Consider the following 115,343-nt stretch of genomic DNA (forward strand, 5'->3'; position numbering starts at 1 on the left):
TTCAAAAAGCGTTACGCTGGTGGTCAACCGATCGCAATCCACGAATTCATGTACCCACTTCTACAAGGTCACGACTCTGTTGCACTAGAGAGTGATGTTGAGCTTGGTGGTACTGACCAGAAGTTTAACCTTCTAATGGGTCGTGAACTGCAAAAAGCAGCAGGTCAAAAACCACAAGCGGTACTGATGATGCCATTACTAGTTGGTCTAGACGGCGTTAAGAAGATGTCTAAGTCTGCGCACAACTATATCGGTATTAGCGAAGCACCAAGCGAGATGTTTGGTAAGATCATGTCTATCTCTGACGATCTAATGTGGAGCTACTACGAGCTACTGTCTTTCCGTCCACTTGAAGAAGTTGCGGAACTGAAAGCTGGCGTTGAGGCGGGCAAAAACCCTCGTGACGTTAAAGTACTTCTGGCGAAAGAGATCATTGCTCGTTTCCACAGTGAAGCAGATGCTGAAGCCGCTGAGCAAGAGTTCGTTAACCGTTTTGCTAAGAACCAAGTTCCTGATGAAATGCCTGAATTTGAATTCGAAGCCGGCCTACCTATTGCGAACGTTCTAAAAGAAGCGGGTCTTGTAAACTCTACTTCTGATGCGATGCGTATGATCAAGCAAGGCGCTGCTAAGCTTGAAGGCGAGAAGATTGAAGACAGTAAATTCGTACCTGAAGCTGGTACTGCAGTTTACCAAGTAGGTAAGCGTAAGTTTGCTCGTATTACTATCAAGTAATATTAAATCTCAATGATTTAACGAAAAGGCATCTACGGATGCCTTTTTTATTGCCCCCTATTTATTGACAGGAATTTGACGAAGTTTTTGAACGGCTATTGCTACACTATGCGCGCTGTCATATTGACAGTAATTCTGGAGATTTTTATGAACAATACCGACCATCCTCCTAGTTTGAATGGAGAAGAATAACCCGTCTCGGTATTGATCTATTGTCCTGCCGTTCGGGTAGGGTATCTTTGTTTTTCCCCCTCATTCTTTTCCACACACTAGATTCTAACAAGTAGACACACCAGTAGCTTTCAGCTCTTGGTGCGCATAAATCTATAAATCTATAAATCTATAAACTTATGCTATTTGTTTTGATGGTCGTTACCTTTGCCAATCGGGAGATTCGCCATGACGGTAATGAACAACACTTTTTTATCTATCGAAGCTTTGTACACAGAGCAAGACATCCAAGCTGTATCGAATGCATTTCAACAGTATGGCCGTGAGCAACAAATTAACCTTTTGAACCGAATGCCGCTCGAAGATGCGGTGCTAGTGCTGGGGCAATGCTCTTTGAGTACGATTCAGACTTTACTTAGTGAGCTAGAAGAGCAGGGCTTTGAGAAGCGCTCTCGACATCTAGCTCACCAACTAGGGCTGATCTACTCTGAGGTAGAACCTCAACAGGGTTACCTTTCGACTGGCGTCATGAGCCACGTCAGGCAGCGTATCGGTTGGATTATTGCGTTAGCACTATTGGGAATCGTCTCAGGGCTTATCATTGCTCAGTATGAAGACATTCTCAGTCAGTTGGTACTTTTGGCAATCTACATGCCGGTAATTGCTGCTGCTGGTGGTAACACCGGAACACAAGCAGCGACTTTGGTGATCCGAGCCTTAGCCACAGGTGAGTTGAAAAAACGCCAATGGGCTAACGTTCTATGGAAAGAGTTTAGAGTTGCTATTTGTTTAGCTTTAGCGATTGCTGTAGTGATGATTGGACGTATTTTGCTCTTTAGTGAAAACCAAGCGACAGGTGGTTATGATATCAACATGATTGCGTTAGCTATTGCGGTAGCGCTGTTTATTCAGGTGACCATATCAACCGTGCTGGGTGGCGGATTGCCGATAGTTGCTAGGCTATTTAAGCTTGATCCAGCGGTGTTAGTGAGCCCAGTGCTTGCTTCCATAGTTGATATCTCAGGAATGTGGATCTACTTCACTGTGGTTAACTCATTCCTCGGTATCGCTTAGCTCCTATAAAAATAGGCACCTATAAAAATAGCTAAATACATCTGAGAAACAAAAATGGCGCTGAAGATTTAAGGTCTTCAGCGCCATTTTTATTGTTTGAGTAGAAGTTTACACAAAGCTAAGCATTACTTAGATTTGCTTTGTGTTTGACTGAACTCGACCACATCTTTGTAGAAAGCACGCTCAAACTGGGTGATAGGTGCTTCCACTGGTTTGTCTGGATCTTGTTCTTCAGGGAAGTAATCACGAACAAACTGCACAAACAGAGAGTTTGGTTTTCCCGCTTTATCTAATCCGTATCCCGCCATGTTGTAACTGCCGTATAGAGAACCACTCTTGGCTGTGATGTTGCCCTGAATCGGTGCTTTTCTCATGCTTGGACGGTACTTGAGCGTTCCATTTACACCTGATGTAGGCATAGCCTCAATTAGGTTGAGCTGTTGATCGTTTTCCCAGATATAACGAAGCACTTGAGCCATGGTCTGTGACCTCATTCGGTTATTTCTAGATAGCCCTGAACCATCGACGAGCTGCGCTTTACTGAGGTCAATATTAGCCTTGGTCAGCAATATCTGCTTTATCGCTTCAGTACCGTTATTGAAACTGCCTGGTTGAACATAAAATGTGGCTCCTAGCGTTTTAGTTAGATTATCTGCGATAAGGTTATCCGACTTCTTGAGCATGATATCGAGCAGTTCAGGAAGCTTTTCTGAATGGTGGCTCGCGACTAACGTGGTTTTGTTTGCTTGCGCTTTTTTACCAACAATTACATCGCCTTGAACTTGGATTTTCAGTTCTTCAAGAAGCGATGTCACGACTTGATAGGTATAAAGCTCGGGGTTTTGAATCGCAAACTTGAGTGGTAGTGGCTTCTTACGCTCGACTAAGCAACCAGAGAGCTTGTAAGCGTTGTCTGGAGTGGTGATGAGCTCTAAGTCGCATTGTGTCGCCTTCTGCCCTGATCGAGTTACGGTGGCTGCGGTGGTTGTCACGTCTATCGGATAGTGAGCAGGAATATAGACACGAGTGCTGCCGTTATCTTTTGTATAAATAGAGGCTTGTGCGCAGTTGCTGTCTAAGGTCATCGCACTCGAAGGCGCGCTGTAACAAACCCCTAGAATGTCCCAAGGCCAACCCACCGCTCGCTGATAGCCCGTAAAAGTCGAGTTATCTAGGTATAAGTTGCCCTTGATGGTTCTGGATTGAGATTTTGCGTATTGACCCAAAAGGCTTTTAAGCTGTTCTCGTTGTAGGGTCGGGTCGCCACTAAATGAAATGATTGAGTCATTCCCAGAACGGGCAATGCTGGTCGTGTAGTGAAAGTCATCCCCTAACTCCAACTTAGCCGCTAAAGCTGTCACCAGCTTTAAAGTACTGGCGGGCGGGTAGAAGCCATCACTGTTGGAATTCATTTTGTTTGAATCGCCTCTCAGGGATTCCAAAATTACACTTGTGCTACTGCCATCAGGCAATTTATCTAGAGGGGGGTAAGAGAAAGCGTTAACTGAGAAAGCGCTAATGGAAAAACTACATACAAGTAGTGTGGATAGAAGGCGCATAGAAGATTTCTTGGATGGCAGATGTTTTCAGTATACAGATATAAAAAAAGCCCGCTAGATAGCGGGCGTTTTGATTCTCAATTAACTAATTAATCAATTAGATAATCAGAATTAGAAGTCGTAACGTAGACCGATAGCTAGCTCGTCTTCAGCATCTGCTTTAGATGCTTTACCTGTAGTTAACTTCGTAGTATCACCAAACTGATCGCCTTCAGAGATTAGGTTGAAGTTGTACGAGATGTACGTGCGGAAGTTCGGCTTGAAGTAGTAAGTAGCATCGATTGCAACATTATCCGCAGCAGTTTCGCTGTCGAACTCAGCGTTGTTGTACGTTAGAGTGAACGCAGCTTTATCTAGCGTGTACGCAGTTGCGAATTCGTAACCTGTGTAGTCGCCGTCTTTTTTCGCTAGTTCACCATCTGTGAATGTACCAGCAAAGTATAGAGCTTCAGTACGGAAAGATGCCGCTAGCATGTACTCGTTTTGCTCGTCTTGGTCAGCGTAACCTGCACCTAGCTTAAAGCCAGAGTCGCCGATTGCGTAGATACCAGATAGAGAGTAGCCGTCTGCTTCGTTGTCAACGAACTCACCAGCAGCGTTTTCTGAACGGTCAGCAAAACGGTAGCTTGCTTTAACCGCTAGGTCTTGGAACTCACCTTTGTAAGAAAGCATGTTGTCAGTACGGTCAGCAGCTGCAATTTTATATGCCGCTGAGTTACCGTGGTAAGACATGATATCGGTAAAGTCTGTGATAACACCTAGCGCACCGTCGTTCTTACCGTAAGTTACTTCACCAAATGTACCGCCGATACCAGCGTAAGTGTAACGGTGGTCAATAGAGTCGCTGTTAGTTGCGCTGCTATCGTTAGCTTCGTATTCGCCTTCGTAGAAACCAACACCGTATAGGCCGTCTTGGATTTCAACTTTACCTAGGAAGTTAAGACGTACACGTGTTTTGTCTTCAGCTTTGCCATCTTTTAGAGATAGACGAGCTTCCGCACGACCACCGATTTCTAGAGAAGTGCCGTTTGAGCTGTATACAGAAGTGCCGTCGATACCACCAGCTTGTTTGCCGTCCGCTGCTACTGCGTTAGTAGCAAGAGCTGCAGCCGATACAGCAAGCGCGATCATAGTCTTGTTCATGTTATTAATTCCTAATTACTGTCCATAGAAGTTTTATCAAGGATTTGAACCCTTTTGTGTATTGCCTGTATTAATCAGGCTTCATAATCATGATTAGAACAGAAGTCTGAAAAATGCCAGTGCAATCCATGGGTTACTTTTTACCTCTAAAGTTCCATGGTCAGTTAGTAAAATGATATAAAACTAAAAAATGAACACTGTTTTATTATATCTCTTGTTGATTAAGTGTTTGTTTTAAAGTGATTTTTATAAAAGTGTGATCTGTGTTTATTTTGTTTGTTTTTTGTTTTTTTAGGTATTTAATTCTCAACTTATTGATGGGGAGGTTATTATTCATTTTTGTGATGTCTGTAATTTAGACCTAGATAAAGCTTTTATAACGCAAAGTGGAATAAAGGTGATTTAGCCATAAAGTTTGTTTACACTAAGCCAAATCGTTTTGTTTCTATCACCCAATAAATACGTTGGGTGTATTTATGTTGGCCAAAGAAAGCTTTGGCATAGAGGTAAAAAATGGAAAAGGTTCCAATGACAGTACGTGGCGCTCAGCAGCTACGTGACGAATTAGATCGCCTACTTAAGCTACGCCCTGTTATCTCAGCAGCTATTGGTGAAGCACGTGAACTAGGTGACCTGAAAGAGAATGCTGAATACCACGCCGCTCGTGAAGAGCAGGGTATTTGTGAAGCTCAGATCCGTGATATTGAATATAAGCTATCACTGGCTCAGATCATCGATGTAACGCAAATGGATAATACGGGCAAGATTATCTTTGGTACGACAGTGACACTGATTGATGTGGATACCGATGATGAGTTCCGCTACCAAATCGTTTCAGAAGACGAAGCAGACATCAAAACGGGTCGCATTTCTGTGAAATCGCCAATTGCTCGCGGTCTTATCGGTAAAATGGAAGGCGACGAAGTCATGATCTCTACCCCTGGTGGTGACAAAGACTTCGAAATCGACAAAGTAGAATATATCTAATTGAATTTTCTTTGTTTCTGATAAGTAAAAAGGTCGCTAAATGCGACCTTTTTCGTTTCTCACGCTACACTAAAAGATAAGCGCTGTGGCTTCCTATTAGTGAAGTTAGCTTATATCAAACTCGCTTATTTACGTGGAATCTCGATTTTACGTGCTTCTGACTGGCGGAACAGTACTAGAACTTTACCGATAGTCTGTACTTTCTCAGCTTTAGTTTCACGTACAATTGCATCGATAATCAGTTGCTTAGTATCACGGTCTTCTGATGCAACTTTAATCTTGATCAGTTCGTGGTGGTCTAGAGCTAATTCGATTTCCGCTAGAACAGCTTCAGTAAGTCCATTTGCGCCCATTAGCACAACAGGTTTTAAACTGTGAGCTAGGCCCTTTAGATGCTGCTTTTGTTTGGTACTTAGGTTCATTACGCGGCCAATTTTCTTTACTATTAGGGTTGAAAAAACCTATTTTAACGCCATCTAAAGCTGAAGACTATAATTTATTCAGCAATTAGTACTTTCCTCCAATTTAGGTATCCAATGAGCAAACAGAAACACTCGGCCAGTTCAGGCCGTTGGTTGAAGGAACACTTCGACGACAAGTACGCAAATGAAGCAAGAAAGAAAGGCTATCGTTCACGTGCTTATTTCAAAATGGAAGAGATTCAAACGAAAGATAAATTGCTGTCTCCTGGGATGACCATTGTGGATTTGGGTGCAGCACCTGGCGGTTGGTCTCAATATGCTGCTAAGATTGTTGGAGACAACGGACAAATCATTGCGTGTGACTTGTTACCAATGGATCCGATTGCTGGTGTTAGCTTTTTACAAGGCGATTTCCGCGAAGAAGCTGTGCTAGATGCCTTGTTGGAACGTATACAACCAAACATGGTTGATGTCGTGATGTCAGATATGGCACCTAATATAGCAGGCAACAATTCTGTGGATCAGCCAAGAGCTATGTATTTAGTTGAATTAGCTTTGGATATGTGTCGACAAGTTCTAGCTACCAATGGTAGTTTTGTTGTAAAAGTATTCCAAGGCGAAGGGTTTGACCAATACGTTAAGGACGTCCGCGAGATGTTTAAAACAGTAAAAGTTAGAAAACCCGACTCTTCTCGAGCTCGATCTCGTGAAGTGTTTATCGTAGCCACTGGTTACAAAGGTTAACGATTCTCTTCCAAGAGTGAGAGTTAACAACATGGCTACAGGTTACAAACTGTAGTACCCTACCTTTAATTACAATTAGTTATCGAGAGGCTTACACCTTGAGTGACATGGCAAAAAATTTAATTCTGTGGCTTGTTATCGCGGTAGTGTTGATGTCGGTATTCCAGAGCTTCGGCCCTGGGGAAAGTAACGGCAGAGCAGTAGATTACACCACGTTTGTACAGGAAGTTGGCCAAGGCCAGATTCAAGACGCACAGTTCAATAACAGCGAAATCACTTTCACACGTCGTGGTGGTGGTTCTAAGTATGTAACTTACATGCCTGTTTATGATCAAAAGCTACTTGATGACTTAATTAATCAAAACGTAAAAGTTCAGGGTACACCACCTGAAGAGCAGAGCCTGCTTGGCACTATCTTCATCTCATGGTTCCCAATGATCTTACTGATTGGTGTATGGATTTTCTTCATGCGTCAAATGCAAGGCGGCGGCGGCGGTAAAGGCGCGATGTCTTTCGGTAAGAGTAAAGCTCGAATGATGAGCGAAGAACAAATCAAAACCATGTTTGCTGATGTTGCTGGTTGTGACGAAGCAAAAGAAGACGTGAAAGAGCTTGTGGACTACCTTCGTGACCCAAGCCGCTTCCAAAAGCTAGGTGGTAAGATCCCGACAGGTATCCTGTTGGTTGGTCCTCCTGGTACGGGTAAAACATTGCTTGCAAAAGCGATTGCCGGTGAAGCGAAAGTACCGTTCTTTACTATCTCTGGTTCTGACTTCGTTGAAATGTTTGTTGGTGTTGGTGCATCTCGTGTGCGTGACATGTTCGAACAAGCGAAGAAAGCGGCACCTTGTATCATCTTTATCGATGAAATTGATGCTGTAGGTCGTCAACGTGGCGCTGGTGTTGGTGGTGGTCACGATGAACGTGAACAAACACTGAACCAAATGTTGGTTGAGATGGATGGTTTCGAAGGTAACGAAGGTATTATCGTTATCGCTGCGACTAACCGTCCAGACGTACTAGACCCTGCATTACTTCGTCCTGGTCGTTTTGACCGTCAAGTTGTGGTTGGTCTACCGGATGTACGTGGTCGTGAACAGATTCTTAAAGTACACATGCGTAAAGTGCCACTATCAGGTGATGTTGAACCGTCGCTGATCGCTCGTGGTACTCCAGGCTTCTCTGGTGCAGATCTTGCGAACCTTGTGAACGAAGCGGCGCTATTTGCTGCTCGTGGTAACAAGCGCAATGTATCTATGGTTGAGTTTGAACTTGCGAAAGACAAAATTATGATGGGTGCAGAGCGCCGTTCAATGGTTATGTCTGAAGAAGTGAAAGAGTCAACGGCTTACCACGAAGCGGGTCACGCAATTGTTGGTCGTTTGGTACCTGAACACGATCCAGTGTACAAGGTGTCAATCATTCCACGTGGTCGTGCGCTTGGTGTAACCATGTACTTGCCAGAGCAAGATCGTGTGAGCATGTCTCGCCAACATCTAGAGTCTATGATTTCTAGCCTGTACGGTGGTCGTCTTGCTGAAGAACTTATTTACGGTAAAGACAAAGTGTCAACTGGTGCGTCTAACGATATCGAACGTGCAACTGATATTGCTCGTAAGATGGTTACGCAGTGGGGCTTCTCTGAGAAATTGGGTCCTCTTCTTTACGCAGAAGAAGAAGGTGAAGTTTTCCTAGGTCGCGGCATGAGCCAAGCTAAGCACGTTTCTGATGACACGACTAAGCTTATCGATGAAGAGATTCGTATCCTTATCGACCGTAACTACGATAGAGCTAAGAAGATTCTTGAAGATAACATGGATATCATGCATTCGATGAAAGACGCTCTAATGAAGTTCGAAACGATCGATGCAGGTCAAATTGATGACTTGATGGAGCGTAAGCAAGAGATTCGTGATCCAGCTGGTTGGGGTGATCAGGTAAAAGCTGAACCTACAAAGGAAGAAGCAAAACCTGAAGCTAAGGCAGAAGAAGCTAAAGCGGAACCAAAAGCTGAAGAGTCGAAAGTTGAAGAAGTTAAATCTGAAACAGATGATGCTCAAAACAAAGATTCTTAATCGCTAAGTTATAAATTAAAACCCTGAGTACGCTCAGGGTTTTTCTGTTTATAGCCTATGGTGTTTTTCCCTTTAAGATCGGCCTTCCATGATATTAAAAGCAAAGAATAAAACTCTCGTGTTAGATCGCCCACATGTGATGGGCATCCTCAATGTCACCCCTGACTCTTTCTCTGACGGTGGGAAATTTAACTCACTTGATAATGCCTTACAGCAAGCTGAACGCATGGTTCAAGCGGGCGTTAGCATTATCGATATTGGTGGTGAGTCAACTCGACCTGGCGCTCCTGATGTTTCGTTAGAAGAGGAGCTTACCCGTGTCATTCCTGCTATTAAAGCCATTCGTGCCAAGTTTGATGTGTGGATCTCGATAGATACCAGTAAAGCGGAAGTGATGCGCCAAGCTGTTGAAGCGGGCGCTGATTTGATCAATGATGTGCGCGCTTTGCAAGAGCCTGGAGCATTACAAGTCGCCGCTGATGCTAATGTTCCGATTTGTCTGATGCACATGAAAGGTCAGCCGAGAACCATGCAAGCTAACCCAAGTTATGATGATGTTCTTCAGGATGTAGAAGCATTCTTGCAAGAAAGGGTAGAAGCGTGTGAGGCGGTGGGTATTTCAAAAGATCAGCTGATCCTTGACCCTGGCTTTGGCTTTGGGAAAACCATCGAACACAATTATCACCTACTAGCGCATCTTGAAAAGTTTCATTCGTTAGGCTTACCTGTTTTAGCGGGGATGTCGAGAAAATCGATGATCTTTAAATTGCTAGACAAGGTTCCGGCCGACTGCATGGTCGCAAGCGTCACTTGCGCGACGATTGCCGCGATGAAAGGCGCACAAATTATTCGCGTTCATGATGTCGAGGAGACACTGGAAGCGATGAAAATAATCGAAGTGATGAACAACAATCACTAAATATAATTAAGGAAAATCACTATGTCTGATAAAAGACGTTATTTCGGCACAGATGGTGTGCGTGGCAAAGTAGGCCAGTACCCGATTACACCTGATTTTGTTCTGAAGCTTGGCTGGGCTGCGGGTCGTGTTCTTGCGAAGCAAGGCACAAAGAAAGTCATCATTGGTAAAGATACTCGTATCTCTGGTTACATGCTTGAGTCAGCGCTAGAAGCTGGCCTTGCTGCTGCTGGTCTTCAGGCTACGTTTACTGGCCCAATGCCAACACCTGCTGTGGCTTACCTAACTCAAACCTTCCGCGCTGAAGCCGGTATTGTTATCTCTGCATCACACAACCCATACTACGATAACGGTATCAAGTTCTTCTCTTCTGAGGGAACAAAACTGCCGGACGATATCGAGTTGGCAATTGAAGCAGAGTTGGATAAAGACATCGAATGTGTTGATTCTTCAGAGCTAGGTAAAGCAGTACGTTTGAACGATGCGGCTGGCCGTTACATCGAGTTCTGTAAAAGTACGTTCCCACATAAAATGACATTAGCTGGCATGAAGATCGTTATCGATTGTGCACATGGTGCGACTTACCACATTGCGCCTGCTGTATTTAAAGAACTGGGTGCTGAGGTCGTTGCGATTGGTGTTGAGCCAAACGGTACTAACATCAACCACGAAGTCGGTGCGACGGATGTACGTGCTCTGCAAGCAAAAGTGCTTGAAGAAAAAGCGGCATTAGGTCTTGGCTTTGATGGTGATGGTGACCGTATCATCATGGTTGACGAGCTAGGCAACAAAGTTGATGGCGACCAAATCGCTTACATTATTGCTCGTGATGCACTGCGTCGCGGTGAGTTGAAAGGCGGCGTTGTTGGTACACTAATGACCAACCTGGGTATGGAAAACGGCCTTAAGCAGTTAGGTATTCCGTTTGTACGTGCTGCTGTTGGTGACCGTTACGTAATGGAACAGCTTCTTGCTAAAGGCTGGAAGATCGGCGCTGAAAACTCGGGGCACGTTATCCTACTAGATAAAGTGACGACGGGTGATGCTATCGTTGCTGCTCTGCAAGTTTTGGCTTCAGTTGTTGATAGCGAAATGACACTGAATGAGTTGTCTCAGGGCATGACGTTGTACCCTCAAGTTCTAGAAAACGTTCGTTTCAGCGGAGATTCAAACCCACTAGAAGCCGAAGCGGTAAAAGCAGCGGTTGTTGAAGTAGAAGCAGAGCTTGGCGAGAAAGGCCGTGTACTATTACGCAAGTCTGGTACCGAGCCACTACTGCGTGTCATGGTTGAAGGCGAAGATGCAGAGCTTGTTCAAGCATCAGCGCTTAAGATTGCAGATGCAGTAAAAGCAAACTGCTAATTTAACCTTTTACTTAGCTGGCGCAGCGAATAGCGCTTGTGATTAGAAGTGGTTGACTTATATCACGGTCAAAAGATATAACGGTCAAAAGAGACATAAATGAGTTTTGTGTCGCTTTTGACCTTTTTTTGACCATTCACTTGGTAAAGGCTTATTTTTTAGCAAATTCTCCTTGTCAGCCATCGTCGCATTCGCTAGTATTGCTCGGCCTTCAGTTAGGAGGTCGCTAGCCTTGTTCTTAAAAATAGTTTTTTGAACGGCGCTGGCTCAACAATTAGGAACATAGGTGGAAAAATGTTTACAGTTCTACTTGTGATTTACCTGTTGGCAGCGCTTGGTGTAATTGGCCTAGTGTTGATTCAACAAGGTAAAGGCGCAGATATGGGAGCCTCTTTCGGTGCTGGCGCTTCAAACACTGTGTTTGGTGCTGGTGGCTCAGGAAATTTCCTTACCCGAATGACTGCAATTTTTGCAACTACATTTTTTATCCTTAGCTTAGTGCTTGGTAATATGTCTACACATAAAACTGAGTCACAATGGATTGACCCGACCCAAGGTCAGGTGATTCAACAAGCTGATGATGCAGTGAGTGAAGTTCCGGCGCAAGGCGACGAAATTCCACAATAATCTGTAAAGATTTGATGCCGAGATGGTGAAATTGGTAGACACGCTAGCATGAGGTGCTAGTGCCTTAGGGTGTGAGGGTTCGAGTCCCTCTCTCGGCACCATGTTTACAAACTTGTAAAACATCTTGTTGGGCGTATAATGCTCGCAAGTCGGACGCGGGATGGAGCAGTTTGGTAGCTCGTCGGGCTCATAACCCGAAGGTCGTCGGTTCAAATCCGGCTCCCGCAACCAATTTCAATGCTATTATATAGCTTGTATTGGTAGCAAGTTTGCACAGTGTGAACCTCACTGTGAGTTAGGTGCGATATCGAATGTGATGGCACTTAACATATAAGGGTCCAGCAACAAAAACCCCGGCTTATACGGGGTTTTTTGTTATCTAAGCATTTGTAAATGTATTTAGATAATGTTTGCTTGGAATTTAAATTGGGCTTTGAGCCCTTTTTTTGTTTCTGGAGTGGTTAAATGACTGGTTTAGAAAGACAACTTACTGAAATGCTTGACGCTCCAGTAGCAGCATCAGGTTATGAGTTAGTTGGATTAGAATTTATTCGTGCTGGTGAGCACTCAACGCTACGTATTTACATCGATTCACCAAACGGTATCAATGTAGATGATTGCGCTGAAGTTAGTCACCAAGTAAGTGCCGTAATGGACGTTGAAGATCCAATTTCAGTGGCTTATAACCTTGAAGTGTCTTCACCAGGTTTAGAGAGACCACTGTTCAAAGCAGAGCATTACCAACAATTTATTGGTCACGAGGTAAGCATCGTTTTGAAAATGGCTGTCGGCAACCGTCGTAAATGGAAAGGTGATATCCAATCTATCGAAGGCGAGACAGTGAAAGTATTGGTTGAAGGACAAGAAGAAGAATTCGTCCTGAGCAATATTGCGAAAGCTAACCTGATCCCTAAATTTTAGTTCTCCTAGAGAGAAGAGCTTAAGAGGCTAGATTAATGAACAAAGAAATTTTGGCGGTAGTAGAAGCTGTTTCAAATGAGAAAGCAGTTCCTCGTGAGCGTATTTTTGAAGCGCTTGAAATCGCGCTTGCAACGGCAACAAAAAAGAAAAGCGAACTAGAAATTGAAGTTCGTGTTGAAATTGACCGTAAAACGGGTGATTTCGAAACTTTCCGTCGTTGGGAAGCTGTTGAGGAAGTTGAATTCCCAACAAAAGAAATCTCTATTGAAGCTGCAAAGTACGATGACCCAGAGATTGAACTTGGCGGTTTCATTGAAGATGATATCGAATCAGTAACGTTTGACCGTATTACGACTCAAACGGCTAAGCAAGTTATCGTACAGAAAGTACGTGAAGCTGAACGCGCTCAAATCGTTGAGCAGTTCATCGATAACGAAGGCGAGCTAGTAACTGGCGCAGTTAAGAAAGTTAACCGTGACACTATTATCCTAGACCTAGGTAACAACGCTGAAGCGGTAATCCTTCGTGATGACCAACTTCCTCGTGAAAACTTCCGTCCAGGTGACCGTGTTCGTGGTCTTCTTTACGCAGTTAAACCAGAAGCTCGTGGTTTCCAGCTTTTCGTTACTCGTTCGAAGCCAGAAATGCTAGCTGAACTATTCCGTGTTGAAGTGCCTGAGATTGGTGAAGAGCTAATTGAACTTAAAGGTGCTGCACGTGATGCCGGTTCTCGTGCTAAAATCGCTGTGAAAACAAACGACAAACGTATTGACCCAGTTGGTGCGTGTGTTGGTATGCGTGGCGCACGTGTACAAGCTGTTTCTAACGATCTTGGTGGTGAGCGTATTGATATCGTTCTTTGGGATGATAACCCGGCTCAATTCGTAATCAACGCAATGGCTCCTGCTGATGTTGCTTCAATCATCGTTGATGAAGACGCACACTCTATGGATATCGCTGTTGAAGCGGATAACCTAGCACAAGCGATTGGCCGTAGCGGTCAAAACGTACGTCTAGCGTCTCAACTTACTGGTTGGGAACTGAACGTAATGACTGTTGCTGATCTTGAGAAGAAGCACCAAGAAGAAGCAGTTGCTTCTATTGAAAACTTCATGAAGCACCTAGACATTGAAGAAGACTTTGCTCAAATGCTTGTTGAAGAAGGCTTCTCTACGCTTGAAGAAGTAGCATACGTTCCTGTGAACGAGCTTCTTGAAGTAGACGGTCTAGACGAAGGTATCGTTGAAGAACTACGTAACCGCGCAAAAGACGCACTGACTACTCTAGCGCTAGCGAAAGAAGAAACTTTCGACGGTGTTGAGCCTGCTGAAGACTTACTTGCACTTGAAGGTCTTGAGCGTGAAATGGCTTACAAGCTAGCAGCAAAAGGCGTTGCGACACTGGAAGACCTAGCTGACCAAGGCGTTGATGAACTAGAAGGCATCGAAGACCTAACTGCAGAGCGTGCAGGCGAGCTAATTATGGCTGCGCGTAACATCTGTTGGTTCGGCGACGAAGAATAATTCAGCAAGGAGAGAAAGCGGTATGACACAATTAACAGTTAAAGCACTGAGTGAAGAGATTGGTACGCCAGTTGACCGCTTAATTGAACAACTTGCTGATGCAGGCATGAAGAAAGCAGGGTCGGATCAAGTGACTGATTCAGAGAAGCAAACATTGCTAACGCACCTTAAAAAGGAGCACGGCGATACTTCAGGCGAAACAGAACCGACTCGTTTAACTCTTCAACGCAAGACCCGCAGCACGCTAAGTGTTGCCGCTGGAGGCGGTAAGAGTAAGGATGTTCAAGTAGAGGTACGTAAAAAGCGTACTTACGTGAAGCGCAGCACTATTGAAGATGAAGCGAAACGTGAAGCTGAGGAAGTAGCTAATCGTGAAGCGGAAGAGAAAGCACAACGCGATGCTGAAGAGCAAGCGAAACGTGATGCTGCAGAGAAAGCACAGCGCGAAGCTGAAGAAAAAGTAACACGTGAAGCGGAGGCAAAACGTGAAGCTGAAGAGAAGGCTCAACGCGCACAAGCTGAAAAGGCTAAAAAAGACATGAATTCAAAAAATGCAGACGCTAACGCACAAGCGAAAAAAGAAGCGGATGAACTTAAAGCTCGTCAAGAGCTAGAAGCAACTCGTAAAGCAGAAGCTGAAGCAGCTAAGCTTGTTGAAGAAGCTCGTAAGTTAGCAGAAGAGAACCAAGAACGTTGGTCTGAAGAAGAGAAGAAGAAGAAAGAGCAAGAGAAATCTGCGGATTACCATGTGACTACTTCTACTTACGCTCGTGAAGCTGAAGATGCGGCAGATAAGAAAGATGAGAAAGCACCTCGTCGTCGCAAGAAGAAAGCAGCTCCTGCTAACCAACCTGCAAACAACCGTGGTGGTCGTAACCAGCGTGGTCGTGGCGGTAAAGGTAAGCTTGCTAAACCAACTTCAATGCAGCAAGGCTTCGATAAGTCAGCAACTGTTGCTAAATCTGACGTTGCTATCGGCGAAACTATCGTTGTTTCTGAACTGGCTAGCAAAATGTCAGTTAAAGCAACTGAAGTTATCAAAGTAATGATGAAGATGGGCGCTATGGCGACTATCAACCAAGTGATCGACCAAGAAACAGCACAACTTGTTGCTGAAGAAATGGGTCACAAGGTAATCCTACGTAAAGAAAACGAACTTGAAGAAGCAGTACTAGCTGACCGTGATAGCGATGCTATCGCTGAAGGTCGTGCTCCTGTTGTTACTATCATGGGTCACGTTGACCACGGTAAAACTTCAACACTTGATTACATTCGTAAAGCACACGTTGCTTCTGGCGAAGCTGGCGGTATCACGCAGCACATTGGTGCTTACCACGTAGATACTGACAACGGTATGATCACTTTCCTTGATACTCCTGGACACGCGGCGTTTACAGCTATGCGTGCTCGTGGTGCTCAAGCGACAGATATCGTTGTACTTGTAGTTGCAGCAGACGATGGCGTAATGCCACAAACAATCGAAGCAATCCAGCACGCGAAAGCGGCAGGCGTTCCTCTGATTGTTGCTGTGAACAAGATCGATAAAGAGGGTGCAAACCCAGACAACGTTAAGAATGAGCTAGCTCAATACGACGTTATCCCTGAAGAATGGGGCGGTGAGAACATCTTCGTTCACATCTCTGCTAAACAGGGTACAAACATCGATGGTCTTCTAGAAGCAATCCTTCTTCAGTCTGAAGTTCTTGAACTTACAGCGGTTAAAGAAGGCATGGCGTCTGGTGTTGTTGTTGAATCTCGTCTTGATAAAGGTCGCGGTCCAGTTGCAACAGTACTAGTACAGTCTGGTACTCTAAACAAAGGCGACATCGTTCTTTGTGGTCAAGAGTACGGCCGTGTTCGTGCAATGCGCGATGAGAACGGCAGAGACATCGAAACTGCAGGTCCATCTATCCCTGTAGAAATTCTAGGCCTTTCTGGTGTACCTGCATCAGGTGATGAAGCGACTGTTGTACGTGATGAGCGTAAAGCACGTGAAGTTGCGAACTACCGTCAAGGTAAATTCCGTGATGTTAAACTAGCTCGCCAACAAAAAGCGAAACTAGAGAACATGTTCGCGAACATGACGGCTGGCGAAGTTGCTGAGCTTAACGTTGTACTTAAAGCTGACGTTCAAGGTTCTGTAGAAGCGATTGCTGACTCTCTACTGAAACTGTCTACTGACGAAGTTAAAGTGAACATCGTAGGTTCTGGTGTTGGTGGTATTACTGAAACTGATGCAACTCTTGCAGCAGCTTCTAACGCTATCATCCTTGGTTTCAACGTTCGTGCTGACGCAACTGCGCGTAACACGGTTCAGAACGAAAACCTAGATCTACGTTACTACTCAATCATTTACCAACTGATTGACGAAGTTAAACAGGCGATGGGCGGTATGCTTGCTCCTGAATTCCGTCAAGAGATCATTGGTCTTGCACAAGTTCGTGACGTATTTAAGTCGCCTAAACTTGGTGCAATCGCTGGTTGTATCGTTACTGAAGGTACGATTAAGCGTAGCAACCCAATCCGTGTACTTCGTGAAAACGTTGTTATCTACGAAGGTGAACTAGAGTCACTTCGTCGCTTTAAAGATGACGTTCAAGAAGTTAAGAACGGTTACGAGTGTGGTGTCGGCGTTAAGAACTACAACGACGTTCGCGTTGGTGACCAGATCGAAGTATTCGAAATCGTTGAGGTTAAACGTACTCTAGACTAATCAGTCTGTACGACTCGACATATTGACTAAGGTTACTAACATTACTAGTAAAGGTAATAAGTAATCGGTTGTTGAATACACCATGGGGGGCTGGTAATTACCAAGCCCCCCATCTTTCTAAGTGAGAAAAGAAAATGTCAAAAGAATTTAGCCGCACACAACGTGTGTCTCAGCAGCTTCAAAAAGAGCTTGCGCTTATCCTACAACGTGAAGTTCGTGACTCACGTATTGGTATGGTAACTATCTCAGACGTAGAAGTGTCTCGTGACCTTGCTTACGCAAAAGTGTTCGTGACTTTCCTATGTGTTGGTGAGCAAACTCCTGAATCATGTCTTAAAGCTCTTAAAGAGCATGAAGTGCCAGTTCGTATGGCTCTTGGTAAGCGTATTCGCCACCGTCTAACGCCTGAAGTTCGTTTTACTTACGACAACACACTAGTAGAAGGCATGCGAATGTCTAACCTAGTAAGTGAAGTTCTGAACGACGACAAACGTAAGCAAGAAGAAGCTGGTCGCACTGACGAAACTCAGTCTAAGGGCGAAGAGTAATGGCCCGCCGTCGTAAAGGTCGCCCTATCAACGGGGTAATTCTATTAGATAAGCCGACTGGCATTTCGTCTAATGATGCACTGCAAAAAGTAAAGCGTATTTACTTTGCAGAGAAGGCAGGGCACACCGGTGCTCTGGATCCTCTTGCGACTGGCATGCTGCCAATTTGTCTTGGTGAAGCAACGAAGTTCTCTCAGTTTCTTCTAGATTCTGATAAGCGCTACGTTGTTATCGCTAAGCTTGGTGAGCGTACCAATACCTCTGATTCCGATGGTGAAGTGGTAGAGACACGTGATGTTAACGTGACTCAAGAACAGCTTGAGCGTTGCATTGCGAGCTTCAAGGGTGAAACCGATCAGATACCATCAATGTTTTCGGCATTGAAATATCAAGGTAAGCCTTTGTACGAATACGCACGTGCAGGTATCGAGGTTCCTCGTGAGTCTCGTAAGATCACTGTGTACTCTATTGAACTGCTTCGCTTTGAAGGCGATGAAGTTGAAATGGAAGTGCATTGTTCGAAAGGCACATACATCCGCACAATTACTGACGATCTTGGTGAGATGCTAGGTTGTGGTGCTCACGTGACTATGCTTCGTCGTACAGGTGTAGCGAAGTACCCGTACGAGCGTATGGTGACTTTGGAGCAGTTAAACGAGATCCTAGAGCAAGCACAGGCGCAAGAAATTGCACCGAAAGAGCTGCTTGATCCTCTGCTGATGCCAATGGACACTGCCGTTGAAGACTTACCAGAAGTAAACCTGAACGCGGAACTGACTGACTTAGTTCAGCACGGTATGCCAGTTCAGGTTGCTGGTGCGCCAACTGAAGGCACGGTTCGTATGACAAGTGGCGAAGAGAAGCTGTTTGTCGGCGTAGCTCAGATTGCTGAAGATGGCCGAGTTGCACCGAAGCGTTTGGTTGTTTTCAGAGATGAAGAACCACAAGCGTAGCGCTTACATCGAATCAGATCTTAGAGCTGAGTCGTGAAAAGCGAGCAAATAAGACAGAAAGCGAACGCCTAATTTAGGTGGTTCGCTTTTTTCGTTTTTAATGGGTTCGATTGTTATTGCACCAACTGACAAACTTCCCTATAATCCTCGGCTCGCGTAGCGGCTGAATCAGAGATTGGCTGCTACAAATATAAACTTACTCTTATCAGGAGAGAATTATGTCTCTGAATGCAGAAACTAAAGCAGCAATCGTTGCAGAATACGCACAATCTGAAGGCGACACAGGTTCACCAGAAGTACAAGTAGCACTACTTACTGCTTCTATCAACCACCTACAAGGTCACTTCAAAGCGCACAAACACGATCACCACAGCCGTCGTGGTCTACTACGTATGGTTTCTAGCCGTCGTAAGCTTCTTGATTACTTGAAAGGCAAAAACCTTGCTCGTTACCAAGACCTAATCAAGCGTCTAGGCCTACGTCGCTAATAGCGATGTCTGCAAAGACAGTTTGAAGAAAAGGAGCATTTATGCTCCTTTTTTTGTGCCTGTAAGAAAATGCTAGGCTGGATGCTCAGAATATCATCTGGCTTTTTCTGATAGGAAATATATCTCCTAATAAAAATAGTTTATACTACGCCCGCCTATAGCGTTTTCAGCGTTTGGCAATCAACCTCTCAAGAGATTACAGTCACAGATGTCGGCCAATAGGTCGCGACTATTCAAAGGCGGATTTGGTCTTAATTCGGCGTATGAACACATACAAAGAGTCACCATCCTAAGTCCCTTTTCACTAGTCGCGATTGGTAATGTCTTGAGTCATTATTCACTTAATCTAAAGTCTGACTTTAGAGCTAAGGATATACAATGTTTGAAAAACCAGTTGTAAAATCGTTCCAGTACGGTAACCACACCGTTACTCTAGAAACGGGCGTAATTGCACGTCAAGCTACTGCTGCTGTAATGGCGACTATGGACGATACTTCAGTATTCGTTTCTGTTGTTGCTAAGAAAGAAGCAGTTGCAGGTCAAGACTTCTTCCCACTAACAGTAAACTACCAAGAGCGTACATACGCTGCGGGTAAAATCCCTGGTGGTTTCTTCAAGCGTGAAGGTCGTCCATCTGAAGGCGAAACACTAACAGCTCGTCTGATTGACCGTCCAATTCGTCCACTTTTCCCAAGTGCGTTTAAAAACGAAGTTCAAGTTATCGCTACGGTTGTTTCTATCAACCCTGACGTAAACCCAGACATGATCACTATGATCGCAACATCTGCTGCGCTTGCTATCTCTGGTGCTCCATTCAATGGTCCTATCGGTGCTGCACGTGTTGGTCACATCGACGGCGAACTTGTTCTTAACCCATCAAATACTGAGCTTGAAAACTCTAAACTAGACCTAGTTGTGTCTGGTACAGAAGGCGCAGTACTTATGGTTGAATCTGAAGCAGATAACCTATCTGAAGAAGAAATGCTTTCAGCTGTTGTTTACGGTCACGACCAACAACAAGTTGTAATCAAAGCAATCAACGAGTTTGCTGCTGAAGTTGCAACTCCATCTTGGAACTGGGAAGCACCAGCAGTTAACACTGAGCTTAAAGCTCAAGTTGCTGAACTTGCTGAAACTCGTCTATCTGACGCGTACCAGATCACTGAGAAAATGGCTCGTTACGAGCAAGTTGGCGTAATCAAGAACGACGTTGTTGAAGCTCTAATTGCACAAGACGAAAACCTAGATGAGCGCGAAATCCGCGGCATGCTTGGTTCTCTAGAGAAAAACGTAGTACGTAGCCGCATCATCGCTGGCAACCCACGTATCGATGGCCGTGAAAAAGACATGGTTCGTGCGCTAGACGTACGTACTGGTGTTCTTCCACGTACACACGGTTCTTCTCTATTCACTCGTGGTGAAACTCAAGCACTTGTTACTGCAACGCTTGGCACACAACGTGATGCTCAAATCATCGACAGCCTGATGGGTGAGAAGAAAGACAACTTCCTTCTACACTACAACTTCCCTCCATACTGTGTAGGTGAAACTGGTTTCGTTGGTTCTCCTAAGCGTCGTGAAATTGGTCACGGTAAGCTTGCTAAACGTGGTATCCAAGCAGTAATGCCTTCTGTTGAAGAATTCCCATACACAGTTCGTGTTGTATCGGAAATCACAGAATCTAACGGTTCTTCTTCAATGGCTTCTGTATGTGGTACATCTCTAGCTCTTATGGATGCTGGTGTTCCAATCAAAGCTTCTGTTGCGGGTATCGCAATGGGTCTTGTTAAAGAAGGCGACGATTTCGTTGTTCTTTCTGACATCCTTGGCGACGAAGATCACCTAGGTGACATGGACTTTAAAGTAGCAGGTACTAACGCTGGTATCACTGCACTTCAAATGGACATCAAGATCGAAGGTATCACTAAAGAGATCATGCAAATTGCACTTAACCAAGCGCAAGGTGCACGTAAGCACATCCTTTCTGTAATGGATGAAGCTATCTCTGGTGCTCGTGAAGATATCTCTGAATTCGCTCCACGTATCCACACAATGAAAATCAGCTCTGATAAGATCAAAGATGTTATCGGTAAAGGCGGCGCAGTTATCCGTGCTCTTTGTGAAGAAACGGGTACTACAATCGAAATCGAAGACGATGGCACAATCAAGATTGCTGCTACTGAAGGCGCAGCTGCTAAAGAAGCTATCCGTCGTATCGAAGAGATCACAGCTGAAGTTGAAGTTGGCCGCATTTACCAAGGTAAAGTTGCTCGTCTAGCTGACTTCGGTGCATTCGTTACTATCCTTCCAGGTAAAGATGGTCTAGTACACATCTCTCAAATCGCTGACAAGCGCGTTGAGAAAGTGTCTGACTACCTAACTGAAGGTCAAGAAGTTCCTGTTAAGGTTCTTGAAATTGACCGTCAAGGCCGTGTACGTCTAAGCATGAAAGAAGCAGTTGAAACGCCAGCTGAAGGCGAAGCACCTGCTGCTGAGTAATTCTCAGTGTGTCGATGGTGATATCGCTTTTTAGTGATTTCTAACCTATCGTCAACAAAGCATGTTATAAAGGGGAGCATATCGCTCCCCTTTTTTATTGCGGTCATAACAGGAGTAATTATTTGTGAAATGGTTTCAAACCGCGAGTATGTGTTTACTGCTTGTACTAACAGGTTGTGCGACAACATCAGATAACACCTCAAGTTGGGTTTATCCACCGATGGCTGTGCCACTGCAACCAAGCGTTCAGCAAGAAGTTCAAATTGCACGTCTTAGTCAGTTATTACAGCGCCCAGATTTGAACGATGAAGTTCGAGCTAAGATGCTGTTTGAACGTGGTAACTACTACGACAGTGTTGGCCTGCGTGATCTCGCGCGTCTCGACTTCAACCAATCTCTTTCATTGAACCCTGCTCAACCTGATATCTTCAATCTTTTGGGTGTTTACTTTACGCAGGTAGGGGAGTTTGATGCGGCTTATGAATCTTTTGATTCTACGTTAGAGCTTGATCCTGCAAACTCTTACGCAGAAAGGAACCGCTCTATCGCGCTTTACTATGGCGAGCGTTACGACTTAGCCAATGAAGAGATGATGAAGCACTATGCCGACGATCCTAGCGATCCGTTTCGCGCTCTGTGGTTGTACATCATTCAGCATGAGCTGACGCCAGAGCAGGCTAAGCTTGATTTGCAAAAACGTTACGAGAGCCGTGATGAGCAGTGGGGTTGGGTATTAGTCGCGATTATGCTTGATGACATTACTGAAGAGCAGGCTTTCAAGGCGATCTTAACCGGTACTCGTGACAACACGTTACTTGCGCAGCGTCTAACAGAGACGTACTTCTACCTTGCTAAGCGTTACCATATGAATGGTGATTACGCGAATGCTATCTCTTTGTACAAGTTAGCGGTTTCTTTTAACGTGTATGAATACGTAGAACACCGTTACTCTTTCTTAGAGTTAAGCCGTATCTTCACCACGCTTAAAGCTGAGCACTTAGCACAAGTTAAGTTAGCTGAGGCCGAAGAAGAAGCTAACGCTAAGTAAGCAACACATTTTGATTCCGAAAAGCCGCTGCCTGTCAGCGGTTTTTTTATGCTCCTTTTTTATGATCTTCATCTCGTTTTGATTGCTTTTTATTTAAACAACACTAAAATAGTTAGTCTTGCTAACTAAATGCCATTCTTTGATTAGGTGAATATGCTGAACCAGAATTTAGAAAAGATTGAGCGCTTCGCCTCTAAGATATGGCGCACTCAGGTAAATGAAGATCCTATTTGCCAATTGAGCTTCAATGAATATGACTATTTGAAGGTCATTCAAGCCTCTCTTGAACCGATCCGATTGACAGATCTGGCGATTGAAATGCAAGTAACCAAGCCTTCAGCAACTACTATGGTTCAAAGGTTAGAGAGAAAAGGTCTCGTTGAGCGTAAAGCTTCGCTCGAAGATGCGAGGTCTAAGTTGGTCGTACTGACCAGCAAAGCGGAAGTCGGCTTGGAAGAAGAAAGTAAGATCTATCAGGTCATGGCACAGATACTGGAAAGCCGTTTGTCTGAGCAAGAATCTCAGCAGTTAAACCTATTATTAAATAAAGCTTTAAAGTAAATAATTTAGATATTTAGTTAGCCTTGTTAACTAATTTTTCGAGTCATATCTTGTTGATATGCGACTCACAAATGAAAGTAGAGTAAGAAATGAGTAACTCAATTAGTCGTCAATTTTGGCGATACACAATCCCTACCGTTGCGGCCATGTTGGTTAATGGCCTGTACCAAGTGGTGGATGGCATCTTCATTGGCCGCTATGTGGGGGCTGATGGACTTGCAGGTATCAATGTTGCGTGGCCTGTGATTGGTTCGATTCTTGGTATTGGTATGTTGGTGGGTGTGGGCACAGGTGCGCTTGTCTCGATTCGCCAAGGTGAAAAAGATACTCAAGGCGCTAAGCAGATCTTAGCAACGGGCTTAACCTTGTTGTTAGCGATAACGCCTATTGTCTCTGCATTGCTGTTCTTGTTTGCTGATAACTTCTTGCTTTGGCAGGGCGCTGAAGGGCGAGTGTATGAACTTGGTCTGCAGTACTTACATATTCTGATTGGTGCTAGTGTCTTCACGCTAGGTTCGATCGCGATGCCGTTTCTACTGCGTAACGATGACAGTCCGAACTTAGCGACGATACTGATGATCGTTGGTGCGGTGATTAATATCGTGCTCGATTACCTGTTTATCGCTCTCTATGGCTGGGAGTTGATGGGTGCAGCATTAGCAACAGCGATTGCCCAGTTTGTAGTAACGGCTCTCGGCTTGGCTTACTTCTTCTCGCGTCGAGCAAACCTACGTTTACGTTGGAATGAGTTGAGATTGAAGCTGGATGTGATTCCACAAATCTTCGCCATTGGTACATCAAGCTTCTTTATGTACGCTTATGGTTCGATGATGGTGGCGTTGCACAATGCGTTGTTCTCTCAATATGGCGACCAGTTGATGATCGGTGCTTACGCGATTTTGGGCTACATCGTGACGGTTTATTATCTCACGGCTGAAGGTATCGCCAACGGCATGCAACCATTGGTGAGCTACAACCATGGTGCGCGTAACCAAGCAAACATCCGCAAGCTACTTAAGATTGCGATGATGAGTTCGGTATTGATTGGTGTGGCGTTCGTGCTGCTTCTGAACGCGTTCCCACGTGAGTTTGTATCAGTATTTAACTCAGACGAACCTCAGTTGGTTGAGTACACCGTGTTGGGTATTCGCCTTCACATGTTTGCACTGGCGCTGGATGGCTTCTTGGTAGTCGCAGCTGCTTACTATCAAGCGGTGAACAAGGGCAGCAAGGCGATGTTTGTGACTATAGGTAATATGCTTATCCAACTACCGTTCTTGTACATTATGCCTAAGTTGTATGGTGTGCCGGGGATCTGGATTGCGTACCCACTGTCTAACATCGCACTAAGTGTGGTGGTGATGGTAATGCTCTACAAAGACTTAAAGAAGCTCGATGCCTCACCGATGGAAACAGCGACGGCATAGGCCGTGTTTCTTAAGTCGCATTAAAAAGGTCTAGCGAACGCTAGACCTTTTTTGTATCTGTTGCTGGTTAGTCCAATGCGAGGAACTAGATGTTCTTAACGTCTAAACCTGCAAGCTGATGCCAGTAACCATTACATTGGCGGCTTTCAATCTTCATCGGTTTTTGACCTTGCTCGTTCGCTCTGAAGTTATTGATTTCAGAGAAGGTATCGATACCGAGAGGGCTTAAACGAACCACATCAACCAGGTCGTGCATGTTCGGTAAATCATTGACTAGGTTGTAGCAGTAGCCTGATTGCGTCTGAATACCGTTAAGGTTGAAGACTGATTGGCCTTCTTGGCTTTCTACTTGTAGCCCTGTTGGGTACTTGATACAGCAGGTTTCGCAATCGTCTTTAGCTTTGTTTTCAGCGCGAGCGGTAAAGCAGCGTGCTGAGTAAGCAAGCGGCAGGTAGCCGTGGCTAAACACTTCAACTTCGAACTTGTTACGAATATTTAGCTCTTCGCACTGGGTCATTACGTTGCTTAGCCATTCGCGAGAAAGCTCAACCGGCATACACCAACGCGTCATGCCTTGTTTCAAGAATAGGTTCAGGGTGCGTGCGTTGTAGGTGTTTACTGCCGGGCCAACCACGAAAGGTACTTTGCTTTCGCTGGCCAGTTGAATTGCAGACACATCATTGGCTTCGATCGCAAAGTCACCGTTATCGATGTACTTCTTCATGATGTTGACTTCGCTTGGTGCTTCTAGCAATGCCATGGTGGAAAGTACGACTTGCTTACCTGAAGCCGACAGCTCTTTAGCAATGTCCATCCAGTGTTTCGCTTTCATCTCACGACGCTTTGAACACACCGCTTCACCTAGGTAGATGATATCGGCAGAGCTTGATTTCGCTTGCTCATAGAAGCTTTCAACGTCTTGTTTTGGCCAAAAATAAAGTAGAGGGCCTAATGCGTATTTCATTGAGTTCTCCATTTGGCTCTATTGCCATTTACGGTGATAAGCGCCAAGCGTGGTTTGTGTACCTTCAGATACATTCGCCAGTGTCGCATTCCAAGCTTGTTCCACTTGGTATTGTTCTGGGTTCGCTAAGTAGCGATCGATAGCTGCGCGCCAAGTGCGAGTGACTTGTTCAACATAAGCCGGGCTGCGTTGGCGACCTTCAATCTTCACTGAGGCAACGTTTGCCGCGAAAAGCTCAGGCAACATGGATAGCGTGTTGAGGCTGGTGGGCTCTTCAAGTGCGTGATAGCGCTTACGTTCACCATCGATCTCGGCTTCAAAGCGGCCTTTACACAGCGTTGGGTAACCTGCGTTCTCACCTGCTTCATACTTATCGATAAGGATTTCGTTCAAGCGAGACTCGAGGCCAGTTTCTGTTTCTTGCCAGCGAACGTATTTTGCGGGAGAACAAGCACCAACGGTATTTGGTGATTCGCCTGTCATGTATGAAGAGAGGTAGCAACGGCCTTCTGCCATGATGCACAAGCTACCAAAAGCGAATACTTCAAGGTCAACGTCAGAAGTGATGTTACGAGAAAGCTGTTTGACCTGATGAATCGACAACACACGCGGTAGTACGACACGCTTAACGTTGAAGTTTTTATGGTAGAAGTCGATAGCCGCCGCATTGGTCGCAGATGCTTGCACTGATAGGTGCAGTTCGAGATCTGGATACTTATTTGCTGCGTACTCAAGCACCGCGATGTCTGCGATGATCAGCGCATCAACACCCAGAGCAGCGGCGTTGTCTACGGCATTAGTCCAACGGTCGAAGCCATTTGGGTGAGCAAACGTATTTAGGGCAACATGAATTTTCTTGTTGTGGTCATGCACATACTGCACAGCACGATCGAGCTTTTTACCCGCAAAGTTTAGGCCTGCAAAGTGTCGGGCATTGGTATCGTCTTTGAATCCGATATAGACAGCATCCGCACCACAATCAATAGCGGTTTTCAAAGCAGGTAAGTTACCCGCTGGGCATAAGAGTTCCATTTGCTCACTACCAGTAGAATTAAGTTGAAGCGAGCATTTTATGAAGAATTGTGAATGACGGAATTGATGTAAGGCAGGTTTAGATGGATAAATCTGCTTTTACTCCGTTTGAGGTACTGACGAGTGACCGTTTTACATGTTGGCTTGGTTTAAATATGAGGTACTTGATTAGTTCTTATGACGGCGGTTTTGGGCAAACAACTCTTCGACATCTTGTTTTGGTTGCGGACGGTAGAAGTGGAAGCCTTGAATCGAACTACAGTTGAGGTTCGATAGCAGAGTTGCTTGCTCACTGGTTTCGACACCTTCAGCAACCACGGTCAAATCGAGAGATTTACCTAGGTTGATGATGTTTTCAATTACGGTGATTTGCTTTGGTAGGGTATCGATATCAGAGATGAAAGCACGGTCTATCTTAAGCTCATCAATTGGGAAGCGAGCAAGGTAAGACAGTGAAGAGTAACCTGTACCAAAATCATCAATGGAGAGAGCAAAGCCAAGTTTCTTGATGGCGTTAAGCATTTGGAGTGTGTGTTCACTATCACTCATCACCGCACTTTCCGTTAGCTCGAACGTAATCGCACTTGGATCAAGCTCGGTCGAACGCAGTAGCTTTTCCATGTAATCAATCAGTTTCGGGTTACCAAACTGTTCTGGTGAAAGGTTGATAGCCACTCGACCTGGAAGGATACCTTGCATCTTCCAGCGCTTAACCGTAGCAAATACTTCACGCATTACCACTCGGCCAAGTTGTTCAATAAGCCCTGCTCGTTCCGCCACAGGAATGAACGCGGCCGGACTGATATAACCTTCGACAGGATGCTTCCAACGTACCAGAGCTTCAGCGCCGTTGATGGTGAAATCACGGGCATTCACTTTCGGTTGATACCAAACCTCAAGTCCATTTTGTTGCAGTGCTTTTTGGAGCTCTATCTCAAGCCACAGTCGCATACGCGCTTCTTTATTCATCTGTTCGTTGAACTTGATCAGACGATTACGACCACGATCTTTCGCTTCATACATTGCTGTGTCTGCATTTTGCAGCAAGATACGAGCATCAGTACCATCTTGAGGAAAGCTCACACTACCAATAGAGCAGGCTAAGCGCTTGCTAAAGTGGTGAAGATCGAAGGGTTGATTGATCAGGGAAATGATCTTTTCAGCGAGCATTTCAGGTGTTCGCTGATGTTCAGGTTCTGGAAGGATAATACCAAACTCATCCCCGCCTAAATGTCCAATCACGGCCTTACGAGGCAGTAAGCGTTTAAGACGCGAAGCGACCTCTTTAATCACCTTGTCACCGATGTGATGACCAAGTGAGTCATTGATATTTTTAAAGTTATCAATGTCTAAGTAGAGCATCACCACCGGCGTATCGTTGTGAATGAACTGCTCAAGACGCTTAGTAAACCCAACTCGATTGTAGAGTTTGGTCAGTGCATCTATGTAGGCATCTTCACTGTTTGCTGGTGTGTATTGTTTTGCGGTTTCTTGTGCGTCTTGAATAAGCACCAGCTGAGTGTTGCTTCCAAGAACGGTGGTGGAGTCGATGTTGAGCTGGACCTTACGTTCAAAGCCGCATCGCGCACCCGTTAAGCAAACCAAACCAGACTCAGAAATAATAGAGCTGAGGTTATTATTGAAGACTGTTTTGGTTTGTTCATCGATAAATAGGCGTCCCAACTCTTCACCAATTAACTCTGTGGTTGAGTTAAAGCCAAGCAAGCGCGCTGCTGCTGGGTTAGATGACAAGATGTAGTCACTTTCAACGAGCAGTAATCCATCTGGAAGTAGTTGAGATAGTTTGTGGAATTTGGCTTCGGATTCTTCTAAAGAACGGACAAGTACTTGGTTTTCTGATGTGTCGAAGGCGTGAAAGACGATGTAGTCGGTTTTGTTGCCATTGGTAAGCGGAGATAGGCTGAAATGAAGGCTGGTATCGAGGTCTGTTTCGTTGAGGGTGACTTCGGCCTCAATCGTTTCGCCACTGAATGCACGCTCATAGTAAGGCTTGAGATGTTGGTAGAACTGTTCGCCCAATGTTTGGCGATCATTCATGCCTGCAAGCTCTGTTTGACTCAAACCAGCAATATCGCAGTAACGCTCATTCACCATAAAATAGTTATGTTGAGCATCAAGTACTGCAAAAAAGAACGGACTATTTGCAGTTAGCTGGGTAAACCAATGTTGTAGTTGTTGGGGAGGCATCAAAGTACTACCAATTCTCCAAGAGCTTGAATATTCACTATCGATAAATATTTATTACTTTTTGTGTGGCTATCGATATTTACCTGTGAGTGCAGCGATCCGCTGTAATTCTCATTACCTGAGTTACTATAACTGTGATTTTCAGGATATTAAAGGTCGAGTATCAAACAGAAGTTAATTTGATACATAACAGTAACTGAGATCTCAACATCATCTATGATGCATTCCATATTATTGACAAAGTTACGGATAAGTCACGTGATAAACAAGATTCGCACTCAACTAGTTCAAAATGCCGCATCAATTTTGCGATCTCCAGTCCAGTTATTGCCTAAAACAGTACAAAAAAGAGCCTTATTGGAGGCGCTTAAGAATGTATTCAAGGAAGCTTTAGAGGACGGTGACTTTGAGTTTTTAGAAGACAAATGGCTGAAAGTCTCAATAAAAGACATGGGGTTAAGTTGGTGTATTAGCTACAAAAATGAGCAACTGGTTGTAGCTGATAAAGAGGTGGTTGAAGATGTAAGCTTTAGCGGCAATCTTAACGATCTTGTGTTGATTGCGGGGCGTAAAGAAGACCCAGATACGCTTTTCTTCCAACGTAGACTGTCTATTGAAGGCGATACCGAGCTCGGTTTAGAAGTTAAAAACTTGATGGATAGCGTAGATTTGGACTTATTGCCGACTCCTATGAAAACTTTGTTAAATCAATTAGCTGATTTTGTGCAGAAGGGAGTACAATCCCCAGATACACAAAGTGAGGTAATGAATGCTTATTCGAACTGAAGCACCGGCAGATATACTTGTCATTGATCGTTTATTGAAATCTGTTTTTGAAACAGATGCAGAAGCTAACTTGGTTATGAGCTTGCGTGAGAATAGCCATTTAACGCTATCGCTGGTGGCTTGTTCTGATGAAGGCGAGGTGGTTGGTCACCTGATGTTTAGCCCTATCACTCTTGATGGCGACGATCATAACTGGCAAGGGCTTGCGCCTCTCGCTGTGAAAGAAGAGTTCCGCAACCAAGGCATTGCCAAATCACTGGTTGAAGATGCTTTCTCTACTTTGGTTGATTTTGGTTACCCAGCCTGTGTCGTGCTTGGTGATCCTGCCTATTACGGTCGCTTTGGTTTCAAGGCTGCGAGTGAATTTGGTTTGAGCTGCACTTGGGATGTACCTGAAGGAGCTTTCCAAGCTATCGAGTTAGTTGAAGGTGCGCTTGCAGGACATGCTGGTGAGATTGCTTACAGCCCCGAGTTCAACGACTTATAAGCTGATTTATCACGCAACAAGATACAAACTGATTTAGTCTAAATAAAGGAGCTTGATGCTCCTTTATTTTTTGTTAGTATCAGCCCTGCTCTAATAAGCGCTCTTTCAATAGAGGCAGCTTTCACAAAACTAGTTCTAACAAACTTCTGGTTTCAATAAACTTTGGCTCCAATAAACTTAAGGTTACTACCGCTAGATATGTCACAAACACACGCGCAATACCTACATGAGATGGGCATTAGCCAATGGGAACTAAGTCACCCAGAGCGTTTAGCAGGTTATGAATCTGAATTGACTCCGCTCTCGAGCGATTGCAAGTTACTGTTGGTTTCGCCTGAAAAACCTCAGGAAGATCTCGCCGTGATGTTTGAGCGAGTACTCAAAAGTATCAAGCTCGACTTATCTCAGGCTTTACACCTTCAACCGCAACACTTGTCTACTGTGGATTTAGGTTCGGTTGAGTGGATATGGTTTGCTGGTTGTGAGTCGGCTCAAGAGCTGAAGGCTAAAACACTTCAATCGCCATTACTGTCTGACATTAACGGTAACAACCAACACCGCCGCGACTTATGGCAACAAATTTGTGCTTATGACTAATCAATTTTTACCGACTTCACAACAACACCTAGACGCCATTTGGAAGATAGAGCAGGCCGCGCATTCTCACCCTTGGTCTGAAAATATGATCCGAGATCTTGATAGCCGAGGCGCTTGTCATCATGTCCTTGAAGTTGATGGACAAGTGGTGGGCTATTTCTTCGCTCAAAATATTGTTGGTGAAGTGACGCTGCTTAATATTGCGGTAGACCCAAGCAAGCAAGGCAAAGGTTATGGTAAGGCACTAACTGAACATTTCCTTGATATATGTGAACAAGCTGATGCTGAAAGCGCTTGGCTAGAAGTTCGCGAAAGTAATGTGAACGCGTTTAATCTTTACGAAAAGGCAGGCTTCAACGAAGTTGATCGCCGTCGTAATTACTATCCAACTAAACAAGGCAACGAAGATGCCATCATTATGAGCTATCTTTTTATGTCTTTTAGCTAGTCATGTTACGTCTTTTCGCTAACTAGATAGCTAATCACAAAATTAGCCAAAAAATAGGGTGTAAACTGACCCTTTAGAAAGTGATACGCTTTCTGTATAATCCGCACACAGAATTCAAGGGCAAGTATTATCTACTTGCCCTTTTTACGCTTTAGATCAGCAAAGGGCGACTATGTCTTTCCAACAAGAAGTGAGCAAACGTAGAACGTTTGCGATTATCTCTCACCCGGATGCGGGTAAAACCACGATTACTGAAAAAGTTCTTTTATTCGGAAACGCGATTCAAAAAGCGGGTACCGTAAAAGGCCGTGGCTCTAACCAGCACGCTAAATCTGACTGGATGGAGATGGAAAAAGAACGTGGTATCTCGGTAACTACGTCGGTAATGCAATTCCCATACAATGATTGCCTAGTAAACCTACTAGATACTCCAGGACACGAAGATTTCTCGGAAGATACGTACCGTACGCTAACAGCGGTTGATTCATGTTTGATGGTTATCGATGCTGCGAAAGGTGTCGAGGATCGTACTCGTAAACTAATGGAAGTAACACGTCTGCGTGATACGCCAATCGTAACGTTTATGAACAAACTTGACCGTGACGTTCGTGACCCAATGGAAGTGCTTGATGAAGTAGAGAGCGAGCTAGGTATGGCTTGTGCTCCAATCTCATGGCCAATTGGTTGCGGTAAAGAGTTTAAAGGTGTTTACCACATTCACCGTGATGAAACGATCTTGTATGAATCTGGCCACGGCCACGAGATCCAAGAAGTTCGTATCATCAAAGGTCTAGATAACCCTGAGCTAGATGAAGCAGTAGGTGCTGATCTTGCGGAAAGCGTACGTGAAGAGCTAGAGCTTGTTATCGGTGCTTGTCCTGAGTTTGACCATGAATTATTCCTAGCGGGTGAACTAACGCCGGTTTACTTCGGTACTGCATTGGGTAACTTTGGTGTTGACCACATGCTTGATGGTCTAACGAAATGGGCTCCAGCACCTCAAACGCGTCAAGCGAACGAGCGTGATGTTGAAGCGACAGAAGAGAAGTTCTCTGGTTTCGTATTTAAGATCCAAGCAAACATGGACCCTAAACACCGTGACCGTATCGCATTCATGCGTATCGTTTCGGGTACTTACAACCAAGGTATGAAGATGAACCATGTTCGTACAGGCAAGAGTGTAAGTATCTCTGATGCGGTAACCTTTATGGCGGGTGACCGTGCACGTGCTGAAAAAGCATACGCGGGTGATATTATCGGTCTACATAACCACGGTACTATCCAGATTGGTGATACCTTTACTCAAGGTGAGAGCCTTAAGTTCGCTGGTATTCCTAACTTCGCACCTGAGCTATTCCGTCGTATCCGTCTACGCGATCCACTGAAGCAGAAGCAACTTCTAAAAGGATTAGTTCAGCTTTCAGAAGAGGGCGCAGTACAAGTATTCCGTCCTATGCAGAACAACGACCTGATCGTTGGTGCGGTTGGTGTCCTTCAGTTCGACGTGGTTGTAGCGCGCTTGAAAGCGGAATACAACGTAGAAGCTATCTACGAAGGTGTTAACGTTGCAACAGCTCGTTGGGTTGAATGTGATGACGCTAAGAAACTAGAAGAATTCAAACGTAAGAACCAATCTAACCTAGCGCTAGATGGCGGTGACAACCTGTCTTACATCGCACCAACTATGGTGAACTTGAACCTAGCTTCTGAACGCTTCCCTGAAGTTCAGTTCCGAGCGACGCGCGAGCACTAATAACGACAGTTCTACATAACACTGTTGGATAATATTAAAGCCGAATTGCTTCTAGCATTCGGCTTTTTTGTTACACTAAGAGTACACCGTTTTGATGGAGTAAAGCGTGTTTGATCTCAATTTAGTAAAGCCATTCCTCTCTGTATATCAACAAAGATCGATAACCAAAGCGGCTGAATCGTTAGAGCTAACTCAACCTGCGGTCAGTGCTGCAATCAAGAGGTTTGAAGCGGTGGTAGGCTATGCGTTGTTCGTAAGAGTAGGGCGTTCAATAGAACCAACGTCAATGGCTCACAAATTGGCAGGTCAATTATCTGATGCTTTAGAGTTGATGGAAGGTGCAGTATCAAGAAAGCGTGATTTTACCGTTTATATGCCTGCGAATCTGCTCCACAAGATGCCCATGCTTAATGGTGTTCAGTTAGTTGAATCCCCAATTTCTGTAGAGAATGTTGTCGAGGATATCCGACTCAATCGAGTAGATTTAGTGGTCGATACTGGTTTACCTAAACAGTCAAGTTTAGCGTCTGAATTTGCAACTACTGATAGATTGCTTCTTATGAGTGATCCTGAAAACAGTCAATTTGGTGAGAAGATTTCGATGGATGAGTTTCTTGAAGCACGGCATGTAACCTTGAAGTTACTTCGCCAAGATACTCAAATAGTCGACTTTCTTTCCGAAAAGAGCTTCACTCGTGATGTTGCTATTGAAGTAAGAAACATCACTAACTTGATATTGGCGGTAAAAGGGACTGACTACATTGCTGCGGTTCCGGTTAGCATGATCCAATTAGCAAAAACCATTGGCTTACGGATTCATGAGCCTCCATTCTCAATGCGTCCTGTGGAGTTTGAGTTTTTCTATCACAAGAAGTATCAAACTAATGGGCAACACCAAGAGCTACGAGATGAGCTTAAACAGCTACTAAATAGCTAGAAATCGAAGGCTAAACCGAATTCCACATAGTTTTTATTTTCAGGGTATATGGTGTAGGTAACGGATGGTTTTACGTACTTTAAGTTAAAGAAGATAGCTACCTCGTGATAATGGATGTTGGTTCTAGTTTCATTTCTGATATGTCCAGGCGCAGTAGTAATGTTATCTTTAATGTAAAAGTCCTGGGTATCTTTTTTTAATCCAATTTCTTGGTTGAATTTGTAAAGAAAATCAGCATATTGAATCGGGCTCCACAAAGCGCCAGCACTATAATCAAATGTGTCAGAAGCTTTATATGCCAAACATAAGTTTGGGAGACAAGCGTCGAAATCTCTATCCATATAGTTGTAGTTAATGTCACCGATCAGTGTCCAATTTTCATGAATCAACTTAGCAACAAAAATGCCTGTTGTGATCTCATGTTCGCTGACTTTTACGGTGTTTTCAGTGTAGTACGTGTCCCCTTGCCAGAAAGAATATCCCAACCCTGCTTGCCAATAGTCTTGAGTATCAACCTCTCCAAAAACACGCAATTTATCATTGATTTGATAGTTGATATCAAGTGTAGCGACCGTTTTATCATTGTCTGGGTTTTGAGATAAGCTGACGGAAAAGATATCTGTAAAACGCTCAATAGATTCAACAAGGGTGTCATTTGCAGACGAGTAAAAAGGGAAGGTCAAAGCAAGTATTAATAGAAGGCGTTTCATGTTCAAATTCCGAATCGCTTTCCTTAGCTAGTGTGTAAAAACACCCGATAATAGCGTTCACTATTATCGGGTGAGCGGGTTCAACTCAGGTTGAATTTTAGCCGCGTAAACGTTGTTGAATAGCGGATTTAGCTTTCTGTAGTTTAGTTGGGTCGATAGATTGAAGCTTGTTACGGTCGATGTTTGAACCATCAAACACATGATCGTGATTCTTTGTTTGAATACGTACACCGTCATCTATTTTTGAAACAGTCGCAACCCATTGACCGTTGCCTTTGACTAAAGAGAATTGGTCAGAAGTAACATCGCCTTCCACACGAAGTAGTGTTTTTTCAAAGTCTCCGTTGCCAATAAATACGAGCTCGCCATCTTTGCGTTGGACAGTACCTACCCACTCGCTGGTGTTTTCGTCGATAATGTGGATTTCGCCGTTAATGATCTTAACTGTCAGGTCACGCTCTTCCATTTCAGGACGGTCTTCACCGAAATCTGGAGACCAACGAGGTGTATCATCAAAGTCCATATCTGGGTGCTCTGGAGAGGCTGGGAGAGTAGGTCGTGGGCTATCAATTACAATAGTTCCCTTGCCACTAGTTATCTCAAAACCACTGTCCACACGCTCAACAGTTGCTAACCATTCGCCATTACCTTTAACGATGGCTGCACTGCCGTTAGCTTCTAGGTCACCTTCAACTTTTACTAGAGTTTTTTCAAAGTCTCCGTTGCCACGGAAAATGATCTCACCATCCTTGCGTTGTACAGTACCTACCCACTCACTGGTGTTTTCGTCGATAATGTGGATTTCGCCGTTAATGATCTTAACTGTCAGGTCACGCTCTTCCATTTCAGGACGGTCTTCACCGAAATCTGGAGACCAACGAGGTGTATCATCAAAGTCCATATCTGGGTGCTCTGGAGAGGCTGGGAGAGTAGGTCGTGGGCTATCAATTACAATAGTTCCCTTGCCACTAGTTATCTCAAAACCACTATCCACACGCTCAACAGTTGCTAACCATTCGCCATTACCTTTAACGATGGCTGCACTGCCGTTAGCTTCTAGGTCACCTTCAACTTTTACTAGAGTTTTTTCAAAGTCGCCGTTGCCACGGAAAATGATCTCACCATCCTTGCGTTGTACAGTACCTACCCACTCACTGGTGTTTTCGTCGATAACGTGGATTTCGCCGTTAATGATCTTAATTGTAAGGTCACGCTCTTCCATCTCGGGACGGTCTTCACCGAATTCAGGAGACCAACGTGGTGTAGCGTCAACATCAACGTCTGGGTGTTGTGGGAGATAATCCACATCATTGTCGCTATTGGAACTAGACGACGTGCTCAAAAGCCCTGCAACCAATGCAGCAGAAGCGGCACCAACTGCAGCCCAAGTACCGTTAGATTGTTTTTCGTAAGTGACGTCATCGATTGTGGCTGTCGTGCCCGGAGTTGCATTCGCGTATTGTTCGTTTAACTTATACTGAACAGAAGCATCGATAGCGTTCATCTGCCCGTCAATAAGTTGAAGTGTTTGTTGGTTTGCTAGCTCTACGTCAACTTGAGGTGCAGAAGCAAAAGCAGGTGCTGCTAATACGCTAGAAATTGATATGGCTAAGAGTGATGCTTTCATAAAGTAGGATCTCGTTATTGAATGGAGCGTCTTGCTATCAATGCCTCCTTGGCAAGTGCGTTTATTATTCTCGGTGGTGAGGTTTTCAACAATATAGCCAGCTAGTGTTAATGTATAAATTGGATTTATGCTTTTATGATATTTTGGCTAATCATTAGGCTTTTAAATGATTTGTATGTGTAGTTTGAGTTCTCTACTTTATGTGTTGGCTTTTCATAAGTATTGATAGAAGGCGCGAGGTAAATATGTTCGGTTGGATAAAAGCTTGGATTAGGAAATACGATAAGTGGTGTGAAGAGCTTGGGCTAACGCCTGAAAACAAGCGCAGTTGTGTTCCTTATCGTCGAGATCCTCAAGGGCAGCAAGCTGAGAGTGGGAAAGATGACACAGCAAACAAGTGATTTTCCGCTATTTGATACACATTGCCACGCAGACTTTGAGGCGTTTGAGCAAGGTTTTACCCATGAGCTGAGCATTGAGGGATATATCAAAGAGGCAAAACAGGCTCAAGTTGAGAAGTTACTCATCCCTTCTATCGGTCAAAATAACTGGCATAAGCTTGAGAAAATTGCGCAATCTCACCCCAATGTTTACTACGCATTAGGCTTTCATCCTTACTTTTTAGAGCAAGCGGATGAGATGCAATTTGAAGAACTTCACCAACTACTCGCATCAAAAACACGTCAGTGTGTGGCCATTGGTGAGTGTGGGTTGGACTTTTTTGTGGATGTGGAACAGGAGAAACAAGAGCGCTTTTTCATCCAGCAAATGGAACTTGCCAAGGCGTTTGACCTGCCTTTAATCATCCATGAGAGGAAGTCTTACAACCGACTTATCGAGCTAATAAAGCAGCATAAGTTCACCTTAGGTGGTGTGATTCACGGTTTTTCTGGGAGTGAACAGCAAGCTTTGGCGTGGATCAAGCTCGGTTTCTATATTGGCGTCGGTGGAACGATAACTTACCCAAGAGCGCAAAAAACACGCACAACCATCGCAAAATTGCCCCTTGAATGTCTGGTATTGGAAACGGATGCTCCGGACATGCCCATGTATGGAAACCAAGGAAATGTTAATCATTCCAAATATTTAGTTACGATCTTAAATGAACTTTTTTTGCTTAGAAAAGAGCCAAAGCAATCGATTGCAGCGCAAATTTGGCAAAATAGCCATCGCGCATTCGGTATATGTGAATAAAATCGAAGGTTTTTGTTTATCGTTTGCGTAAATTGCACTGAGCTTGTGATTTGGGTCACATTTGCGTGTGAATGGTACATGAATCTTCTACGAAAGTGTGAGGTCGGCATTACTTTATTAGTGGTCGCATGAGTATAATTGCCTCCGCTTTATAGCCCCATTTTGTAACACGCCAATAAATAACTAATAAGGAAGTCATAAACTATGAGCCTGTTTATGAGCCTAGTCGGAATGGTTGCACTGATCGCAATCGCAGTACTACTATCTGACAACCGCAAAGCTATTAATCTAAGAACAGTGGGTGGCGCTTTCGCTATCCAATTCGCACTTGGTGCATTCGTACTTTACATCCCTTGGGGTCGTGATCTACTTGCAGGTTTCTCTGCTGGTGTAGCAAACGTGATCGACTACGGTAAAGACGGTACTGGTTTCCTATTCGGCAGCCTAGTTAACTTCTCAGTTGACGGTATCGGTTTCATCTTTGCTTTCCAAGTACTACCAACTCTGATTTTCTTCTCTGCACTTATCTCTGTACTTTACTACATTGGTGTTATGCAAATTGTAATCAAAGTTCTTGGTGGTGGTCTTCAGAAAGCTCTAGGTACTTCTCGCGCCGAGTCTATGTCTGCAGCAGCAAACATCTTCGTTGGTCAAACTGAAGCACCTCTAGTTGTTCGTCCATTTGTTCCTAAAATGACTAACTCTGAACTATTCGCAGTAATGTGTGGTGGTTTGGCTTCTGTAGCTGGTGGTGTACTAGCGGGTTACGCATCTATGGGTGTACCTCTAGAGTACCTTGTAGCAGCATCATTCATGGCAGCACCAGGTGGTCTACTATTCGCTAAAATCATCAAGCCTGAAACAGATACGCCAGACGACAACATCGCTGACGAAATGGACGGTGGCGATGACAAACCAGCTAACGTTATCGACGCAGCAGCAGGTGGCGCATCAGTTGGTCTACAACTAGCACTTAACGTTGGTGCAATGCTACTAGCATTCATCGGTCTAATTGCTCTAATCAACGGTATCCTAGGTGGCATCGGTGGTTGGTTCGGTATGGAAAACCTAACTCTAGAACTTCTTCTAGGTTGGATCTTCGCACCGCTAGCATTCATCATTGGTGTTCCATGGGAAGAAGCAACTATCGCTGGTTCTTTCATTGGTCAGAAGACAGTTGTTAACGAATTCGTTGCATACCTAAACTTCGTACCATACGTTGGTGAAAACGCTCAAGTTGTTGCAGCAACTGGTCAAGTGATGTCTGAGAAGACTCAAGCTATCATCGCATTCGCACTATGTGGTTTCGCAAACCTTTCTTCAATTGCGATTCTTCTAGGTGGTCTAGGTGGTATTGCACCAAGCCGTCGCCACGACATCGCACGTATGGGTGTTAAAGCGGTAATTGCTGGTACTCTATCTAACCTGATGGCAGCAACAATTGCTGGCTTCTTCCTGTCTTTCTAATTAGTTAGAAATCGATATATAGACGCCATAATAATATCGCCCCGTAGCAAGAAATTGCTGCGGGGCTTTTTTGTTTTTAGGCCTGCCGTTTTTAGTATATGCACGCGCTTATGCTTAGATTAGATGTAGGGTCTAGAATGTTTTTTTGAGATACAAACCGTTTGCGTTCTAAGGAGCACTACAATTTATTGATGGATACCTATAATGTATAAGCTAAAGGGATAGGATGTCTCTGTTGGCAAGAAAGTAACCTCGAAATCAACTCGAACGTTATTCTTCTGGGATTAAGCCAAAATTAGCGATACGCTATAGATGTTAGACACAACATGACTGATTTGTTGTGCCATAGACCAAACTGGTACTGTGCGGTGACAAGGATTGCAATTGGTAGCGAAAGTTATCAAGTCTTCAGGGAACCAAGTCCGTTCATTTGTGGCTACTGAGCATTACTAAAATATCCATCTATACTGGATGGAGGGCGAAGTAGTTAACTATTTGAATATATTGATCGGAGATAGAAATGAGCGATTTAAAAGCAGCAGCTCTACGTGCACTTAAACTTATGGACCTAACTACGCTAAATGACGACGATACTACTGAAAAAGTAGTGGCGCTTTGTCATGACGCGAAGACTGCAGTAGGCAACACCGCTGCAATCTGTATTTACCCTCGCTTTATCCCAGCAGCTAAGAAAGCGTTGCGTGAGCAAGGTACTCCAGAAGTACGCATTGCGACTGTAACTAACTTCCCTCATGGTAATGACGACATCGAAATTGCTGTTGCAGAAACAAAAGCAGCGGTAGCGTACGGCGCAGACGAAGTTGACGTAGTATTCCCATACCGTGCTCTTATTGCTGGCAACGAAGAAGTTGGCTTTGAGCTAGTTAAACAGTGTAAAGCAGCTTGTGGTGACATCACGCTTAAAGTGATCATCGAAACAGGTGAACTGAAAGAAGAAGCACTAATCAAGAAAGCTTCTCAAATCTGTATCGAAGCAGGTGCAGACTTCATCAAAACTTCAACAGGTAAAGTGCCAGTAAACGCGACTCCAGAGTACGCGCGCATGATGCTTGAAGTTATTCGTGACATGGGTGTTGCTAAAACAGTTGGTTTCAAACCAGCTGGTGGCGTACGTACTGCTGAAGATGCAGCACTATACCTAGCAATGGCTGATGAGCTACTAGGCGCTGAGTGGGCAGACAACATGCACTACCGTTTTGGTGCTTCAAGCCTACTAACTAACCTTCTTAATACATTAGAAGTGACAGACCAGACTGCTGATCCAGCAGCATACTAATTTACTCGTCATATTTGACACCGCAGCGTTGTTGACTGCATAAGTTCCTCCTAATCACATAGAGCCTCTATGCTCATAGGAATGAACTCACTGGTCGCCTAACTGCAACGCCAAATATTTAGAGTATTGAACATAATAAGTCTGTTTGATGGAGTGGCGTCAAGCCACTCCATATTACCTCTTTTCCCTACAAACCATACTCACTAGAGTTTGGGAGGCACTAATGTATCTACCTCAAGAAATTATTCGCAGAAAACGTGACGGTGAAGTCCTAACAGCTGAAGAAATTAACTTCTTCATTCAAGGTGTGGCTAAGAACACGGTTTCTGAAGGCCAAATTGCCGCATTCGCAATGGCTATCTTTTTTAATGAAATGACGATGCCAGAACGTATCGCACTAACGTGTGCAATGCGTGATTCAGGCATGGTGATTGACTGGAGCCACATGAACTTTGATGGCCCAATCGTTGATAAACACTCTACTGGTGGTGTTGGCGACGTTACTTCTCTGATGCTTGGCCCAATGGTGGCAGCATGTGGCGGTTTCGTTCCAATGATCTCTGGTCGTGGTTTAGGCCACACTGGCGGTACGCTAGACAAGCTGGAATCTATTCCGGGTTACAACATTACACCAACCAACGATGTGTTCGGTGAAGTAACGAAAGATGCTGGCGTGGCTATCATCGGTCAAACAGGCGATCTAGCTCCTGCTGACAAGCGTGTTTACGCAACTCGTGATATCACAGCAACAGTCGATAACATCTCGCTGATCACGGCTTCAATCCTATCTAAGAAACTGGCTGCGGGCCTTGATTCTCTAGTGATGGATGTAAAAGTAGGTTCAGGCGCATTCATGCCGACTTACGAAGCATCTGAAGAGCTAGCGAAATCTATCGTTGCAGTAGCAAACGGTGCGGGTACTAAAACAACAGCAATCCTAACGGACATGAACCAAGTGCTGGCTTCTTCAGCGGGTAACGCAGTAGAAGTTCGTGAAGCGGTTCAGTTCCTAACGGGTGAATACCGTAACCCTCGTTTGTTAGAGATCACTCTAGCATCGTGTGCTGAAATGCTGGTGCTCGGTAACCTAGCTAAAGACTCAGACGAAGCGCGCGAAAAACTGATGGCAGTACTGGATAACGGTAAGGCAGCAGAGTGCTTCGGTAAAATGGTAGCGGGCCTTGGTGGTCCAGCTGATTTCGTAACGAACTACGATAACTACCTAGAAAAAGCAGAAATTATTAAACCAGTGTACGCGCTAGAAAGCGGTGTGGTATCAGCAATGGATACTCGTGCAATTGGTATGGCTGTGGTTGGTATGGGCGGCGGTCGTCGCGTAGCAACGGACAGCATTGATTACGCAGTCGGTTTTGATCACTTCATTCGTCTTGGCGAAGTAGCAAGTGAAGATAAACCATTAGCAATGATTCATGCTCGCAACGAACAACAGTGGCAAGAAGCTGCAACAGCATTACAAAATGCAATCACAGTGGGCGGAGAATATACAGCAACGCCAGACGTTTACCGTCAGATTCGTTCTGAAGACGTGTAAATAACAGGTATCGGCATACCTCGTGTATGCCGATAAACAGAGTTCTGGTGCAAAGAGCAATAAGTTGGTGAAGAAAATGAAAAGAGCATTTATTTTAGTTTTAGATTCATTCGGTATCGGTGAAACAGCGGATGCAGATAAATTCGGTGATGTAGGTTCTGACACTATGGGTCACATCGCAGATCATTGTGACCAAGGTCTTGCCGACAATGCAGATCGTAAAGGTTCACTGGCACTGCCAAACCTGTCTAAGCTAGGTCTAGCGATGGCTCACAAAGAGTCTACGGGTAGTTTTGCTCCTGGTATGGATGCAGACGCTGAGATCATTGGCGCTTACGGTCACGCTGCTGAGCTGTCTTCTGGTAAAGACACGCCATCAGGTCACTGGGAAATCGCAGGTGTTCCTGTACTGTTTGACTGGGGCTACTTCACCGACAAAGAGAACAGCTTCCCAAAAGAACTGACTGACCGCATCCTTGAGCGTGCAGGCCTGTCTGGTTTCTTGGGTAACTGCCACTCATCTGGTACGGAAATCCTAGATAACCTAGGTGAAGAGCATATGAAGACTGGCTTGCCTATCTTCTATACTTCTGCAGATTCTGTTTTCCAGATCGCTTGTCACGAAGAGACATTCGGCCTGCAAAACCTATTAGACCTTTGTCAGATTGCTCGTGAAGAGCTAGAAGACTACAACATTGGTCGTGTTATCGCTCGTCCGTTCATTGGCCCAGGTAAAGGTCAATTCGAACGTACTGGTAACCGTCGTGATCTTTCTGTTGAGCCACCTGCAGCCACCATTCTTCAGAAGTTGGTTGATGAGAAGGGCGGTAACGTTCACTCAATCGGCAAGATCTCTGATATCTACGCGGGTTGTGGCATCACTCAGAAAACCAAAGCAACAGGTATCCCTGCGCTATTTGAAGCAACCAAAGATGCGATCAATGAAGCGGGCGACAACACTATCGTGTTCACTAACTTCGTTGATTTTGACTCAGCTTACGGCCACCGCCGTGATGTTGCTGGTTACGCAGCGGCACTTGAGTACTTCGATGGTCGCATCAATGAAATCATCGATATGATGAAAGAAGACGATGTGCTTATCTTAACTGCTGACCACGGTTGTGATCCGACATGGCCAGGTACAGACCATACTCGTGAGCACATCCCTGTGATTGTTTACGGTCAGAAGGTTCCAGCCGGTTCTTTAGGCCGTCGCGATACATTTGCTGATATCGGTCAAAGCTTAGCGTCATACTTTGGTACATCGCCAATGGGACACGGTACAAGCTTTCTATAATAGTTAACGAAGAGAGAGGGAAACCTCTCTCTTCTTTTTTTGTTTTGAGATTAAGGATATTTTCAATGGCTACTCCACATATTAATGCTGAAATGGGTGATTTCGCTGACGTAGTTTTAATGCCAGGTGACCCGCTACGTGCTAAATACATCGCTGAAACCTTCTTAGAAGAAGTGGTTCAAGTGTGCGACGTTCGCAACATGTTTGGTTACACCGGTACTTACAAAGGTCGTAAGGTTTCGGTAATGGGACACGGTATGGGCATTCCATCTTGTTCTATTTACGCGACTGAGCTGATCAAAGACTTTGGTGTGAAGAAGATCATTCGTGTAGGTAGTTGTGGTGCAGTGAGCGAAGATATCAAAGTGCGTGATGTGGTGATCGGCATGGGCGCATGTACTGACTCTAAAGTGAACCGTATTCGCTTTAAAGATCATGACTTTGCGGCTATTGCGGATTACAAAATGGTGCGCGCGGCAGAAGATGCAGCCAAAGCTCTCGGTGTCGGCGTAAAAGTCGGTAACCTGTTCTCGGCTGAGCTGTTCTACACGCCAGATCCAGAGATGTTCGAAGTAATGGACAAATACGGCATTGTTGGCGTAGAGATGGAAGCGGCTGGCATCTATGGTGTGTGTGCTGAATACGGCGCAAAAGCTCTAACGATTTGTACTGTTTCTGACCACATTAAGACTGGTGAGCAAACGACATCAGATGAACGTCAAACGACTTTCAACGACATGATGGTTATCGCACTAGACTCTGTACTGCTTGGCGACCAAGAATAATCTTGATTTGTCTTAGCTTGATAAGTTAACAGATAACAAAAAGCCCCGTTGCTGCCTGAGCGTCGGGGCTTTTTATTGGATTGCTGTATTTATTCTGAGTCTAGTATTTATTGTCAGCCTAGTGTGTTTATGAGCTTACATTTTTCAATAGTAAGTTCTCACCAGACTTAGTTGGTCTTCTGCGAATCAGCATGATGAACAACACGCCACTCACAAACCCCATCAACACCATACCGATCATGTAGCGATCACTTTTGCGGTAGTGGTGATCAGAAATCGCCGTCATCTTACCGGTTTCAAAAGTCACTCGAATAAAGCCGATGATCGTTTTCTCTGGAGAATAAATAGGTTCAACTAACTGTTGTCTGCCGATACTTGCTGTTGAAAGTGGTGTATCTAAGCCAAGAACCTCACGTACCGAGAGGGCTTTTTCGCTCGAAGCCAGTCGGATACCCTCTGCATCATAGATGGTGGTATCGAACACCAGTCGGTCTTGAGATAGCTGGTTAGTCAGATCAAGCAATCGCTCTTGGTCTTGTTGCGTGATCATCTTGCTGGCTGAAAGTGATGCCTGAGAGATAAGCAGCTTGGTAAGAGTTTCCAACTGTTTTGCTTGGATCTTCTCGTTACCTTTACTGATCACGACCGTATTTTTAATCGTTACAACGAACATGGTAGCCAACAAAATGAGGGCTAGCATTCGTAAAGCGTTACGTATTGAGAACAATGATTCATTCATGTTTCACGAAGCCTGAAATAAACAAATGTTATGATTAAGACATATTGAGACTTGCGTTTTCAAATTGCAATAGGTTAACGTTTAGCATAGTTAATTAGGAATCATACACATGGACGCTCAGAAATATCTGCCGATAAAAAGGCATACGACATTATTAACTCGACTCCCCGAGACTCGTTTCGCTTCTCAACTCGCTAAATCCAAGGCCAATTGGATTGTGTTTGGTGAGTACCTATCTCCACAATCTTTCGATGACATCGACTTTTTCACTGGCACTTACAACACCATCCTCGATACGTGGAAGGTTGGGCATTATGAAGTGGCTTTGATGTCAGGCAATCTAACGCCAGCACACGAAGAAATCCTCCAAGCGCTAAAGCTTGATTATGCTTGCCTTAGCGAGGTCCCAGACTTATCTAAGCCAGGTTTGATCGTGATGGATATGGATTCCACAGCGATTCAAATTGAATGCATCGATGAGATTGCCAAGCTAGCTGGAGTGGGAGAGTTAGTCTCTGAAATCACAGAACGAGCAATGCAAGGCGAGCTCGACTTTGAACAGAGCCTACGCCAGCGAGTAGGAGCACTGAAAGGTGCGGATGAATCGATATTTGAGCAAGTGCGTCAGTCATTGCCATTCATGCCAGACTTGGTCGGGCTGGTGAATACTCTAAATAAGCTTGGCTGGAAAACGGCGATTGCATCAGGCGGTTTTACTTACTTCTCTGATTACCTGAAAGATACCCTTGATCTAGACCATGCTCAATCAAACACGCTTGAGATCGTCAACGGTAAGTTGACGGGTGAAGTCTTAGGCGATGTTGTTTCGGCGCAGACCAAAGCGGATATCTTGGTAGAGTTGGCTGAAGAGTACGAATTGGAACTACATAATACCGTTGCCGTTGGTGATGGTGCCAATGACTTGGTGATGATGGGCTCTGCAGGTTTAGGCATTGCCTACCACGCAAAACCAAAAGTAGAGCAGCAAGCTCAAACTGCTGTTCGTTACGCAGGTTTAGGCGGTGTGCTGTGTATCTTGTCGGGTGTATTGGCTAAGCAACAGAAGATCAGCTGGCAAGCGAAACCTTAGGGGCTCTACCTAAGTGCTATTGGCTATGTATCTTATTTAGCAATAGTGGCTCAGACACAAAAAAAGCAGGCTATCAGCCTGCTTTTTCAATTTTCATGCTTAAGTTAATACGCCACTCGAGGCTAGCGTGTTAGCTCCAATCGAATCAGCACTTCATCGGTAATATCTTCTATCTCACCATAACCGATAAAAGCGGTGACCTCATTTTCTAATTTCTTCGCCTGGTGCATGCTGATTCGTGCAAGTTCTTCTAAATCCGATTGGAATAAACTGGTGAGTGGATTAAAGATGGGAGCTGTCGTGACTCGCAATACGTATACGTCACCTAAGTGCTGTGCCTTCTTAATGAATAAGATTCGCTCTTTTGCAGACGTGAAATCTTTGACCAGTTTCGTATGTACGGATTGGATCTTGTCACCAAACTTAACCGCAGCAATGTAGACGTCATGGTGTTTAGGTTCTGCCCCTTCAATCCTTTTTAGTGGCTCAGCCAGTAGCGAGTTAGAGTGCCCTTTGAAAATAGGTTCGAGTGAGAACTTTTGATTGTGTCCAAGCTTTGCGAGCAAGGCTAGATGCTTATTCAATGGGAAATTCACACCAATTATCTTACAGCGCAGTGTTGAGCTTGGTTTATCAATGAATATTGGGTTACTGACCATCTTGCTCAACAAAATGTTGTGCAGTGATTCGAGTAGCGAATGTGTTGGCAGTATCTCTTGCTTCTTAATCAGCTTACTTTGGTTTTGATCGATAAGCCCATTAAGGAAAGCGATGGTACGCATTGTCTTGGCGTTCTCGGCAATAACCAACTGCACGTTGCGACCATTCGGACTCACTCGAATTACGTGGTAAGGCACTGTGCTCAGTGGCAGGTTCTTGTCATAGAGCTGCAGTTCATTGAAGTTCACTAATACCGGATCATTAATCTTGAGTACCATTGGGTGTTCAAGGCTAATGCTCAGTCCACGCTTCGAAATATCTAAGGTGTGTCCGTTCGCCGCTGTGCCATCTTGTGATGTAAGTTGCAACGGTGACTTAAATTGGTATCTCGGCTCTTTACGACGAGTCTGAGAGTCAAAGTAGATGCTTTGAATATTGCCGACGACAGTACGCGGGTGACGGAAGCGGTTCAATTCACTGCTTGGAATGCGTGGCTTTTCACTCAGAAGATAGTCCGCCGCACTTTCGTGATCGCCAATCTCTTGCAAGATTCCGCAATGCGTCAGTTGAGCTGAGCTTTGAGCCAGCGTATCCGAGTGTTTAGCTAATGCTTGTCGCTCAGTGTCTGAAAGTTCGAAAACCGAGAACTTGAACGCCTTCCAACTTTTACGTTTGCCACCGATGTGCCAGAACAGCTGTCTTTGTTCACGAGAGGCTTCAGGCAGCATCATTGAATAGAACAAGGTCTTGTTTTGGTGTTCATGGGTAAAAGAGTAGATAACGTTACTGGTTCCCTTCACTCCTGGTTTCGCCAACAGGTTCATACGTTGCTCGTTGAACAGGGTACCCAGCGCTTGTTGATTTCGTTCGTCGTGCCAATATTGCCATAATGGATGGTTGTTATCCGTCAGTAGGGCAAGCTTTAGTTCGCTGCCGCTGAAAAACAGGGGTAGGTTACAAGTATGCTTTAGATAGGTATGTTCGATTCCTCGAGTACGAGTTCGAATAATCCTATCTTGATTCTCATGGCTGGTTTTCTTACTGGTGCTATTTAAAGACTCATCGAGTAAGCGAGCCACAATATTGTTGTCGCTTACCTTGATGGTTCTTAGAAATTTGACCGCGTTGTTCTCATAAGATTCGTCGATACCCAAAACACGAAATTCAACCGCTTGGTTAACATCGTTTTCTTGGGACTTTTCGATAAGCTCTGAGAACTTAACGCTGATGATCTCGCCGAGGTTGTATCGAAAGGCGCTCGGTACTTTGAACTTTGCACCCGACGGGGAGATATCAACCGTTACACCATGTAGGCTTTGCCCTTTCGATGTGGTGATCTCGACCTGCGAGCTAATCTTGAGTCTGTTCTCTTGGCGTTTTAAGTCGTAACCTAGGTTAATAGCTTCCGCTTCGTACGGGCTATTGGCGCTAGTAATGTCGTGGTTACCTTGAGAAGATGTTTTAACAACGCTCAGAGGCTGAGTTCGCGGAGTCATTACTAACTCCCATGCGCCTTCTGTGTAACCTTTAAACTTTTTCGTACCACGTTGATATGCGTTTAAAGCGATATCATCGAGCCAGTGCTTACGGCCATCGAGAGTGAACTGACGACACTCATTATCAATACGCCCGCGTAAATCAATGCTCTTTGTACACGGAGCCATGATACGATTCAGTTCCATTTTAACCAGCAGTTTTAGAGACGGAGATTCGCCTTCTGTCATTTGAGAAAGAAGGAATTCGAAATCTTCGGCGTGGTAGGCCGGGATAAGACGTTCTGCTACAGATAGAATTTCAGATTGCTGCATACTTTTCTTGTTAGAATGGACGGTGCATTTATGTTATCGACTAGTTTAAATCGATCTTTAAGTATAAGTGGTATGACTGCAACGTTTATTTTCACCCGTACGGTCAAATAAGTCACAAATTGACAACATCATTGTGTAACTGAGTAAATTATTGAGGTTTTATGGCTAAGGCAAAACGAGCTTATGTGTGTAATGACTGTGGTGCTGACTTTCCACGTTGGCAGGGGCAGTGCAACGCATGTGGTGCTTGGAACACGATTACAGAAGTTAGGTTAGCCGCTTCACCTCAAGTAGCGCGCAATGAAAGATTATCTGGTTATGCAGGTGCAGTAACAGAATCGAGCGTTCAGACATTATCTGAAATTAATCTACAAGAAGTACCACGCTTTAGTAGTGGCTTTAAAGAGCTAGACCGCGTACTTGGTGGTGGTGTCGTACCGGGTGCTGCGATCCTGATTGGTGGTAACCCGGGTGCCGGTAAATCAACGCTGCTATTACAAACCATGTGTCAGCTTTCTTCTCAATTACCGACTCTCTATGTAACCGGGGAAGAATCTCTGCAACAAGTCGCGATGCGTGCGTCTCGACTTGGATTGCCAAAAGAGCACCTAAAGATGCTCTCAGAAACGAACGTGGATAAGATTTGTCAGGTTGCAGAAAAAGAACAACCTAAGATCATGGTTATCGACTCGATCCAAGTTATGCACGTTGCGGATGTTCAATCTTCTCCGGGCAGTGTTGCACAGGTTCGTGAATCGGCAACCGCATTAACGCGCTACGCAAAACAGAATAACGTTGCTGTGTTCTTAGTTGGACACGTAACTAAAGACGGCACCTTAGCAGGGCCAAAAGTACTTGAGCACATTATTGACTGTTCTGTTTTATTAGATGGCGGAACCGATAGCCGTTTTAGAACGCTACGCAGCCACAAAAACCGTTTTGGTGCAGTGAATGAACTGGGTGTGTTTGCGATGACAGGCCAAGGGCTAAAAGAAGTCAGCAACCCATCCGCTATCTTCTTGTCTCGTGGTGAAGAAGAAACCTCGGGCAGTTCTGTCATGGTGGTGTGGGAAGGGACGCGTCCACTTCTTGTCGAAATCCAAGCGCTGGTGGATTATTCACAGCTGGCTAACCCACGTCGCGTCGCTGTCGGCCTAGAGCAAAACAGGCTTTCTTTGTTATTAGCGGTGCTGCATAAACACGGCGGCTTACAAATGGCTGACCAAGATGTGTTTGTGAATGTCGTCGGTGGTGTTAAAGTAACCGAAACCAGTGCTGATCTTGCGTTGGTGATGGCTCTACTTTCTAGTTTCAGAGACCGCGCATTACCAAAAGATGTGGTGGTATTTGGAGAAGTAGGCCTAGCGGGTGAGATTCGACCTGTACCGAGCGGACAAGAGCGTTTAAATGAAGCATTTAAACACGGCTTTAAGAAAGCGATTGTACCGGCGGCTAACATGCCTAAAGGTGGCATTCCAGGAATGCAGATCCACGGTGTGAAAAAATTATCGGAAGCAATTAATGCTTTTGATGAGTTGTAATTGAACTCACTTCAGCTACTCTATACAGCAGCAATTCAGCCTAACCTTAACGCCGATTAGGCTTTAGGTTAGCACTATAATTAACAATCATTTAGATTGTTACTACTGAGTGCCTTTTTCTATATGTTAGAAAAAGGCAAAGTTTTTTAGTCCCAAATGCATGCAAAGCTATCAGTCTTCACAGATTGTGATATACTCTGCGCGCATTTTATATCCTATTAACAGAGTAAGACAATGGCAGATTTATCGAAATACAGAAACATTGGTATTTTCGCGCACGTTGATGCGGGTAAAACAACTACCACTGAGCGTATCCTTAAGCTAACTGGTCAAATCCACAAGACTGGTGAAGTACATGATGGCGAATCAACGACTGACTTCATGGAACAGGAAGCTGAGCGCGGTATTACTATCCAATCAGCAGCTGTAAGCTGTTTTTGGAACGATCACCGTCTAAACGTTATCGATACTCCTGGACACGTTGACTTCACAGTTGAAGTATACCGTTCTCTTAAAGTTCTTGATGGCGGTATCGGTGTATTCTGTGGTTCTGGTGGTGTTGAACCTCAATCAGAAACTAACTGGCGCTACGCTAACGAATCAGAAGTATCTCGTCTGATCTTCGTTAACAAACTAGACCGTATGGGTGCAGACTTCTACAACGTTGTTGACCAAGTTAAAAACGTTCTAGGTGCAACTCCTCTAGTAATGGTTCTACCAATCGGCCGTGAAGACGAGTTCGTTGGTGTTGTAGACCTACTAAGCCGTAAAGCATACGTTTGGGATGACACTGGTCTTCCTGAAAACTACGAAATCAAAGATGTTCCAGCGGACATGGTTGATGACGTTGAGCAATACCGTGAAGAGCTAATCGAAACTGCTGTAGAGCAAGACGATGACCTAATGGAAGCTTACATGGAAGGTGAAGAGCCTTCTATTGAAGACGTTAAGCGTTGTATCCGTAAAGGTACTCGTGATATCGCATTCTTCCCAACGTTCTGTGGTTCTGCGTTCAAGAACAAAGGTATGCAACTTATCCTTGATGCTGTAGTAGATTACCTACCAGCACCAACTGAAGTTGACCCTCAGCCTCTAATGGATGAGAACGGTGAAGAAACTGGCGAACACGCTATCGTTTCTACAGATGAGACTTTCAAAGCGCTTGCATTCAAAATCATGGATGACCGCTTCGGTGCTCTAACTTTCGTTCGTATTTACTCTGGTAAACTGAACAAAGGTGACACGATTCTTAACTCATTCACTGGCAAGACTGAACGTGTTGGCCGTATGGTTGAGATGCAAGCTGATGACCGTAACGAACTAACTAGCGCACAAGCTGGTGACATCATTGCGATCGTTGGTATGAAGAACGTGCAAACTGGTCACACTCTATGTGATCCTAAGCACCAAGTAACGCTTGAGCCAATGGTATTCCCAACTCCAGTAATCTCAATCGCTGTATCTCCAAAAGATAAAGGCGGTTCTGAGAAAATGGGTATCGCTATCGGTAAAATGGTTGCAGAAGATCCATCTTTCCAAGTTGAGACTGACGAAGAGACTGGCGAAACTATCCTGAAAGGTATGGGTGAACTTCACCTAGACATCAAGGTAGATATCCTTAAGCGTACATACGGCGTTGACCTAACTGTAGGTGCTCCTCAAGTTGCTTACCGTGAAACTATCACTCAAGCAATTGAAGATAGCTACACGCACAAGAAGCAATCTGGTGGTTCTGGTCAATTCGGTAAGATCGATTACCGTATCAAACCAGGCGAAGCAGGTTCTGGCTTCAAGTTCAACTCTGTAGTTGTGGGCGGTAACGTTCCTAAAGAATTCTGGCCTGCAGTTGAGAAAGGCTTCGCATCTATGATGGAAAACGGCGTACTAGCTGGCTTCCCAACTCTAGACGTTGAAGTTGAACTTTTCGATGGTGGTTTCCACGCAGTCGATTCATCTGCTATCGCATTTGAAATCGCAGCGAAAGGCGCATTCCGTCAATCTATGCCTAAAGCTGGCGCGCAACTTCTTGAGCCAATCATGAACGTTGACGTGTTCACTCCAGACGATCACGTTGGTGATGTTATCGGTGACCTTAACCGTCGTCGTGGCATGATCAAAGATCAACAAGCTGGCGTTACTGGTGTTCGTATTAAAGCTGACGTACCTCTTTCTGAGATGTTCGGCTACATCGGTCACCTACGTACTATCACTTCTGGTCGTGGCCAATTCTCTATGGAATTCGCACAATACGCACCATGTCCAACTAACGTTGCTGACGAAGTGATTGCAAAAGTTAAAGCAGAAAAAGAAGCTGGTAAGTAATTAGCCCTTTTCTCAATTAGCTAAAAAAGCCCCGCAAGTGAAAGCTTGCGGGGCTTTTTATTGCTTGTAACATACTGCGAGATGCGAGATGCGAGATGCGAGATGCGAGATGCGAGATGCGAGATGCGAGATGCGAGATGTGATATTGATATGGCCCCTAAAAAGTAGACACAGGGGTTGTCCCGTATTTAATCAACACGGGACAGATAAAGTAGGGAGAGATTAACGCTTTAAGTCGATGTAAATCTGCTCTACCTTGGTACGAGCCCAATCTGTTTTACGCAAAAATTTTAAGCTCGATTTAATGCTCGGGTCTTTTTTAAAGCAGTTGATGTTCACCATGTAACTCAACTCTTCCCAACCGTAATGTTCAACTAATTCAGTCAGTAGCTTCTGTAGAGTGATACCGTGAAGTGGATTATTGTCTTGTGTCATGAGATGTTCTCGCCATTTATTTGAGCTAAGTATACCAGTTTCGCTTTATGAATTATCCGACCATTTGAGTTCGTAATCGGTGTGGATAATCGAAAGCTCTTCTCTACCTGTATCACCAAACAATTTAACTTGAGTCTGCATCCATTCTTCGAAGCGTTTTATCTTTTCTCGATGGAAGTAACCTGGAGGCGCGCATAAAAAGTAATTGTATTTAGGCTTCAGCGCGATATTACCGATTCGGACGAGTTTCTTTTCCTGCAAATAGCGATACACCAAGCTGTGCTTAACCAAGGCAACGCCCTGAACGGATAATGCACCCTCTAAAACAAAATGTGAGCCGTCAAATTGCAATGATGAACGTCCTGCCTTCGCCCCAGCAACGTCTAACCATAGATTCCAATCCATATCAGGCCAACGGTCTTCAATTAACTCTGCTTTATGCAGATCGCTGATGTCATAGATTCCATATTTGTCTTGATAGATAGGATGGCAGACAGGGTAAACCACTTCGTCCATCAACCAACGTGATTCAATGTTTGGGTAGTTACCATGACCATATCGAACACAGACATCGACAGCCGAGTCTTCAAAGGTAACCAGTTTGTTGGTCGGTTCTATTAACATCGATAAATCTGGATGACAGTCGCGGAAGTCGCCAATTCTAGGTACTAACCAATGTTGTGCAAAAGAGGGCACGGTCGAAATCGACAATTGAGTGGGGTTGGGGTCTTGGTTTATTCGTCTTACTCCATCTTGAATATGAGCAAAGCCTTTCTTAGCTTGCAGGTAAAGCACTTCACCTTCATGAGTGAGTACTATTTTTCGGTGCTGACGAATAAACAGGTCTGCGCCTAACCATTCTTCAAGTTGGCGAATTTGTTGGCTGACTGCTGCAGCCGTGACAAATAGCTTTTCTGCTGCAAGCTTAAAACTGCCTGTTTCAGCCGCAGTATAAAAATAGTATATCCCTTGGAAAGGTGGGGTGCGCTCTCTCACATTAGTTTTCCTTAACTGAATGCCAGTATCTATCGTTTGTCGATGTTGCTCTATTGGTCGATTATTGACCATAACAAAGCGAGAGATCAACAGGAGAAAGGTTATGGATACGATCACAGCAACCGCAAATACCAACCATTCATTTTTGTCATCATTATCAATTAAGAAATTCTATTCTAAATTAGGCATGTACTTTCAAAATCGTAGAACCAGAAAGCAGCTGTCTGAGCTACCAGAGTATTTGTTGAGAGATGTAGGGATTACACAGGAACAAGTTGATAAGGAACTGAAAAAATCGTTTTGGGAGTGAGTGGGAGTGAGTGGGAGTGTTAGGGGAGGGACTGGCTAATCTAAGGTTGAGCGTACTTTGCTGCCAAAAAAGGAGCCATAATGGCTCCCTCTCGATTTTAATTATTCTTCCCAAACCACCAATTTATCTTTCGGCCAGTTATGACCAACTTCATGGTATTTCTGCTCAAGGATATGTCGCTTGATTTTGAGAGTCGGGGTTAACACGCCATTCTCAATGCTCCATGGTTCCTTAATCATCAATACACCTTTGATCTTCTCATGTGAACCGAGCTGCTCGTTCATTTTCTCGATAACGCGCTTTGTCGTTTTCTCATAGCGAGCTCTATCGAAATTAGGGAAGTCATGCGGTACCACAAGTAGGATTGGTCCTGGTAGGCCTAGACCTATCAAACACATCATTTCTACGCGGCTGTACTCAAACAGTTTGTTTTCGATTGGTACAGGGGCAACAAACTTACCTTTAGCGGTTTTAAAGGTATCTTTCTTACGCCCACGAATCGTTAGGTAACCTTCACTATCGATATCACCGATATCACCGGTATGAAGCCAACCATCCGAGTTAAAAGATTCTTGGGTTGCAATATCATTCTTGTAGTAACCAGAGAATAAGCCTTTGCCTCGAACTAGAATCTCTTCATCTTCAGCTATTTTGAGTTCGATCCCTGGACCTGCATTACCAACCGTACCAATTTTATCGGCTCTGAATGGGTAATTGAGCGTGCTGTAGGCGAAAGACTCTGTCATGCCCCATGCCTCGGTAATGTGCAGGCCAACGCTCTCATACCATGCGAGTAGAGCAGGTGATACAGGGGCAGAACCACATCCAAGAACGCGAGCTTGGTCTAACCCTAAGCCATCAGCAAGTTTCTTCTTAATGATGTTGTTGATAAACGGAATCTTCAGTAAGAAGTTCAGTTTCTTCTGTGGCAATTTGTCTTGGATTCGCTGCTGGAACAGAGTCCATAAGCGAGGAACTGAAATAAACAGCGTAGGGCGATGCATTTTCACATCATCAATAAAGGTGTCTAAAGATTCAGGGAAAGCCGTAACCACGCCCCCCATTACTGAAGAACCAAAGATGTAAACGCGTTCTGTAATATGAGCAAGCGGTAGGTAAGAAAACAGGCGATCGCCAGGTTGGATCCCAATATGGTCAATCAACCTTTGAACAGACCAAGTAAACGCGCCGTAGGTGAGCATTGCGCCTTTTGGTAACCCTGATGTACCCGATGTATAAACAAGTGACATCAGCTTATCGTCGTGATGCTGAGGGCGTTTGGTTGATGGTTCATGTGTCTCAATGAGCTTCTCGAAAGTGTGTTGGCACTTCGCTGCGCTGTCGTATGGCAGTGAAATACTCACCAAGCTCGGATTGTCATCAAGTACTTTTTGAGTGGCTTTAGGATCGTCAAGCTTACCCGCAATCACAATTTTACTTTCACTATGCTCAATACAGTACTGAATGGTATCTGCACCCGCTGTTGGAAAGATTGGGACGCTGACAAAATCTCCTAACATCATTGCAAGATCGCAGATGAACCACTCTGCACAGTTTTTTGATACGAGAGCGACTCGATCGCCTGGTTGGGCTCCGAGTCCTTCTAATGCTGACGCCAATTTCAGTGCTTTGTCGGCTACTTCTTTATAAGTAAATTCGACAAATTGGCGGTTAATAATCTGTTTCAAATAGACTTCATCTGGGCGTTCTTCTGCCCATTTTAAAATCATGTCATTGGGTGTAGGGAGAGCTGTTGCTTGTTCTTGGCTAAACTCGTTAGGCTGAATCATTGTCTAACTCCATGTTTTTCGCTAAGTTATTTTTGGTTATTTTTGTTAAAATCATGTTAAATGTACCATGATTTTTTCTTTTAGGGAGTAAAATTAGCGTTTTCTGTTATCTGTGCAGGCACGTCTGTAGCTTGCAGGGGTTACGCCCGTCCTTTTCTTAAAAATTCTTGAAAAATACGACACATCCTTGTAGCCACATTGATAAGAAATTACAGCTATTTTTGATTCGGTATCCGCTACGTGTAAGTCCACGGTTTATTATAAGATATTATCGAAACAACCCTGACACTGTATTCAATTACCAGAGCTGTTATCAATTCAAATTTTAGGTTAGAAATTTAATGATCGCCATCGCCATCGCCATATAAGAATATATGTATCAGTTGAGCAAGGCTTGGTATTGCTTGTTTAGTTTGTACACTTTTGCTACGTAAGTTCTTGTTTCTGCAATACGTAATTGTGTTGTTAGCATTGTATATAACTCATCAACTGATAACTTATTGATATTTTTGGAGAATGAACTGATGTCTTTATCACCGAAGGAGTATTTCATTAGATTAGACAAGCCACAGTTATAGGAAGCAATTGCTAGTAGTCTTCTCGCGCTAGGGGAGCGAATGTTGTTGAGATACTTCGTCTCCAAGAGATGCAAATAAGCGGTCCCTACATCAATATTGAATTCAGGGATAAAGAGATCTTGTGCTCTGATAGGTCTATTGCCATAGAGTTCACGTGAAACTTCAGCTGCCCCACCATTAACAAGAATTTGCATTAATCCAATAGCAGAGGCGTGGGAAACAGCATTTGGATCAAAGAAACTTTCAGCGTGTATCATAGCAACGATTAATGATGCTGGAATTTTCCACTTTGTTGCAGAACGCTCAATGTGAGTTTGATATATTGTATATTTATCGCTGACGCTGTCAGTGATTTTATGGGATAAAAGTACGGGTGGATCGGTTTTGGAAGCTCGTAGTTCGTGTATTCTCTTGCTTTTCGGAACCACAATTCGCTGCAATCTTTGATTTTCTTGCAGTTCTTCATAAGAGTTTATCGAATCTCTCATATGAGTCACTTTCGCTGAGATCTCACTATTAACACTAATTAATATCAATGAAACTGAAAGACAGAGATACTTCATATTTTAATAGAGTTGTTGTTCATGTTTCATAGGTGATAGGTACTTCTTAGTCTGTTATGAATCCACTGATGATATTTTCCAAACTCACTGTGCAATGGCCAGATCATAGACGCATATATTTGCTTACCAAACAATTGAGTATCACTGGGTATTTTTATTAATTTGTTCATTACTGTTTTGGTTTCAATGATATGCTGAGGAAGAAGGGCTATCCCTTTCCCTGCGCTACAGAGTTCAAGGATAGTACTAATATCATCCAATACCCAAATGTTATGGCTTGAAATGATGGAATAATCAATAATATCTTTATATCCATCAAGCAATAACAATCGATTGTTTTGTGAATTGAATTTTGAGTTTTGAACGACTTCTTTACTCGCCACCCAAATGCAATTAACTAAAAATAATTCTTCTATATTAAAGTTATAGATGGTTTTGTGATAGGGGTTTCCTATCGCGATATCAATTTTTTTACGATTGATATAATCACCTAAAATATAGCTTGGTTTTGTTACAACGTTTATCTCAACTTCTGGAAACTCCTCAGAAAATTCAATAAGAGCATTTCTTACATTTGAATTTAGCATTAGCAGGTCAATGCCTACTTTTATTTTTGTTAAATTTGAATTTGATAGATTTTTAGCAATGTTACTTAACTCTTTGTGTTTGCTTATTATTGGTGTGGTTAGCGCATATATTTTTTTTCCTTTATCGGTTAATGATACGGTGTGACCACCTCTATCAAAAAGAAAATATCCTAAATCTTGTTCTAGATTTTTTATCGCTCCACTTATCGTTGATTGCGATTTACCTAGTTTCCTCGCAGCACAACTGAACGAACCTTCAGAGGCAACAGTATGAAATGAGATTAAATTGTCTAAAGTGAGCCTCATATCTCCCTCCTGCAGACTTTGCACCGTAAGTAATAGGCTAATACTAATAATCTGAGTTGGCACTATTTGAAATTAAAATGTGATCTAGATCACGCTTTCACTTTGGGTGTAATGAACTTAATTTTCAAAAATAAATATTAATTTAGAAGCTAAATCCCTTTAAATTAATTAGATACATAATATAAAAAAATAACCACTTTAAAATCATGTGTAATTTTAGTTTGGATATCGGGGAAACCGATAGTAAACGAATGTGAGAAAGTGATCTGATTACTAAGATCTAATTGCTTTGCACTAGAAGCATGAAAAAAGGATGGCATCATGATTACTAAACTTTACGTAAATATGCTCAATTATTTGAATAAACTTAAAAATGATGAAAAAGGCGTTACCGCGATTGAATATGGGTTAATCGCTGTTGCAATGGCAACCATGTTAATCGCAGTTTTTTATACAGATGCGACTAGTTTTGTAGACACTTTGGAAACGTCGTTTGCAACTATTAGAACAAATCTTAGCCTTGGCGACTAATTTTAGGTTTGATTAGCTACCTAATATTACCGAAATTTGACATTAGGTAGCTAATAACTTCATTTGATAAAGTGTTACTTGTAAATTTTTATGAGAGTAAATTATGTTATATATATCCGCATTTATTACTCTTATTTTCTTTAGTTTGATAATATGTTTTAAAGATATAACGGAGAGAGAAATACCTAATTTATATGTCGTAATTATTGCGATAGCTTCTTTTACTTTAGGGTTTACGACCTCAGATTTTAGTAAGATATTGATTGTTTTTGTTTTAGGTGTCGTTCTTATTAGTTTTTGGTTAGCAAATTTTATTGGTGGGGGCGATGTTAAGCTTATTTTGGCTTTCTCTTTAGCGATACCAGCGAACGATATGTTTGTAGCCACTATATTGGTGATTTTGATTGGTGGAGTTATTTCTGTTACTTATCTACTACTTCATTTTTGTGGGAAATATGGTTCCAATATTTGGGATGGATTAAGCACTTTAAAACCGACGAATGAAGGTATTCCATATGGCGTTGCGATCTGTAGTGGTTTTGCTCTGGTCATTTTCAAAAATGTTGTAACAGGAGGTTTTGTATGAAAAAAAGTCTCAGTCTGTTTGTTGCTGTAGCAGCTGTTGCAATCGGCGGTTATGGAATATATCAGAACCTAAATAAGACGAGTGAACCTACGGTTGAAAAAACTGAAGAATACGTTCAGGTCTGGCGAGCAAACATCCAACTCGTTAAGGGGAAACCGATTGATGCTTCTTTGGTTAAGAGAGAGCAAATTCTTAAGAGTTTGGCCATTGGGGAAGGGATTAAGGCTGATGTAAATTTAGATTTTTCTCCAGCCACATTACTTAATAGAAATTTATCCCAAGGTGATTTGGTTTTACCCGAATACCAAAATAAAAAAGGTTCTCCTGGATATATTGATTTGCTTATATCAGAAGGTAAAGAGCCTTACCCACTATTAGTCAGCAGTACTAACCTAATATTAGATTATATAAGACCTGGAATTTATGTTGATGTGTTATCAATAAGCTCGCCGGTGGAAAATCTGTCCGGTGACCTTGATAGACGTATTGGCTTTAATGGTGTTAATGCTAATTTGCTTCTTAAGCGAGCTAAGGTGCTCGGTACGTCGAGTGGCAGCAAAGGTGATGATGGTAATCTCGATTCTACGTTTCAGCCGGCGGCATCCGCAGGTGAGGAAACCGGGCAAGCTGTTGTCATTATTGAGATTGATCCGGTAGATATTGCAAGAGTGTCGCTTGCTGAAAAAACGATGCACTTGGAGGTGTATCGCAGTAATAGCTATGAAGTTCCGATTGATGCTGACGTTAGAAATGTTATTGAAAATTATAGTGGAGTGTCGGAGTTAAGAGGTTCAAGACGTCAGACCGTTCAAGGGGGCGAACTGTAATGGGTATAACAGCAAAGATAACGAGATGGGTATTAGTGATGAATCTGCTGTTGATAAACTCAATGGTATTCGCTTCACAGCGATATATTACTCAATTTGAAGGACAGCATATCTCTCTCAATGAAACGATCTCAACAGTGTTTATTAGCGCACCAGATATAGCCGATTATAATGTTATCGATGAAAAAACAATTGTCGTTTTTGCGAAAGAAGTGGGGCAAGCGCGACTCGAAATCTATGGCAAAAACAATAAATTACTATTGTCCGAGAAAATCATCGTCGATGTGGATCTGAGCCAAGTTCGTCGCCAGATTAAACTCCATTATCCAAAGCTAGACATTAAGCTAGAGTCCGTCGGAATGCAAGTTGCGGTAAGCGGTGTGGTTGATTCTAACCAGCAGCGTGATGATATATATCGGATGGTCGCAACCCTACTGGGGCGTGAGAAAGTCGCAAAGTATGAAGCGACTCGATTGCTTGAAATAGAAACCGATCTTATCGATATTCCAGAACCACAAGATATGGTTTTTGCTAGAAATATGACTTGGGATGGGATTTTAGAGCTACTTGAGGTCGCAACAGCGCAGCAGGTTAACGTCAAAATCTCGGTCGCTCAAGTAACTGAAAATTTTGCGCAGACAGTCGGTGTTGATTGGTCAAGCGTGGGGGCGGGTGTCGGAGAGTTTCTATTCCAACAGTTCGACGCTGCTGACCTTACAACTGTTATTACAGCATTGGGCAATGAAAATGTCGCGCAAATTTTAGCAGAACCAAATCTGACCGTTATTTCCGGTGAGTCCGCGAGCTTCTTAGTCGGTGGGGAAATTCCCGTAATCGTAACCACGAACAATAATATAAATATTACGTTTAAAGAGTTCGGTGTTCGTTTGAGTTTGACGGCCAATGTGATGAGCGAAGAGCGTATTCGTATGCAGTTGCTTCCCGAAGTGAGCGAAGTCGAGCGGTATATTCGAGCGGCAGGCATTGAGGTTCCACAATTGGCAACGCGTAGAGCCATGACGACGATCGAGTTGGGTGATGGTGACAGTTTCGTACTGGGCGGGCTAATGAGTAGCTCTGACTTGGAAGAGTTACAGAAAACCCCCCTACTAGGTGATATTCCAATTTTAGGCGCGGCATTTAGAAAATCTTCGACAGATAGAAGAAGAACCGAATTGTTAATTGTCGCGACAGTGAATTTGGTTCAACCAATAAAAAGTAAGAAGGTACAGCTGCCTCAAATGCATAAGACTTCTACATTTCATCGTTGGCTCAATATCGATTCTCCAGCTGAAGCAAACAGTGGTAGTGATCCTACAATTGAACTGTTATCTCAAGGAGGATTTATACAATGAAGAAATTAATTGTAATAGTGGTCATGATGTTTCTTATCTCGGGTTGCGCGGAGCGTTATCTTAATGGCAAAGGTAGTGAATACTTAGTCTACCCAGAGACTCATATCTATAAATTTAGTGTCAAATCTATTCCTGAAACCAAAGAGCAGTTAAGTAATCTTATCGCTAAAGTTAACGATATAGATCCCGGAGCCTCTTATAAGTTTGAGTATAGGAATAGAAATTCAAAAAATTTGATTGACAATGTTGTGAATGAATTTGAAAAGTTACCACTGTCTGCTGAGGCGTTCAGTGTGCATAAAAATATCGAATTAGACAAAGATCTTAAAATTACAGTGATCTACCACTCTCTATTACAGGAAAAATGTAAGTTTGCTTCTGTAGAAGGTGTTGATGTAAGCCAAAACTGTTTTGTGGAAGCGGCAAGAGTGGGGCAGGTTATTCACAAGGAAAGGCTCGTGGAGGGATTATAATGTTTGATTTAGTTAAAACAATGAAAGAGTCCGCAGCTTCGGAAGATTTGTCAGGCATTAATAATGGTCCATCTGATTGCGTATTAGTGTATCAATCGCAGGAGTGCGTTGATCTCGTAAAAGAAATGTTTCAATTTGAAGGTTGGGATGAACCACAATTTATTAAAAACACGGATGTAAATAAAAAGTTCTATGAAGAACAAAAATCAAACATTGTTTTACTGGAGTTATGTAACTCAGAAACAATGGCGGACGATGCTCAAAATTTCGCTAGTCATCTTCCTACCCGAAAAGGGCTGATCATTATAGGACAGCAGGACTCTATAGTTAAGCTTCGTGAATTAAAAGAAATGGGATTTTACTATCTATATTGGCCTATTAATAAGTTTGAGTTTTCTGACTTTATACTAAATGTTCAAGCAAATTTAGAATCTTTTTCTGGTGTGAGTGAAAAGCGTAAGGCAAAGCGCGTTGCTGTTGTGGGTAGTAAAGGTGGGGTAGGTACTTCTCTGATTTCCACTGAGTTGAGTTCAATGTTATCTACGCAAAGTATTGATACAATATTAGTCGATCACCAATACAGTGACTCAAATATCGATGTGTTAATTGGTTTGGAAAATTTTCAATCTAGATTGATTGATGAATATTCTGTCCCAATTCACGAATTAGATAATGATGGAGCGTTAAGTTATTTAACGCAAGTGAGGAAAAATTTTAGACTGCTGTCATTGCAAGGAGAGCAAGACCAAAAATTCATTTATGATTATAATCAAACATTATGTGAACTATTAAATAGAAGTGCTAATTTTATTATCGAGGATTTTTCTGGAAGTATCGATTTTAAAATTACCCCGCATGCATTAATAGAAATTTATGATGTAATCATCGTTGTCCTAGAACCTTCCGTTTCATCAGTAAGAAATGCACGTACATTGCTATCAGCACTCGAACAAAATCAAGTGTCACAAAGTCGTCGCACTCGAATTATAACTTTAGCCAACCATCATAGACCAGAGAGTACATTCGTTATTGGACAAGGTGATATAACAAAATACCTTGAATCAAAAGTTGATATTGATATGCCTTATTGTAAAAGGCTGTCTCATTTAATCGTAGAAGGTAAGCGAGCTCATAAACATGAGAAAAGCATTCGTAAAACAATTGAGGACCTATCAAACTTAATAAATGGTCAATCAGTGCAAAAACATCAGGGTTGGTTAAATAGACTGGTGGCACGATGAGCACAACTAAAGAGCTATATATATCTTTTCGCACTCAGATTTTTGAAGCGCTTGATGTCGAAGCGATTCAAACCATGAATCGCAATGATTTAGAGGGACAAGTTAGAAGTGCTGTTGATGTACTTTCTAGCAATAATGAGCGTCCAGTAACGGCAATGATGCGGTCAAGTATTGTTAAAAGTATGCTAGATGAGCTATTTGGATTAGGACCTATTCAACCGCTTGTTGAAGACTTTTCGATAACTGACATACTTGTTAATGGCCCAAATGAAGTATTTTATGAAAAGTACGGTAAATTGGAACGTTCAGATATTACTTTTGTCAATGAAGACCAACTTCTCAATATTGCTAAACAAATCGCTTCTCGAGTTGGTCGCCGAGTTGATGAGCTATCCCCTACAGTGGATGCCCGACTCGAAGATGGTAGCCGAGTAAATATCGTTATTCCTCCGATTGCTTTAGATGGTACGACGATTTCTATTCGTAAGTTCCGTGAGCAAAATATCACGATGGAATCTTTGGTCGAATTTAATTCTATGTCTTTAGATATGGCAAGGGCGCTATCGATTGCTTCTCGTTGTCGGTTAAATATTTTGATTTCTGGTGGTACAGGTTCAGGTAAAACAACGTTACTCAATGCTTTATCACATTATATTAGTGATGATGAGAGGGTGATAACAATAGAAGACGCTGCTGAACTTCGGCTTCAACAGCCTAATTTAGTTCGACTTGAAACGCGAACTAAGAGTATTGAAAGTACTGGCCTAGTGACACAGAGAGATTTGGTGATTAATGCGCTTCGTATGCGACCTGATCGCATTATTCTTGGTGAGTGTCGTGGTTCAGAAGCGTTTGAGATGCTGCAGGCGATGAACACCGGTCACGAAGGGTCTATGTCTACCCTACATGCTAATACACCAAGAGATGCTATCAGCCGAGTCGAATCTATGATTATGATGGCAAACTTAAACCAGCCATTGGATGCTATTCGTAAGGCTATCGTCAGCTCAATTGAACTGGTTGTGCAAGTGAACCGTTTACGAGATGGCTCTCGAAAAGTAACAAGCATCTCAGAAATTGTCGGAATTGAAGGGGATAGTGTTGTCATGGAAGAGATATTTTCCTTCCAATATGATGAAGTCAATTATGGTGAGAATGTAAAAGGCAAGTTTGTTACAGAAGGTATCATGCAGAGATCTCACTTGGTACGAAAAGCCCATTTTTTCGGTTTATATAATGAACTGATGGAATCCTTTAAAGGGGTAGGGACATGATCATTTGGATATCTTTTATTTTATTTGGGGTTGCCATATTTTTACTTTTTGATGATAAAAAATCAAAAGTGGTTAATTATTTTCCAAAATTGAAAAAAACGAAAAAAGAAGATGATATTTCGGTGATTGATATCAGTGGACTGCTGCCTAGAGCAAGTTGGAGAAGTATTAGAAGAGACCTACATCCAACTATAGGAATATTAGGTTCAAGAGCAAAACTAATTGTTTTATTTTATGTTATTTTCAGTGTTTTTATATCCTATTATTTGATTTATCATTTTTTCTATATTCGTTCAATGTTTATTATGATTGTTTCAATCTTGTGTTTATTATTCTTCGGTTACTTTAGGCTTAAAACGGTTAGAAGAAAAACATTTCAGCGGACATTTCCTGATGCTCTGAATATATTAATGAGTGCGGTGACTGCTGGTGAAAGCCTGATGCAGGCATTTATATTTGTTGGGGGAAATATGGATGGTGAAGTTGGGCGAGAATTTAAGTTAATGGGTGACCGACTTCGTCTAGGTGAAAATTCTGAGGATGTTTTAAAGCGATCTTGTGAGGTATTTCCCTACCCTGAATACATTTTTTTTACGATTGCAATAAGAGCCAATCTGAATCGTGGAGGCCAACTTAAGGGAGTATTAGCTAGGTTGATTAGAGTGTTAGTCGATGCTCGTGCAATGGAAAGAAAAAAAATGGCGATGACATCTGAAGCGAGGATATCAGCAAAAATAGTGGCAGCCATACCATTGTGTTTTGCAATAATGCTAAATTTTTTGAACCCAGACAATATTAAATTTATTGTCCATGATCCAGAAGGTCAATGGATACTTTATTATGTGTTAGGTAGTGAATTGTTAGGTTTATTTATAGTGTGGCTTCTTGTTAAAAGGGTGAAATTATGAATACTATTATTATACTATTTGTTTTTGCTTTTGGTTTGTATATGGCAATTAATATGTTAGTTGATTTGAAGAGAGAAAAAAGAATAGAATTTCTGCTAAGCGCAACACAAAAAAAGCATAGATCATCTAGAATTAACTCATTTATTGTCAAGTTTGGTAAAGAATACCGAGGGGAGTTAGAGCAGAAAGTTAGGGATGCTGGTATTCACAGCCCTCAACTGGCTATTTATTATTTTCCAATTAAAGTTTTATTTTTCGCGGTTCTCTTATTCTTTGTTTGGATAGCGGACATTGCTATAGAAACTAAGTTTATATTAGTGGTTGTTAGTGTGATCACAGCTGTACTCCTCCCTGATCTTATCTTAAGTTTAAAGCAAAAGGCGGTTGTCAGAAAGATTTCGATAAATCTTCCCTATTTACTAGATATGATGTCTGTTTGTGTGCAGACCGGTATGACAATAGAGGCATCTTTTGCCTATTTGTCAAAGGAACTAGAAACCTTTGATCGTGATTTATGCTATCAGATAAAAAAAACGTCAGACTTTGGCAAGATTCAGGGTATCGATAAAGCTTTATACAACTTGTCTGAACGCGTTCCTTCCCCTGAAATGTCGAGCTTTGTTTTGACTATTATTCAAAATATTCAATACGGATCTTCTATTTCCATGATCTTATCTGATTTGGCTGAGGATATGCGTAAAATGCAGTTACTTACCGTTGAGGAAAAGATGGGGAAACTCTCCGCTAAAATGAGTATACCTTTGATTTTACTTATTATGATGCCTATTGTCATCTTAATTTTAGCACCTGGAGTCGTCCAGATGGGACTTGTTTAGGAGTGAATTATGAGAGCTAGATATTTTATTTTCACTCTTTTATTGGTGTCGTTAATTGGCTGCTCTTCAAGTCAATCTGAACTAAGTCTAGACAATGAAGTCGATAGCATGGAGCGAGTGGGTAATTATGATGGTTTAGTTACCTATTATAAAAGTAAGCTTGAAGAATCACCCAACGATACAGTTTCTATGCAGGAGCTAGCTAAAGTTTATTTTTATAAGGGTGATATCGAATCAGCAAGGTTTTATAGTGATTATCTTTTAGGCTTGAAAGTGGTTAATTGGGAGTTATCTCAATTACGAGGTCAAGTTTATAATGCAGATCATAACGATGCTTTGGCGGTAGAGTCTTATCTACGTTCTATTGAGTTGGGAAATAATACGGCAGAAGTAGATGTTCTATTGGGGATATCTCACTGCATGAATGGAGATTATGAGTTAGCCGAGAAATATTTTAATAATGCCAGAATCAAAGGTTACAATGATACTGCGATAAAGAATAATTTGGCATTGATTAAGTTTGCTGATGGAAGATATCAAGAAGTGATTGATTTATTACTTCCATTGTACTTGTCTGATCCTAAAAATAAAAAAGTTCAGGCAAATTTAGCTATTGCTTTGATTAAGTTAGGTCATGTTAAACAAGCCAGTGATGTTTTAGGTAGTAGTTATTCAATCAATGAAGTTACAACCATGTCTAGACGCCTATCTTCAGGCACTGGGAGTTCAATATGAGAAGAATAGTCAAGTATGCTAAGGGGTCTCTAACCGTCGAGGTGGCTTTAGGCATCATCATTCTCATCACGGCGACGGTAATGATATTCGAAATGGCGTATCGGATTTACGTCTCAAATTTGGTTGAGTTTGCGCTCAGAGAATCGGTTAGGTCAACGACTGTTTTTCAGGGAGATAATTCATACACCAGTTATAATACCAGCTTTTTCAACGTGATGAATGATGAAAGTAAATTATGGTCTTCACTGACGCCTGTTGATAACTTTTCAATGGCAGGCAAATATTATGTGAGTTATGAGGATCTTTTATCTGATAATTATCTTAATGATGGCGATATGCTGATTGATGATTCGGGATATTCCTTCGCCGAAATATCATTGAGTTATCAATATGAACCTATTTTACCTTTGCTTGGTGGAAATTCTGAAATAATTTCATCTTCAGTGTTACTTACTCTCGAGCACGAGGGTTGGGAGAGTGTTAGATGAACATATCGGAATTAACAAATAATGGAGGCTTTCGAAAAAAACGCAACTCAACACTGCAGCGTGGCGCCTTTACCATTGAGTTAGCACTCATTTTATTTGTCGTTATAGCCATATTTTATTTTATGAGTGACGTGAGTCATAAGTTATTGGTTAGAGCAAAACTCGACCGAGTGAGTTTTTCTCTGGTTAACGTAATGAAAGAGCGCACTCGATATTATGATGAAAATGTCATCTTAACTGGTGATGATAGAGACGAAATGGTCATTATTGCCGCTCGTCTGCTAAACACAGCTCCAGAAAGCGTAGCGCTGAGAGTTGAAGCTATGCACGATGGCTCTGCTGCAAATATTGATTCATTCGAAAGTGACCAGTTCAACAACTTAGGTTGTAATGTACCATTAATTTCATCGAAAGAGGCTTTGGTTCCTGTAGAGAACGGAGTCTCTTTCCCTCTTTACCAAGTGTCATTATGTGAAAGTAATTCATCTTGGTTTGCACGTTTGTTGGGGATTGCTAATTTATCAGAAATAACCATTTCATCGAGTTCGGTGATGGTTGGGAGGTAGATATGATAAACCCAAATACATTTAATCGCGGTCCTCATCGTCAGAGAGGTATTGCCGCAATTTGGCTTGGACTGACGTTAATACCTTTGTTAGGCGTGTCAGTTTTTGCACTCGAGGGAACTCGATATATTCAAGAAACAAGTCGTTTGAGAGATGCTGCACAAGCTGCTGCCCTTGCAATAACAATTGATGATAAATCGAATGAAGCAGACGCTTTAGCGACTCGATATGTTGATGATTATGTGCGTAGTATCGAGCATATAGATATCACGACAGTAAGGACTTATGAGGAGCCAACTGCGGCGAATGATGATACCGAGAAAATTCAATATGAAGTTGCAGCAGTGACTACCCATAATTCGTGGTTTGCGAGTGATTTAATTCCTTCATTCGATGAAAATCAAAAGCTTGCAGGCTCAGCGCTCGCCGCGAAATATCCGTACTATCTAGGTGATAAATTAGTAGACATTGTGCTAGTCACTGACTTTTCAGGATCAATGAATCGGGATTGGAGTGGGGCAAGTGGTGATGTAAATACAAAGATTCAAACTCTCAAACTAGCTGTTTCAGATCTTGCTGATAATATTTTGGTTGTGCGTGAAGGTGATTCTACAGTGCTTAACCGTCTAGCGATTGTTCCTTTTAACCTCAGAGTTCAGGATAGAATTAATAACAATTTATTCTCAGGAAGTCAGTTGAGGTATAGAAGTGATTACCATTCTTCTGTTTCCTCTAAAACCTATGAAAAAGTCAATTGGCGTTTTTGGTCAAAAAGAACATTAAGTGAAGTCGAAGATTGTGCCGATGATATATTTGATTGCCCTAATATTGGGAGTAATAATCAGCACAAACAAGCTAAGAGAGTGTTGGATGTTTTAAATATTAAATCTAGACGTCTTGAAATACCAGAGTATATAGATTATCAGAAATCTGTTGATGATATGTTTAACTATAAAAGAGATAATACAGATTTAAAATTTGACTTTAGAGCGGATACTAATGTTATTTACAATAGCTCAATGACGATGACAAATGGCATAGGTCACTATGTGATTCCTCTTACCAGTGATTCTGATTTGATTGAAGAAATGCAGGATATGAATTCAGGAGGCAATACGGCTTCATATCAGGGTATTTTAAGAGGGCTTCAAGTACTTAATGATGGCATGCCAAGTAATTCGGCTAGTCAGCAGGAGATTGATGAATACAGTCAAAGAGTCAAAATTATGATTATTTTGAGTGATGGCCAAGAATATCCATATACGAGTATTTTACCCGACTTAGTTGATGCCAATATGTGCAATGCTGCAAGAGAGCACTTTCAATCTGAGGATGGCAGCCTGTATATAGGTGTTATAGGTGTTGATTTTGATGCGACTAAACAAAATGGATTTCAGAAGTGTGTCTTAAATCCTGATGAAGATATTATCGATGTACGTAGTCGCGAAGAATTGATTGAACGTATTCAAAATTTAATTGAGAAAGGATCTCGAGGTACTGGTGTATCGAGACTATACGGGTGAGTAAAGATGAAAAATACAATGCTAGCACTAGGTATGCTTGTTTCTTTCTCTAGTTATGGGCAGGAGATTAGTGATCAGGTAGTAGAATATTGTGGGAATACTTTTTCAGAGTATTCTCACACCATCGAAATTGGTGAAGTTCAAGGGGTGGCTAGTCATCGTGATGGCTATTGGCAAATTCATGAGGGAAGTCATGATCCAGCTCTCAAGTGGGAGCTTCTTAAGCGCTCACAGTTGATCACTGATCCAAGTGATTGTCTCACTTATATATCAAACCTTGGTATTGCTAGCTTCGATAGTGACAAAGGGCAGCTCGTTGCTCGTGTTAACTTCGCCTTTGATCGTTATTATCTGACCCCTCTTGCTCGTGAAGTGCTTGCTGATGTGGCAAAACATCTCGCAGACAATGACTACCTAGTGACCATTGAAGGCCATACCGATTGGGTGGGCAGTGAAGCTTACAACCAAGGGTTGGGGCTAGAGAGAGCTCAAAGTACGTCTAAACAGCTTTTCACTTACGGTGTTGAAAAAGAGAAAATGACCCTGAAATCATTGGGTGAGTCTGAGCCAATCGCAAGTAACAAAACCTCTCAAGGTAGAGCTCAAAACAGACGTGCTGATGTGTATATTCCCCCAGAGTCTTTTAACCAAGACGATGCCAGTCCAGCCTCTACACAGATAGAAGAATAACCACTATCTCAACGGTCGCATAATCCGAAAATTATAATGCCCACTAATTAGAATTAGTGGGCATTATATTAAATAACTCCGAGTCCAAACCCTATTGCAATAAACAGAGCTACCATCCATACGATTGGCATCTTCATTGTTTTTAGTAGCCACACGCCAACAATGATCAAAGCGAAGTCTAAACCACTGCTCACTGCGCTTGTGAAGATCGGTTGATATAGCGCTGCCAACAATAAACCGACAACCGCCGCATTCACACCAGTAAGAGCGCCAGCCACCAAAGGTTTACTCGCAATTGCTTGCCAGTTTTTCAACACACCTAATAGTAATAAGAAGCCCGGTAAGAACACAGCAATCGTTGCGAGTAGTGCGCCTGTGATCGGTGCCGATGGCATCAATACATAACCTAAGTAAGTCGCAAGTGTAAACATAGGCCCTGGTACTGCCTGTGCTGCTGCATAACCTGTTAAGAAGGCATCTTGAGACAGTTGGTCACCAATACCATTTTGTAGCAACGGAAGTACTACGTGGCCGCCACCGAATACTAAGCTACCTGCTTGGTAGAATAGGCCAAATACTTCAATACCTTGAGAGTAAGCACTGAATAGAGGCAGACCAACCAGCAAAGCAACAAAAATCACGAGAGGCGTTACCGATATTTTTTGCGTTGAAGGTATCGTTTTGAGCTCTTGAGATGTCAAGAACTTACTGCCAATCATCGCTGCAAATAGAAGCACTAAAACTTGAGGCCAGATGCCTGGAATCAGTAGCAGAACAATCGCGGTAATCACACATAAGGCGGTTGCTATCTTCGATTGGCAAAAGTTCTTGTACATACCAAAGGTTGCATCAGCCACAACCACTACCGCTAATAACTTAAGCCCGTGAATGATTGAATTGAAAAGTGGTGCTTCCAATAGCTGGTTGCTGACTAACGCCAATATCAGCATCAGAATCACAGATGGGGAAGTGAAGCCGACAAATGCAGCAATCGCACCTGTTAATCCACCTTTCTTGTAGCCAACCGCAAAGCCAACTTGGCTTGAACCTGGGCCCGGTAGAAATTGGCTAAGCGCGACAATCTGCCCGTACTCTTCGTCGGACAACCAATTCAGTTTCTCAACAAAGGTTTTACGGAAGTAGCCAATGTGTGCTGCTGGTCCACCAAAGCTAATCCAGCCAAGCCAGAAAAAGGTTTTAAAAATTGAAAGCATGATTGATTCCAGATAAATGTTTAGCGTAATTTAGGTGGAGTTGAACTATGATTCAAATTAATTGTTTTAATTATAACTATGAATAATATGGGATTGATTTGTGGCTGATTTTAACTGGAAAGGAATTGACCTTAACTTATTGATTGCACTGCAGGCTTTGTATAAAACGAATAGCGTGAGTAAGGCTGCTGAGCGTTGTTATGTCAGCCAATCTGCGATGAGCCATAGCTTACAAAGGTTACGAAAGTTGTTTGATGACCCTTTGTTTGAGCGTGAGGGCAGCAAGATGGAGGCAACCGACCGAGCCATTGAACTATCAAGTACCGTGGACGCGCTACTGAATACCATCCAGTCTGAAGTTCTGTTATCTAAATCGTTTGATGCAGAGACTTATAAAGGGACTTGGAAGATTGGTCTCACTGATTATGCCGAGCATATGTTCGCTCCAATATTGTTTGACCTGATTAATCAATCCTCTCCTTATTCCCAAGTAGCGTTGTTCAATGTAAACCGGAGTAACTACCAGCAAGTCTTTGACGATGCCAAGCTTGATATGACGATAGGTAGCTTTGGTGAGGTACCAAAGCAATATCGAACAAAGCATTTGTATACGGAGCAACATGTTTGTTTACTTGATCAATCGGTTCTATCTATTGAGGAGCCGATGTCGCTAGAACAATTTGTTGCTGTCGAGCACGCGCTCGTTTCTCCGGCAGGGGCTTTAAAGACGGGAGTGGACACTCGTTTAGGTGAACTCGGTTTAAGCCGGAAAGTCGCGATATCTTCCAGTAACTTTTTAACTGTTAAGCGGCTCATTCGTGGCAGAGAACTATTGTGTATTGTCCCCAAGCTAGTCGCGCGCAAGGATATGGATAGTGAAGAAACCTTACTAGCTGTGAAGCCACCAATTGATGTTCCAGATTTTGATATCCAGCTTGTTTATCGAAAGGCAAAGCATTTAGATGATAAAAATAAACTACTTAGAAAGCTGATTACTAATGCGATCTCATCTGTGATTTCCGAATAGTTTATTGTGTCGGTTAATCGTCAAATTCATATGAATTAATTTTAGAAAAATCCGGTTTATTATAAGAACCCGACTATACTTAATTTACGACTTAAAGCAGTCGTAAAGAATAGGCTTTTTGATTTACCTAAGTAAAAAAATTGGTTATATCCTCATGATATAGCTTAAAAATCTACCAGGCTAAACGGACTTAGTTGGTCTTAAAAGCGCTAGCTCCCCCTAGCGCTTTTTTCTTTTGGTCGAGATAAATTTCGACGTATCAACAACAACCTAAAAAGAGAATCGAGTCCATTTCTTAGCTCGCCAGCGATAGGCCATGATGATTCCACGGAACCACTCGTCCATCGCGATTGCCATCCAAGCACCCAATACGCCATAACCCCAATGCACGCCAAGCAAATAGCTCATGGCAACCCCAATGCCCCACATGCTGAGAATGCCCATTTTGATCGGGAATTTAATGTCGCCAGCAGCCTTTAGACAAGAGATAAAGATAAGGTTAAATACTCGTCCAGCTTCAAGAATGATGGAACCTGCAATCAGTGCCGCCGTTAGCGCAATGATCTCTGGATCTTGCGTGAACAGATCGAGAATTTCGAAACGGAACACATACACCATGCAGGTGATCGCGGTTGACGCGATAAAGCCAACCACAAAGTAACGTTGCACGCGCTTGGTAATCTCGTCGATCCAACCCTTACCAATGTAATAGCCTGTTTGGATTTGGCTGCCTTGACCAATTGCCAGTGCAAACGCAAAAGAGAGGCGAGCGATGTTTTGTGCGTAAGTAAACGCAGCCAGTGAAGACGTACCCATCTGCACTACAAAGAAGGTAATGCTGATCTGAGCCATGTTATAAGAGAGCACTTCTCCAGCGTTCATCGAGCCGATCTTCATGATTTTTTGATAGATGGCTTTCGGCACAGATTTAAACTGCTTCACTGGTAGATAAATCCCTTTGCTTCTGACCACACCAATCAAGATCAACATTCCGATTACTTGGCTAATGACGGTCGCGGTCGCAACCCCTTGCACGCCGTATACAGGCAAACCAAAAGGTTGATATAAGGCACAGTAGTTACCGAATACGTTGATGACACCTGCAATCATATTGATCACCATCGGTGACTTTGAATAGCCATGACTGCGCAAAATAGTGGTGAGAACCACACCTATGGTTACATTGAAGGTGAGAGCACCACTGATGAACAGGTATTCTTGCGCGTACTGTTCGACTTGAGGTTCGAGTTGATAAAGCGGGATAAAATATTCAGCAACAAGAACGGCAATCACACTCAGTAGCACACCGGCAATAATGGCCAGAATGATACTTGCTACACCCACGTGAGCGCTCTCTTGAGTGCGGGAAGCACCATTGTATTGCGCGATTAGAATACCCGTACCACTGCTGACCATGGTCGAGACAATGATCAGGAAAAAGGATATCTGAGAAATAACACCAACGGCAGACACGGCTTTGTCCGAGTATCCCGATAACATGAATACATCACTGGTGTTGAGTGCGGTTCTTAAAAGAACTTCGATAAAAATTGGCCAGGTGAGCGCAACGATTCCCATACGTTTGTTTAGGGTGGAATCAGCATTAGGCATTTAGGTTTTCTCAAAAAAGGGGTAGGCGACACTATAGTTTAGCTATTATTTAGTAAACGACTATCAAATTAATGTCCGGAAGGCTAATAAGGATAAATAAAATTCGAATAAGTCTTCAGAATTCAATATTTCAGTGAGGGTGATGAAATTTTTGAATGGGATTTCATAGCAAGAGCACTCTTTGCTTTTTGTGAGTAAAAGCTTGCCTGTGTTAGCTGAGTACAACGAACAGAGTAAAAGGATCATGGTAGGCCAAATGGTCTAAGTGCTTGTTTTTCGCTTACGTTACTTCAGATATAAAAAAGGCACTCAGCGAGAAACTGAGTGCCAAAGTCTGAAATTTATGAGGTTAGATTTTCATTGAATTTCAGAAGACAGGTATAGGTTTTTACTTACTCTGCGTCAGTAAAGAAATCGTTGTATAACATGTATAGGTGGGCAGCACTCCAAGAGAAGTTTGGAGCACCTTGTTGTTCACCGTTTAGCGGGTTGTAGTTCTCACGGATAGGACCGTCTTGTACCAAGCCATCGGCGTGGTCAAAGAACGCACCTGCCATTTCAATCGCATCGTCACGGTAGCCGTAGCTATCCATGCCTTTTAGGCCGAAGTAGAATTGATCTACCCATACACGTCCACGCCAGTAAATATCTGGGCCAAATGCAGGGCTAGAAAGCGCCGCTGTGCCTAGTGGAACGTAGGTGTTGAACTCTGAAGTATCTTTCATCACAGAGACCACGGCATCAGCGTGAGCTTGTGTTGCTGCACCGTTGAACAGTGGTGACCAACCCTCAGGGCCTTTACCACGCTCGACAATCGGTTTGCCTGCGCAGCCATTGGCTAAAGGCTTGTCTTCAATACGAATGTCATAGAAGAAGTTAGTGCCTTCGTCGAACATACAGGTGTTGATGTAGTTCGATAGGTGCTCTGCTTTTTCACGGAACTCTTTCGCTTCTGCGTCTTTACCTAGAATGTCAGCCATTTCTGCTAGGTACTTGTTATCGCTGTACATGTAGCTTGCTTGGTCAACGGACTCTTGCAGCAATGAATAGCCAAGCAAAGTGCCGTCTTCAGCGCGGTTTTGAGCGAATTCAACATCCCAATCACTGCGCTTGCCACCGTTAGCAACGTACGCGTCTAGCTGGTCTTTATCAATGAAGCCAAATGCGGCTGCATCGTCACGGCCTGATTCCCAAGATGCAGCCGTTTGTGCGGGGCTCTCGATGTAATCGTAGTTGCCTTCTGCTACCACTTTATCCAGTGCTGCTTGTCCTACGACTGTTTCGTGCTTATCGCCACGAACCACGGTGAAGTACATTTCACCTTCAGGTGTGTTGTGTGCTTTGTCACGAGCAGCGCCATACTCTGGAACGCCATTGCCGTTGTTGTCACGGTTGCGTAGCCACCAATCATGGTATGCCACTAGTTTTGGATACATCTCTTGTAGCCAAGCTTCGTCGCTGGTGGTTTTGTAGACTTCCATTACTGCCCATGCTGCTAGGCTTGGTTTGGTATTACGTTCATTCCAGTTACCGCCATCGCCGCCACGTTCTGGACTTAGGTTGTAAGCGAGTAGATCGGGCACGTAACCTTCATCCCAAGGACGAACGGCATCGTCAGCCTGAATTTGGTAAGCGAACATCGCGCGGATGTTATCTTTCGCTACATCTGGGTTGAAGTGAGCCATTGCGTAGGCTTGCTTCCATGTGTCCCAAGGCCAAGTTTGGTTGCCCGAGAACCAACGCGCCGTCACGGATGGTGTCACAGAGTCAAACTCCATCGCACCTGCAGCGCCACGCCAGTTACCGTTTAGGGTTTCCATCGCTTTAACCGCAACACGCTCTTGCTCTGGTGTCGCGTTCGGGTTGGTTAAACCCATCTCAAGATAGCCTTCCCAACGTTCTGCTGATGCGGCTAAGAAGTCGGTAGGGTTTGCCATGATCTTTTTGATTTCAGGCTGTTCCGCTTGCGCTTCTTCTGCCGTTAGAACATGCGAGTATGTGGTGTAGATAGTCGTCGATGCTTCAATGTTTGCCGTTGAAGTAAACGCTAAACCATCAACCGTGGTTTTCGTTGGAATCGACTTGTGAACTTGGTATTCAGACTCACCAGAAGTCAGTAGATCCCATGTCGAACGAACCTTACCGAAGGTCACCTTTAGGCCATCGTCGGTTGCGACGATTTGACGGTCATACTCAGGGTAAGTTTCAGCGATTGTTTTGTCGGTTTGTGCCACGCCTTCTTTGGCGTGCGTCTTTTCTAGCAGTTCACCATCCCACACTAATTCAACCGGTGAGTCGGTAGTGATTTTTGTTTCTAGCAGAGAGGTACGGTTTGAAGCAAAACGCATCGTCATTTCTACGGTCACATCGTCAGATTTTAGCGTCTGAACCAATGCGCCCGGTAGGCTATAAGCTTCCATAGTGAAAGCCACTTTTTTACCGTCTTTGAACACGCTTAGGCGGTCGAAGTTATCAGCCATGAAGTTGATATATTCTTCGGTAAGCAGTGCTGTACCTGGGAATCCGCCCATGCCTTCTGCACTGTCTGGCAGCAGATGACCGTGCCATGCACCTAGGTCGAAGAATGGGTTAAAGCGTTGGTGGTCATCGAAGTCGTAGTCACGCATGTATTCAGGTGAGCCAGTACGGTCGATAACGTTCTTAAATTCGTTGGCTTGCAGTTGCTCTGTGTCAGAGCCTGAGCCAGAGATTGAGTTTGAAGCACAACCAGTAACGACAAGGGCTGCACCGATAGCGAGAGCTGCGAATGATTTATTCAGTTTCATGATCAATTCCTGTTATTACCAGTAGAAGTATTGCATTGCGAACACCTGAGCGTCGCCGATTTCAGTGTCGCTGCCTACGCCAAAGCGGCTATCGAAAGCAGTCGCAAACGCGCCGTTGCCGTATTCATACCAAACGCCAGCATTGATGTAAGAGGTGATTTCTTTGTCGCCATTGTCACCGTCAAAGTTTGCGTAGTTGTAGGCTGCAGATAGGTAAACGCCTTGTGCCGCTTCGTACCATGCACTGGTTTGAATACCAGACTCGCTACCGAAAGACTCTTGGTTGCCTTTATCTGTATCGTGCCAAACACGAGTGGCGAAGTTTTTGTACTCAGCACCCAATAGCAATAGTTCACCACCATCGTTGTTACGAACTTCACCACCACCCATTAGGGTTAAGTCGTCGGTCAGATCGTATTGAAGGTAACCATTGACCATGGCGTTCTTATCTTTCCATTGGTCTGCGAAGCTGTCGTATTTACCGAAGTGAACAAGAGCATCGTCTTCCGAGAAGTCAGACTCTGGCGCGAAAGAAACGCTGTAGCGAAGCTTGCCTTCTAGGTTTTGAATCTTCACACCAAGGTGCACGTCTCGCGTGTTTGAGATCGCGTAGCCGTATTCAACCGTAGGGTCACCCCACCATTGAACGTCATCTAATGAAGAGTCCATACGACCAATCATGAATTCTGTTTTGTTATCTGTGCGGTAGCCAGCGTAAAAGCGGTTGAAACCACCTTCAAAACCGCCCCAGCCGTGGCCCGTTGCCCAAGCATTGCCTTCGTCATCGGCTTGTACTGTCCAGCCCTCCATATAAGCAAGACCAAACCAATTACCGTGCTCGATAGCCAAGCCAGCTTCAATGTAAGTACCGTCTGCGTAGCGGCCTTTATCATCACCTTCGAGTGCCACGTGACCACCAAGGCCAAGCTCACCATAAAAGTTAAATAGGGTTTCAGTTTCTGTCTGAGGAGGCTGAGTATCACTGTGGTTTGCTGCGGACTCTTCCGCGTGGGCAGTGGTACTTAAGGCAGCAAGAATACAGCTTGTAATAAGAGTGTTTTTAGTAAAACTACTTTTCATTTTAATCACTTCTGTGTCGGGGTTATAAATGAAGGTTCGCAAGCAGTTCTGACTTCTAATATGGGGTGTTCTTCAAGGCGTATTGGTCAGGTTACTTACGATCGCAAAACCAATATTAATGATAATTTTGATGTTTAAAATTAATTAAGTTTAAAAGTGCGATCTATTTTTAGTAAATATTTACTTTGTTTTTATTTTGACTTTCAGTTGAATTTGCAGAGGTATGGCTAGGGTTGTAAGTATTCGGGAGGTGAATTGTTTGATGGGTAGTTAGATTGTTGGTTCGAATGTTTTGATTCTTGAATGGCTTTGATTTAATCGAGATGGTTAGTGGAAATGTACCGACAAATAAAAAGGCACTCACCAAATGTGAGTGCCTGAAGTTTAAGTCAGAGTGCCCGAAGTTTAAATCAGAGTGCAGGGTAAACTAAGCGTTCGCCGGTTCAGGTTTTGCTTCTAGTTTTTTCTCTTCTGGAGATAAGCTTTTTTCATATTTTCCGTACTTCCACCACGCGTAGCCAAGGAAGATAACAATCCCGCCCACGTTGTAGAAGATGATGGTCATGATGTCAGCACCTGTTGGGAAGGTTGACGCAAAGAAGCCAACAGTGAAAATGCCGATCAGAATCGAGACCACGGTAATGCCTGTCATACGTGAGCCCATTCTGAAATCACGAGGTAAGTGATCCAACTTCAAACGTAAATTAAGGTACGCGATCATGATGAATAGCGGTGGCAACATCGATGCTGCAGCTGTCATGTTGATAATGGTACTCATCAGATCTTGAACCGTATCGGACGCCAGTGTCGGAATGAACATCAGTGGAATCACAATCAAGAACTGAATCCAAGCCGCACGCTCTGGAACGCCTTGTTTGTTTAGAGCGACCGTTTTCTCACCGAAGATACCTTTAGGGATTTCAGAGAAGAAAATCTTAACGGGTGTTGCCGTCCACATCAGCAGAGAGCCCAGCATCGCCGTGAATGAAACCACACCAACGAAACGGTTCATCAAGATTTCAGACAGGCCAAAGTGTCTTGCTAGCCCTTCAAATACCTGAACTGAGCCGCCTGTGAATTTAAGCTCTTCACGCGAAACAAACACGTTTGCTAACACAGATCCTACCGAGTAAAGCGCACCGATGAAGATACCGGCAATGATGATGACTTTAACGAAAGACTTGTGACCGCCTTTGATGTCGTTAACGTAAACCGCGACCGATTCTGCACCGCCTGCCGCCATGAAGATCCAAGTGATTACGCCAAGGAATGCCCAGTTGAAGCTTGGTGTCATGGCTTCAATGGTGATTGGGTCAGCTGGCTCGATACCGCCTACCAAAGCACCGCCAGATAGCAAGATGTAAGACATCGTTAGCAGCAGCATCAGTGATGATGTTAGTGAGGTGATAGGGCCCAGTAATTTCGCACCGTTATTCGAGATATGAGTCGCGACCGCAAACAAAATAGTACTTAGAATTGCGGTGGTCATTGGCGTGAATATGTACTCAAAACCTAAGAACGCATACGACGCGTAAGCGATGATTCTAGGGAGCAGAGAGGTGAAGAAGAACAGGTTAACAAACCAGTAGGTGTAAGCTGAAATAAACGCCCAGCGGCCGCCTAGAGAGCTTTTAACCCAAGAGTAAACACCCGCTTCAGAGTCTTTATTCAGTGACACAAACTCTGCAACGATCAAACAAAATGGCACAAAGTAAAAGATGGTTGCTAGAAAGAACATCGGAGCCGAGGAAAGGCCGATCTCGATGTTGTTGTTAATGATGTTGTTGAAGCTGTATACCGCCGCGAAGGTCATAGACAGTAGGGCAAACTTGCCTATCGTACTGCGTTTATTTTCGGACATGATGTTCTCCGGTGAATCACGTTGATGATCGTTATAACTTGGTCCTAGAGAGGGAGGCTCTAGGCCGCACTTTTATTGTTATGTTGGTTTGGCAAACACCCGCTTTGTTTTGTCAGGGTTGGCTCATTGTTGTTTTTATAGATTTACGATCGGACTTCTTAGTGCTTCCCCTTCTTGCTTTTCAGTAAAGTTATTACCAAAACAAAGAGTTAAAGGTTAAGAGGTTCATCAAAGAGATTGTTTGTTTCATGAACGACTATTTGTAAGGCTTGTAGGGGCTTTTTTGTCGTTTTTAAATATGAACTCGTTCGTCTCTTCAGCAAGAAGATTAAAGATTAAGCGGCGGGAAGTTAATCAAAATTGATCAAATATGTGACCTTGAGTAAATAAATTTAGTTAATATTTTACCTTTGTTTTTGTTCGAGTTTTATTACGATTTAATTAACGTTTTTCGTGAAGTGAGCCCTTGACGGAATGGCGTTTTTATTTTCGGTTATTGGTTTTTAATTATCTGATTTAAAACAAAAAAGCGCCGTGACAGGCGCTTTTTAAATTAGTTCTAATGCTGCTAAGTATTACGATTGTTTAGCCGCTTCTAGCTTTGCATCTTTACCTGCTTGCTTCTTTTCAAAGCGAGAGATCCACCACCAAGCGATAGCTGAGAATACAGCGGTCATAAATACGTTGACGAAGAACGCTTGCATTAGGTCTACACCCGTTGGGAATGCTGATGCCGTCATACTTACAACAAAGATACCGATAAGTACTGACACAACAGACATACCTTGAACTCGAGTACCCATGCGGAAGTCACGTGGTGTATCGTCATGCTTCAAGCGGAATACAAAGTAGGCCACCATGATGAAGATTGGCGGTAGCATTGCGGTACCTGCTGTTAGATTGATTGCTGTATTCATCATGTCTTGTACAGATTCAGAGCCGAAGCCGTTCACCACAAGCATCACGAATACAAACGCGAACTGCCACCAAGCTGCACGTACTGGCACGCCGTGTTCGTTAAGCTCTGTTGTCTTCTCGCCGTAAACACCTTTAGGGATTTCAGAGAAGTGAATTTTTACTGGAGCTGCTGTCCACATCATCATCGAACCGAACATAGCAACGAATAGGATAATACCGACGAAGCGACCCGTTAGAGATTGTGAAATGTCGAAGTAGTTCGCCATACCTGTGAAGATTTCAACCATGCCGCCAGCGTAGGTCAGTTCATCACGAGCAACGAATACGTTTACTAGAAGAGAGCCCACTGCGTACATTGCGCCGATTGCGATACCTGCACCAATGATAACCTTGATGAAAGACTTGTGACCGCCCTTAACATCGTTTAGGTAAGCGGCTGCGGTTTCTGCACCACCGGCTGCTTGGAAGATCCAACACATGATACCTAGCGTTGCCCAGTTGATGGTCGGTGTCATTGCTTCAAGCGTGATTGGTTCTACTGGCTCATGGTTGCCGCCTAGTGCCATTAGTGCACCGATAACGTAGATTGCAAACAGAGCGAATACGCCGTAGGCCACGATCTCGGCAATCTTACCTAGCCAGCTCGCGCCTTTGGTTGAGATGTGAGTTGCTGCAGCAAACAGAGCAATCGAGATAGCCGATGTGACGACTGGCGAGAAGGCGTATTCATAGCCCAACATCGCGTAAGACGCATAGGCGATTACGTTTGGTAGCAGGGATACAAACCAGAAAAGGTTTACGAACCAGTATAGGAAGGAACCTAGGTAGGCTGCTTTTGAGCCTAGTGGTTTTTTTAGCCAGTCATACATGCCTGACTCAGAATTTTTATTTGCTGATACGAATTCAGCAATGATGAACACGAACGGAATGAAGTAAATAAGGGTCGCGAGCAAAAAGATAGGGGCTGAACTCAATCCCAATTCGATGTTGTTGTTTACAATGTTGCGAACGTTAAATACCGCTGCAAATGTCATGGAGAGTAGGGCAAATTTGCCTAACTTACCGCGTACAGATTCAGACATAGTGTCCTCCGAGGAATCACGTAATTATAGTCGTTATTTCTCAATGCTTCCTTGTAGGGAGGAAGCATTGAGGCTTTGTTCAGCATGTTGGAGCCTTGAACGGCAAGGCTCGATACATACTGTGAATAGATAGCGTTATTGTTTATTTATTGAGGAAGTAACCGTCTTCAATGGTCACTTTCAGTACCACTTTTCGAACTCGGTTATCACCGTGGAAACGGTAAGCCTGATTGTTGTCAAAGATCGCCACTTGGCCTTCAGCTAGCTCACGAGTTTCACCGTTCCCCATTAGGTGTTCGCGGTCGGTTTCATCGCTATAAGCTTGGATCTGCTCTAGCTCTGATTTCGCTGCGAATTCAACCGTTTCACGGCCTTCTAGGTAGTAGTGCACGTCGAAGTAACGACGATTACCGGTGAAGTTTTCTGTGTTACGAGACACACCGTCTTCAATCATGTAAGCCAGTGAATCACCAATTGAATACATCACGCCATCTTTGATGTTTCCGATGTTTTCAATCGCTTCTACACAGCGTTGCCATTTACGACCATCGCGGTAGACGACTTTAAATTGTTCTAAGTTCTCTAAAACGATCATCGCTTATGCCTCGTTCAGTTGTGGTTGAGCTTTTGGTGCATTCACCGTAAAAAACTCATCGCCAAAGTTGTGATTGATTAGGTGCTGCGCATCGCAATCGCCTGCTTGGAATGGAATCAGAGTTAAACCGTAGCGGAACTCGTCCATGTAAACGCGGTAAGAATCGAGCACTTCGCTGCCCCAAGAGTTAGAGCCTAAGCCCATCACTTGGTGATCTAGGTTTAACGTGATGTAACCGCTTTTCTCTAGCTCAATGGTGTGTTGTGCTTGGTGCAGGTTTTGGTTGGTGTAGAACCATGCGCTGAAGTTGATTTCTTGCTGTGATTTTACTGCAATACCATTACCCGCGCGGCTTGAAAGCGCAGCCCAACGAACGTGTTGGCGGTTGCCGTTGTTCTGTGGGAACGGGTAGTTCTCGAACATGTCTGCAACGGTTGATTGGTACACATCAATCATGTTGGCTTGCTTGCTGTCTTGGTAGTTCTCTTCAGGGCCGCGTCCGTAATATTGGACTTGGTCGAAGTCGCCGTTGATGCCCATATCAAAACCAATCACAGGAATTACATGAGGGTACTCACCGTAACGTTCGCCGCTTAGCTCAACGTTCAATTGGCCTTCAGCATTAACTTGGTAGCGATATTCACAACGCATGCCGAAATCGAATACTGGTGGAGCAATGATGCTGGTGGTGGTGATCTCTACCTTGCCATTTACCTGTTCAACGTTAACGCATTCAAGGTCAATGCTACGGAAGTGCTCCTGCATAATTTGCAAGTGTGCAGGCTCCCAGTAACCATCGTGCTCTTGTTTATGGTTATCGATCATTGGCTTGAAGAAGTTGATTCGTGGTTCTGACTTAATCATCTCTTCGCCATTGACCAACCATGACGTCAGCTTGCCGTTCACTTTCGAGAAGTTCAGTGCGAAGTTGTGGCCTTTGATTAGGTAAGCTAAACGAGACTCTTCCACATTCAGTGCTGTCGCATTGTTGTTAGTGAAGGCTTCTAGCTGTGCTGTGTTCTCTTTCACTTGGAATTGATACACCGCGATGTCGTGGTTCGCTTCGCTGTAAGGCGTACGAGAATCCTTGCGCACGGTAAAGTTCACAAACACTTCGCGCTCATCAAGTTGTGGCAAGTTAAGTGTCAGTTCACGGCTCGAGTTTTCTGCCAGTTCTTCAATCTTGATGTGTTGCACAGCAATGGTTTCACCTTCAGCACGGATTTCCGCAGTGATGGTGTAGTCATCGATGTTTGAGAACCAAAGTTTGTTGTCTACCGTGAAGGTGCCCGTTTGTGCATCGAAATCGCGAAGCTTCACTGGGGCAATCACTTGCTTGTACTCTTTCAAGCCAGGGCCTGGCGTTTGGTCTGGGTAGATCAAACCGTCCATGCAGAAGTTGTAGTTGTTCGGGTAGTCACCGTAGTCACCGCCGTATTTGTAGAACTCTGTGCCTGCTTCATCACGCGCTAGAATGCCGTGGTCACACCATTCCCAAACATAGTGACCTTGAATTGCGTCATGCTTGTAGAACACGTTTTGGTATTCAGTTAAACCACCCGGGCCGTTACCCATTGCGTGTGCGTATTCGCAGATGATGCGTGGTTTTTCGTGTGGGAATTCACCGAAGGCATTCATCAGTTGAGCACGTGAGTACATGGTTGAAATGATGTCGACTACTTCAGCATCACGGTCTTCTTCATAATGAACCAGACGCGTGTCATCAATTGCTTTTGCTGCATCGTACATAGAGCGGATGTTGCAACCGTAACCAGACTCGTTACCTAGCGACCACATGATGATAGAAGGGTGGTTCTTCTGAGCGTGGATATGACGTTCGATACGTTCAACAAACACCGCTTCCCATGCGGCATCGTTAGTGATGCGGCTTAGGTCGCCAACGTTAGCAAAGCCGTGAGTTTCGACATCGGTTTCGCCCATAACGAATAGGCCATAAATATCACACAGTTCGTAGAAGCGTGGGTCGTTCGGGTAGTGCGCCGTGCGTACTGAGTTGATGTTGTGCTGCTTCATCAACACTAAGTCTTTCTCTACGCGATCCATGCCAACCGCACGACCTTTTAGGTGGTCGTTGTCGTGACGGTTTACACCGTGCAGCATCACGTATTTGTTGTTGATGTAGAACAGACCATCGCGAACTTTAATGTCGCGGAAACCAACGCGCTGTGGAATCACTTCCAACACCTTGCCGTCACCATCTTTCAGCGTAAGCAGCAGTTGGTATAGGTAAGGGTTCTCAGCGTTCCATTGGACAGGGTTAACCACATCAATAGAGAATTGAGTACTCGTATTGCCATCGACACTTAAGCTATCTACAGAGCCTTGCGAGATAACTTGGCTGCCATCGAGCAATGCGTACTCAAGGGTTGCGTTTGCCGCTGCTGCTAGGTTTTCTAGTTCCACTTTGCATAACAGGGTCGCGCTTTGGTAAGCGTCGTCGAAGTCAGTGCGAACGGTAACGTCTTGAACGTGCAGTTGTTCTTTACCTACTAGGTAAACGTCACGGAAGATACCGCCCGTCCACCACATGTCTTGGTCTTCAATGTAGGTAGAGTCGGCCCACTGCATCACTCGAATAGAAAGTAGGTTGTTGCCTGCTTTTACCTGGCTAGAGATATCGAACTCAGCGGTTAGGCGGCTGCCTTTGCTGAAGCCCACGTACTCGCCGTTTACGTAAACTTCGAAGTAAGTTTCAACGCCATCAAATTTGATGATGGTTTGTTTCTCGTCCCAGCTTTCGCCAAGGAAGAAAGAGCGTTGGTATGCGCCGGTTGGGTTGTCTGATGGTACGAAAGGCACATCTATTGGGAATGGGAAACCTTCATCTGTGTATTGAAGATCGCCGTGGCCTTCCATTTGCCACATGTTTGGAACCGTGATGTTTCCCCAGTCGCTCATTTCCTGAGAATAGAACTCTTCAGGAACCAATAGCGGATTGGTGAAATAGCTGAAATTCCATTGGCCACTCAATAGTTGGAAGTGGCTGCTCAGTTCACGCTGAAACGTTTTTGCATTTTTTTCTGATGCGTACGAGAAGAAGTATGCACGCGGTGCCATACGGTTCTCATGTAAGTTCAGGAAGTTTTCCCAGTTGTTCACGTTGCCTCTCTCTCGGTCTGAATGCAGTTTGCTGACCGACGTTCTTATGCGTAATTGGGTCGTAGTGAATACGAGTATTTTTGGACTGAGGTAATTATTAGTAAAAGTTTTACTAAATGAAATTGGTGAAAACGTTTTACTTTAACTTCATCACGTTTTTTATGGTCTTTTTACGGTGCTGTGTGATCCACTTAAAAGAATGCTATTGGCTGATTTATGTAGCAGATTAAAGAGGGGGATACGTGGAGATTGATGTATGTGACGGGCACAAAAAAGGCCACCTTCAACAAAGGTAGCCTTTATTTATCTACTTGATATATTTAATTATTTTGTTGTATCGCGCAGCTTGAGTTTGCTTGGTACATAGACACGTAGTGGGATGGTTCGGCCGTCGCGTACTTTTTCAATCAGCAGGTTAACGCCTTGAATTCCCATCAGTTCAGAGTGAATACGAACCGTTGATAAAGATGGGAAGGTAAATTTAGCTGTTGGGATGTCGTTTACACTGATCAGCGCAATATCTTCAGGGATGTTTAATCCGTGCTCATGAACTGCTCGTAAAACGCCAATTGCGATGGAATCTGACGCAATAAACATGGCTTTAGGGTAGTCGCCCGTCGCGAGCATCTGTTTTGCAAGCTTGTAACCTGATGAGCTAGAGAAGTCACCACGGTAGATGTCTTGCTCACTGACAACGTTCTTGAGGCCACCATATTCAGCAAAAGCGACTTCACGAATATCAGGGGTATTGACGTCGTCTTGGCCACCAATAAAGCCGATGCGCTCATAGCCTTGGTTGATAAAGAAGTTGGTGATCTCTTTGCTGATCAAAGCCAGGTCGATATCGACAGAGTCATAAGGTTCTGAGTGATCGGTAAAATCGACATAACAGATATTATCGCTCAGCTTTTTAGCTTGCTCGATAACCTCTGGTGTCATTCTACCCACCAACAAAACACCTGTGATTGGTGCTGAATTGATCTGTATTTTACTTTCATAACAGTTGGTTAGCTTAACTTCCATCTTTTCACATTGGGTTTCAATCCCGTGGCGAATCGATAGATAGTAAGGGTCGTTAACTTCCGCTTCTTGCTTGTAGTTATACAGTGCTAGGAAGTGATGGTTTTGTTTTTTACTGCTAACGGTTTTTCGTGAGCTGCTGGTTTTGTATTCCAACTTCTCTGCAATTTCAAAGATACGCCTTTTGGTCTCTTCCTTGACGCTTAATGTTGGATCTTCATTGAGAACCCTTGAAACTGTAGCCAATGATACATTCGCTTCAGTCGCGATATCTTTTAACGTTGCCATACTCACTTCCTGTTATTGGAACATTGCGCTGCTTTGAAATTGGTATTTAGTAAAAAAGCAATGCACCTCTTTATTCTACAGACCTATTGTAATCAAACTGGACGTCATTGCATTAACTTTTAGTAAAATAAATGCTCAACTCCTCTATGATGTCTCAAATCTAACTATCTATAATTATCTTATTAAAATTCAATGAATTAGATGTGTTTGTTTATAGGTTCTCCCTATGTCACGTTCAGTAACAATGATATGAGTTAGTGTAAACGTTTACACTTCGTGGTTTTGATCACAGAATTATAGTCAAAATGGCTGCTACTATTTCTGGCATACGGTGCTACTGAGCTGAATGTCAGTTCGAGTTAGTCCAAGAATGACGACAAAGAGAGGTTGATTGTGAAAGTACTGGTTACGGGCGGCATGGGTTATATCGGAAGTCATACATGTATTCAAATGATACAGGCGGGTATGGAGCCAATCATTGTTGATAACCTTTGCAACAGCAAAGAGCTAGTACTGGAGCGAATCGAATCATTGACCGGTAAGCGACCAACTTTTTATCTTGGCGACATTCGTGATCAATCTTTTCTAGATAGCGTGTTTTCAGAAAACGATATCCAAGCCGTGATTCACTTTGCTGGCCTGAAAGCGGTTGGGGAGTCGGTGTCTAAACCTTTGGAGTACTACGATAACAACGTCAATGGATCATTGGTGTTAGCTCGCAGCATGAAGAAAGCGGGTGTGAAGAGCATTGTATTTAGCTCTTCGGCTACCGTTTACGGTGATCCAGAAGTGGTGCCAATTACTGAAAGCTCTCCAACGGGTGCAACAACTAATCCTTATGGTCGCAGTAAGTACATGGTCGAAGAATGTTTGAGTGATTTGTTCAACGCCGAAAACGACTGGAGCGTGACGTTACTGCGCTACTTTAACCCAGTTGGCGCACATCCATCGGGCACTATGGGTGAAGACCCACAAGGTATCCCAAACAATCTGATGCCGTTTATTGCTCAAGTAGCGGTAGGTCGTCGCGACAAATTGGCTGTTTTTGGAAACGATTACCCAACAGTCGATGGCACAGGCGTTCGCGACTATATTCATGTTATGGATTTAGCGGACGGACACGTAGCCGCATTGAAAGCGGTTGGCGAGAAGGCGGGTTTACACATTTACAACCTAGGCACGGGCAAAGGCTCAAGCGTACTCGAGATGGTTGAAGCCTTCGCACAAGCATCGGGCAAACCGGTTCCTTATGAACTTTGCCCACGCCGCGCAGGTGACATTGCCGAATGTTGGGCAAGTACTGAAAAAGCAGAGCGCGAGCTTGGCTGGAAGGCGACGCGTAGCGTGATGGAGATGACGGCGGATACATGGAATTGGCAGTCGAATAACCCACAAGGTTACTAAAGAACTTTTAAGCTATTGAAAAAAGAGAGATTCCAGATATCTCGTACCTCGATTCTGGAATGACGGATGAGCATAAGGATATGAAGCGATAGCCGTTGTATCACTAGCACATGAGATTACACGTCATTCCCTACAGCGAGGCACGAGCGTGATAGGGAATCTCCTTGTAGAAGAATTATTCATCTTGGTGAATTGACCAAGACACAAAATTTGAGAGCAATCTAAACATGTCAAAAGTTGAATTTAACCCAGTAGACCACCCGCATCGTCGTTATAACCCATTAACGGGTCAGTGGATCTTAGTATCACCGCACCGAGCAAAACGTCCTTGGAGTGGCCAAGATGAAAAACCATCGACCGCGCAGCTTCCTGCGTACGAGAAAGAGTGTTTCTTGTGCCCAACCAATACGCGTATCTCGGGCGACGAAAACCCAGATTACGACGGCACTTACGTATTCAGTAATGATTTCGCGGCCTTGATGCCCGATTCGCCTGACGCTCCAGAGTCTGAAAACCCTCTATTCAAGACTCAAGGTGTTCGCGGGTTGAGCCGCGTGATCTGTTTTTCTCCGGACCACAGCAAAACGCTGCCAGAGTTACCAGTAAACAAGATTCGCGGTGTTATCGACACATGGAATGAACAGATTGAAGAGCTAGGTAAAGACTACCTATGGGTTCAAGCGTTTGAAAACAAAGGCGAGACCATGGGCTGTTCTCAGCCACACCCACACGGTCAGATCTGGGCAAACAGCTTTTTGCCCAACGAGATTGAACGCAAAGAGAAACTGTTAAAAGAGTACTTTGAACAACAAGGTTCGAATCTTTTAGTGGATTACGTTGAATCTGAAATGAAAGACGGTTCTCGCACTGTGGTTGAAACTGAACATTGGATCGCTGTGGTGCCTTATTGGGCGGCGTGGCCATTTGAAACCATGTTGCTACCAAAAACACACATTCGCCGTATGAGCGAACTGACTGACGAGCAGCGTGATGATTTAGCGCTTGCGATTAAGAAGCTGACCAGTCGTTACGACAACTTGTTCCAGTGTTCATTCCCTTACTCAATGGGCTGGCACTATGCACCGTTCTTCGAAGAAGGCACCGACATCGATCACTGGCAACTGCATGCGTTGTTCTACCCGCCACTGTTACGCAGTGCTTCGGTTCGTAAGTTCATGGTCGGCTACGAAATGCTGGCTGAGTCTCAGCGTGATTTAACTGCAGAACAAGCCGCGCAACGTCTGCGTGATTTGAGTGACGTTCACTATAAAGAGCAGGAATAGCCTACTTCGTAGATAACGAGCGAGATTCCTGATATCTCGTCCCTCGATTCTGGAATGACGGCAGGTGAAAGGCTGATGTTGTCATTCCCTACCGTGAGAGACGAATGAGATAGGGAATCTAAAAGAATTAAAGTGGTGCCGTGAAGGGGCCATAACCAATTGAACAAAGAGTTTAACCAGAGAGTTTACTTATGTCTGACCTAATCCAAAACGTGAAAGCATCTTTTGAGCAAGTCCTTGGTTACCAAGCGACTCATATTATCCAAGCACCAGGTCGTGTGAACCTGATCGGCGAGCACACTGACTACAACGATGGTTTTGTTCTACCGTGTGCCATTAACTACCAAACGGTAGTCGCCGCGGCTAAGCGTGACGACAACATTGTTCGCGTAGTATCAGTGGACTACGGTAATGCAGTCGATGAGTTCGATTTAACTCAAGAGATCACATTCCAACAAGACAAGATGTGGGCTAACTACATTCGTGGTGTGGTGAAGTGCTTAAAAGGTCGCGGCTTTGAATTTACAGGTACAGACATCTCTGTAACGGGCAACGTGCCTCAAGGTGCAGGTTTAAGTTCTTCTGCGGCGCTGGAAGTGGTGATTGGTCAAACATTCAAGGTGCTTTATAACCTAGAGATCAGCCAAGCTGAAGTGGCGCTAAATGGTCAGCAGGCCGAAAACGAATTTGTGGGCTGTAACTGCGGCATCATGGACCAAATGATCTCTGCAGAAGGTCGCGCAAACCACGCGATGCTTTTGGATTGTCGTAGCCTAGAGACTCAAGCGGTTTCAATGCCAGAAGATATGGCTGTGGTTATCATTAACTCAAACAAGAAACGCGGCTTAGTCGACAGCGAATACAACACACGTCGTGAACAGTGTGAAGAAGCGGCGCGCATCTTTGGTGTTCCGGCACTTCGTGATGTGACCATTGAGCAATTCAAAGCGAAAGAGTCTGAATTGGATGAAATGGTCGCGAAACGTGCTCGTCACGTGATTACTGAAAATGACCGTACTGTTGAAGCGGCTCAAGCTCTACGCACTCATGATATGAAGCGTATGGGCGAGTTGATGGCTGAATCGCATGCATCAATGCGTGATGATTTTGAAATCACGGTGAAAGAGATTGATGCGCTGGTTGATATGGTCAAAGAAGTGATCGGTGAACAAGGTGGCGTGCGTATGACTGGCGGTGGTTTCGGTGGTTGTATTGTGGCATTGGTTCCACCTGCATTGGTTGATGAAATCAAAACAACCGTTGAACAGAAATATCAAGCGGCGACGGGGCTAAAAGAATCTATTTATGTGTGCCAAGCGAAAGACGGAGCAGGCTTAGTTGAAGTAATCTAACAGCTTCGAGACTTAATATAGAGCTTACCAAGTAAAAAGATCATGGTAGGCCAAATGCTAAAGCCTTTACTTCAGGTAGAGGCTTTTTACTGGCACTAGAAGGAATTTAGAATGACACAAGAGCAAAACCTGCATCAATCCATGGCGCAGACTCCAGCCTATGATGGCCAACCCGCTCAGTTAGTGACGCTATCAAATACGCATGGGATTCAAGTGACATTCATGGATATTGGTGCAACATGGTTGAGCTGTATCCTGCCAGTAAAGGGAAACAAAAGAGAAGTGTTGTTGGGTGTTAACTCAATGGAGAACTTCGATAAACAAGCCAGCTATATGGGCACAACCGTAGGCCGTTATGCTAACCGCATTGCTAATGGTCGTTTCAAAATTGATGGTCAGAATTACAAGCTGGAAACCAACCAAGCGGGCAATACCTTACATGGTGGCCCGAACGGATTTGATAAACGCCGTTGGAATATTGCCGAGCAAACCGAAACGTCAGTGGTGTTCAGTCTAGAGTCTGCTGATGGCGACCAAGGATTCCCGGGGAATTTGAATGTGTCGGTACGTTATGACATCACCGAAGACAATCGAGTGTCCATTAATTACTCTGCAACCACAGACAAGCCGACTGTAGTCAACCTAACGAATCATGCGTACTTCAATCTACTTGGCGCTGAAGCTGGACACGATTGTTTGTCACACATTGTCAGTATCAATGCTAATCAGTTCTTACCGACCAATTCGGTGGGTATTCCGTTAGGTAACCTTAAATCAGTGAAATCGACCAGCTTTGACTTCAATCAGCCTATGATGATCTCAGAGCGTTTGTTGGGCGATGAACAGCAGAAAGCAGCAAAGGGTTACGACCACTCTTTCTTATTGGCTGATGGCTGCAAACGCACTCAATGCGCCGCGACCGTAACCTCACCGGATGCGCTCGTCACACTAAAAGTATTTTCAACCAAACCTGCGATGCAGCTATACACCGGAAACTGGCTTGGTGGCACACCAAACCGAAGTGGTGGCAGCTATGAAGACTACGCTGGTTTGGCGCTAGAAACCCAGTTCTTACCTGACTCTCCTAACCACCCAGAGTGGAAGCAGGACAGTTGTATTCTCAAGCCTGAACAAGAATATAACTACAGTACCTGTTACCAGTTTGAATTTTCGGGGGATTCTTCAAACTAGTACGCTCTAGCTCAAAGCGGTTACGTCAATATCTTTTGTTTGTGAATAGGACGATGTGAATTATCGCGTTGTTCTTGGGGGATGAGCAAAAGTGGTGCTCAACAAGAGTGCGGTTTATTAAGCGCAATTGTTGAGTATCTGAGTAAGGTAGGAAAGCCCTAACAGAAGCGATTCTGTTAGGGCTTTTTTTTGTTTATTGCTTGATGAGTCGACCAGAACCTAGACTTTCTCTACCGAATTACGGCGTACCAGAGTTGGAGAGAACATCATTGGTTCAGTTGAGGTGTTTTCACCTTTGGCTAAGTGCAACGCGAGTCGTGTCGCTTTCTCTGCCATCATCTGAATCGGGTAGCGAATAGTGGTGAGCTTTGGATGAACATAGCGGGCAATCAAACCATCATCGAAACCGATGATCGACATTTTGTCTGGCGCTTGAATACCGTTTTCATCAAGGACAGACAAAGCACCAGCTGCCATGTAATCGTTGTACGCCACAATGCCAGTGATTGGCAGTGACTTAGTCAGAAGGTTAGTCATGGCGTATTCGCCACCGTCACTGGTCGGCGCTGAGTATTCAATATAGCTGTCAGAGAGCGCTATTTTGTAATCTGAGAGTGCCGCTAAGTAACCTTGGATACGCTCATCGGCATCTTCAATGCTATGCGATGAGGCGATACAGGCAATGTTTTTATGGCCATGGCGGATCAGATATTCCGTCGCAAGATACGCACCTTTTTTGTTGTCTAAGAAAATACAGTGGTTGGCAATCTCAGCAATATAACGGTTGATCAGTACTAAGCCTTTGACCTCTTTTGCATAGGCAATCAGTTCTTCGTCGGTGAGGCCTTTAGAGTGGATCACCAGGGCGTCACAACGGCTGTTAATCAGCAATTCAATCGCTTGTCTCTCTTCTTCACGATCGTGCGAGCCATTACCGACAAGGATATGTTTTCCGTTCTCACGAGCGACATTGTCGACAGCCTTAACCAGCGTGCCAAAAAAGGGATCGGAGATGTCACCGACCAATACACCAACAGTGTTCGTGCTTTGGCTTACCAGCGCTCGAGCATTGGCATTCGGTCGATAGCCAAGTTTAGACATCGCTTTAGTTACAGACTCTACCGAGCTTGCACTCGCCTTGGGAGACTTGTTGATCACTCGAGATACGGTTGCAACAGAAACACCAGCTTCCTTTGCTACATCTTTAATTGTTGCCATTTTTAACCTCTATACATTGCTTCATCTATTTAACACCGACAATGATAGTAAGGCAACGAAACTCTCATTTTACTTCCAGTAATGAGATCTTTACCGCTTGTAATTATTAGGCTTAATGCTAGTGTAAACATTTACATTTTACTTAATTTTAGTAAATGATTTGATGAGTGAAAATAAACCAATATAGGAAGTGAGAAATGGATACTGTCTCTTATGGTGACTTTGCTAAGTTAGAAATGCGTGTGGGTAAGATCATTGAGGTTGTGCGTCATGAAAACGCCGACAAGCTTTACATAGTGCAAGTGGATGTTGGTGACAAGACACTGCAAACGGTGACCAGCCTAGTCCCTTACTACACAGAAGAAGAGTTGATGGGTAAGCAGGTTGTTGTTTTGTGCAATCTAGCGAAGGCGAAGATGAGAGGCCACACTTCTGAGTGCATGTTGCTTTGTGCAGAAACGGAAGATGAATCTGAAAGTGTATTGCTAACACCTGAACGTGCGATGCCAGCAGGTATTCGTGTCGTTTAAGCTCACTTTAGGTTGGTGAGTCAATGTGTTCACCAACCTAAATCAACTAGCTGCGTACAGTTAGTATCAAGCCATCAATCACACTGTGATGGTGATCGGAAACCCCAGCAAGGTTGCCGTATTTAGGCTGGTGGCGATCATTTTCTAATGGGTGATGCCAACCTTGTGTGTGTTTAACGAAGTGCGCCGCAAAGCTTTCAGACACCTCTAAACATCCTGCTAATACAGTATCGACGTAGGTTTGAACGATAGGGCTGTTTTCGCAAGGTGCTTCAATCTCGTCTTTGATGTAAACCCAGATCGGTTGATCCTGTTTGAATTCATCTTGGCTTTCTATCTGAGAGGCCTTTAATTCGATACGGTGATAACCACGCTCACGGCGATCAAACTCAGCCAGTGCAATATCATCCACCTCAAGCAACACACCATTCACTTGTCCTTCGCCGAGATTGACGATCAAAGGGGATAAGACATAGCTGTCATCGATCTTGCTCCAATGGCGAATCAAGCCATGAACAATCGCAGGGATCGCTTGCCCTGTCTGACCGGTAAGCTGACGTGAAGATGAGTTGATTAAACTGCCATAACCAAAAATATACATCGCATTCCTTGTCTGAGTTGTTCCATTTAAGTCTAGTCTTACTATATGTGGCGAGATACCAAAAGTCAGTAAGTTTCTATTTATACATGTATATGTCTTTATGACTCTTTTGGTTGTGTTTTTTTGACTTATTTATTGGCTATTGAATCTCGTGAGTCGCTGTTTTTACTGGTTTTATCTAATTGGCGCGTTTCATGCATTGTGATCTGCATATTGCATCGGATTTGATGCACACAAAATTTGGTTTAGGTAATACCTTGGCCGCTTATCTGAGAATTAGGAGCGAGTTTGTTAAATATCACAGATAAAAGTGTAGAAGACGCGATTCCAGCCTACCTGCGTTTAGGCTTTCGACCTTTCTTCTTTTTAGGCAGTCTCTATGCAGTGATCGCGATTGTCGCTTGGGTCATCATGTTCCAAAACGGTCAGCCTGAGATTTTAAAAGTTCCCGCACTGTGGTGGCACGTGCATGAGATGCTGTTTGGTTTCTCAATGGCGATAGTGGTCGGTTTTGTGCTCACTGCCGTGCAAACCTGGACGGGTGTCAATGGAACCAAGCACTATCGGTTGGCAATTCTTGTGGGCTTTTGGCTCGCACCTCGTATTCTGTTTTGGACCCCCGCTCCGTTATGGCTGATCTCGTCGGTTGAGGCGCTGTTCTTAATCTTCGCCGCCTACGAAATTGGTTTCCGAGTCGTGAAGTCGAAAGGCTGGAAGAATCTATTCTTTGTGCCACTGTTTATATTGGCTATCGTGGCGAACTTTGCTAGTTACGCGACCATTAAGGGGATGCCTCCATTCCCATCGTCTGCAGTTTGGCAGTCTATGTTGTGGTGGTTTACCTTGCTGTTATCAGTGATGGGTGGGCGAGTGATCCCATTCTTCACAGCGCGTCGTTTTGATTTCGAAAAAGCGCAGCCCTTGGTTTGGTTGGAATGGTTAGCCAATCTACCTTTGGTTGGCTTATTTGTGTTGAGCTTCTTCCCATTGACCTTTGCTCAAGTCGGCAATGAGTTGATGGTATTTGCAGGTGTGACACAGTTGGTGCGCTTTATCCGCTGGAAGCCTTGGACAACACTATCAGAACCCTTGGTGTGGTCGCTGCATGCGGCTTACCTATGTATCCCTCTCAGCTTGCTGTTACGCGGTTTGCTAGATAACCCGTTCGCGAGCCATAACATGCTGCACCTGTTTGCGATTGGCGGTTTGAGTGGGTTAATTCTGGCGATGATCACGCGCGTGACAATGGGACATACTGGCCGTGCTATCTATAAAGGGCCAAGTATGGCTTTGGCGTTCTCGGCTATATTTATCGCGGCACTCGTTCGTAGTTTAGGTGTGACATTCTTCCCGGCGTATTTATTTGAGATGGTCAATATCAGCGCGGGTTTATGGACGTTAGCGTTCGGTCTATTTATCTGGAAATTTGGGATGATGCTGTTAACGCCAAGAGTGGATGGTCACCCGGGCTAAGCCAATTAGTTATCTATTGATATAGATAGGGAAGCTCAGAGCTTCCCTTTTTGATCTTGATAACTCATTAAGTACTCGCAGCAAGGTATTGGCGTACCTGTGTGATGAGATCTTCCTTGGCGTGAGGCGAGATAAAACTGGCTTCGATGGCATTAATACTGAACTGCGCCAATTCGTTTTTGGTCACTGGGTGAGCATTGGCGACGGCGAGGAAGTTATCATTCATATAGCCGCCGAAGTAAGCCGGATCATCGGAATTGATGGTGACGCACAGCCCTTTTCTCAGCAACTCGACGATGTTGTGCTCTTGCATGGTCTCAAACACCTTGAGCTTGGTATTCGACAGCGGGCAGACGGTCAGTGGTGTACGTTTTGCTATTAGCTGTTCCATCAACTCTTCATCTTCTACACAGCGAACGCCATGATCAATTCGGGTAATGCCTAGCAAGCTCAGTGCGTCGCTAATATTTTGTGCTGGGCCTTCTTCTCCGGCGTGCGCGACAGTCAGAAAGCCTTGGTTGATCGCTTCTTGGAATACATGTTTAAACTTCTCTGGTGGATTGCCCTGTTCTGATGAATCTAACCCAACGGCAATGATCTTATCTTTATAAGGAAGGGCTTGTTTGAGTGTTTCAAAAGCGCTGTCTTCATCGAGATGACGCAGAAAGCACATGATCAGTTGGCTGCTGATGCCAAGTTCTTGCTCTGCTTGATTCAAAGCTCGAGTGATCCCACCGACTATGACTTCAAAGGCAATGCCGCGTTCAGTGTGAGTCTGAGGGTCGAAGAATATTTCGGTATGAACCACATTATCTTGCTGGCACTTCAGTAGATAAGCCCATGTCAGGTCGTAGAAGTCTTGTTCATGAATGAGTACGTTAGCGCCTTGGTAATAGATATCGAGAAAGGACTGAAGATTGTGAAATTGGTACGCGTCCCTTACTTGGTCTGGGTTTTCAAAGGGAATTGAAATGTTATTACGCTTGGCGAGTTTGAACATCAGTTCTGGTTCTAACGAACCTTCAATATGTAAGTGCAGTTCAACTTTAGGTAAATTTTTGATAAAGCTATCCATAGCAACCCCTTCGCTATTGTAATTATGGGCGGAGTAGGTGAGGTGTTTCGATGGTGAGATCCGAGTCTATAGGCTATCTCTTTCATTTATCTCTATTTGAGCATAGTTCATTTGCTCGTTATCGAGAAAGTGCCCCGTAAATTGGAAGCTATTTTGGAGTTATGAACGAATTGAAATGACTCGCAAACGATTTACCGCACTAGAGTGTGATCCGCTGCAAATATTTGCAGCAATATGTGTTGATTTGTGCTCTAATACCGCGCTTACCAAGGGATGGTGTTAAAAGATACCCACTTAGATGGAGTTATCAAAGTTGACCGATCCCGTAATGATCTCCCTTAGGAAAAAATAGAACATGTCTAAGAACAAAAAATTTGATATCCGCCTTACAGAAAAACGCAACGGTTGGTGTGCAGAGATTACTCGTCAAGTAACATCTCGCAGTACTACAGTATCTAAGCGTGAGTCTGGTTTCGAAACTGAAGCTCTAGCACAAGAGTGGGCAGAGAAAGAACTAGCATCTTTCATCGCAAACCAAGCAGAACGTAACGAGCGTAAATCAGAGCAGCGTAAAGAGCGTGACGAACTACGTCACACTAAAGAGCTTAAAGCTGAGCAAGCTCGTGAAGCACGCGCTAAAGCTCGTGCAGAAGAGGAAGACGCTGAGTAATTCGGTGCACGATTAACTTATAGGTCCCTTAATTTTAAGATAAGGGACTTATAAAAAAAGCCCCAATATAGGTGACTATATTGGGGCTTTTTCGTTTGTGGAGTTCGTTTCTATTTTGCCTAAGAGCGACGGTTTTTATTTATCGCTTTTAACGTCGCTCTATCAAGCTTTAATCAGTTGTTCAGTGTGGTTAGCCAATCGTCTTCTGCTACTTCTTCAATGTAGCTTTCTACTGATTGGCCTACTTCTTCATCGTCTTGTTTGAAGTAAGCAATGTGGAATACTGCATCACCTTCGTTGACAAGAGGCAGCGTTTGCTGGCCAATCACAATACCACCTTTGGTTGTGATCACTTGGCCTTCTTCGTGGCCCAAAGGAGAGCTGATGTAAGCTAGAGTTTGCCCAGCCTCAACTTGCTCACCAAGTCTTACCATATTACGCAAGATGCCGTCTGATTCAGCGCGGATCCAGCTGGTGGATTTGCTCAATACTGGCTCTGGCAACTTCTTACGGTTAGGGCGCAACATGCCTATTTCTTTCATCACTTGATGAACGCCTAGATAGCCTGCACGAATCGCTAAAGGATCAAAACGCAGCGCTTCACCACCTTCATAAGTCAGTACCGGGATGCCCAGTTTTTCAGCTTCGCTACGCAGTGAACCATCACGCAAAGGTGAATCAATGATTACTGGCGTTGCGAACGCTTTCGCAATTCGTAATGTTTCTGGATTTGATAGGTTTGCACGAATCTGTGGCAGGTTAGTACGGTGAATAGCACCTGTATGTAGATCCAAAATGTAATCACAGTGCTTCGCTACGTTTTCGAAGAAGGTGTAAGCGATGCGTGATGTCAATGAGCCTTTCTCACTACCTGGGAAGCAACGGTTTAGGTCGCGACGGTCTGGTAAGTAACGAGATTTATGAATGAAGCCAAATACGTTTACGATCGGCACAACAATTAATGTACCTTTCAGTTTATTAGGTTCTATTGCGTTAGTTAACTGTCGTGCAATCTCAACACCGTTTAGCTCATCACCGTGAATAGCAGCGTTTACCATTAGTGTTGGGCCTGCTTGGCGACCGTGGATGATCTCAATCGGGATCGAAAGTGGAGAGTGCGTGTAAAGCTGAGCTGCCTGTAGTTCAATCTCTTTTCGTTGTCCTGGCTGAACAGTATAACCAAGTAATTCGAATGGTTGATTAGGTTTTAGTCTTGCCATTTAGGTTGTTCTCAACATGGTGATAATTCGTTAACACGGAATGTAGCAATCGTTGATTTTTAGTACGAATCAATCGCTTTACGGTGACGACAAAAGTTTTTTATGAAGGGACTTCTGAATTGGTTTCAGTTTTTTATCTGGCTAATTGAAGGGTGTTTAAAATTTTGAATTTTCTGACAATACATTAACTTAGAGCTGATATTTGTCATTCAGTTCGTTGGTATTATCCACCGCCATTTTTTGGCGGCCAAATTCAAATATTGAGATCAAAATGAAAAAAACAATTTCAAAAGTTGTAGCACTAGCGGTGGTATCTGTTGCTTTATCTGGCTGTGTTGGTAGCAACGCAGTAACGGGTTACCTAATGAAGTTCAACATCAAGGCTGTTGATAACCGTTACGCTCGTGGTGGTTTGAACATGCTACTTGCACCTGCATACGGTCTAACAGTTGCTGCCGATTACCTAGTATTCAACTCACTAGAGTTCTGGACTGGTAGCAACCCACTAACAGGTGCTCCGCACATCTTTGATACTAAGACTGATACTTACCTAGACATCAACCACCAACTTGATCCGTCTCTAACGGAAGCGCCAGTGGGTCCTATCACGAGTGCAGATGTGATCGAAAAAGGTCAAATGCAGCAGATTGATGAAAACACGATCCAAATGGACATTACTTACCAGTCTGGTGAGCGTGCGACGTTAATCGGTGTTCGTGATGGCGAGATGGTGACGTACTTCATCGATGGCGAAGTTGTGGCACAAACTTCAATTGATGAGCTAGAAAGCTACGCGGCTTCACGCGCTTAATTGTTTATTTAGTCACAAGTAGTAGCTACAAAGATTAGATACAAAAACAGGTACTCATTGAGTACCTGTTTTATTTTGTCTCAGATAAACGGTGTTTACTGTAAAACACCATTTACTGAACAAACATAGCTTATCGAATTAAGCTTTTTCTGGGATCGCTTCAAGCAATGCAACCATTTGGTTCCAGAATAGCTCAACGGTGTCGATCTTCACTTTCTCATCAGGAGAGTGCGGAAACTTGATGGTTGGGCCGAAAGAAACCATATCCATGTTCGGGTAAGGTTCTTTGAATAGACCACACTCAAGACCAGCATGGATAACCATGATGTTTGGCTTGTGACCGTAGATACCTTCGTACATGTCACGGAAGATATGCATGATTTCTGAATCTGCGTCTGGTTTCCAACCTGGGTAAGCACCAGAGAACGCGATGTTAGCGCCTGCTAGTTCAGCAACAGAGTGAAGCATGCTTTCTACTTGGCTACGACCTGAATCGATAAGAGAGCGGATCAGGCAAAGTACTGTGATTGAGTTCTCTTCTGTTGTGATAACACCTACGTTTAGAGACGTTTCCACAACACCTTCAATCTCGTCACTCATACGAATCACGCCGTTTGGACATGCGTTAAGTGCCGCGATAAAGCGAGCTTGGTCAGCTGCTGCAAGAGCGCCCATTTCAACCGAAGCTTCTTCGTTGAAAGTAACAATGCTGTCTTCTACTTTACCTAGCTCAGTTGAAAGAAGCTCTGTGTAGTAGTTGTATAGAGAAGCCAGTTTCTCTTGGTTTGCAGCAGGTACTGCAACCGTTACGAAACCTTCACGAGGGATCGCATTACGTAGGCTACCGCCTTTGAATTCGACGATGCGTAGGTCTAGCTCTTTCGCGTGACCCGCTAGGAAGCGAGCAAGCAGTTTGTTTGCGTTTGCACGGCCTGTGTGGATATCACAACCAGAGTGACCGCCTTTAAGGCCTTTCAACGTTAGCTTGCGTGTTACGAAATCAGCAGGAATTGCATTACGTGCAACTTCAAATGTCATTGCGCCGTCGATACCGCCAGCACAACCCATGTACACTTCGCCTTCTTGCTCTGAATCGGTGTTAAGAAGGATATCGCCTTCTAACCAACCCGCTTCAAGACCGAAAGCACCAGTCATGCCTGCTTCTTCATCTACTGTTAGTAGAACTTCGATAGGGCCGTGCTGGATTTCGTTTGAAGCAAGAACCGCTAGGCAAGAAGCCATGCCCATGCCGTTATCAGCGCCAAGCGTTGTCCCTTTTGCTGTAACCCACTCACCATCGATGTATGGTTGGATTGGATCTTTAGCGAAGTCATGAACGGTGTCTTCGTTCTTTTGTGGAACCATATCGATGTGAGCTTGTAGCACCACACCTTTTTTGTTTTCCATACCCGGCGTTGCTGGCTTCTTGATGAATACGTTGCCCGTTGGGTCACGACGTACATCTAGGCCTTGCTCTGTTGCCCAAGCAATAATGTATTGAGCAAGCTCTTGTTCATGCTTTGAAGGGTGTGGGATTGAGCAAATCTTATCGAAGAACTGCCAAATAGGGGCAGGGGATAATTTACTGATCTCAGAATGGAATTCAGACACGGATGACTCCTTTTTTATTTGATAACCATATATTTAGGGTTTTTATAGGTGAAAACTTAGAACAAAAATCTAAAATATGGGTCTGTTTTGATGGCAACAGCATACCACTAGAGTGTTTTGACGAGTAGCGGTTCTAAACCTCAAATAGCTCAAATTTTGAAAGCGATCTTGTCCATCTGATCATGATTAAGCGCTTTGATGCTTATAAATGACACGGGCAAACGTTTGTTTAATTCTTTTTTGTAATTTAATTACAAAAATAAGTTTGCAAAATAACCATAAGTAGCCAAAAAGTGTGACGTATAGCAAAAAATACTTGTAATCTTTTTTCTTTGGGGTATATTAATAACCAACTTCTGAGACGAAGAGTAAATGCTCAAAGGATGAGTCCGTTTTATCGCCTCCAAGGAACCGAGAAATCAAATTTGTTTTTTATTGATTTATTAAGGTGATAGTTATGAAAGGTTTACCATCTGCAATGTTCTGGCTTAACAGCTCTGTTTACACTAGCAACTTTGCATACCCTACAAGCTTTGGTTACTAATACCGTAAGCATGTAACTCGAACAGTTTTGTTCACCCCTATATATTGGAATTCTTTTACAGCCCTTTTGGTTGACAGATTCTACCGCCACTCAGTTTTGAGTGGCGTTTTTTTTGCCTGCTACTTTTCCAAACCGCTTTCGCTTGTCACTTTCCTTGCTGTTCTGCGTGGTTGTTTTTTAAACGCCGAAATATCAATTTGCGCCTTATTACTGATCCTGTTGAAAAATACATAACTATTGTGAGTTTGAATTCAGAATTTACTGGCTAGATTATCAATGAAAATAACCGATGGTAGAAAAAACAACCAACTAGTTTTAGTGAGTCTATTGTTGTTAATTGTTTGTTTTTAATGGTTATTTATCGATGATATCTTCATTTTTAATCGCTTTGTTTCATACGGCATTCTGATAAATATCGATTAGAGCCTTAATTCTATCTGGAATTTGTTATTTGATAACTTTATAATCCACAGCCAATCGATTACGCAACCGTTTACTTTTTACCCTTATAGGATTCGATAATGTTCGAAAAGCTATTCAAACTCAGTGAAAATGGCACCAATGTGCGCACTGAAATCATCGCAGGTCTAACAACCTTCCTAACAATGGCTTACATCATTTTTGTAAACCCAATGATTCTAGCTGATGCTGGTATGGACCATGGCGCTGTATTTGTAGCAACCTGTTTAGCGGCTGCTATTGGCTGTTTCATCATGGGCTTTGTTGCTAACTACCCAATTGCTCAAGCTCCAGGCATGGGTTTGAACGCATTCTTTACCTACGCTGTTGTAATGGGTATGGGTTATACGTGGCAAGTTGCTCTGGCAGCGGTTTTCGTATCAGGCGTAATCTTCATCTTCTTAAGCATCTTTAAGATCCGTGAATGGATTATCAACTCGATCCCTATGTCTCTGCGTGTTGGTATCTCTGCAGGTATCGGTCTTTTCCTAGCGTTTATTGCGCTTAGCAATGCAGGCATCGTTGTTTCTAACCCAGCAACTAAAGTTTCACTGGGCGACATTACCGCGATTGCTCCTATCCTAGGCTCACTTGGTTTCTTCCTAACGATTGCTCTTGTTCACCGTGGCGTGAAAGGGGCAGTAATGATTGCGATTCTAGCTATCACAGCTCTTGGCATTGTTATTGGTGACGTTCAATACGGCGGCATCATGTCTACACCACCAAGCCTTGCTCCTACATTCATGCAGCTTGATTTCTCTGCTGTATTTGAAATCGGTATGATTTCAGTGGTATTCGCGTTCTTGTTCGTCGATTTGTTCGATACAGCGGGTACTCTGGTTGGTGTTGCAACGAAAGCAAACCTAATCAAAGAAGACGGCAAACTACCTCGCTTGAACAAAGCACTGCTTGCTGACTCTACAGCAACATCTATTGGTGCACTGCTAGGTACATCAAATACTACTTCTTATGTTGAGAGTGTTGCGGGTGTTGCTGAAGGCGGCCGTACCGGTCTAACGGCTGTTGTTGTTGGTATCTTATTCCTACTGGCTCTTTTCTTCTCGCCACTTGCAGGTATGATTCCGGCTTACGCAACATCAGGTGCACTTTTCTATGTAGCAATTCTGATGATGTCTGGCCTAGTTGGCATTGATTGGCGTGATCTTACGGAAGCAGCACCAGTCGTGGTAACATGTCTGCTTATGCCGCTGACGTACTCTATCGCTGAGGGTATCTCACTAGGTTTCATCGCTTACGCTGCAATTAAGCTGCTAAGTGGTAAAGGTCGCGACGTTTCACCTGCTGTGTGGGTAATGTCGGCTATCTTTATTCTTAAATACATTTTCGCTTAATCGTCTAGATTTCTGCTTAATCGCTGAAGAGGCTATGTTTGAAATAGCCTCTAATAACATGACAAAATTATTAGGTTTTATACTATGAGCAACAAATTCGTTATCACTTGGGACAACATGCAGACTTACTGCCGTCAACTTGCTGAAAAGCAAATGCCAGCAGAGCAGTGGAAAGGCATCTGGGCAGTAAGCCGTGGTGGTTTGGTTCCTGGTGCAATCTTGGCTCGTGAGCTAGGTATTCGTCACGTAGATACGATTTGTATTTCTAGCTACGACCACGATCACCAACGTGATATGACAGTAGTTAAAGCACCTGAAGGTGACGGCGAAGGCTTCCTAATCGTTGAAGACTTGGTTGATAGTGGTGACACTGCACGTAAGCTTCGCGAAATGTACCCTAAAGCGAAACTGATCGCTGTATGTGCAAAACCATCTGGCGCTGATTTGCTAGACGAGTACATTGTTGATATCGCTCAAGACACATGGATTGAGCAACCTTGGGATACTAGCCTAAGCTACGTAGAGCCAGTAAATCGCAAGTCAAAATAAGCGTAAACTTAGTTTTTTGAGAAATGACCCTTTATAGGGTCATTTTTTTTATATTATTAGTGACAACCATTTTTTATTAAGTATCCCAATGTCTGAACCAGAAGAAACGAGCTCGAACCTTTCGGAAACTTTGTTTGTAAAGCACAAGCAAGCGAAAGAGACCTCAATGTTGACACAATACATGCCAAGCTCTGAAGCGCTATTGGATGAGAAACGTGAACAGCAAAACTCATCATGGTATCGAAACCTAAGACGTCTTCAGTGGGTATGGCAAGGCGTTAATCCAATAGAGCAGGAAGCGGTATTGGCTCGCATCGCGTCATCAGATAACTCTCGTACAACCGATGAGTGGCTTGATACGGTCATGGGTTACCGAAGTGGTAACTGGGCATACGAATGGACCAAGCTGGGTATGCAGCATCAAAATCGTTCTAATGAGAAGAATGGTGAAGAGATGGCTGAAGAGCTATTTTCCGCATCGTTGTGCTTCAGTATTGCGGGTTACCCACACCTCAAGAACGACAACTTGGCAGCTCAGGCTCAAGTGTTGGCCAACGCAGCGTATTCTGAAGCGATCAAGCACACTAAGTTGATCGTCAAGCAGATTGATATTCCATACCAAAACAAGAAGATCAAAGCGAACTTGCATCTAACCAAGACAGATAAACCACAACCGGTTGTGATTGTCAGCGCGGGTCTAGATAGCTTGCAAACCGATATGTGGCGCCTGTTTAGGGATTATTTAGCACCTAAGAACATTGCTATGTTAACGGTAGACATGCCATCAATAGGGCACAGTGCACATTGGCCGTTAACAGAAGACTCATCTTGTCTTCACCAAGCAGTGCTGAATGAATTGCCTAACATCCCATGGGTTGATCACCACAAAGTCGGCTTGTTTGGTTTCCGCTTCGGTGGCAATGCGATGGTGAGATTATCTTTCCTCGAGCAACATAAGATTAAAGCGTGTATTTCTTTAGGCGCGCCAATTCACGATATCTTTGTTCATGCAGACAAACTTAAGCAGATGCCTAAAATGCATCTAGATGTGTTGGCTTCGCGCCTTGGTAAAGGGGCGGTCGATATCAATAGCCTTTCTGGGCAGTTGATGGCGTGGTCACTCAAGGTACAAGGTTTGCTGTCAAACAGTAAAACCAGTGTTCCTATCTTGGCATTGGCTCTGGAAGGCGACCCGGTTTCACCGCCAATGGATAATCAACTGGTTGCTATTTACAGTGATTACGGAAAAGCGAAGAAAATCAAAGCTAAGTCAATTACACAAGGTTATGAGCAATCCCTCGAATTGGCGATAAAGTGGCTTGAGGATGAATTATTTAGATGACATTTCTCCAAAATTAGTTAAGCATGAAAAGTGTACAAACTAAGTACCTGATACTCAGAGATAATTTATAAAACCTAATTGCGTAGTTTTTACGTATAACAATCTGAGTAACGTCATTCTTAACATTGAAAATGGAGATTCAATATGTCAGAAGTGACACAACAACCTACGCATTACCGCTTGTTGAATGTTTTAAAGGCGATTGGGCCATACTTGAGGGAACCGCAATCAGAAGAAGGTCATTATATCTTTGATTGCTTGTCTGTATGTGTGAACGATAAAAAATCACCAGAAGAACGCGAGTTTTGGGGCTGGTGGCTGGAGTTGGACAAGTCGGGAGAGGGATATTCGGCGAAGTACAATATCGGTAAATACAACATCGATGGTAACTGGGATTCTTTGCCGTTACCTAAAAAGGCGGTCGCTGAGGTCTCTCGAACTCAAGAAGCCTTCCACAAAAAACTGGTTGATGAACTTCAAAGTAAGTTTGAAATCAGTATCCAATTAGACGAAGAGTCTGTCGAATTCGTCTAATTTTAAAGGTTACTCTTCTACATAAAGCAAAAAGGTGCGATTTCGCACCTTTTCTGCTTGTGAATTCCCCTTTTGATTGCTAAAACATCACCTCTTATTTGTTTTATCCATAAAAGACTTCATGACAACAAATCATCAAAGCGGGACAACAACACAGCGTAAAACTGTCGTTGTTAAACTGGGTACCAGTGTCTTAACTGGTGGAACATTGGCATTAGATCGTGCTCACATGGTTGAGCTGGTTCGTCAATGTGCAGAATTAAAAAAACAAGGCCACTCTGTGGTTATGGTTTCGTCTGGTGCAATTGCAGCAGGACGTGAGCACCTTGGTTACCCCGCACTTCCCAACTCAATGGCGAGCAAACAGTTGCTTGCGGCAGTTGGGCAAAGTCAGTTGATTCAAGTTTGGGAGTCTTTGTTTGCTATCTATGGCCTTAAGATTGGCCAGATGCTACTGACTCGTGCTGATCTCGATGATCGCGAGCGTTTTCTTAATGCACGTGACACGATCAACGCACTGGTTGAGCACGATATTATTCCGGTAGTAAACGAAAACGACGCAGTAGCAACCAACGAAATTAAAGTGGGCGACAATGATAACTTGTCGGCCTTAGTGGGTATTTTGTGCGGTGCTGATAAGCTTTTGCTACTAACAGACCAAAAAGGCCTGTTTACGGCTGACCCTCGTAAAGATCCAAATGCTGAGCTCATCAAAGAAGTGAAAACCATTGATGACACGCTGCGTAAGATCGCAGGTGGCAGCGGTACTACGTTGGGTACTGGCGGCATGGCGACAAAACTGCAGGCGGCTGACATTGCTCGTCGCGCAGGCATCGAAGTGATTATTGCTGCGGGCAGTGCTGAAAATGTGGTGTTTGATTCACTGAGTGATAACCCACAAGGCACACGTTTCTTGCCTTTAGCGGAAGCGCTTGAAAACCGTAAACGCTGGATTTTAGCGGGCCCTGCTTCAGCAGGTGACATCGTGGTTGACGACGGCGCAGTAAACGCAGTCAACACCAAAGGCAGCAGCTTGTTGGCGAAAGGGGTTGTTCGAGTTAAAGGCGAATTCTCTCGTGGTGAAGTTACCCAAGTCACAGACAGCAAAGGCAAAGTAATTGCGCGTGGTATCGCCAGTTATTCAAGCCAAGACCTAGCAAAAATTGCAGGCAAGCACAGTAAAGATATTGGCGACATCCTTGGATACGATTATGGGTCAGAAGTCATTCACCGTGACGACCTAGTTGTAATCCAAGAGTAGCTCGTGATGATAAGGTGAATCACCTTTTTGCATCCAAAGACAGACAGAATTTAGGGAGAGTTAAACGTGGATTTAACTAACATGGGTATCGCAGCAAAAGACGCTGCTTTCCACCTAGCGACCGCATCTACGGCGCAAAAGAATAAAGCATTGGCGATTATCGCTGATGAGCTAGAAGCAAACGCAACAACGATTTTAGAAGCGAACGCGAAAGACATCGAACTGGGTCGTGAAGCGGGTTTAACTGACGCACTGCTCGATCGTCTACTTCTTAACGAAGAGCGCTTAACCGGTATCGCTAACGATGTTCGTAACGTGATTAGCCTGAATGACCCAGTTGGCAGCGAAATTGACAGCAAAGTACTAGAAAACGGTATGTCACTGTCTCGCCGCCGCGTGCCACTTGGTGTGGTGGGTGTTATCTATGAAGCGCGTCCGAACGTAACCATCGATATTGCAGCTCTGTGTCTGAAGACAGGTAACGCAAGCATTCTACGTGGTGGTAAAGAGACGTTTTTCTCGAACATGGAACTGGTTAAGGTTATCCAGTCTGCATTAGAGAAAGCGGAGCTTCCAGCCGCTTCTGTTCAGTACATCGAGAAGCCTGATCGTGAACTCGTTTCTCAACTGCTTAAACTGGACGACTACGTGGATATGATCATTCCTCGTGGCGGCGCTGGTCTGCACAAGATGTGTAAAGAGAACAGCACCATCCCAGTAATCATCGGCGGCTTTGGTATCAGTCATATCTTCGTTGATGAAAGCGCTGATCTTGAGAAATCTGTCGATGTGGTCGAAAACTCAAAAGTTCAACGTCCATCGGCGTGTAACTCGTTAGATACACTGCTAGTGCATGAAGCGGTTGCTGAAGCTTTCCTAACTAAGCTGAAACAGCGTTTAGCCGGCAAGGTAACCTTAGTTGCTGATACCAGTGCAAAATCGCTGCTAGCGGGTTTTGAAGACCAACGTGATGCGGTTGAAGGCGACTTTGACACTGAATGGCTAAGCTACACGCTAGGCGTGAAAGTGGTAGCGGATGTGGCAGAAGCGATTGACCACATGCGTGTACACAACGCGAGTCATTCAGATGCGATCATGACCAATAGCTTAGAGAGCTCAGAGCGATTCATTAACTCTGTTGGTTCTGCAGCGGTTTATGTGAATGCATCAACACGTTTCACTGATGGAGCACAGTTTGGTTTAGGTGCTGAAGTTGCCGTGTCTACTCAGAAATTGCATGCTCGCGGCCCAATGGGCTTAGAAGAGCTGACAAGCTACAAATGGGTAGGTAAAGCGAACTATTTAGTCCGCGGTTAACGCTGGTCGTTAATTTTACTCCTCAGCTCATTTTTGAAATGGCGGTCGAGTAGCAATAATCAATGAATCACCACACAAAAGGGCCTTAATTGGCCCTTTTTCTTTCCTAACGTTTGGCAATTCCGTTACACTGATATTCAATTATTTGGAGGTGATATGCATTGTCCTTTTTGTTCAGAGAACGACACTAAAGTAATCGATTCAAGACTGGTAGCCGATGGCCATCAGGTTCGTCGTCGCCGTCAATGCCTTGCATGTAGTGAACGTTTTACTACGTTCGAATCGGCAGAACTTGTGATGCCTAAAGTCATAAAGTCGAATGGAAACCGCGAACCATTTAATGAAGATAAAATGGTGGGTGGTGTACAGCGCGCCCTAGAAAAACGCCCAGTGAGTGCTGACGCGATTGAACTTGCGATCAGTACGATTAAGTCACAACTCCGTGCAACTGGTGAGCGTGAAGTACCAAGCGAGATGATTGGTAATCTTGTGATGGGCCAATTGAAAGAATTGGATAAAGTGGCGTACATTCGTTTTGCCTCTGTTTACCGCAGCTTTGAAGACATCCGAGAGTTTGGCGAAGAAATCGCTAAATTAGAGGATTAACTCCTCAATCATGTCAAACTTTACTCCCCTAGATTTTCAAATGATGTCGCGTGCTATTCAGTTAGCAAAACGCGGCATTTACACTACTGCGCCAAACCCTAATGTGGGTTGTGTCATTGTACAAACCGACGGTCAGATCGTTGGTGAAGGTTTTCATGCCAAAGCTGGCGAACCTCATGCTGAAGTACATGCCATGCGAATGGCAGGCGACAAAGCAAAAGGTGCGACGGCTTATGTCACGCTAGAGCCTTGTTCTCATTACGGTCGAACGCCGCCTTGTGCTGAAGGTTTGATTAAGGCTCAAGTAGCCAAAGTGATTTGTGCCATGCAGGACCCAAACCCAAAAGTCGCAGGTCGTGGTATCAAAATGCTACGCGATGCGGGTATTGAGGTTGAAATCGGTTTGCTAGAGCAAGACGCTCTCGACTTGAACCCTGCATTTATCAAGCGTATGCAAACGGGCATGCCATTCGTTCAGTTAAAGATGGCGGCTAGCCTTGATGGGCAAACGGCATTGGAAAATGGTCAAAGCCAGTGGATCACATCGCCAGAAGCACGTCGTGATGTTCAGAACTACCGAGCAAAATCAGGCGCTGTGTTGTCAACTAGCCAGACGGTGATTGAAGACAACGCGTCGTTGAATGTTCGTTGGGCAGAGTTGCCAAGCAGTATCAAAGGTCATTACGCTGAAGACGAGCTGCGTCAGCCGATTCGCGTGATTCTTGATCGTCAAAACCAACTGCGTCCTGAACTCAAGTTATTCCAGACTCCAACATCGGTGTTGAGAGTTGCCGAAGCATCTGCTGATATTGAAGTCGCAACCACAGATGCAGGTCAGCTCGATTTGCACGATCTGATGCGTCAATTACCTGCCAATCATATCGACCATATTTGGGTCGAAGCGGGCGCAACATTGGCAAAAAGCTTGATTGAAGAGCAGCTGGTGGATGAGCTAATCCTTTATTTAGCACCTAAACTTATGGGCAGTGACGGACGAGGTTTGATGGGTGCATTAGGGCTCACTTCAATGTCTGACGTTATTGACCTAGAAATTAAAGATGTTCGACAGGTTGGTGTGGATATTCGCATCGTTGCGAAACCCGTATTTCGAAACAGATAGTAACGAAACCACAGTGGAAATAGTTACTCCAACTGCATACGTGTCGTTGACAACAAAAAGAGTTTTAAAATGTTTACAGGAATTGTAGAAGCCGTAGGTACATTGAGTGCAATCACTCCCCGCGGAGAAGACATCACCGTAACGGTTAATGTTGGTAAGCTTGATATGGCTGACGTTAAGTTAGGCGACAGTATCGCTACCAATGGTGTGTGTTTGACAGTTGTTGAATATAACGACCACAGCTACAGTGCAGATCTTTCGCTTGAGACCCTGAAAAAAACGGGTTTTGTCGATTACCAAGCGGGCGATAAAGTTAACCTTGAGAAAGCAATGTTACCAACCACGCGTTTCGGTGGACATATAGTGTCTGGTCACGTTGATGGCGTGGGTGAGATTGTTGAACGTAACCAAGTTGGCCGTGCGATTGAATTCTGGGTAGAAATGCCAGCAGAAATCTCAAAATACGTGGCTCAAAAAGGCTCAGTAACAGTTGATGGCATTAGCCTGACTGTGAACGATTTACGTAAGAACGCATTCAAGCTGACTGTCGTTCCTCATACTTCTTCAGAAACCACCATCGACCAATTCAATGTCGGTCGTAAAGTGAATCTAGAAGTTGATGTATTAGCACGTTACATGGAGCGTTTACTGCAAGGTCAGCAACAAGAATCTGAGCCTGAATCTCGATTAACGATGGAATTCTTACAGCAGAATGGTTTTGCCTAACCGTTGATACAAAGTGCGTTAAGCGAGACTTTGTAAAGCGAAGCAATATCATCAGGTTTAAATAGTGTCGGTTCTAGGAAGCAGAACCATTTCAAAGGATATAGAACAATGCCAATTAGTACTCCTCAAGAAATTATTGAAGACATTCGCCTAGGAAAAATGGTTATCCTGATGGATGATGAAGATCGCGAAAATGAAGGCGATCTGATCATGGCAGCAGAACATGTGACGCCAGAAGCGATTAACTTCATGGCGATGTACGGCCGTGGTTTAATCTGTTTAACGTTGACTAAAGAGCGTTCAAACCGCATGGGCCTAGCGCCTATGGTTCAAGATAACAACGCACAGTACACCACTAACTTTACTGTTTCGATTGAAGCGGCAGAGGGCGTAACAACGGGTATCTCTGCATCAGACCGTGCAGTGACGGTTCAAGCTGCAGTGGCGAAAGATGCGAAAGCAGCTGACCTTGTTCAACCTGGTCATATTTTCCCACTGACAGCGCAAGATGGCGGTGTTCTAACACGCGCAGGTCACACGGAAGCAGGTTGTGATTTAGCTCGTCTAGCAGGCTGTGAGCCAGCATCGGTTATCGTTGAGATCCTAAACGACGACGGCACCATGGCTCGTCGTCCAGATCTTGAAGTGTTCGCAGAAAAGCATGACATCAAACTAGGCACAATTGCTGACTTGATCGAATACCGCAACAACACAGAAACAACGATTGAGCGCGTTGCCCAATGTCATTTGCCAACTGAGTTTGGTGATTTCGAGCTTGTGACTTACCGCGATACAATTGATAACCAGATCCACTACGCGATGCAAAAAGGTGACCTATCTGAAGGTGCTCCTTTGGTACGTGTTCATCTGCATGACACGTTCACCGATCTGCTTCATTCAGACCGTGGTACGGAGCGTAGCTGGTCGCTAGATAAAGCGATGAAGCGCATTGGCGACGAAGGCGGTGTGTTGGTTATTCTTGGCAACGAAGAGTCGTCTGATTCTTTGATTCACAAAGTGAAGACATTCGAAGCGCAAGACAAGAACGAGCAGCCAACTATGGCGAAGAAGCAGGGTACCTCGCGTCGTGTTGGTGTCGGTTCTCAGATTCTTCAAGATCTAGGTGTGCACGATATGCGTCTGCTTTCTTCAAGCACTAAGCGTTACCACGCATTGGGTGGTTTTGGCCTTAACGTTGTTGAGTACGTTTGCGAATAAACCATGCGTTAGCAAGCAGACGTTTCTCCGTTTGTAGCAACATAATTTACCGATGATTTCAGTGGCTCTTTTGGTGATAAATCTTGCCAAAAGAGCAAAGTAGCCAAGTCCGACTCAAAACGTGTTCAACACGCAAACTTGGTTACTCGCTGTTCCTATATGCTTGGGATCAGCGCTGCATTATCATCTTTACATTGCCGGTGTCTGTTCTTCTAAATTACCATTAGATATTGCTCACAGTTTTGTGCTAGAATCCGGCGATTCTCACTTGATGAAAATAGTTAAAGGAAGGCTTATGAAAGTGATCGAGGGTGGCTTCCCAGCGCCAAATGCAAAAATTGCTATCGTTATTGCTCGTTTCAACAGTTTTATTAACGAAAGTTTACTTTCTGGTGCAATCGATACTTTAAAGCGTCATGGACAAGTAAGCGAAGACAACATCACTGTTGTTCGTTGCCCTGGTGCAGTAGAACTTCCACTTGTAGCGCAGCGCGTTGCAAAAACAGGTAAGTTCGATGCGATTGTATCTCTTGGTACAGTAATTCGTGGCGGTACACCTCACTTTGACTATGTTTGTAGTGAATGTAATAAAGGTTTGGCACAAGTGTCTCTGGAATATTCTCTTCCAGTAGCGTTTGGTGTTCTTACTGTTGATACGATCGATCAAGCTATTGAACGCGCAGGAACCAAGGCTGGTAATAAGGGTGCAGAAGCAGCACTTAGCGCACTTGAGATGATCAACGTTCTTTCTGAAATCGATTCCTAATGGGGGCCAGTGTGAAACCAGCCGCACGTCGTAACGCACGTCAATTTGCTCTACAAGCAATTTATTCTTGGCAAATTACTAAAGAAAATATTGCTACCGTTGAAGAACAGTTCTTATCTGGTGGTAAGTATGATGAAGAAGAGCATCATGCTGCAGAGCCTGCTCTTGCTATGCCAGAAACAGACGTTGCATACTTCCGCGACCTACTAACTGGTGTTGCTCTTAGCCACATGGAACTTGATAGCAAGCTTCGTCCATTCGTATCTCGCCCTATGCAAGATCTGGATCTGATGGAACTAGCGCTTCTACGTTTAGCTATGTACGAGATGACTCGTCGCGAAGATGTACCATACAAAGTGGTTATCAACGAAGCTATCGAGCTTGCAAAAGTATTTGCAGCAGAAGACAGCCATAAGTTTGTTAACGGTGTGCTTGATAAAGCTGCACCGCACGTTCGTAAGAAATAAGACGTTCGTATATTGAATCTAAAGGTCAGCTTTTATGCTGGCCTTTTTTGTAACTAAATTTCTGTAATATCCATGATTACGGCGATTTTTATGAGACTAAAGATAGGGCATGTGATGTCTGGCGAATTTAACCTGATTGAAAAATATTTTGTAAATCGACAACCACAACGTAAAGACGTTCTTCTAGCTGCTGGCGATGATTGTGCTTTGGTCAAAGCGCCGGGCAATGTTGAGATAGCGATCAGCACGGACACCTTAGTGGCTGGTACCCATTTCTTAGCTGAGGCGAATCCGGCTTGGGTGGCACACAAAGCGTTGGCTTCCAATATCAGTGACCTTGCTGCAATGGGCGCGACGCCTGCTTGGGTGTCTTTTGCTTTAACCATGCCTGAAATCGATGAAGCATGGCTTGCTCCCTTCTGTGACTCCTTTTTTAAACTCGCAGACTACTTTGGTATTCAGTTAATTGGTGGCGACACAACCAAAGGTCCACTAAGCCTGACACTGACGGTACAGGGCTTTGTTCCTGAAGGACGAGCGCTGCGCAGAGATGGCGCGAAAGTGGGCGACTGGATTTACGTAACAGGTAATCTAGGTGACAGCAAAGCTGGCTTAGAAGTGTTACTTAACCCTGAGCAGAACAGAGCGAAGCCCTATGCTGCTGAGCTTGAAGAGAGACATTATGTGAGCGCCCCACGAGTGTTAGCGGGTCAGGCTCTAGTGAACCTTGCTTCATCTGCGATTGATATCTCTGATGGCGTTATTGCTGATTTAAAACATATCCTTAAGCGTTCTCAAGTTGGCGCGAGTATTGATGTAAGCACGCTGCCTATCTCTCCAGAGTTACGTCAGTTCGCTCCTGATATCACTTCAGCTCAGCAGTATGCGCTAACGAGTGGTGAAGAGTACGAACTGTGCTTTACTGTACCAGAAGAGAATAAAGGGTCGCTGGAAAGTGCTTTGTCACACACTGGTACAAAAGTCACCTGCATTGGCCAGATAAGACCTGTAGAATATTTTGAATTACACAATAATGGTGAACCACTAAGCTGGAACTTAACTGGTTACGATCACTTTAAGGTTAATTGATGACAAACCCACTTTCTCTTATTTCTCTTAAAAATCCTTGGCATTTCTTAGCAACGGGTTTTGGCAGTGGCTTATCGCCTATTATTCCCGGCACAATGGGCACGCTTGCGTCAATTCCGTTGTACCTATTGTTGGTTCAGCTACCGTTTCCTGCTTACGTTGCCGTGGTGGTGGTAAGCTGCATTATTGGTATTAAGATCTGCCAAGTAACGTCTGATGATATGGGCGTGCATGACCACGGTTCTATCGTTTGGGATGAGTTTGCGGGCTTTTGGATCACCATGAGCTTAGTGCCTATGCTGAATATCCCTGCCGGTGACTGGAAATGGCTTCTGACTGGTTTTGTGCTTTTCCGCTTCTTTGACATGGTAAAACCTTGGCCGATTGGTTGGCTAGATGCGCGAATTCACGGCGGCTTGGGTATCATGATTGACGATATTGTAGCGGGTATTATGGCGGCTATTTCGTTGTATGCCGTGGCACATTTCGCTGGTTGGTTAGTGTGAGTTAACTGAAGGGCTAAGGTTTAGTTGGCGATACACCAAACTAATTAGCAGATACTAAAAAGGTTGACCCTAGGGCCCAATGCCGTTCGGATAAGCATTACTGTTTGAATCTAAACGGATATTTAGCTGGAACAAAGAGGATTGAACGTGGAAACGTTCGGTCCTTTCTTTTATCTGGGAGAATGAAGTGACTGATACTTTCCCTCATTCTTTTAAGTTTTACTGGTAGAGTTCCGTCTGGACATAAAGCTAGCCAACGTAACTGCGCATCAATAAGGTTAATCGCGGCCGTAAAACTGACCCTAGTCGCTCGAACCCCTGCTTCTGAAGCTATCTTAACCATCTCTAATCGCACTAGGTTATAAGCAAGTAAGACACCCCAAAGCTCTTGCCTCACACCGACAGAAAAACGACTTCGTAAAGTGACGTGACTTTGCAGTTGAGTCTGTTTAATTTCACCATAACCTTCTTCTATCTCCCAACGTTGCCAATAAATACGCAGCAGGCTTTCTAGTGAGTATTTGCTAGGGTCTGTAAGTGAAGTAATAAAACCTTTTATCTCACCTTTTGGTTCTTGATATAGGACTAATCTAGCTTCCCAACGCTCGGGTAAATTAGGATTCTGCCGCTGGGCCTGAGGAGAGATGGGCATTGAGATAAGCATGTCATTTTCTGCATATTTCTCCAATACTTCATAGCGTAGTTTACGTTTTGCAGGCATTAACCAATGAGCATTTTCCGCACTCTCTTGCCATGACAACAAAAGGTCTGCGGAGAAATAACAACGATCAAATAAAGTCAATGAGTGCGCTGGGATATCATTGAATAAACGTTTAGCTAAGGTCGTTTCACCGACATGACAACCATCAAAAGCTGCCCCCATAATCATTCGAGTTTCCGTTGACATCAAAGCAACTAAACGAAGTTGAGGATAAGGTTTCAGTTTTTTAGAGATGAACCCAAATTCTTCGGCGTTCTCTGGTGAATCTTGGCACCTAAATGTTGTTCCATCCACAGCAAGAACGTTAAGCCCTAAGTCTCTGTCTTG

At 43.9% G+C, this 115,343-nt stretch carries 102 protein-coding genes, 2 tRNA genes and 1 pseudogene (2 of these 105 running past the window's edge); 74 read left to right on the forward strand and 31 right to left on the reverse strand.

All coding sequences use genetic code 11. The features are described 5' to 3' along the window. On the forward strand, window positions 1-735 hold the 3' portion of the coding sequence (gene tyrS, locus LMH68_RS10975) for a tyrosine--tRNA ligase (RefSeq protein WP_004734518.1). Its footprint begins 453 nt before the window's first position; the window shows 735 of its 1,188 coding nt (coding positions 454-1,188); the start codon falls outside the window, past its left edge; its stop codon occupies window positions 733-735. A gap of 399 nt (window positions 736-1,134) precedes the next feature. Beyond that, a complete protein-coding gene (locus LMH68_RS10980; RefSeq protein ID WP_229647640.1) occupies window positions 1,135-1,980 on the forward strand; it encodes a magnesium transporter in 846 nt (281 codons plus the stop codon). Window positions 1,981-2,105: 125 nt separating this feature from the next. Here LMH68_RS10980 and dacB read toward each other — a convergent pair whose 3' ends face one another. Further along, window positions 2,106-3,539 carry a serine-type D-Ala-D-Ala carboxypeptidase gene (gene dacB, locus LMH68_RS10985; protein WP_229647641.1) on the reverse strand — a complete coding sequence of 478 codons (1,434 nt, stop codon included), beginning with the start codon at window positions 3,537-3,539 and terminating at the stop codon, window positions 2,106-2,108. A gap of 111 nt (window positions 3,540-3,650) precedes the next feature. After that, entirely contained in the window at window positions 3,651-4,682 is a 1,032-nt protein-coding gene (locus LMH68_RS10990; protein ID WP_102498657.1) for a porin, read from the reverse strand. Window positions 4,683-5,195: 513 nt separating this feature from the next. Here LMH68_RS10990 and greA point away from each other — a divergent pair. Then, entirely contained in the window at window positions 5,196-5,669 is a 474-nt protein-coding gene (greA, locus tag LMH68_RS10995) for a transcription elongation factor GreA (protein ID WP_017059397.1), read from the forward strand. A gap of 125 nt (window positions 5,670-5,794) precedes the next feature. On the opposite strand, the gene yhbY is transcribed toward greA, so the two are convergent. Continuing rightward, window positions 5,795-6,091 carry a ribosome assembly RNA-binding protein YhbY gene (gene yhbY, locus LMH68_RS11000; RefSeq protein WP_017063275.1) on the reverse strand — a complete coding sequence of 99 codons (297 nt, stop codon included), beginning with the start codon at window positions 6,089-6,091 and terminating at the stop codon, window positions 5,795-5,797. Between the two features lie 114 nt (window positions 6,092-6,205). On the opposite strand from yhbY, the gene rlmE reads away from it, so the two are divergent. The 17 genes from rlmE (at window position 6,206) to LMH68_RS11085 (ending at window position 24,499) form a co-directional block, all read left to right on the forward strand. Next, on the forward strand, window positions 6,206-6,835 hold the full coding sequence (rlmE, locus tag LMH68_RS11005) for a 23S rRNA (uridine(2552)-2'-O)-methyltransferase RlmE (protein ID WP_017059396.1): 630 nt from the start codon (window positions 6,206-6,208) through the stop codon (window positions 6,833-6,835). Window positions 6,836-6,942: 107 nt separating this feature from the next. Next, window positions 6,943-8,910, forward strand: a complete 1,968-nt coding sequence (gene ftsH, locus LMH68_RS11010; RefSeq protein WP_017068905.1) for an ATP-dependent zinc metalloprotease FtsH — start codon at window positions 6,943-6,945, stop codon at window positions 8,908-8,910. Window positions 8,911-8,998: 88 nt separating this feature from the next. Continuing rightward, complete coding sequence (gene folP, locus LMH68_RS11015; RefSeq protein WP_229647642.1) at window positions 8,999-9,829, forward strand: dihydropteroate synthase; 831 nt, start codon at window positions 8,999-9,001, stop codon at window positions 9,827-9,829. Between the two features lie 21 nt (window positions 9,830-9,850). After that, entirely contained in the window at window positions 9,851-11,191 is a 1,341-nt protein-coding gene (glmM, locus tag LMH68_RS11020) for a phosphoglucosamine mutase (RefSeq protein WP_017059393.1), read from the forward strand. A gap of 294 nt (window positions 11,192-11,485) precedes the next feature. Beyond that, complete coding sequence (gene secG / locus LMH68_RS11025; protein WP_017059392.1) at window positions 11,486-11,818, forward strand: preprotein translocase subunit SecG; 333 nt, start codon at window positions 11,486-11,488, stop codon at window positions 11,816-11,818. 16 nt (window positions 11,819-11,834) lie between these two features. Continuing rightward, a tRNA-Leu gene (locus LMH68_RS11030) sits at window positions 11,835-11,919 on the forward strand. 53 nt (window positions 11,920-11,972) lie between these two features. Beyond that, a tRNA-Met gene (locus LMH68_RS11035) sits at window positions 11,973-12,049 on the forward strand. Between the two features lie 234 nt (window positions 12,050-12,283). Beyond that, on the forward strand, window positions 12,284-12,739 hold the full coding sequence (gene rimP / locus LMH68_RS11040) for a ribosome maturation factor RimP (protein WP_004738265.1): 456 nt from the start codon (window positions 12,284-12,286) through the stop codon (window positions 12,737-12,739). A gap of 35 nt (window positions 12,740-12,774) precedes the next feature. Further along, window positions 12,775-14,262, forward strand: coding sequence for a transcription termination factor NusA (gene nusA, locus LMH68_RS11045; protein ID WP_017059230.1), 1,488 nt, complete (start codon window positions 12,775-12,777; stop codon window positions 14,260-14,262). Between the two features lie 22 nt (window positions 14,263-14,284). Continuing rightward, the gene (infB, locus tag LMH68_RS11050; protein ID WP_229647643.1) at window positions 14,285-16,975 is read left to right on the forward strand and encodes a translation initiation factor IF-2; all 2,691 of its coding nucleotides are present in this window, start codon (window positions 14,285-14,287) and stop codon (window positions 16,973-16,975) included. A 134-nt stretch (window positions 16,976-17,109) separates the two neighbouring features. Further along, window positions 17,110-17,523 (forward strand): 30S ribosome-binding factor RbfA, encoded by a 414-nt coding sequence (rbfA, locus tag LMH68_RS11055; protein ID WP_017065964.1) that lies wholly within the window; start codon window positions 17,110-17,112, stop codon window positions 17,521-17,523. Beyond that, window positions 17,523-18,476, forward strand: coding sequence for a tRNA pseudouridine(55) synthase TruB (truB, locus tag LMH68_RS11060; protein ID WP_017059233.1), 954 nt, complete (start codon window positions 17,523-17,525; stop codon window positions 18,474-18,476). Before rbfA ends, truB begins: the two co-directional genes overlap by 1 nt. A 218-nt stretch (window positions 18,477-18,694) precedes the next feature. Next, a complete protein-coding gene (gene rpsO, locus LMH68_RS11065) occupies window positions 18,695-18,964 on the forward strand; it encodes a 30S ribosomal protein S15 (protein WP_010436144.1) in 270 nt (89 codons plus the stop codon). A 378-nt stretch (window positions 18,965-19,342) separates the two neighbouring features. Next, on the forward strand, window positions 19,343-21,463 hold the full coding sequence (pnp, locus tag LMH68_RS11070) for a polyribonucleotide nucleotidyltransferase (RefSeq protein WP_017059234.1): 2,121 nt from the start codon (window positions 19,343-19,345) through the stop codon (window positions 21,461-21,463). A 124-nt stretch (window positions 21,464-21,587) separates the two neighbouring features. Continuing rightward, window positions 21,588-22,511, forward strand: a complete 924-nt coding sequence (gene nlpI, locus LMH68_RS11075) for a lipoprotein NlpI (RefSeq protein ID WP_017059235.1) — start codon at window positions 21,588-21,590, stop codon at window positions 22,509-22,511. A 153-nt stretch (window positions 22,512-22,664) separates the two neighbouring features. Beyond that, the gene (locus tag LMH68_RS11080) at window positions 22,665-23,072 is read left to right on the forward strand and encodes a MarR family winged helix-turn-helix transcriptional regulator (protein ID WP_229647644.1); all 408 of its coding nucleotides are present in this window, start codon (window positions 22,665-22,667) and stop codon (window positions 23,070-23,072) included. A gap of 89 nt (window positions 23,073-23,161) precedes the next feature. After that, window positions 23,162-24,499 (forward strand): MATE family efflux transporter, encoded by a 1,338-nt coding sequence (locus LMH68_RS11085; RefSeq protein ID WP_017065966.1) that lies wholly within the window; start codon window positions 23,162-23,164, stop codon window positions 24,497-24,499. An 85-nt stretch (window positions 24,500-24,584) separates the two neighbouring features. Here the strand turns inward: LMH68_RS11085 and LMH68_RS11090 are convergent, their stop codons facing one another. From LMH68_RS11090 to LMH68_RS11100, 3 genes are all read right to left on the reverse strand, one after another. After that, on the reverse strand, window positions 24,585-25,463 hold the full coding sequence (locus LMH68_RS11090; protein WP_017059237.1) for a U32 family peptidase: 879 nt from the start codon (window positions 25,461-25,463) through the stop codon (window positions 24,585-24,587). A gap of 18 nt (window positions 25,464-25,481) precedes the next feature. Continuing rightward, the gene (gene ubiU / locus LMH68_RS11095; RefSeq protein WP_017068227.1) at window positions 25,482-26,495 is read right to left on the reverse strand and encodes a ubiquinone anaerobic biosynthesis protein UbiU; all 1,014 of its coding nucleotides are present in this window, start codon (window positions 26,493-26,495) and stop codon (window positions 25,482-25,484) included. Between the two features lie 168 nt (window positions 26,496-26,663). Then, complete coding sequence (locus LMH68_RS11100; protein WP_017068226.1) at window positions 26,664-28,703, reverse strand: bifunctional diguanylate cyclase/phosphodiesterase; 2,040 nt, start codon at window positions 28,701-28,703, stop codon at window positions 26,664-26,666. Window positions 28,704-28,961: 258 nt separating this feature from the next. On the opposite strand from LMH68_RS11100, the gene ubiT reads away from it, so the two are divergent. The 6 genes from ubiT (at window position 28,962) to LMH68_RS11130 (ending at window position 33,711) form a co-directional block, all read left to right on the forward strand. Next, window positions 28,962-29,489: a ubiquinone anaerobic biosynthesis accessory factor UbiT gene (gene ubiT / locus LMH68_RS11105; RefSeq protein ID WP_029235120.1), complete on the forward strand. Its 528-nt coding sequence runs from the start codon at window positions 28,962-28,964 to the stop codon at window positions 29,487-29,489. Beyond that, window positions 29,473-29,976, forward strand: a complete 504-nt coding sequence (locus LMH68_RS11110; RefSeq protein ID WP_229647645.1) for a GNAT family N-acetyltransferase — start codon at window positions 29,473-29,475, stop codon at window positions 29,974-29,976. The genes ubiT and LMH68_RS11110 overlap by 17 nt, the downstream gene beginning before the upstream one ends. A gap of 198 nt (window positions 29,977-30,174) precedes the next feature. Next, a complete protein-coding gene (locus LMH68_RS11115; protein ID WP_017063280.1) occupies window positions 30,175-30,573 on the forward strand; it encodes a DNA polymerase III subunit psi in 399 nt (132 codons plus the stop codon). Beyond that, complete coding sequence (gene rimI, locus LMH68_RS11120; protein ID WP_017059243.1) at window positions 30,566-31,021, forward strand: ribosomal protein S18-alanine N-acetyltransferase; 456 nt, start codon at window positions 30,566-30,568, stop codon at window positions 31,019-31,021. Before LMH68_RS11115 ends, rimI begins: the two co-directional genes overlap by 8 nt. Before the next feature lie 172 nt (window positions 31,022-31,193). Beyond that, complete coding sequence (gene prfC / locus LMH68_RS11125) at window positions 31,194-32,774, forward strand: peptide chain release factor 3 (RefSeq protein ID WP_017059244.1); 1,581 nt, start codon at window positions 31,194-31,196, stop codon at window positions 32,772-32,774. Between the two features lie 106 nt (window positions 32,775-32,880). Further along, a complete protein-coding gene (locus tag LMH68_RS11130; protein WP_229647646.1) occupies window positions 32,881-33,711 on the forward strand; it encodes a LysR family transcriptional regulator in 831 nt (276 codons plus the stop codon). Here the strand turns inward: LMH68_RS11130 and LMH68_RS11135 are convergent. Together LMH68_RS11135 and LMH68_RS11140 are read right to left on the reverse strand one after the other, a co-directional pair. After that, window positions 33,708-34,421: a hypothetical protein gene (locus LMH68_RS11135; protein ID WP_229647647.1), complete on the reverse strand. Its 714-nt coding sequence runs from the start codon at window positions 34,419-34,421 to the stop codon at window positions 33,708-33,710. The two genes, LMH68_RS11130 and LMH68_RS11135, sit on opposite strands and share 4 nt — an antisense overlap. A gap of 97 nt (window positions 34,422-34,518) precedes the next feature. Next, window positions 34,519-36,048, reverse strand: a complete 1,530-nt coding sequence (locus LMH68_RS11140; RefSeq protein WP_413755090.1) for a hypothetical protein — start codon at window positions 36,046-36,048, stop codon at window positions 34,519-34,521. A gap of 245 nt (window positions 36,049-36,293) precedes the next feature. On the opposite strand from LMH68_RS11140, the gene LMH68_RS11145 reads away from it, so the two are divergent. The 7 genes from LMH68_RS11145 to deoD all read left to right on the forward strand — a co-directional run bounded on the left by LMH68_RS11145 (window position 36,294) and on the right by deoD (window position 43,640). Then, window positions 36,294-36,449: a DUF5363 family protein gene (locus tag LMH68_RS11145; protein WP_171732460.1), complete on the forward strand. Its 156-nt coding sequence runs from the start codon at window positions 36,294-36,296 to the stop codon at window positions 36,447-36,449. Further along, a complete protein-coding gene (locus tag LMH68_RS11150) occupies window positions 36,430-37,242 on the forward strand; it encodes a TatD family hydrolase (protein WP_229647649.1) in 813 nt (270 codons plus the stop codon). The genes LMH68_RS11145 and LMH68_RS11150 overlap by 20 nt, the downstream gene beginning before the upstream one ends. 204 nt (window positions 37,243-37,446) lie before the next feature. Continuing rightward, on the forward strand, window positions 37,447-38,709 hold the full coding sequence (locus LMH68_RS11155) for a NupC/NupG family nucleoside CNT transporter (protein WP_017058833.1): 1,263 nt from the start codon (window positions 37,447-37,449) through the stop codon (window positions 38,707-38,709). Between the two features lie 520 nt (window positions 38,710-39,229). Then, entirely contained in the window at window positions 39,230-40,006 is a 777-nt protein-coding gene (gene deoC, locus LMH68_RS11160; protein WP_010436196.1) for a deoxyribose-phosphate aldolase, read from the forward strand. A 223-nt stretch (window positions 40,007-40,229) separates the two neighbouring features. After that, entirely contained in the window at window positions 40,230-41,558 is a 1,329-nt protein-coding gene (gene deoA, locus LMH68_RS11165) for a thymidine phosphorylase (protein WP_229647650.1), read from the forward strand. A 76-nt stretch (window positions 41,559-41,634) separates the two neighbouring features. Further along, complete coding sequence (locus LMH68_RS11170; RefSeq protein ID WP_229647651.1) at window positions 41,635-42,855, forward strand: phosphopentomutase; 1,221 nt, start codon at window positions 41,635-41,637, stop codon at window positions 42,853-42,855. Window positions 42,856-42,920: 65 nt separating this feature from the next. Beyond that, on the forward strand, window positions 42,921-43,640 hold the full coding sequence (gene deoD, locus LMH68_RS11175; RefSeq protein WP_017063285.1) for a purine-nucleoside phosphorylase: 720 nt from the start codon (window positions 42,921-42,923) through the stop codon (window positions 43,638-43,640). A 127-nt stretch (window positions 43,641-43,767) separates the two neighbouring features. Here deoD and LMH68_RS11180 read toward each other — a convergent pair whose 3' ends face one another. Beyond that, window positions 43,768-44,379 (reverse strand): YtjB family periplasmic protein, encoded by a 612-nt coding sequence (locus LMH68_RS11180; protein ID WP_076655999.1) that lies wholly within the window; start codon window positions 44,377-44,379, stop codon window positions 43,768-43,770. 109 nt (window positions 44,380-44,488) lie between these two features. On the opposite strand from LMH68_RS11180, the gene serB reads away from it, so the two are divergent. Continuing rightward, the gene (gene serB, locus LMH68_RS11185; RefSeq protein ID WP_229647652.1) at window positions 44,489-45,469 is read left to right on the forward strand and encodes a phosphoserine phosphatase; all 981 of its coding nucleotides are present in this window, start codon (window positions 44,489-44,491) and stop codon (window positions 45,467-45,469) included. 122 nt (window positions 45,470-45,591) lie between these two features. Here serB and LMH68_RS11190 read toward each other — a convergent pair whose 3' ends face one another. Next, window positions 45,592-47,937, reverse strand: coding sequence for a PilZ domain-containing protein (locus tag LMH68_RS11190; protein WP_229647653.1), 2,346 nt, complete (start codon window positions 47,935-47,937; stop codon window positions 45,592-45,594). 161 nt (window positions 47,938-48,098) lie between these two features. Here LMH68_RS11190 and radA point away from each other — a divergent pair, with 161 nt between their 5' ends. Both radA and fusA read left to right on the forward strand, forming a co-directional pair. Further along, window positions 48,099-49,478 (forward strand): DNA repair protein RadA, encoded by a 1,380-nt coding sequence (gene radA, locus LMH68_RS11195; RefSeq protein WP_017058826.1) that lies wholly within the window; start codon window positions 48,099-48,101, stop codon window positions 49,476-49,478. A gap of 234 nt (window positions 49,479-49,712) precedes the next feature. After that, the gene (fusA, locus tag LMH68_RS11200) at window positions 49,713-51,800 is read left to right on the forward strand and encodes an elongation factor G (protein WP_017058825.1); all 2,088 of its coding nucleotides are present in this window, start codon (window positions 49,713-49,715) and stop codon (window positions 51,798-51,800) included. 222 nt (window positions 51,801-52,022) lie between these two features. Here the strand turns inward: fusA and LMH68_RS11205 are convergent, their stop codons facing one another. Both LMH68_RS11205 and LMH68_RS11210 read right to left on the reverse strand, forming a co-directional pair. Next, a complete protein-coding gene (locus tag LMH68_RS11205) occupies window positions 52,023-52,235 on the reverse strand; it encodes a VF530 family DNA-binding protein (protein WP_012604684.1) in 213 nt (70 codons plus the stop codon). A 45-nt stretch (window positions 52,236-52,280) separates the two neighbouring features. Continuing rightward, window positions 52,281-53,231, reverse strand: a complete 951-nt coding sequence (locus LMH68_RS11210; protein ID WP_229647654.1) for a LysR substrate-binding domain-containing protein — start codon at window positions 53,229-53,231, stop codon at window positions 52,281-52,283. Window positions 53,232-53,334: 103 nt separating this feature from the next. Here LMH68_RS11210 and LMH68_RS11215 point away from each other — a divergent pair, with 103 nt between their 5' ends. Further along, window positions 53,335-53,541 (forward strand): DUF1127 domain-containing protein, encoded by a 207-nt coding sequence (locus LMH68_RS11215; RefSeq protein WP_102393184.1) that lies wholly within the window; start codon window positions 53,335-53,337, stop codon window positions 53,539-53,541. Between the two features lie 101 nt (window positions 53,542-53,642). Here LMH68_RS11215 and LMH68_RS11220 read toward each other — a convergent pair whose 3' ends face one another. From LMH68_RS11220 to LMH68_RS11235, 4 genes and pseudogenes are all read right to left on the reverse strand, one after another. Further along, window positions 53,643-55,331, reverse strand: coding sequence for an AMP-binding protein (locus LMH68_RS11220; protein ID WP_017067893.1), 1,689 nt, complete (start codon window positions 55,329-55,331; stop codon window positions 53,643-53,645). Window positions 55,332-55,424: 93 nt separating this feature from the next. After that, a pseudogene (locus LMH68_RS11225) lies at window positions 55,425-55,568 on the reverse strand (helix-turn-helix domain-containing protein); the annotation flags it as partial. A gap of 142 nt (window positions 55,569-55,710) precedes the next feature. Next, window positions 55,711-56,397, reverse strand: coding sequence for a transglycosylase SLT domain-containing protein (locus LMH68_RS11230; protein ID WP_229647655.1), 687 nt, complete (start codon window positions 56,395-56,397; stop codon window positions 55,711-55,713). A gap of 101 nt (window positions 56,398-56,498) precedes the next feature. Continuing rightward, window positions 56,499-57,365 carry a LysR family transcriptional regulator gene (locus tag LMH68_RS11235; protein WP_229647656.1) on the reverse strand — a complete coding sequence of 289 codons (867 nt, stop codon included), beginning with the start codon at window positions 57,363-57,365 and terminating at the stop codon, window positions 56,499-56,501. A 321-nt stretch (window positions 57,366-57,686) separates the two neighbouring features. On the opposite strand from LMH68_RS11235, the gene LMH68_RS11240 reads away from it, so the two are divergent. The 14 genes from LMH68_RS11240 (at window position 57,687) to LMH68_RS11305 (ending at window position 69,398) form a co-directional block, all read left to right on the forward strand. Continuing rightward, complete coding sequence (locus tag LMH68_RS11240; RefSeq protein ID WP_229647657.1) at window positions 57,687-57,896, forward strand: Flp family type IVb pilin; 210 nt, start codon at window positions 57,687-57,689, stop codon at window positions 57,894-57,896. A gap of 103 nt (window positions 57,897-57,999) precedes the next feature. Continuing rightward, on the forward strand, window positions 58,000-58,482 hold the full coding sequence (locus tag LMH68_RS11245) for a prepilin peptidase (protein WP_102428930.1): 483 nt from the start codon (window positions 58,000-58,002) through the stop codon (window positions 58,480-58,482). After that, window positions 58,479-59,309, forward strand: coding sequence for a hypothetical protein (locus tag LMH68_RS11250; RefSeq protein ID WP_017060821.1), 831 nt, complete (start codon window positions 58,479-58,481; stop codon window positions 59,307-59,309). Before LMH68_RS11245 ends, LMH68_RS11250 begins: the two co-directional genes overlap by 4 nt. Before the next feature lie 38 nt (window positions 59,310-59,347). Next, window positions 59,348-60,664, forward strand: a complete 1,317-nt coding sequence (locus tag LMH68_RS11255; protein ID WP_229647675.1) for a type II and III secretion system protein family protein — start codon at window positions 59,348-59,350, stop codon at window positions 60,662-60,664. Next, window positions 60,661-61,137 (forward strand): hypothetical protein, encoded by a 477-nt coding sequence (locus LMH68_RS11260; RefSeq protein WP_017060819.1) that lies wholly within the window; start codon window positions 60,661-60,663, stop codon window positions 61,135-61,137. The genes LMH68_RS11255 and LMH68_RS11260 overlap by 4 nt, the downstream gene beginning before the upstream one ends. Beyond that, window positions 61,137-62,378, forward strand: coding sequence for an AAA family ATPase (locus LMH68_RS11265; protein ID WP_017060818.1), 1,242 nt, complete (start codon window positions 61,137-61,139; stop codon window positions 62,376-62,378). Before LMH68_RS11260 ends, LMH68_RS11265 begins: the two co-directional genes overlap by 1 nt. Then, window positions 62,375-63,652: a CpaF family protein gene (locus LMH68_RS11270; RefSeq protein WP_102428928.1), complete on the forward strand. Its 1,278-nt coding sequence runs from the start codon at window positions 62,375-62,377 to the stop codon at window positions 63,650-63,652. Before LMH68_RS11265 ends, LMH68_RS11270 begins: the two co-directional genes overlap by 4 nt. Then, window positions 63,652-64,560: a type II secretion system F family protein gene (locus tag LMH68_RS11275; RefSeq protein WP_229647676.1), complete on the forward strand. Its 909-nt coding sequence runs from the start codon at window positions 63,652-63,654 to the stop codon at window positions 64,558-64,560. Before LMH68_RS11270 ends, LMH68_RS11275 begins: the two co-directional genes overlap by 1 nt. Then, window positions 64,557-65,396, forward strand: a complete 840-nt coding sequence (locus tag LMH68_RS11280; RefSeq protein ID WP_017060815.1) for a type II secretion system F family protein — start codon at window positions 64,557-64,559, stop codon at window positions 65,394-65,396. Before LMH68_RS11275 ends, LMH68_RS11280 begins: the two co-directional genes overlap by 4 nt. A gap of 9 nt (window positions 65,397-65,405) precedes the next feature. Continuing rightward, window positions 65,406-66,131: a tetratricopeptide repeat protein gene (locus tag LMH68_RS11285; RefSeq protein ID WP_017060814.1), complete on the forward strand. Its 726-nt coding sequence runs from the start codon at window positions 65,406-65,408 to the stop codon at window positions 66,129-66,131. Beyond that, window positions 66,128-66,619 (forward strand): TadE/TadG family type IV pilus assembly protein, encoded by a 492-nt coding sequence (locus LMH68_RS11290; RefSeq protein WP_017060813.1) that lies wholly within the window; start codon window positions 66,128-66,130, stop codon window positions 66,617-66,619. Before LMH68_RS11285 ends, LMH68_RS11290 begins: the two co-directional genes overlap by 4 nt. After that, window positions 66,616-67,185, forward strand: a complete 570-nt coding sequence (gene tadF / locus LMH68_RS11295; RefSeq protein ID WP_229647658.1) for a tight adherence pilus pseudopilin TadF — start codon at window positions 66,616-66,618, stop codon at window positions 67,183-67,185. The genes LMH68_RS11290 and tadF overlap by 4 nt, the downstream gene beginning before the upstream one ends. A gap of 2 nt (window positions 67,186-67,187) precedes the next feature. Further along, window positions 67,188-68,708 carry a pilus assembly protein TadG-related protein gene (locus LMH68_RS11300; RefSeq protein WP_229647659.1) on the forward strand — a complete coding sequence of 507 codons (1,521 nt, stop codon included), beginning with the start codon at window positions 67,188-67,190 and terminating at the stop codon, window positions 68,706-68,708. 6 nt (window positions 68,709-68,714) lie between these two features. Further along, the gene (locus tag LMH68_RS11305; RefSeq protein WP_229647660.1) at window positions 68,715-69,398 is read left to right on the forward strand and encodes an OmpA family protein; all 684 of its coding nucleotides are present in this window, start codon (window positions 68,715-68,717) and stop codon (window positions 69,396-69,398) included. Window positions 69,399-69,466: 68 nt separating this feature from the next. Here LMH68_RS11305 and chrA read toward each other — a convergent pair whose 3' ends face one another. Next, the gene (gene chrA, locus LMH68_RS11310) at window positions 69,467-70,612 is read right to left on the reverse strand and encodes a chromate efflux transporter (RefSeq protein WP_229647661.1); all 1,146 of its coding nucleotides are present in this window, start codon (window positions 70,610-70,612) and stop codon (window positions 69,467-69,469) included. 100 nt (window positions 70,613-70,712) lie between these two features. Between chrA and LMH68_RS11315 the strand changes: the two genes are divergently transcribed. Then, the gene (locus LMH68_RS11315) at window positions 70,713-71,639 is read left to right on the forward strand and encodes a LysR family transcriptional regulator (RefSeq protein WP_229647662.1); all 927 of its coding nucleotides are present in this window, start codon (window positions 70,713-70,715) and stop codon (window positions 71,637-71,639) included. 270 nt (window positions 71,640-71,909) lie between these two features. Here the strand turns inward: LMH68_RS11315 and LMH68_RS11320 are convergent, their stop codons facing one another. From LMH68_RS11320 to ebgR, 8 genes are all read right to left on the reverse strand, one after another. Then, entirely contained in the window at window positions 71,910-73,250 is a 1,341-nt protein-coding gene (locus tag LMH68_RS11320) for an MATE family efflux transporter (protein ID WP_017060807.1), read from the reverse strand. A 392-nt stretch (window positions 73,251-73,642) separates the two neighbouring features. Continuing rightward, window positions 73,643-76,036, reverse strand: a complete 2,394-nt coding sequence (gene ygjK, locus LMH68_RS11325) for an alpha-glucosidase (RefSeq protein ID WP_136973742.1) — start codon at window positions 76,034-76,036, stop codon at window positions 73,643-73,645. 15 nt (window positions 76,037-76,051) lie between these two features. After that, complete coding sequence (gene ygjJ / locus LMH68_RS11330; RefSeq protein ID WP_004734431.1) at window positions 76,052-77,116, reverse strand: protein YgjJ; 1,065 nt, start codon at window positions 77,114-77,116, stop codon at window positions 76,052-76,054. A 427-nt stretch (window positions 77,117-77,543) separates the two neighbouring features. Next, entirely contained in the window at window positions 77,544-78,977 is a 1,434-nt protein-coding gene (locus LMH68_RS11335) for an amino acid permease (RefSeq protein WP_017069519.1), read from the reverse strand. A 575-nt stretch (window positions 78,978-79,552) separates the two neighbouring features. Beyond that, a complete protein-coding gene (locus LMH68_RS11340; RefSeq protein ID WP_229647663.1) occupies window positions 79,553-80,977 on the reverse strand; it encodes an amino acid permease in 1,425 nt (474 codons plus the stop codon). Between the two features lie 142 nt (window positions 80,978-81,119). Further along, a complete protein-coding gene (locus tag LMH68_RS11345; RefSeq protein WP_229647664.1) occupies window positions 81,120-81,572 on the reverse strand; it encodes a beta-galactosidase subunit beta in 453 nt (150 codons plus the stop codon). A gap of 3 nt (window positions 81,573-81,575) precedes the next feature. Beyond that, entirely contained in the window at window positions 81,576-84,692 is a 3,117-nt protein-coding gene (gene ebgA / locus LMH68_RS11350; RefSeq protein ID WP_229647665.1) for a beta-galactosidase subunit alpha, read from the reverse strand. A 324-nt stretch (window positions 84,693-85,016) separates the two neighbouring features. Next, window positions 85,017-86,000 carry a transcriptional regulator EbgR gene (gene ebgR, locus LMH68_RS11355; protein WP_017069515.1) on the reverse strand — a complete coding sequence of 328 codons (984 nt, stop codon included), beginning with the start codon at window positions 85,998-86,000 and terminating at the stop codon, window positions 85,017-85,019. A gap of 393 nt (window positions 86,001-86,393) precedes the next feature. On the opposite strand from ebgR, the gene galE reads away from it, so the two are divergent. The 4 genes from galE (at window position 86,394) to galM (ending at window position 91,230) form a co-directional block, all read left to right on the forward strand. Next, window positions 86,394-87,404, forward strand: coding sequence for a UDP-glucose 4-epimerase GalE (gene galE, locus LMH68_RS11360; RefSeq protein ID WP_229647666.1), 1,011 nt, complete (start codon window positions 86,394-86,396; stop codon window positions 87,402-87,404). 227 nt (window positions 87,405-87,631) lie between these two features. Then, the gene (locus LMH68_RS11365; RefSeq protein ID WP_229647667.1) at window positions 87,632-88,687 is read left to right on the forward strand and encodes a UDP-glucose--hexose-1-phosphate uridylyltransferase; all 1,056 of its coding nucleotides are present in this window, start codon (window positions 87,632-87,634) and stop codon (window positions 88,685-88,687) included. A gap of 191 nt (window positions 88,688-88,878) precedes the next feature. Next, window positions 88,879-90,039: a galactokinase gene (gene galK / locus LMH68_RS11370; RefSeq protein WP_229647668.1), complete on the forward strand. Its 1,161-nt coding sequence runs from the start codon at window positions 88,879-88,881 to the stop codon at window positions 90,037-90,039. 111 nt (window positions 90,040-90,150) lie between these two features. Then, window positions 90,151-91,230: a galactose-1-epimerase gene (galM, locus tag LMH68_RS11375; protein WP_017063325.1), complete on the forward strand. Its 1,080-nt coding sequence runs from the start codon at window positions 90,151-90,153 to the stop codon at window positions 91,228-91,230. A gap of 219 nt (window positions 91,231-91,449) precedes the next feature. Here galM and LMH68_RS11380 read toward each other — a convergent pair whose 3' ends face one another. Continuing rightward, the gene (locus LMH68_RS11380) at window positions 91,450-92,448 is read right to left on the reverse strand and encodes a substrate-binding domain-containing protein (protein WP_017066816.1); all 999 of its coding nucleotides are present in this window, start codon (window positions 92,446-92,448) and stop codon (window positions 91,450-91,452) included. 197 nt (window positions 92,449-92,645) lie between these two features. Here LMH68_RS11380 and LMH68_RS11385 point away from each other — a divergent pair, with 197 nt between their 5' ends. Next, on the forward strand, window positions 92,646-92,978 hold the full coding sequence (locus LMH68_RS11385) for a tRNA-binding protein (RefSeq protein WP_017060796.1): 333 nt from the start codon (window positions 92,646-92,648) through the stop codon (window positions 92,976-92,978). Between the two features lie 46 nt (window positions 92,979-93,024). Here the strand turns inward: LMH68_RS11385 and LMH68_RS11390 are convergent, their stop codons facing one another. After that, entirely contained in the window at window positions 93,025-93,579 is a 555-nt protein-coding gene (locus tag LMH68_RS11390; RefSeq protein WP_017060795.1) for a gamma-glutamylcyclotransferase family protein, read from the reverse strand. 288 nt (window positions 93,580-93,867) lie between these two features. Between LMH68_RS11390 and LMH68_RS11395 the strand changes: the two genes are divergently transcribed. Next, on the forward strand, window positions 93,868-95,052 hold the full coding sequence (locus LMH68_RS11395; RefSeq protein WP_229647669.1) for an NnrS family protein: 1,185 nt from the start codon (window positions 93,868-93,870) through the stop codon (window positions 95,050-95,052). Between the two features lie 67 nt (window positions 95,053-95,119). On the opposite strand, the gene LMH68_RS11400 is transcribed toward LMH68_RS11395, so the two are convergent. Next, window positions 95,120-96,127, reverse strand: coding sequence for an adenosine deaminase (locus LMH68_RS11400; RefSeq protein ID WP_229647670.1), 1,008 nt, complete (start codon window positions 96,125-96,127; stop codon window positions 95,120-95,122). Between the two features lie 355 nt (window positions 96,128-96,482). Here LMH68_RS11400 and LMH68_RS11405 point away from each other — a divergent pair, with 355 nt between their 5' ends. Beyond that, window positions 96,483-96,797, forward strand: a complete 315-nt coding sequence (locus LMH68_RS11405; protein ID WP_010436335.1) for a DUF3622 domain-containing protein — start codon at window positions 96,483-96,485, stop codon at window positions 96,795-96,797. Window positions 96,798-96,970: 173 nt separating this feature from the next. Here LMH68_RS11405 and LMH68_RS11410 read toward each other — a convergent pair whose 3' ends face one another. Further along, the gene (locus LMH68_RS11410; protein ID WP_010436338.1) at window positions 96,971-98,017 is read right to left on the reverse strand and encodes a succinylglutamate desuccinylase/aspartoacylase family protein; all 1,047 of its coding nucleotides are present in this window, start codon (window positions 98,015-98,017) and stop codon (window positions 96,971-96,973) included. Between the two features lie 271 nt (window positions 98,018-98,288). Between LMH68_RS11410 and LMH68_RS11415 the strand changes: the two genes are divergently transcribed. Further along, complete coding sequence (locus tag LMH68_RS11415) at window positions 98,289-98,828, forward strand: DUF3332 family protein (RefSeq protein WP_048605541.1); 540 nt, start codon at window positions 98,289-98,291, stop codon at window positions 98,826-98,828. Between the two features lie 138 nt (window positions 98,829-98,966). On the opposite strand, the gene LMH68_RS11420 is transcribed toward LMH68_RS11415, so the two are convergent. Further along, window positions 98,967-100,439 carry an aminoacyl-histidine dipeptidase gene (locus LMH68_RS11420; RefSeq protein WP_229647671.1) on the reverse strand — a complete coding sequence of 491 codons (1,473 nt, stop codon included), beginning with the start codon at window positions 100,437-100,439 and terminating at the stop codon, window positions 98,967-98,969. A 1,065-nt stretch (window positions 100,440-101,504) separates the two neighbouring features. On the opposite strand from LMH68_RS11420, the gene LMH68_RS11425 reads away from it, so the two are divergent. The 14 genes from LMH68_RS11425 to pgpA all read left to right on the forward strand — a co-directional run bounded on the left by LMH68_RS11425 (window position 101,505) and on the right by pgpA (window position 114,295). Beyond that, window positions 101,505-102,794, forward strand: a complete 1,290-nt coding sequence (locus LMH68_RS11425) for an NCS2 family permease (protein ID WP_017060789.1) — start codon at window positions 101,505-101,507, stop codon at window positions 102,792-102,794. Window positions 102,795-102,878: 84 nt separating this feature from the next. Beyond that, complete coding sequence (tet(34), locus tag LMH68_RS11430; RefSeq protein ID WP_009847475.1) at window positions 102,879-103,343, forward strand: oxytetracycline resistance phosphoribosyltransferase domain-containing protein Tet(34); 465 nt, start codon at window positions 102,879-102,881, stop codon at window positions 103,341-103,343. 88 nt (window positions 103,344-103,431) lie between these two features. Further along, entirely contained in the window at window positions 103,432-104,685 is a 1,254-nt protein-coding gene (gene frsA / locus LMH68_RS11435) for an esterase FrsA (protein WP_017060788.1), read from the forward strand. 144 nt (window positions 104,686-104,829) lie between these two features. Further along, window positions 104,830-105,219, forward strand: coding sequence for a sigma factor-binding protein Crl (gene crl, locus LMH68_RS11440; protein ID WP_108019906.1), 390 nt, complete (start codon window positions 104,830-104,832; stop codon window positions 105,217-105,219). Between the two features lie 76 nt (window positions 105,220-105,295). Beyond that, complete coding sequence (gene proB, locus LMH68_RS11445) at window positions 105,296-106,480, forward strand: glutamate 5-kinase (protein WP_012604650.1); 1,185 nt, start codon at window positions 105,296-105,298, stop codon at window positions 106,478-106,480. A gap of 66 nt (window positions 106,481-106,546) precedes the next feature. After that, window positions 106,547-107,797: a glutamate-5-semialdehyde dehydrogenase gene (locus LMH68_RS11450; RefSeq protein WP_017060786.1), complete on the forward strand. Its 1,251-nt coding sequence runs from the start codon at window positions 106,547-106,549 to the stop codon at window positions 107,795-107,797. A 156-nt stretch (window positions 107,798-107,953) separates the two neighbouring features. Then, window positions 107,954-108,403 (forward strand): transcriptional regulator NrdR, encoded by a 450-nt coding sequence (gene nrdR, locus LMH68_RS11455; RefSeq protein WP_004734394.1) that lies wholly within the window; start codon window positions 107,954-107,956, stop codon window positions 108,401-108,403. 40 nt (window positions 108,404-108,443) lie between these two features. Then, window positions 108,444-109,523 carry a bifunctional diaminohydroxyphosphoribosylaminopyrimidine deaminase/5-amino-6-(5-phosphoribosylamino)uracil reductase RibD gene (gene ribD, locus LMH68_RS11460; protein ID WP_017060785.1) on the forward strand — a complete coding sequence of 360 codons (1,080 nt, stop codon included), beginning with the start codon at window positions 108,444-108,446 and terminating at the stop codon, window positions 109,521-109,523. 69 nt (window positions 109,524-109,592) lie between these two features. Then, window positions 109,593-110,249: a riboflavin synthase gene (locus tag LMH68_RS11465; protein WP_229647672.1), complete on the forward strand. Its 657-nt coding sequence runs from the start codon at window positions 109,593-109,595 to the stop codon at window positions 110,247-110,249. Window positions 110,250-110,357: 108 nt separating this feature from the next. Then, window positions 110,358-111,467 (forward strand): bifunctional 3,4-dihydroxy-2-butanone-4-phosphate synthase/GTP cyclohydrolase II, encoded by a 1,110-nt coding sequence (ribBA, locus tag LMH68_RS11470; RefSeq protein WP_017060784.1) that lies wholly within the window; start codon window positions 110,358-110,360, stop codon window positions 111,465-111,467. Between the two features lie 295 nt (window positions 111,468-111,762). Then, window positions 111,763-112,233, forward strand: a complete 471-nt coding sequence (ribE, locus tag LMH68_RS11475) for a 6,7-dimethyl-8-ribityllumazine synthase (RefSeq protein ID WP_004741508.1) — start codon at window positions 111,763-111,765, stop codon at window positions 112,231-112,233. Next, window positions 112,233-112,700 carry a transcription antitermination factor NusB gene (gene nusB / locus LMH68_RS11480; RefSeq protein ID WP_004734399.1) on the forward strand — a complete coding sequence of 156 codons (468 nt, stop codon included), beginning with the start codon at window positions 112,233-112,235 and terminating at the stop codon, window positions 112,698-112,700. The genes ribE and nusB overlap by 1 nt, the downstream gene beginning before the upstream one ends. A gap of 114 nt (window positions 112,701-112,814) precedes the next feature. Further along, window positions 112,815-113,789 (forward strand): thiamine-phosphate kinase, encoded by a 975-nt coding sequence (thiL, locus tag LMH68_RS11485; protein ID WP_017066823.1) that lies wholly within the window; start codon window positions 112,815-112,817, stop codon window positions 113,787-113,789. Continuing rightward, entirely contained in the window at window positions 113,789-114,295 is a 507-nt protein-coding gene (pgpA, locus tag LMH68_RS11490; protein WP_229647673.1) for a phosphatidylglycerophosphatase A, read from the forward strand. The genes thiL and pgpA overlap by 1 nt, the downstream gene beginning before the upstream one ends. A 97-nt stretch (window positions 114,296-114,392) precedes the next feature. Here pgpA and LMH68_RS11495 read toward each other — a convergent pair whose 3' ends face one another. After that, a protein-coding gene (locus tag LMH68_RS11495) for an IS4 family transposase (RefSeq protein WP_229648423.1) crosses the window boundary here: on the reverse strand, window positions 114,393-115,343 show its 3' portion. It continues 372 nt past the right edge of the window; 951 of the gene's 1,323 nt are visible here — the last part of the coding sequence; its start codon lies off the right edge, out of view — the gene reads right to left on this strand; it ends in the stop codon at window positions 114,393-114,395.

It is taken from the genome of Vibrio sp. F13 (assembly GCF_020806305.2).
GTDB classification, from domain to species: domain Bacteria; phylum Pseudomonadota; class Gammaproteobacteria; order Enterobacterales; family Vibrionaceae; genus Vibrio; species Vibrio crassostreae_C.

Coding starts and splice junctions, on each gene's coding strand:
- LMH68_RS10980 (WP_229647640.1), top strand. CDS start 1,135: ATGACGGTAATGAACAACACTTTTTTATCTATCGAAGCTTTGTACACA.
- dacB (WP_229647641.1), bottom strand. CDS start 3,539: ATGCGCCTTCTATCCACACTACTTGTATGTAGTTTTTCCATTAGCGCT.
- LMH68_RS10990 (WP_102498657.1), bottom strand. CDS start 4,682: ATGAACAAGACTATGATCGCGCTTGCTGTATCGGCTGCAGCTCTTGCT.
- greA (WP_017059397.1), top strand. CDS start 5,196: ATGGAAAAGGTTCCAATGACAGTACGTGGCGCTCAGCAGCTACGTGAC.
- yhbY (WP_017063275.1), bottom strand. CDS start 6,091: ATGAACCTAAGTACCAAACAAAAGCAGCATCTAAAGGGCCTAGCTCAC.
- rlmE (WP_017059396.1), top strand. CDS start 6,206: ATGAGCAAACAGAAACACTCGGCCAGTTCAGGCCGTTGGTTGAAGGAA.
- ftsH (WP_017068905.1), top strand. CDS start 6,943: ATGGCAAAAAATTTAATTCTGTGGCTTGTTATCGCGGTAGTGTTGATG.
- folP (WP_229647642.1), top strand. CDS start 8,999: ATGATATTAAAAGCAAAGAATAAAACTCTCGTGTTAGATCGCCCACAT.
- glmM (WP_017059393.1), top strand. CDS start 9,851: ATGTCTGATAAAAGACGTTATTTCGGCACAGATGGTGTGCGTGGCAAA.
- secG (WP_017059392.1), top strand. CDS start 11,486: ATGTTTACAGTTCTACTTGTGATTTACCTGTTGGCAGCGCTTGGTGTA.
- rimP (WP_004738265.1), top strand. CDS start 12,284: ATGACTGGTTTAGAAAGACAACTTACTGAAATGCTTGACGCTCCAGTA.
- nusA (WP_017059230.1), top strand. CDS start 12,775: ATGAACAAAGAAATTTTGGCGGTAGTAGAAGCTGTTTCAAATGAGAAA.
- infB (WP_229647643.1), top strand. CDS start 14,285: ATGACACAATTAACAGTTAAAGCACTGAGTGAAGAGATTGGTACGCCA.
- rbfA (WP_017065964.1), top strand. CDS start 17,110: ATGTCAAAAGAATTTAGCCGCACACAACGTGTGTCTCAGCAGCTTCAA.
- truB (WP_017059233.1), top strand. CDS start 17,523: ATGGCCCGCCGTCGTAAAGGTCGCCCTATCAACGGGGTAATTCTATTA.
- rpsO (WP_010436144.1), top strand. CDS start 18,695: ATGTCTCTGAATGCAGAAACTAAAGCAGCAATCGTTGCAGAATACGCA.
- pnp (WP_017059234.1), top strand. CDS start 19,343: ATGTTTGAAAAACCAGTTGTAAAATCGTTCCAGTACGGTAACCACACC.
- LMH68_RS11080 (WP_229647644.1), top strand. CDS start 22,665: ATGCTGAACCAGAATTTAGAAAAGATTGAGCGCTTCGCCTCTAAGATA.
- LMH68_RS11085 (WP_017065966.1), top strand. CDS start 23,162: ATGAGTAACTCAATTAGTCGTCAATTTTGGCGATACACAATCCCTACC.
- LMH68_RS11090 (WP_017059237.1), bottom strand. CDS start 25,463: ATGAAATACGCATTAGGCCCTCTACTTTATTTTTGGCCAAAACAAGAC.
- ubiU (WP_017068227.1), bottom strand. CDS start 26,495: ATGGAACTCTTATGCCCAGCGGGTAACTTACCTGCTTTGAAAACCGCT.
- LMH68_RS11100 (WP_017068226.1), bottom strand. CDS start 28,703: ATGCCTCCCCAACAACTACAACATTGGTTTACCCAGCTAACTGCAAAT.
- LMH68_RS11110 (WP_229647645.1), top strand. CDS start 29,473: ATGCTTATTCGAACTGAAGCACCGGCAGATATACTTGTCATTGATCGT.
- LMH68_RS11115 (WP_017063280.1), top strand. CDS start 30,175: ATGTCACAAACACACGCGCAATACCTACATGAGATGGGCATTAGCCAA.
- rimI (WP_017059243.1), top strand. CDS start 30,566: ATGACTAATCAATTTTTACCGACTTCACAACAACACCTAGACGCCATT.
- prfC (WP_017059244.1), top strand. CDS start 31,194: ATGTCTTTCCAACAAGAAGTGAGCAAACGTAGAACGTTTGCGATTATC.
- LMH68_RS11135 (WP_229647647.1), bottom strand. CDS start 34,421: ATGAAACGCCTTCTATTAATACTTGCTTTGACCTTCCCTTTTTACTCG.
- LMH68_RS11140 (WP_413755090.1), bottom strand. CDS start 36,048: ATGAAAGCATCACTCTTAGCCATATCAATTTCTAGCGTATTAGCAGCA.
- LMH68_RS11145 (WP_171732460.1), top strand. CDS start 36,294: ATGTTCGGTTGGATAAAAGCTTGGATTAGGAAATACGATAAGTGGTGT.
- LMH68_RS11150 (WP_229647649.1), top strand. CDS start 36,430: ATGACACAGCAAACAAGTGATTTTCCGCTATTTGATACACATTGCCAC.
- LMH68_RS11155 (WP_017058833.1), top strand. CDS start 37,447: ATGAGCCTGTTTATGAGCCTAGTCGGAATGGTTGCACTGATCGCAATC.
- deoC (WP_010436196.1), top strand. CDS start 39,230: ATGAGCGATTTAAAAGCAGCAGCTCTACGTGCACTTAAACTTATGGAC.
- deoA (WP_229647650.1), top strand. CDS start 40,230: ATGTATCTACCTCAAGAAATTATTCGCAGAAAACGTGACGGTGAAGTC.
- LMH68_RS11170 (WP_229647651.1), top strand. CDS start 41,635: ATGAAAAGAGCATTTATTTTAGTTTTAGATTCATTCGGTATCGGTGAA.
- deoD (WP_017063285.1), top strand. CDS start 42,921: ATGGCTACTCCACATATTAATGCTGAAATGGGTGATTTCGCTGACGTA.
- LMH68_RS11180 (WP_076655999.1), bottom strand. CDS start 44,379: ATGAATGAATCATTGTTCTCAATACGTAACGCTTTACGAATGCTAGCC.
- serB (WP_229647652.1), top strand. CDS start 44,489: ATGGACGCTCAGAAATATCTGCCGATAAAAAGGCATACGACATTATTA.
- LMH68_RS11190 (WP_229647653.1), bottom strand. CDS start 47,937: ATGCAGCAATCTGAAATTCTATCTGTAGCAGAACGTCTTATCCCGGCC.
- radA (WP_017058826.1), top strand. CDS start 48,099: ATGGCTAAGGCAAAACGAGCTTATGTGTGTAATGACTGTGGTGCTGAC.
- fusA (WP_017058825.1), top strand. CDS start 49,713: ATGGCAGATTTATCGAAATACAGAAACATTGGTATTTTCGCGCACGTT.
- LMH68_RS11205 (WP_012604684.1), bottom strand. CDS start 52,235: ATGACACAAGACAATAATCCACTTCACGGTATCACTCTACAGAAGCTA.
- LMH68_RS11215 (WP_102393184.1), top strand. CDS start 53,335: ATGGATACGATCACAGCAACCGCAAATACCAACCATTCATTTTTGTCA.
- LMH68_RS11220 (WP_017067893.1), bottom strand. CDS start 55,331: ATGATTCAGCCTAACGAGTTTAGCCAAGAACAAGCAACAGCTCTCCCT.
- LMH68_RS11230 (WP_229647655.1), bottom strand. CDS start 56,397: ATGAGAGATTCGATAAACTCTTATGAAGAACTGCAAGAAAATCAAAGA.
- LMH68_RS11235 (WP_229647656.1), bottom strand. CDS start 57,365: ATGAGGCTCACTTTAGACAATTTAATCTCATTTCATACTGTTGCCTCT.
- LMH68_RS11240 (WP_229647657.1), top strand. CDS start 57,687: ATGATTACTAAACTTTACGTAAATATGCTCAATTATTTGAATAAACTT.
- LMH68_RS11245 (WP_102428930.1), top strand. CDS start 58,000: ATGTTATATATATCCGCATTTATTACTCTTATTTTCTTTAGTTTGATA.
- LMH68_RS11250 (WP_017060821.1), top strand. CDS start 58,479: ATGAAAAAAAGTCTCAGTCTGTTTGTTGCTGTAGCAGCTGTTGCAATC.
- LMH68_RS11255 (WP_229647675.1), top strand. CDS start 59,348: ATGAATCTGCTGTTGATAAACTCAATGGTATTCGCTTCACAGCGATAT.
- LMH68_RS11260 (WP_017060819.1), top strand. CDS start 60,661: ATGAAGAAATTAATTGTAATAGTGGTCATGATGTTTCTTATCTCGGGT.
- LMH68_RS11265 (WP_017060818.1), top strand. CDS start 61,137: ATGTTTGATTTAGTTAAAACAATGAAAGAGTCCGCAGCTTCGGAAGAT.
- LMH68_RS11270 (WP_102428928.1), top strand. CDS start 62,375: ATGAGCACAACTAAAGAGCTATATATATCTTTTCGCACTCAGATTTTT.
- LMH68_RS11280 (WP_017060815.1), top strand. CDS start 64,557: ATGAATACTATTATTATACTATTTGTTTTTGCTTTTGGTTTGTATATG.
- LMH68_RS11285 (WP_017060814.1), top strand. CDS start 65,406: ATGAGAGCTAGATATTTTATTTTCACTCTTTTATTGGTGTCGTTAATT.
- LMH68_RS11290 (WP_017060813.1), top strand. CDS start 66,128: ATGAGAAGAATAGTCAAGTATGCTAAGGGGTCTCTAACCGTCGAGGTG.
- tadF (WP_229647658.1), top strand. CDS start 66,616: ATGAACATATCGGAATTAACAAATAATGGAGGCTTTCGAAAAAAACGC.
- LMH68_RS11300 (WP_229647659.1), top strand. CDS start 67,188: ATGATAAACCCAAATACATTTAATCGCGGTCCTCATCGTCAGAGAGGT.
- LMH68_RS11305 (WP_229647660.1), top strand. CDS start 68,715: ATGAAAAATACAATGCTAGCACTAGGTATGCTTGTTTCTTTCTCTAGT.
- chrA (WP_229647661.1), bottom strand. CDS start 70,612: ATGCTTTCAATTTTTAAAACCTTTTTCTGGCTTGGCTGGATTAGCTTT.
- LMH68_RS11320 (WP_017060807.1), bottom strand. CDS start 73,250: ATGCCTAATGCTGATTCCACCCTAAACAAACGTATGGGAATCGTTGCG.
- ygjK (WP_136973742.1), bottom strand. CDS start 76,036: ATGAAACTGAATAAATCATTCGCAGCTCTCGCTATCGGTGCAGCCCTT.
- ygjJ (WP_004734431.1), bottom strand. CDS start 77,116: ATGAAAAGTAGTTTTACTAAAAACACTCTTATTACAAGCTGTATTCTT.
- LMH68_RS11335 (WP_017069519.1), bottom strand. CDS start 78,977: ATGTCCGAAAATAAACGCAGTACGATAGGCAAGTTTGCCCTACTGTCT.
- LMH68_RS11340 (WP_229647663.1), bottom strand. CDS start 80,977: ATGTCTGAATCTGTACGCGGTAAGTTAGGCAAATTTGCCCTACTCTCC.
- LMH68_RS11345 (WP_229647664.1), bottom strand. CDS start 81,572: ATGATCGTTTTAGAGAACTTAGAACAATTTAAAGTCGTCTACCGCGAT.
- ebgR (WP_017069515.1), bottom strand. CDS start 86,000: ATGGCAACGTTAAAAGATATCGCGACTGAAGCGAATGTATCATTGGCT.
- LMH68_RS11365 (WP_229647667.1), top strand. CDS start 87,632: ATGTCAAAAGTTGAATTTAACCCAGTAGACCACCCGCATCGTCGTTAT.
- galK (WP_229647668.1), top strand. CDS start 88,879: ATGTCTGACCTAATCCAAAACGTGAAAGCATCTTTTGAGCAAGTCCTT.
- galM (WP_017063325.1), top strand. CDS start 90,151: ATGACACAAGAGCAAAACCTGCATCAATCCATGGCGCAGACTCCAGCC.
- LMH68_RS11380 (WP_017066816.1), bottom strand. CDS start 92,448: ATGGCAACAATTAAAGATGTAGCAAAGGAAGCTGGTGTTTCTGTTGCA.
- LMH68_RS11385 (WP_017060796.1), top strand. CDS start 92,646: ATGGATACTGTCTCTTATGGTGACTTTGCTAAGTTAGAAATGCGTGTG.
- LMH68_RS11390 (WP_017060795.1), bottom strand. CDS start 93,579: ATGTATATTTTTGGTTATGGCAGTTTAATCAACTCATCTTCACGTCAG.
- LMH68_RS11400 (WP_229647670.1), bottom strand. CDS start 96,127: ATGGATAGCTTTATCAAAAATTTACCTAAAGTTGAACTGCACTTACAT.
- LMH68_RS11405 (WP_010436335.1), top strand. CDS start 96,483: ATGTCTAAGAACAAAAAATTTGATATCCGCCTTACAGAAAAACGCAAC.
- LMH68_RS11410 (WP_010436338.1), bottom strand. CDS start 98,017: ATGGCAAGACTAAAACCTAATCAACCATTCGAATTACTTGGTTATACT.
- LMH68_RS11415 (WP_048605541.1), top strand. CDS start 98,289: ATGAAAAAAACAATTTCAAAAGTTGTAGCACTAGCGGTGGTATCTGTT.
- LMH68_RS11425 (WP_017060789.1), top strand. CDS start 101,505: ATGTTCGAAAAGCTATTCAAACTCAGTGAAAATGGCACCAATGTGCGC.
- frsA (WP_017060788.1), top strand. CDS start 103,432: ATGTCTGAACCAGAAGAAACGAGCTCGAACCTTTCGGAAACTTTGTTT.
- crl (WP_108019906.1), top strand. CDS start 104,830: ATGTCAGAAGTGACACAACAACCTACGCATTACCGCTTGTTGAATGTT.
- nrdR (WP_004734394.1), top strand. CDS start 107,954: ATGCATTGTCCTTTTTGTTCAGAGAACGACACTAAAGTAATCGATTCA.
- ribD (WP_017060785.1), top strand. CDS start 108,444: ATGATGTCGCGTGCTATTCAGTTAGCAAAACGCGGCATTTACACTACT.
- LMH68_RS11465 (WP_229647672.1), top strand. CDS start 109,593: ATGTTTACAGGAATTGTAGAAGCCGTAGGTACATTGAGTGCAATCACT.
- ribBA (WP_017060784.1), top strand. CDS start 110,358: ATGCCAATTAGTACTCCTCAAGAAATTATTGAAGACATTCGCCTAGGA.
- ribE (WP_004741508.1), top strand. CDS start 111,763: ATGAAAGTGATCGAGGGTGGCTTCCCAGCGCCAAATGCAAAAATTGCT.
- nusB (WP_004734399.1), top strand. CDS start 112,233: ATGGGGGCCAGTGTGAAACCAGCCGCACGTCGTAACGCACGTCAATTT.
- thiL (WP_017066823.1), top strand. CDS start 112,815: ATGTCTGGCGAATTTAACCTGATTGAAAAATATTTTGTAAATCGACAA.
- pgpA (WP_229647673.1), top strand. CDS start 113,789: ATGACAAACCCACTTTCTCTTATTTCTCTTAAAAATCCTTGGCATTTC.